This is a genomic window from Stenotrophomonas rhizophila, assembly GCF_001704155.1.
Taxonomy (GTDB): domain Bacteria; phylum Pseudomonadota; class Gammaproteobacteria; order Xanthomonadales; family Xanthomonadaceae; genus Stenotrophomonas; species Stenotrophomonas rhizophila_A.
Genome location: NZ_CP016294.1, coordinates 1,856,625 through 1,971,295, shown reverse-complemented (window position 1 = coordinate 1,971,295; position 114,671 = coordinate 1,856,625). Strand labels below are relative to the sequence as shown.

The window sequence follows — 114,671 nt, the reverse complement described above, 5'->3', positions numbered from 1 at the left end:
GAGGTTGTCGCCATGCCGGCCGCCACTGGCCACCGCCTCACCGCTCAGCGCGAACGGATACAACGCCTCGCGCGACAGCGGCGTATCCAGCAACGCATTTGCCGCCACCAGCGCGGCCACGCACGACGCCGCCGAGCCGCCCATGCCCGAGCCCAGCGCGATGCCCTTGTCGATCTCCAGTTCGAAGCCGAACGGCAACCCAAGCGCGTCGATCATCGCCAGCAGCGCCGCCCCTGCGGTGTTGTCGGCTGACACCAGCGGCAGATCCACCGTGGTGCCGCGGATCGCGAGGATCCGCACGCCCGGCACGTCAGTGCGGCGCACGGTCACGGTGTCGCCCACGCCCGCGATGACATGGCCAAGGATGTCGAACCCCACCGCGACATTGCCCACCGATGCCGGTGAGAACGCGCGCGCCTCCAGCACGTTGTCTGGACTCACAGGCGCGCTCCTTCACCCGCCGCGACCCGCAGCACATCGGCAAACACGCCCGCAGCGGTCACTTCCGGACCCGCACCGGGGCCCTGCACCACCAGCGGGTTCTCGCAGTAGCGACGCGTGGTGAACTGCACCACATTGTCGGTCAGGCGCAGGTTGGCAAACGCATGGCCGACCGGCAGCTCCACCAGCCCCACCTGCGCCGCATCCGCCGACAACCGCGCCACGTAACGCAGCACCGCACCGCGTGCACGCGCCTGTTCCAGCCGTTCGGCGAACACGCTGTCCACCGATGCCAGCCCGCTCATGAAGTCGTCCACGCTGGCCTGGCGCAGGGCTTCGGGCACAAGGCTTTCCACGCTGACCTGTTCCAGGCTCAGTTCACGGCCGGCCTCACGCGCGAGGATGACCAGCTTGCGCGCCACATCCACGCCGGACAGATCGTCGCGCGGGTCCGGTTCGGTGTAGCCCATGCCGCGCGCCTGCGCGACCAGTTCGGAGAACGGCACCTGGCCATCGTACTTGTTGAACAGCCAGGCCAGCGTGCCGGAGAAGATGCCATCGACGGCCAGCACTTCATCACCGGTATCGACCAGGTCGCGCAACGTGGTGATCACCGGCAACCCCGCGCCGACCGTCGCTTCGTAGCGGAACCGCGCGCCGGTGGCAGCGGCCGCCTCGCGGATGGCGTGGTACCGTTGCAACGGGCCGGCGCCGGCCTGCTTGTTGGGAGTGACCACATGGATGCCGGCCGCCAGCCAGCCGGCATAGCGGTCGGCGACATCGGCACTGCCGCTGCAGTCGACGATCAAGGCGTGCGGCAGGTGCGCCGACAGCAGGTGCTCGGTGAACTGGTCCAGGTCTGTCGCCTGGGCCTGCCCGGCGAGCGCAGCGCGCCAGTCGCCCTGCACGCCCCGCGCATCCAGGTGCATGCGGCTGCGCGATGCCACCGCACGCACGCGAAGGTCCACGTTGGCGCGCGTCAGCAGGGTGGGCTGCGCGCCCAGCAACTGGTCAAGCAATGCCGCGCCCACGTTGCCAGGGCCAATCACGCCGACCGAGAAGGTCTGCGGCGACAGCCAGAACCCGGCGTGCGCCGCGCGCAGCGCCTTGGTGGCGTGGCGGCTGTCCACCGCCACCGAGATGTTGCGTTCGGAAGAGCCCTGCGCGATGGCGAGGATGTTCACCTGCGCACGTCCCAGCGATTCGAACAGGCGCGCGGCCACACCAGGCTGTCCGGCCATGCCATCGCCCACCGCCGCCAGCACGCTGACATTGTCGGTGAGCTGCACGCGCTGCACCTGGCCCAGGCTGAGTTCGTGCGCGAACGCCTGCAGCAGCGCATCGCGCGCCCGCTGCGCTTCGGCCTGGCGCACCACGCAGCAGATGGAATGTTCCGACGAGCCCTGCGAAATCATCACCACCGACACGTGCGCGTTGCGCAGCGCGGCAAACACGCGCTCGGCCGTGCCGGGCACGCCGATCAGGCCGGTGCCTTCCAGGTTCAGCAGCGCCAGCTCCGGGCTCAGGGTGAGGCCCTTGATCGGGCCGGAACTGGTGCGTTCGGCGGTGATCCGGGTACCGGGATGGTCCGGATGGAAGGTATTGCGGATGATGATCGGCAGGCCGCGCTCGATGGCGGGTGACATGGTCTGCGGGTGCACCACCTTCGCCCCGAAATAGGCGAGTTCGCAAGCCTCATCGTAGCTCAGCGCTTCCAGCTGCACGGCTTCGGGAACCACCCGCGGGTCGGCCGAAAGCACGCCGTCTACATCGGTCCAGATATGCAGCTCATCGGCGTTGAACAGCGCGGCAAAGATCGCACCGGAGTAGTCACTACCGTTGCGCCCCAGGGTGGTCACCCGGTCGCGGCGGTCGCGGGCCACGAACCCGGTGGCCACCACGCGCGCCGCCGGATGCGCGTCACGCCACACCGCCAGGCGCTGTGCGCTCTGCACCCAGTCCACGTCCACGCCGAGTTCGCCACGGTCCACCACCAGCACCTCGCGCGCATCCAGCACCGCGCAGTCCTCGCCGATGCTGCGCAGGTAGTGGCCCAGCAGATGCGCCGAATACACCTCACCCAGGCCCTGCACGCGGTCGAGTACCTCGCTGGGCAGCTCACCGATCACTGCCAGCGCGCCCAGCACCTCGGCCAGATGGTCGAAGCGCGCATCCAGCCATTCCACAGTGTCGCCTGCATGCTCGCCCAGCAGCGCAACGGCGGCACCGCGATGGCGGGCGCGCAGTGTATGCCAGTCGTCGCGCCACTGCGGCGCGCTGTCGGCAGCGGCACCGGCCAGCGCGATCAGCGCATCGGTCACGCCCTTCATCGCCGATACCACGGTGACCTGCACCGCTTCGTCTCGGGCCAGCAGCAGCTGGGCCACGTGGCGATAGCGGTCGGCGTCGGCCACGGAGGTGCCGCCGAACTTGTGCACGACCGTCGAGGTGGCCGCGCGCAGCGGCGCGGAGGAGGCAGGCGATGCAGCGGCATCGGGTGAAGCGGCGACAGAAGACATGCTGACCTCGATTCGAGGCCCCGCGTCATTCAGGCTGAAGGAGATCCCCCGCAACCTGATCTGGTGCGGGGCCGTTGTTTTCGGAAATTACGCGAAGACGACGGGCCGCACCAGGCGAGTGGTGACGGTGGTAATGGTGGTGGTACCGGTGGCCAGGGCACCGCTGCGCATGCCGCCGGTGAGGGCGGTGGAGCGAAGCGTGACGGTGGCGGCGGCAAGGACCATGGATCAAGAAAACTACGCCGACCGGGTGCTTGTCAAGTGTTGCACCGCAAAAAGTCAAACGCGACGAACAGCAGACATCGTCGGCCAAAAAGTTGCGAATGTGACCATCCAGGCCGCGCAATGGATCAGCCGGCGTGCTCGGCCACCGCGCGTGGCGGCCGGTGTGCATGCGCGCACAACAGCACCCCGGAGACCAGGCAGACGATCGCCAGCGATTCCATCAGGGTCGGCCAGCGTCGCTGCCAGCCGAATCCGTACAGCAGCGCGAACAGCGTCTCGAACACGATCATCTGCCCGGTCAGGGTCAGCGGCAGGTTGCGGCTGGCCCGGTTCCAACAGGCGTTGCCGAACACCGAGGCAACCACGGCCACGCCCGCGCTGATGACCCAGAACCACATCCAGTCGGCTGGCGCGTGCGCGGGGCTTGGGACGACAAACGCGCTGGGCACCAGCAGCAGCGCCAGTGCACCGGTGGCCACGCCGGTCAACAAGGACCAGTCGTGGCCGGAAATGTCCGGGCGCCGCGCCAGCCAGCGGCTGTTGCCGATGGAGTACAGCGCCCACGAAAACAGCGCACCAAACGCGCACAGCAGGCCCAGCAGGCGCTGGTAGGCCGAGCCCTGCGCATGCTCGGACTGCAGCGCTTCATATCCCACCATTGCCACGCCGAGCAGGCACAGCGCCAACGCCGGTGCCAACTGGCGCAGCGGCACCGCGCCCTGCTCGCGCACGCCAACCAGCGTCACCACCACCGGAATCAGCCCCACGATCAGCGAGGCGGCCGCGCCACCAGCCCACTGCACGGCGCGCGCCAGCAACACGAAGTACACCAGGTTGCCGGCAAGGCTCAGCCACAGCAGACCGCGCCACTCGGCCATGCCGATGCGCTGGCGCAGCTCCCGCCAGCGCGGCGCCAGCAGCACCACGGCGATCAGGCCGTAGACCAGGTAGCGACCGGCAGAGAGTTGCACGGCACTGAAGTGGCTGAGCACCGCCGGGGCCAGGAACACCACGCCCCATAGCGCACCCGCGGCAATGCCATTGGCGATACCTACGCCCATCGAACGATTCATCAACACCTGCGCGCATGCAGCAGAAAGACGCGGCAGTGTAAGCGCGTGCAGGCGCGCGTTATTGACCCAGGCTACTACAGGGGCCGGTGGCGACGACGATACTCGGCCGGCGTCATCCCCCACTCCCTGCGCAGGGCGCGGGTCAGCGCGCTCTGCTCGGAATAGCCGGCGTGCTGGGCGATGTCGGCGATGGCGTTGTCGCTGTCGGCCAGGCGTGCGCGTGCCCAACGAAGGCGGCTGGCGCTGAGCCATGCCTGTGGGCTGAGTGCGAATGCCTCCCGGAACAAAGCATGCAGCCGGCTGGCGCTGACCCCCACCGCTGCCGCCATGCGTTCGACCGGCCAGGCCTCCCCGGGCGATCGCTCCACCCGCGCGCACACCGCCTGCAGCCGAGTGGCACTGCCGGACAGCGAAAACGCCTGCAACAGCGTGGGCAGTTCCCGTTGCACCGTAGCGGCATCCATCTGCGGCCGGGCCGTTGCGCCGACGCGCTGCGCCATGGCCCGGACAGGTGCCGGCAACGCCAGCACCGGCTGCCGCCTGAGCCGGTCCAGCGTGTCGTCGTCGAACAACGCAGCGGGGCAATCCACGATCAGGAAGCGGTCATCCTCGCCCGCCGCCTGCGCATGGCCGGCCATGGGTGCCACGAACGCGCCCTGCAGCCGGTCCAACCGCGCGCCCCGCCCTTCCAGTTCGAACGCCAATTCGCCGCGCAACGGCACCACCCACTGCGCGAACGCATGCTGGTCCACGTTCGACGAAGGTCCGTAGCGACGAATGTTGAAGGCAGGTGAAGACATCACAGAATGACCCGATCGGACCGTAGCGAGTCTGCGCGCGGTTGCCAAAAGCTGCAACGCGTCACGGCAAGGGCCGGTGGGAGGGGTGGTATAACGGCATGGCAGGTTCGCGCAATGCCGTCGCCCAGTACAGGGAGTACTCGATGCCGTTCATCACCTTAAGCCAGGCCCCGCACCTGTTGCCCGATGTCGCGCGTTGGTACTTCGACACCTGGGGGCATCGAACGCCCGGGGCGACCCTGGAAGACGAACAGCAGCGCCTTGAAGTGTTCCTGCACGACAACGAGCTGCCCATGCTGCTGATTGCGATGCAGGATGACGTGCCGGTGGCCGCTGCGCAGCTGAAGTTCCACGAGCGCACCGAACGGCCCGAGCGCCTGCACTGGCTGGGCGGCGTGTTCGTACACGAAGCGCATCGCGGACAGGACCTGGCCGCACGCCTGATAGAAACACTGATGGCGCGCGCGAAAGGCTACGGCGTACGTGAAGTGTTCCTGCAGACCGAACGCGACGACGGCGGCCTGTATGCCCGGCTGGGCTGGGAACCGCTGGAGCGGCAGACCCATCGCACCGGTGTGCCGGTGCGGGTCATGCGCAGGGTGCTGCCACTGACGGGCAAGCCGCCGGCGTGAACCTCAGCGGAAGCGCACCGGCTGCGGCGCTGGGCGATCGGCAAGCGAGCCCATGGTGAAGGTATAACCGGCTTTTTCCAGCAGCTCCCGCATGCGCAGCTCGGCCCGCTTCGGGTAGGCCAGCGAAGTGGGAGCGTGCAGCGCATAGGCGGTCGAGCGGCCGTCCGTATCGCGGGTCACCGACGACTGGTTCGTCTCGCACGCATTGGACCAGAGGTCCTTGAGAACGCCAGGACCGATGGACTGGTTATTGCCAAGACGAAGCGTGAGCCAACGCATGTGTTCCATGAGCAATTCCGCCGGTAACTGTGATCGAGTATGCACCATATCCGACAGGGCCGTACGCGGGTGTGTGGAGTCGCTTTGCCGGCCGATACGCAGACGCCCCGGCTGAACCGGGGCGTCTGCTTAACGGAGGGGCGACCGGGGTCGCCGCGACCGGTTAGTGCTTCATGGCGTGCTTGCGGTTACGCATCACGTCGTGGGTTTCCTGGACCAGCGGCAGCAGGCGGCTGACTTCCGCGCGGGCGGCCGGCGGGGTGTCGCCGTCGGTCAGGGTGTCCTTGAACGCCTTCAGCAGGCGATCTTCGGATTCCTCGAGTTCGGCAACGTAGCCGTACTGGGTATCGCCCAGCGTGGCGCGGACCTTGCCGTAGAACTGCTGCATCGAGCCCACCACGGTGCCATGCTCGGCCGGCTTGGCGCCGGTGGCGGCAACGGTGCTGCTCAGCGAGGTGACAATCTGCGACTTGACGCCGGCAATCTTGGTAAACAGCGCGGACAGCTCAGCATCTTTTACCTTGTCGGCCGCTTCGGTGTAGAAGTCCTGGCCATCGCGGGCAATCTCGATGATGTCGTTGAGGGTATGCGCGGTCTTGGATTCGGTGCTCACTGATTTCTACTCCTGAAAGAATTTCGTGTTGACCCGTGTCGGGGTGAGTCCACTTTTCCGCAACTGCAATGAAGTCGGCGTGACCTTTGAGCCCTTGGAAAATACGGCGTTAAGTGATGTCTGCGCTATGGAAAGCCCGCGTTGTCGTGACGTGTTCGCACCGCGACAGCGCCATCACATTGGCGAGCAACTCATCCTCGCCAAAAAAAAACGCCGCGTTGAAAGCGGCGTCTCAGCAACAAGCGTGTCATTCCTGGCGGGAAGGAACCGGCGCCTCCAGCGGCGGCTCCGCCGGTGGAGGATCGCCTTCGGGCGGCGCTTCGCTGGGTGGCTCGGTGACCGGCGGCTCGCGCAGAGGCGGCTCTTCCATCGGCGGCTCCGGTGCAGCAGGAGACGGCTCGGGCGCAGGCACCTGAGCAACGGGTTGCCACGGAAATTCGAGACGGTTGTCCAAGGTCGACATGGGGGTTCCTTCGGTGGCGTCGAAGCAACCCTGACAGGTGGTTCGTCAATGGACAGCGAGGGAAGCGTGCAGACAGCGTCCTGCGGGACGTGATGGTGACCCCGGCCCGATTCGAACGGGCGACCTTCCCCTTAGGAGGGGGACGCTCTATCCAGCTGAGCTACGGGGCCGTGTGCCGGCCAGGCGTGCAGCTTGGCTGCAGGCTGCATGCACCTTGCGTGCATGCAGCGGTGAAGGATACCGGTATTCAGCGACAGGACCAAGGCCGATGGCGCCGCACGGGTACGCCCGGATCAGCGGATTTCCAGCTCCGCGAAGCCCTTGACCAGCTCGTCCACGGCCTTGATCTGGGCCAGGAACGGTTCCAGCGCGCTCAGCGGCAGGGCGCTGGGGCCGTCGCAACGGGCATGGTCCGGGTCGCGGTGCGCTTCCAGGAACAGGCCGGCCAGGCCCAGCGCCATGCCCGAACGGGCCAGTTCGGCCACCTGGCGGCGGCGGCCACCGGACGCTTCGCTGCCGGCATCGCGGCGCTGCAGGCTGTGGGTGACGTCGAAGATCGCCGGCAGCCCCCCGGTGGATTCAATCATCTCGCGGAAGCCCAGCATGTCCACGACCAGGTTGTCGTAGCCGAACTGCGAACCGCGTTCGCACAGGATGATGTTCTCGTTGCCGGCTTCGCGGATCTTGGACACGATGTGCTTGATCTGCGTGGGGCTGAGGAACTGCGGCTTCTTGATGTTCACGGCACGGCCGGTCTGGGCGATGGCCACCACCAGGTCGGTCTGGCGGGCCAGGAACGCCGGAATCTGCAGCACGTCGACCACGTCGGCCACCGGGGCGGCCTGGGCCACTTCGTGCACGTCGGTGATCACCGGCACGCCGAGCTGGCGCTTCACTTCCTCGAAGATGCGCAGCCCTTCGTCCAGGCCCACGCCACGGTAGGAATGGATCGAAGAGCGGTTGGCCTTGTCGAACGAGGCCTTGAACACGTACGGGATGCCCAGCTTGGCCGTGACCTTGGTGAAGTGTTCGGCCGCGTGCAGGGTCGAATCGAGGTCTTCGAGCACATTCAGGCCGCCAAACAGCACGAACGGGAGACGGTTCCCGACGACCACGCCTTCTGCAACGGTAACGTTCATTCAGATTCCTGGGGGGCGAACAATGGTGTCCATTCTAGCGGCCGCCGCGACCGGACGGGCGGCGCCGTGTGGCGCTGCGGCAATGCCGGCTGGGCGCTCCTGATAGAATGGCGGGTCTGCACGCCGCACCCCCCACCCTGCCAGCGGCTGCGCCCTTTTCGATCCGCAACAGGAGTTTGCATGTCCTCTGACCTGCTCAAGGCGCTCGGCCTCGACGCGACCAACGCTGGCACCTACCTCGGCAACGGCGAGTGGTCGTCGGCCACCAGCGCGGGCGTGATCACCTCGGTCAACCCGACCACCGGCGAGGCCATCGCCCAGGTGCACGCCACCACCGACGCCGACTACGAAACCATCGTGGCCCGTGCCCAGGAAGCCTTCAAGGTGTGGCGCACCACCCCGGCCCCGCGCCGTGGCGAAGCCGTTCGCCTGTGCGGCGAAGCGCTGCGCGCCAACAAGGATGCGCTGGGTTCGCTGGTTGCGCTGGAAATGGGCAAGAGCAAGCCGGAAGGCGACGGTGAAGTGCAGGAGATGATCGACATCGCCGACTTCGCCGTGGGCCAGAGCCGCATGCTGTACGGCTACACCATGCATTCCGAGCGCCCCGGCCACCGCATGTACGAGCAGTACCAGCCGCTGGGCCTGGTCGGCATCATCAGCGCGTTCAACTTCCCGGTCGCCGTGTGGGCATGGAACTCGTTCCTGGCCGCGATCTGCGGTGATGTGTGCCTGTGGAAGCCGTCCAACAAGACGCCGCTGACCGCCATCGCGTCCATGCGCATCTGCAACGAAGCGCTGCGTGGCGCCGGCTTCCCGGACATCTTCTTCCTGGTCAACGACGCCGGCACCGAGCTGTCGCAGAAGCTGGTGGCCGACAAGCGCGTGCCGCTGATCAGCTTCACCGGTTCGACCCAGGTCGGCCGCCAGGTCGCCGAAAAGGTTGCCCACCGCCTGGGCCGCTGCCTGCTGGAACTGGGCGGCAACAACGCCATCATCCTGGACGAGAGCGCGGACCTGAAGCTGGCCATCCCGGGCATCGTATTTGGTGCGGTCGGCACTGCCGGCCAGCGCTGCACCACCACGCGCCGCCTGATCGTGCATGAATCCATCTACGACAACGTGCTGGCCACGCTGGTCAAGGCGTACAAGCAGGTGGAGGGCAAGATCGGCGATCCGACCGATGCGGCCAACCTGATGGGCCCGCTCAACAGCGACAGCGCCGTGCAGCAGTTCCTGGCCTCGATCGAAAAGGCCAAGGCCAGCGGCGGCACCATCGAAACCGGCGGTACCCGCATCGACCGCGCCGGCAACTTCGTGCTGCCGGCCATTGTCACCGGGCTGAAGAACAGCGACGAAGTGGTGCAGCACGAAACCTTCGCGCCGATCCTGTACGTGATGAAGTACGGCACCCTGGACGAAGCCATCGACATGCAGAACGGCGTGCCGCAGGGCCTGTCTTCGTCGATCTTCACCCAGAACCTGAAGGTGGCCGAGCGTTTCCTGTCGGCAGCCGGTTCGGACTGCGGCATCGCCAACGTCAACATCGGCACCTCCGGTGCGGAAATCGGCGGCGCGTTCGGCGGCGAGAAGGACACCGGCGGTGGCCGTGAGTCCGGTTCGGATGCATGGAAGGTCTACATGCGCCGACAGACCAACACCATCAACTACTCCGATTCGCTGCCGCTGGCCCAGGGCATCAAGTTCGACCTGTGATGGTTGAATGCCCCAGCCTGGATTACACCGGCCGCCGCGTACTGGTGGCCGGTGGCAGCAAAGGCATCGGCCGCGCGATGGCGCTGGCCTTTGCCGCTGCCGGTGCCCGTGTCTCGGTGTGCGCCCGCGGCGAACCCGGCCTGGCCGCACTGCGCGATGACGCCGCTGCCCAGGGACTGTCGCTGCACACCGCGGTGGCCGATCTTTCACGCCTGGCCGATATCGAGCACTGGCTGGCCAGTGCCGCCGATGCCCTCGGCGGTATCGATGTGCTGATCAACAACGCCACCGGCTACGGCATGACCGACGATGAAGCCGGCTGGGAAGCCAGCCTCGGCGTCGACCTGATGTCGGCGGTGCGTGCCTCCCGCCTCGCCCTGCCCTGGCTGAAGCAGTCGGCCGAGGCCTGCATCCTCAACCTGGCCTCGATCGCCGCCCAGCAGCCGCGCCCCGGCGCCGCCCCGTATGGCGCCGCCAAGGCCGCACTGATGCACTACACCACCTCGCAGGCGCTGGCGCTCGCCCCGCACCGGATCCGGGTGAATGCCATTGCCCCGGGCTCGATCGAGTTCGAGGACGGGCTGTGGGCACGCCGGCGCGAGCAGGACCCCGACCTCTACCACGGCACCCTGGCCAGGATCCCGTTCGGCCGCTTCGGGCAGCCGCAGGAAATCGCCGATGCCGCCCTGTTCCTGTGCTCGCCGATGGCCCGCTGGATCACCGGGCATACCTTGAATGTCGATGGCGGCCAGGTCCTGATGGGATAAACCCGTCGCTGGCCCTATGATTCCCTTGTCCCACCTTCCCCCAGGAGCCGCATGAGCCTCCCGCCCCGCCAGACCAGCGCCATGGCCCTGATCAGCCTGATCGCCGGCATCCTCGGCTGGACCGCCCTTCCCTTCCTGGGCAGCGTGGTCGCCATCGTCACCGGGCACATGGCCCGCGCCGAAATCCGCCGCCGCCCGCTGGAACTGGAAGGCGATGGACTGGCATTGGCCGGCCTGATCATGGGCTGGGTGGTGGTGATCGGCAGCCTGCTGGCGCTGCTGGCCATCGTGCTGTTCTTCGGCGGGCTGGCCTGGTTCGTCTCCCTGCAATCGTGAGGTGCCCATGAGCGGATCGGACGCAACCGGACGTTTCAGCAACCGCGTAGCGGATTACGTCCGCTACCGTCCCGACTACCCACCGGCGCTGCTGGACTGGGTGCATGGCGAGATGGGCGTGCCCACCGAAACCCTGGTCGCCGACATCGGCGCCGGCACCGGCATCTCCACACGCCTGTTCCTGGCCACCGGGCATCCGGTGATCGCGGTGGAACCCAATGCGCCGATGCGCGAGGCGGCCGAGAAGCTGCTGGCCGCCGAGTACCTGCGCCTGAAGCTGGTGGACGGCACCGCCGAAGCCACCACGCTGGCCGACGACAGCGTCGGCCTGGTCGCAGCGGCGCAGGCCTTCCACTGGTTCGACACCGATGCGGTGCGCACGGAATGGAAGCGCATCCTGCACCCGCAGGGCCTTGCGCTGGTGTTCTGGAACTCGCGCCTGCTCGACGCCTCGCCGTTCCTGGTCGGCTACGAACAACTGCTGCTGGAGTTCGGTACCGATTACACCCAGGTGGCCGAGCGCTACCAGGACGACGATGCCATGCGCGCGTGGTTCGGCCCGGGCCTGCGCGGCACCGCCCGGTTCCCGAACGCGCAGTACATGGATGCCGACGGCCTGCGTGGCCGCCTGCTGTCGTCGTCCTATGCCCCGCCGCCGGGCCACCCGCGCCACGCCCCCATGCTGGAGGCGCTGCAGCAGCTGTTCGATGCGCACGCGGTCGATGGCAAAATCGCTTTTGAATACCAAACCCGTGCCTTCATCGGCACGCTGGACTGACTGGACGCCATGTACTCGCTTGCCCGACCCTTCCTGTTTTCCCTGGACGCCGAACGCGCCCATGGCCTGGGCCTGAGTGCGCTGGACCTCGCCTACCGTACCGGCACCACGCCGCTGCTGGCACGCCGCCCGGCCCCGTTGCCGACCAACGTGTTCGGGCTGAACTTCCCCAACCCGGTCGGCCTGGGCGCCGGCCTGGACAAGAACGGCGAGCACATCGACGCGCTGTTCGCGCTGGGCTTCGGGTTCGTGGAGATCGGCACCATCACGCCGCGGCCGCAGGAAGGCAATCCCAAGCCGCGCCTGTTCCGGCTGCCCGCCCACCAAGCGATCATCAACCGCATGGGTTTCAACAACCTCGGCGTGGATGCACTGGTGCGCAATGTTGAACGCGCGCAGCGCCGCAGTGGCCTGCTTGGCATCAACATCGGCAAGAACAAGGACACTCCCAACGAGCAGGCGTTCGACGATTACCAGCACTGCCTGCAGAAAGTGTACCCGCTGGCCGATTACATCACCGTCAACATCTCTTCGCCCAACACCGCCGGCCTGCGTGAACTGCAGGAAGAAACCGCGCTGCGCCAGCTGGTCTCGCAGCTGCGCGAAAGCCAGGAAGCGCTGGCGGCCAAGCATGGCAAGCGCGTTCCGATGCTGGTCAAGGTCGCCCCGGACCTGAGCGACCGCGACATCGATGCCGCAGCGCGCGTGCTGGGCGAATTGAAGGTGGACGGAGTGATCGCCACCAACACCACCATTGACCGCAGTTCGGTTGCCGCCGACCAGCATGCCAGCGAAGCCGGCGGCCTATCCGGTGCGCCGCTGCTGGGCCAGTCCACCCTGGTGCTGCGCCGCCTGCGCGCGCGCCTGCCCGAATCCACCCCGTTGATCGGCGTCGGCGGCATCCTGTCCGGTGCCGATGCCGTGGCCAAGATGGCTGCTGGCGCCGCGCTGGTGCAGTGCTACAGCGGCCTGATCTTCCGCGGCCCGGCGCTGGTGCACGACTGCGTGGAGGCGATCCGCCGACGCCGCGAAGCACCGAGCCGTGGCGCGGTGGCCCCCCTATGAGTACTGCAATGCCTGCCTGGTCACTGACCGAAAACGCCTCCCTGAAGGCGCTCAACACCTTCCACGTCGACGCGGTTGCCGAGCAGCTGCTGGAGCTGCACGACGCGGCCCTGCTGCCCGATGTGCTGGCCCTGCCCCAGGTCGCCGGCCACCCGCTGCTGGTACTGGGCAGCGGCAGCAACGTGCTGATCGCCGACGACGTGCCCGGCACCGTACTGGTATTCGCCAACCGCTCGATCGAAGTGCTGGAACACCGCGCCGACCACACCGTGGTGCGTGCCGGCGCCGGCGTGAACTGGCATGGGCTGGTGATGTGGTCGCTGCAGAACGGCCTGTCCGGGCTGGAGAACCTGGCGCTGATTCCCGGCACGGCCGGTGCGGCCCCGATCCAGAACATCGGCGCCTATGGCGTGCAGGTCGATGAGTTCATCCAGGCGGTGGAAGCGTGGGACCGCCAGAACAACGAATGGGTGCGGCTGGATGCCGACGCGTGCGCCTTCAGCTATCGCGACAGCGTCTTCAAGCACGATGCGGACCGCTACCTGATCAGCGCCATCGAACTGCGTCTGCCTCTGTTGCATGCCCTGCGCCTGGGCTATGCAGGCATTGCCGAGGAAATGCAGGCGATGGGCGTGGAGCTGCCGGTGGCCGCCGACGTGGCCAATGCGGTGATCGCCATCCGCCGGCGCAAGCTGCCCGACCCGGATGTGCTGGGCAATGCCGGCAGCTTCTTCAAGAACCCGGTGCTGCCGCTGGAACAGGTGGAGGTGCTGCTGCAGCACTTCCCCGGCCTGCCGGTGTACCCGGCCGACCAGGACGACCGGCGCAAGCTCTCGGCCGCCTGGATGATCGAAGCCTGCGGCTGGAAGGGCTTCCGCGAAGGCGATGCCGGCGTGGCGCCCCAGCATGCCCTGGTGCTGGTCAACCACGGCGACGCCACCGGTGCCGAACTGCTCGCGCTGGCGCGGCGCATTTCCGCCTCGGTGCTGGAGAAATTCGGCGTTCCCATCGAACCGGAGCCGCGCCTGATCGGCGCACAGTGGTGACCGTCCAGCTTGCCCTTCCCGCGCCGACACCGATGCGTGCGGCGCTGCTGATGCTGGGCAGTACCCTGGCCTTCGGGTTGATGGCCGTGGCGATCCGCTATGCCACCCGCTACGTGCCCACCCAGGAAGTGGCGTTCTTCCGCAACGCGTTCGGCCTGCTGGCGCTGCTGCCGTTCCTGTTGCGCCCGGGCAGCTCGCCGTTCCGCACGACACAGTTGCCCCGCTATTTCGTGCGCAGCCTGATCGGGCTGGCCTCGATGCTCTGTGCGTTCTGGGCCATCGGCCACCTGCCGATGTCGCAGGCGATCTCGCTGTCGTACTCCACGCCCCTGTTCGTCACCATCGCAGCCGTGCTGTTCCTTGGCGAGAAGGTACGCGCGCGCCGTTGGGCGGCCGTGGTCTGTGGCTTCATCGGGGTTCTGATCATCGTTCGCCCCGGCGCCGCCACCTTCAGCCCGGGCGTGCTGGTGGCGGTGCTGGCCGCCGTGCTGAGTTCGCTGGTTGCCATCCAGATCAAGCAGCTGACCCGCGTGGACGGGGCCGACACCGTGGTGTTCTACACCTACGTGTTCTGGGTACCGCTGTCGCTGGTGCCTGCCCTGTTCGGCTGGGTATGGCCCAGCGGCGTTGCGTGGGCCTGGCTGGCCGCTACCGGCGTGCTGGGCACGTTGGGCCAGCTGTTATGGACCCGCGCGTTGCGGTTGGGCGAAGTCTCGGCGCTGACCCCGATCAGCTTCATGCAGCTGCCGCTGGTCAGCCTGCTGGGCTGGCTGCTGTTCAATGAAACGCTGGACCGCTGGACCGTCATCGGGGCGGGCATCATTCTTGCCGCCAATGCCTACATCGCGCACCGCGAGGCGGTACTGGTGCGGCGCGCGGCATCCGAAGCCGCCACGGCCGGCGCCAAGCCGGGCGAGTAAGCACGGTCGGCGACCCGCGCTACGCCACGGCAGCCCAACTGCGGGCAGCCGCGTCGATCACGTTGCCCGGCGCGAACTGCTCCTCCATGAAACGCAACGCCTGGCGGCGCTGGCTGGGCGGACGCGAGGCCGCACCCGGCTCCAGCAGCAGGTCGTGAAACTCCTGCAGGTCGTGCAGGATCCGCCAGTGGCGGTAGTACGCCAGCCGGACCGGATCCAACGCCACCGCGCCATAGCCTTCGCGGAACCGCGGCGGATCATCGCGTCCCCAGCGACCGCCCACGCCTGCGCCGACGAACATCAGGTCGCGCTCGCGCGGCGCCAGCACCATGTCGTCCCAGTCGATCAGGTGCAGCCCGCCATCGGCGCGCAGCAACAGATTGCCGGCGTGCAGGTCGCCATGGCACAACCCCCGTGACCAGCGCTGCCCGGCAAGGCGCTCACGCAGCGCCATGCAGTGCTGCCAGACCTCGACCACCCGCGCCTGCCGCTGCCGCCAGACCCGCCGGTACTCCTCTGCCAGGGCATCGGGAATGGGCCAACGCTCATCACCGCGCTGCAGCCACGAACCTACCCGCTCCACCGCGGTGTCATCGTCGAAACCCGGTTGCGCAAGACCGGACGCCAACCGGGCCGGCAACGCGGTGTCATGCACCTGGCGCAACACCTGGCCCAGCCGGTGCCACTGCGCCTGCGACAGGGCCACTTCGAACCCCGACTCGCCCTCCACATAGGCAAACAGCGTCCACTGCAGGCCCTCGGCGTACGTGGCCGGGGCACCATCAAGCGCGGGCTGCGGGGCCACCACCTCGTCCAGGCCGAGCGCGCAGCGCAAATGCTGCATGACCTCCCACACGGCATCGGCCACGGCATAGCGGCGGCACTTCAACCACCAGCGCGTGCCGTCATCGGAGGTCACCTGGTACACCGTGGCGCCCGCATCGGCACCCGCCGGCCGTTGCACGACATGGCTGACCTGCAGGCCGTAGGCCTGGGCCAGCACGGCGCCGATCTGCGACGAAGACAAATCCTGTGGATGCAGCATCAACTCCGCCGTGGCGCACGAACATCGCACCACTATCCCAGAATCGCGTCGATACACACAGGGAAATGCGTCACGAAGAGGGAGTCATACCGCCGCGCCCGCCGCCAGCGCCTGCAGTTCGCGCTGCAGCAGTGCCTGCACTTCTTCACGCTGGAACTGGGTAACGAACACCGGCACCGCAAACACGTAGGGCAACCCATCGGCGTCACGGCGGACCACATACGCCAGCTGCAACCGTGCCAGGGCGTGGCGGACCTGCTCCGGATCGACCCGCGCGCCCGCCGCATCGAATGCAGCCAATAGTTCCACCAGGGTGATGCCACGCTCGCCGCTGCCGACCAGCTGCGCACCGGCGACCTGGTACACCACGATGCGGTCGATACGGCACGCCAGGGGATCGGGACTCAGCCGCGCCCAGCCGGCCAATGCATCGAACATCGGCTCGCTCACCAGCGCCGCGTGTACCTGCGTTGCATCCAGTACGCGCTGGCCACGGTCCAGCTGGCCCAGCAGCTGTTGGCAGGCAATGGCGACCAGGTTGGCGCGGCGACCACACGCCGCCACCAGCCGCTGCGGCAGGTCCGGGCTGGCAAAGTGCACGCCCAGGCGCGCCATCGGTTCGGTCGCCAAGGCCACGCAGGCGTCCTGTTCCAGCCCGCCGATATGGATCACCTCGCCGAAGTTGCGCAGCGGCGATGCGAAATCCAGGGTGACCGCTTCGTACAGGTCCCAGAACCCGGCCAGCATGAAGTGGCAGCGTCCCTCTTCGCTCAGCGCACGCAGCGCCGCCAGCTGCGGGTAACCCTGTGCCGCTTCCGCGCGCAGGAACAGGTCGGTCTCGTCGATCAGCAGCAGCAGGCCGCGCCCCGCTGCCCGCGCGGACAACTCGGCGACCAGCGCATCGATCCCGGTGTCCTCGGCCAGGCCCAGTTCCAGCGCCAGCCGCATTGTCAGCCGATGATCTCGCAGCGACAGATACACACAGTGCACGCGCGGGTGGCCGACAAAGCGTCGCTCGATGGCCTTCATCAAACTTGTCTTGCCCAGCTGCCGACCGCCCACCAACAGGTAGTTGCCGGGCTCGCGGTTGAGCACGCGCGCCAGCAGCGACTCGCGTCCAAAGAAGGCCGCCGGACGGGTGATGCCGCCGTGGGTCTGGTAGGGCGAGATGCGGGTCACCCGGAGCTGCCGGGCCAGCAGCCCGACCAGCGCGTCGAGCGCGCCCGGCTGCAGCAGCCAGCGGGTCTGGGCGGCCTGGCCAAGGCACACGCACAGGTTGGCCGGATCCTCGGCGTAGGCAGCCAGTTCGGCCTCGACCGCCAGCGATGGGCTCACCACCAGCACCACGTCCTGCCCGTTGGGCATGGCGCGCAACTGCTGCACGATGGCATCGGCCGCCAACGCCGGATCGGGCTGGTACAGCCACAGCCGTTCCAGGGCCAACGGCAGCTTGTCCGGCAGGGTCCATTCGCGCACCAGGCCGGTGAGCGACCAGCCCGTTGCCGGCGCATCGATCGCACCGATGCGCGCGGCCAGCTGCAATGCGCGTGTGCTTGGCGTGGCCTGCAGGTGGCGCAGCGCGTCGCGCCAGCGCACCGTGGCGATCCCGGCACCGGCCAGGACGCGATCTCTGAGCCGCAGCCATCCCAATTGGCGGTCGATGGCGGGCAATGCCTGCAACGGCTGGGCAAGCAGCCGGTGTGGCTCGCGCACGATGTCGGCCACCGCCGGTCGCACCCAGTACCAGAGCATGCCAAGCCCGGCGAGGCCCAGCACCGACAGCCCCAGCACCACCGACAGCCACTGCACGATGCCCCACGGTGCCTGTGCCCGGCAGTTGGCCGGCAACCAGCGTGACGGTGGCGCAGGATCGCCAGGGCGGCAACGCCAGTACTGGGTGCGCGGCTCCAGCGTCTGCTCGATCACCGCACCGCGCAGTCCGCTGTTGGCCGGGAAGCGGTCGGTGAAGCGCAGGCGCAGCACGAACGGCTGCGGCAGTTCGGCAACTACCAGCGTTTCTTCCGGATCATGCACGCCCGGCACGTGCACCTGCTGCGGCCAGCTTTCATGCTGCAGCCAATACGACAACGCCTCTTCGCGCAGGAACATCATGTCGATGTTCGCCCGCTGCATGAGCATCATGCTTTCGCCGTCGCGCTGCATGCGCAGCAGCTGCACCGGGTTGAGCCAGGGCACGAACAGGTAGCTGCCGACGAACCAGGTCAGGCCGGCCACCAGCAGCAGCCACCACCAGCGCAGTACCGGCTGCCGGCGCGGTGGCCTGCTCATGCGGTCTGCACCTGCATGCCATCGATCACCTGCCGCACGGCGCGGCGGATCGCCTCGCAGCGCCATTCCAGGCAGTGCCCCTGCGGGTGCGGGCGCGCGGTCAGCAGGTTGTTCCAGTACAGGTGCCGGAGCAGCGGATCGGCCAGGTACGGCCGCGCCGGCGCCACCACCGGCTGTGCCAGCCAGCCCTGCACGGCGGCACGCGCCGCGTCATCCCGCAACAGCGGTACCAGCGCTTCCCACAGGCGCGGATGGCTGGACAGCGTATCGGTGACTGCCTCATCGTCGACAGTAGTGTCAACGAGCAACGTCAACGCCGCCTGCGCCAACAGCGGATGCCCGCCGGACAACCGCAGCGCGCGCGACAGCGTGTCATCGCCAATGCCAGGGGCACTGCGCCGCATATCCTCGATTCCCAGCTCCGGCCAGCTCTCGCTGGCCGCAATGTTGAGCAGCGAAAGATCGCCGCCCTGGTACTTCAGGTCGGCCAGCGCGGCCCCGCCACAGATCAGCAGGTGCAGCTTGCCGCTGTACATTTCGCTGAGGCTGCGCAGGATGCCGGCCAGCACGTCGCGTGGCCCGGACTCCCCCTGCTCGAACCGGCTCACCAGGCAGAACAGCGCACCGGGCTGCTGCAGCCGACGCGCCAGCGCCATCTCGAAACTGGCGTCCGAGCCAACGCCGTCCAGCCCGCACTGCGCGGCCAGCAAGGCAAAGTAGTCCTGGTCGCCCTCGCCGGAGCGGAACGGCGGCTGCAGGTGCAGCACGCGCGCCTGCCCATAGCGCGTGGCTGCTTCAGCGAGAATCGCCGCGCGCTCCGGGGGCTGTCCCCAATGGGCCTGGGTCAACAGCAGGCTCACCGGATACGGACGCAGCAACTGCAGCCGGTCGAACAACCGGGTGACGGTGGGCGGCACTGAAACGGCGGGATCGGCCTGCTCTTCCGGTGCCGATACCGGCTCCACCGGGAATTCCGGCTCGAACCCCACCGACTGCAGCAATGCATTGCATTCGGTTTCGGTCAGGCGCAGGTAATTGGCGCAGGCCAGTACCCGGTCGCGGTGCCGGCGGCTGGGCCGCGAGGTGCCGGCCCGCCAGTTGTTGACCGCCTCGCGGCTGATGCCGATCTCGGCGGCCACGCCGCCGGCACTGGCCCGGATCCGCCGCATGTGTCGAGACAGCAGGTCCGCGAACTCAGGGGCAGGCATGGGAAACGACCAGAACGGAAGAGAGTCGCACACCCTACCGTGACCGTATGGACTGTCAACCATGCCTGCGCTCCCCTGCCTGCCGCCGGCTCAGACCGCAGGAAGCGCAGGGCCCTGGCGCACGAACAGCTTGCGCGTCACCAGCAGGTGCACCACGAAGGCCAGGATCGCCAGCATGCCCAGCGCCACGATCACCCGGCCCAGTACCGAACCCAGCCCTTTCTGGCCTTCGAGCCGATCAAGCCGATCGAACTGCGCGGGGTTGCTGCGTGCGTAAGCCACGTCGACCTGCGGCGCTTCGCCCAGGTACGGCGTGGCGTTGTCCTCGGAGGTGGAGAAGTGGCCGGTGTACTCAACGCCATCAACGCTGAAGTCGTAGCGGAAGTGGTACTGGTAGGACACCCGCCCCTTGCGGCGCTTTTCCTCGATGTGGTCGACCTGCACCGGTGCCTGCACGGTCACCGCATCCTTGAGGATGGCTTCGGCCTGGCGGTGTCCGCTCAGCGCCGACCAGGCAAAGAACACTGCAAGGAAGGCGTAGCCGATGCTGCACAGCCAGCGCGAAACGCGGGACAGGCGGGCGTGCGAGGTGTCTGAAACAGGAATGCTGATCATCTGGTTTTCCCCGTAAGTGGTCGTTTGCGTCATCAGCCAGGCCGCCGTGACATCGGGATCCAGTGTGGGGAGTTGGGCAGGGTTGCTGAACGGGCACCTCGTCAAGTCGGGGCCTGCGGCACCTGACAATCCGTCAACCCGGCCTGCTGGGGCGCATCCGGGGAACGCCATACTGCAATGCGTCATGTAACCGATTACAACCGCTGCTACGGTTGGCCCGCCTCACTGGCGAGGCCGTAGCAAGAGGGTTGTCTTGATGGGTGTGTATGTACGTCGGCGCATGGTGCTGCTTCCCGTGCTTGGCCTCGCGTTTGCCTCAGCCTGTTTCGCCCAGGACCTCCCTGACCGTGGTCAGTGGCGTGCCAGCAGTTCCTCCCAGCAAGTCCCGGCCATGGCGGTCAGCCACCTCATCGACGGCGATCCCAAGACCGTCACCGGGGGAGCATTCAGCCCGGGCCACTGGTTCCAGGTGGATCTGGGAAAACCCAGCACGCTCAGCGGCGCGCGCCTCACCTGGGACGTCTCAAACCCGGAGGGCTACAGCCTGCAGACATCGCTGGATGGGAGGCAGTGGCAGACCGCTTACACCATGCGCGATTCGCTTGGCGGCATCGAAACCCTCTACTTCGCGCCGCACCAGGCCCGCTACCTGCGGCTGGCCAGCCCTGAGCGGACCTCGGACTGGGGCGTGTCCATCTTCGAACTCGAGCCGCTCGACCAGCGCGCGACAGCACGCATCCCCGGATTGGACGCGACCCAGGCAGCGGCCGTGTGGCAAGGCGGCAGCGCCGTTGCCGTTCCCGCCGGGAAAGACGGCAGCCGCGTATTGGAGATCGCCCTGCCGAGGGCCCTCTCCACCACCGGGTTGGCAGTGGACTGGGCAGGCGCACACGGCGGCGCGCGCCTTCAGGTAAAGGATGCACAGGGCCGCTGGAGCGAACTCGCGCACGACCCGCAGGCCGGCAGCCGGCAGCAGAGCTGGCTAGCTGGCAGCGCACCGGTAACGGCACAGGCGCTGCGCCTGCAGGCGCAGGGTGATGCACCGAAGATCGCGCGCCTGCGCCTGCTGGGCCCGGCGGCAGTGATGACCCCGATGAAGCGCTACCAGAACGCGGCCAACGGCGCGCAGCAGGCCCTGTTTCCGGCATCCCTGCACCTGCAGCAGACCTACTGGACCGCCGTGGGCGTGCACGGTGGCCTGCAGAAATCGATCTTCGACGAGTACGGCAACATCGAGGCTTTCAAAGGCGCACCGTTGGTACAGCCGATCTGGCGCAATGCCGATGGCACCGCCGCCGGCGCCGCCGACCAGCCAGTGCAGCACGCGCTGCGCGACGGTTGGAAGCCGATGCCGTCGGTGACATGGAAACCGCAACCCGGCCTGGAATTGAAGAGTGAGGCCTTCGCCGTGGAGCTGGGCGGGCAACCGGTCACGCTGGTGCGCCACCGCCTGCGCAACGTGGGCACTGCGCCCATCGCCGGCAGCCTTTCGCTGGTGACGCGCCCGATGCAGATGAATCCGCCGTGGCAGAACGGAGGCCTCTCGCTGATCCGTTCGGTGGCCATCGACGGCACCACGGTGCGGGTCAACGGACGTTCCCTGCTGCATTCGCTGACGCCGGTGGATGCGTCAGGCGTGGCGCCGTTCGGCCCCGATGGCAGTACCGAGATCACCGCTGCGGTGGCGCGAGGCGAACTGCCCAAGGCGCAACACGCCGATGACCCGGATGGCTTGGCAGCGGCCGCCCTCGCCTACCGCATCGACCTCGCCCCGGGTGCCAGCCAGTCGGTCGTGGTCGCGTTCCCGCTGGGTACCGCGGCTGCCAACAGCGACGGCGCGCTTCCGGAGCCGCTGCCGATCGCATTCGGCGTCAATAGCCGCGATCCCGATGCGATTTACGACAGCCTTGCCACCCGCGTGTCCGGAGATTGGCAGACGCGGCTGGGCCAGGTCGGCCTGCGCCTGCCCGACCCTTCGCTGGTGGATATGCTGCGCGCCCAGGCGGCGTACATGCTGATCAACCAGACCGGCCCGGCGATGCAACCGGGGCCGCGCAACTACAACCGCTCCTTCATCCGCGACGGCATGGCCACCTCGGCAGTGCTGCTGCGCATGGGCGAATCACGGATCGCGCGCGGCTACCTGGACTGGTACACCGAGCATGGCGTGCACGCCAACGGCCTGGTCTCGCCGATCCTCAACAACGACGGCAGCGTCAACACCGGCTTCGGTTCGGACATCGAATACGACAGCCAGGGCCAATACGTCGCGCTGGTGGCCGATGTCGCGCGTCTGGACGGTGGCCCGGAATCGGTGCGCACCTACCTGCCGAAGGTGAAAGCAGCCCTGCACTTCCTGCAGGAGCTGCGCGAGCGCACGCTGGTACCCGGCTACATGGCCAGCCAGCCCGCGCCGGAGCGGTTCGCCGGCATCCTGGCACCGTCGATCAGTCACGAAGGCTACCCCTCGCCGACCCACAGTTACTGGGACGACTACTGGGGCCTGAAGGGCTGGCATGACGGCGCGTGGCTGGCCGAATCGCTGGGTGATCACGAAACCGCCGCGTGGGCGCGCGAACAGTACCGCTTGCTGCACGACGCGCTGGCCGCTTCGATCCGCGCCACCATGGCGTGGAAGGGCATCGACTTCATCCCCTCCTCCGCCGACCTGGGTGATGGCGACCCTACCGGCGTTTCAATCGCGCTGGACCCCACCGGGGCGCAGGACGTGCTGCCCAAGCAGGCCCTGCGCACCACCTTCGCGCGCTATCTGGAAGACGTGCGCAAGCGCAACCAGCCCGACGCGCTGTATGCCTACACCCCCTACGAAATCCGCAACGTGCTCAGCTACGTGCACCTGGACCAGCCCGACGCCGCAGACGAACTGCTGCAGGGCCTGCTGCGCGACCGCCGGCCGCTGGAATGGCAGGTGCTGGCGGAAGTCGTCCACTCACGGCTGCGCTTCCCGCGATACCTGGGCGACATGCCGCACACGTGGATTGGTGCCGAGTACGGGCGCACGTTGTTCGGCATGTTGATGCGCGAAGACGACGATGCGCTGTCGCTGCTGCCGGGTACGCCGCCGTCGTGGCTGGTGGGCGACGGGTTGGCCGTGGAGCGGTTGCCAACGGCGTTCGGGACGCTGCAGATGGATGCGGTGCAGCGTGGGAACACGCTCAAGGTGACGTTGGGCAAGGGCCTGCGGAACGACGCCGCGGTCCGGGTGTGGTGGCCTTCGCGCACGCGGCCCAGCCAGGTGCGGGTGGATGGGCGGGATGTGCAGGACTTTGATGCGAAAGGGGTTCTGATCAGCAAGCCGTTCCGGACGCTGGAAGCAGTCTGGTAGAGCCGGGCCCTGCCCGGCTGCACGTCACTCCATGCGCCTGTTGCGCGCATGGATCATCCAGCCCTGCGCGGCGATGCCGATGAGGAACACGACAAAGCAACCCAGCAGGGTCTGCAGCACTACCGGCGCCATCGGTGCGGCGGCCAGCGGATGCGACACCGGCAGGCGGGTCAGCGATTCATTGACGGCAGGCACCAACCCGAGCAGGAAACTGAAGGACAGCGCGAACGCGGACAGATACGGTCGGAGTCGCCCCAGGAAGCCGAGCCGGTTCACCAGCACCCCGCCGAACGCCACCAGCAGCACCACGATGCCGAAGGCGTGGCCGGGGTTGAGACCACCGGTGCTGGAGACGGTAAACGAGGTCGCCACAGCAAGCACCAGGCCGACCAGATAAAGCCTTCCGGCCCCGGTGGCGGGGTCGATTTTCCGATGGCGTACGAAGCCGTACAGACCGGCGAACACCGGGATGAGGCTGATGGCGGTATGCAGTACACCGAGTGCGGAGAGCGGGTGCGTCATGGGAGCAATCCTCGATTAAACCTACTAGTAGGTAGGCTGGACGGTCATGAAAAAGCCCGCACAAGGCGGGCTTACGAAAAACGATTCAACGCTGTGCAGTCACCCGCGCAACCGACAGCCGCGCCAGGGCTGCGAACGTCTGCGCATCACCAAACCCACGCGCGGCCAGCATCGCCCCGTGCACGGAGGCCATGAAGGCCTTGGCCTCATCCGAAGGGGCGCCCTGCAGCTGGAACTGCCCCTGCGCTACCCCCTTCTCCAAGGTGGCGGTCAGCCAGCCACTGAGATCCTCGAAATGCCCGCGCACTTCTTCGGCAATTTCCGGCGGAATCATCGGCGACTCCGCCGCCAGCATGGCGCAGATGCAGAACGAGGCCGTGCCACCGGCGATGCAGCTGGACCAGTAGTCGACGTAGGCATTGAGCTCTTTCAGCGGATCATCCAACTGCCGGTCCAGCATGGCCAGGCCCTCGCGGGCCTCGGCGCGGTACAGCGCTACCACCGTGCGAACCAGCTCGGCCTTGCTGGGGAAATGGTGATGGATGCTGGCCTTGCTGATGCTCACCCTGGCCGAGATATCCGCATAGCTGAAGCCGTTGTAGCCGCCCGCCTCCAGCAGCGTCCGGGCATGGGCGACGATTTCGGCGGCTTTGGGGGAGAGGTCGTGAACCATTCCTCATCCTACTAGTTGGTAGCCTACTGATCAAGACCGCTTGCACGTGTCCCGTTGGCTGGAGGATAGTGCCGAAAATGAACCGGGGGTAAGGGAATGGATACCGTTACGGAAGCCGCTTCCCGCCCGACCATACTTGCGGTCGACGATTCGCCCGAGAACCTCTGGCTGATCTCCGGCCTGCTGAAGTCGCGTTATCGAATCAGGATGGTCAACTCCGGCGAGGCAGGCCTCGAGGCCGCTGGCACCGAACCGCTTCCCGACCTGATCCTGCTGGACGTCATGATGCCCGGCCTTTCAGGACATGATGTCTGCAGGGCACTGAAGGCATCACCGGTGACCCGGCACATCCCGATCATCTTCCTCACGGCAATGGCCGAACCCGAAGATGAAAAGAAAGGCCTGGAACTCGGGGCGGCGGACTTCATCACCAAGCCGATCAACCCGCCGGTCCTGATCGCCCGTGTCGCCACGCAACTGCAGGCCAAGGCAGCAGCCGATTTCCTGCGGGACCAGAACGCATTCCTTGAAGACGAGGTGCAGCGACGCACGCGCGAGCTGACCGCGATCCAGGACGTCACCATCCATGCCCTCGCGTCGCTCGCCGAAACGCGCGACAACGAAACCGGCAATCACATCCGCCGCACCCAGCATTATGTCCGTGCCCTGGCCACTGCGCTCCAGAATCACCCGCGCTTTCGTTCGCAGCTGGATGACGCCACCATCGACAGTCTGTTCAAGTCCGCCCCCCTGCATGACATCGGCAAGGTGGGCATTCCGGACAGCATCCTGCTCAAGCCCGGCCCGTTCGAACCCCACGAGTTCGAGATCATGAAGACCCACACCACGCTGGGGCGCGACGCGATTCAGCACGCAGAAGACGCGCTCGGCATGCCGGTGGAGTTCCTGGCGTACGCAAAGGAAATCGCTTACGGGCACCAGGAGAAATGGGACGGCAGCGGGTATCCGCAGGGGCTTGCAGGCGAGGCGATCCCGTTGTCGGCGCGGATCATGGCGGTCGCGGATGTGTATGACGCGCTGCTCAGCCGTCGGGTCTACAAGAAGGCCATGTCCCAGGAAGAAGCGGTCGCGATCATGCGTGAGGGCCGCGGCAGGCATTTCGACCCTGACATCCTGGATGCTTTTCTCGGGCTGCTCCCCGAGCTGGAGCGGATATCCCGTCAGTTCGAGGACACTTCGCGATGAACGCCCTGAGCCGCTACCTGCAGGGTGCGTCACTGGGCCACAAACTGTCGGCGGCCTTCGCCGTCATGCTCTTGCTGGCCGTGGGGCTGGGCATCCTCGGCGTCCACGCGCTGGGCAGGTTCAGCGCTGAAATCCAGCGCATGTACGAAAAAGACCTGCAGGGGGTCTCCAACGCGCGCGCCGTGCAGTTCCACTACGCGACCATGGGTCGCCACCTGCGCCAGGCGCTGCTCACCGCCGATCCGTCGCTGCAGGCCTTGGCGTCACAGCAGATCGAACGCGAGCACGCGCAGCTGCAGCGAGAGCTGGACCAGCTGCACCAGCGTGTCTTCCGCGACATCAACCGTGCGCACCTGGCGGCGTTCGAGCGGGACTACGCCACCTACCGGCGGAACATGACCGCCGTACTCCAACTGGCGCGCCAAGGCAGGCTCCAGGAAGCGCGTGCTCAAGCATCGAGCCCGCAGTTCGCCGATATGGGGGATGCGGTAGCCAACGCCATGGAAGCGGTCGCCACGACCAAGGAAGAAGGCGCGCGGCTGTCGTTGCAGAAGGTGCAGGCACTGGCCGTTGATACGAAGCGGTGGGTGTGGACGATCCTGCTCCTGGGTGGTGTGTTCAGCACGATCTTCGCCTGGCTGATCACGCGCTCGATCGGCATCCCCGCAGTCGAGCTGAGGAAGGCGGTGGAGCGCATTGCGGGCGGGGACCTCCAGCACGAGGTACCGCATACCGCATATCCCAATGACATGGGCGCCCTCGCCCGCGCCGTTGCCGTCCTTCAGGTGGCTGCGCGTGAGCTGGAAGACCAGCGTTGGGTCAATGCATCGTCGGCCGCCTTGTCGGCCGAACTGCAGTCCGCGACGAGTACCCAGGAACTCGCCAAGGTCTTCTTTGCCTTCATGGCGCCCCTGCTCGGCGTCGGCCGGGGTGCCCTGTACCTCCATGACGAAGTGCATAACAGGCTGCGCCTGCTCTCGGGCTTCGCCAACGATGGCCATGACGCCCCGCCGGGCCAGATCCGCCTGGGCGAGGGCCTGGTCAGCCAGTGCGCGGCAAGCAGAGCGCCGATCCTCCTTACCGATCCGCCCGCCGACTACCTGCGCATCGGCTCCGCGCTGGGCAGCGCGGCGGCAAGGTCCGTAAGCGTGATCCCACTGATCCGGGGTGCCCGACTGCTCGGCGTACTCGAAGTCGCCAGCCTCGACCTACCCAGCCCTGCGCGGCAGGCGTTGCTCGAGGCCGCCTTGCCTGCGCTGGCGGGCAATCTGGAGATCATGCAACGCGCCGAGCATACCCAGCTGCTGCTTGAGGAAACCCGGGCCCAGGCCTCGGAACTGGAAATCCAGTCCACCGAATTGGCCGCACAGAAGGATGCGATCCAGGCGACCGAAGCATGGTACCGGGGCATCTTCGATTCCTCCCCCGATGGGTTGCTGGTGGCCGGCGCGGACGGCCGCATCACCATGGTCAACCCTCAACTCGAGCGCATGTTCGGCTATGCCACTGGCGAGCTGCACGGCAAGCTTATCGAAACGCTGGTGCCCGATGCCGTGCGCGCGGCCCATCCCGGACTGCGAGACGGTTTCATGCAGGCCGGCGGCATGCGTTCCATGGCGGTGCGCAACAACGAACTGTCGGGGCGACGCCGGGACGGCAGCACATTCCCGATCGACGTGGGCCTGTCGCGGCTTCCCGCGTTCGGGGGCGGCGGGGTCTGCGTATGCGCGGCAGTGCGCGATGTCACCCGCCTGCGTGCCACCGAGCAACGGCTGGGCTTCGCCCTGCGCGGCGGCAACCTTGGCCTGTGGGACTGGGACGTGGCCACGGGCACCAGCGAGGTCAACACGATATGGGCGCAGATGCTGGGATACACCTTGGATGAGCTGAGCAGTGCCGGTGGAGCGGCGAAAGCGTGGAACGCGATGCTGCATCCGGATGACAGCGTCGAGGTCCATCGACAGTTCGACCATTGCATCAACGACCCCGAGGCCGACGACTTCGACGCCCATTTCCGCATGCGGGACCGTTCGGGCGCGTGGCGCTGGATCCACTCGTTGGGTCGCGCCACCGAACGTGACCACAGCGGACGCGCCGTGCGCCTGGTCGGCATCCACCAGGACGTGACCGAGCGCAGGCAGCTGGAGAATGAGACGCTTCGGGCCAAGGAAGCAGCCGAAGAAGCGACCCGCGCCAAGAGCGAATTCCTGGCGAACATGAGCCACGAGATACGTACGCCGATGAACGCCATCATCGGCATGTCCCACCTTGCGCTGCAGACCGAACTCGCGCCACGGCAGCGAAACTACATCGAAAAGGTGAACCGCTCTGCCGAAGCGCTGCTGGGCATCATCAACGACATCCTGGACTTCTCCAAGATCGAGGCCGGCAAGATGGGGATGGAGCGCCTCGACTTCCGGCTGGAGGACGTACTCGACCACGTAGCCAATCTGGTGTCGATGAAGGCGGAGGATAAAGGGCTCGAACTTCTGTTCAGCTGCGCTGCGGACGTCCCTACGGCGCTGGTCGGCGACGCGCTTCGTCTTGGCCAGGTGCTGCTGAACCTGTGCAGCAACGCGCTCAAGTTCACCGAGCGTGGCGAAGTGATCCTGGGCATTGAAACCGCGGCCCGCACCGAGGACGGTATCGCGCTGCACTTCTGGGTGAAGGACACCGGCATCGGGATGACCCCGGAGCAATGCGCCCGCATGTTCCAGTCCTTCAGCCAGGCCGACGGTTCGACAACGCGCCGGTACGGCGGCACCGGGCTGGGGCTGGCGATCTCGCGCACCCTGGTGGAGCTGATGGGTGGCCGGATCTGGGTGGACAGCATGCCGGATCAAGGCTCCACCTTCCACTTCCATGCGCACTTTGGCCTGCAGGCGGACCCTGCCCCGCGCCGCATGTTCCGGGCGGAGGAACTGCAGGGGCTGCGCGTACTCGTGGTCGACGACAACGCGGCGGCGCGCGAGATCCTGTCGACGATGGCCAGGCAGTTCGGGCTGGAGGTGGATACCGCGCGCAACGGCACGCAGGGGCTGCGCATGGTGCGCCAGGCCTACGCAAAGCAGCTTGCCTACGACCTGGTACTGATGGACTGGAAAATGCCGGCGATGGACGGCGTGGAAGTCGTCCGCAGGCTGCAGTCGCTCAGCGAGGGCGAGGCACCGGCGGTCATCATGGTGACCGCCCTCGGGCGGGACGAAGCGATTGCCGAAGCGGCGACCACCGGGGCGCGCCTGAAGGGTGTGCTGACCAAGCCGGTTACGCCGTCAACCCTGCTTGAGTCGATCGGCCAGGCACTCGGCACGGGCACCGTGGGCGATGACCGCATTGAACTCAAGGCGTCAGCCGGTTCAACGCGGTTCGAGCAGCTGCGGGGTTCGCGTGTGCTGCTGGTCGAGGACAATGAACTGAACCAGGAGGTCGCGCGCGAATTCCTTGGTCAGGCCGGCATCGAGGTCACGTTGGCGGTCAACGGGCAGGAAGCATTGGACATCCTGTCGCGCGAATCCACCTTTGATGGCGTGCTGATGGACTGCCAGATGCCGGTGATGGACGGCTACGAGGCGACCCGTCGCCTGCGCGCCCAGCCGCGGTTCCAGCACCTTCCCATCATCGCCATGACCGCCAATGCGATGGCAGGCGACCGCGAAAAGGTCCTGGCCGCTGGAATGGTCGACCATATCGCCAAGCCCCTGCGCATGGAGGCCATGTTTGCGTGCATGGCAAAGTGGATCGGCACCGACCGCGCCTTCAGTGCGGCGTCCGCGGTCCGCGTCAGCGACCCACCCGCTTCCGCGTTCCCCGCCATCACGGGCATTGATGTCGCCCGGAGCCTGGCCGGCGTCGATAACGATGTGAAGTTCTACCGTCGCCTGCTGGGCCTGTTCCGGACCGAGAACATGAGCTTTCTGGGCGATTTCACCCGGGCCCTGCGCGAGGGCGATGCCGAAGCCACGATGCGCCGTGCCCACACGCTTCGAGGGACGGCCGGAACCGTGGGCGCCACTGGCGTTGCGGAAGCGGCGGCCAGGCTGGAAAGGGCGTGCCTCGACCGCGCCGACACGGACAGCCTGGAAGCCCTCCTGGCCGAGACGGTTGGGCGGCTGCTGCCGGTACTTGACGCGATTGCGTCGGCAGGCATCGATGAACGCCGGACAGCAGCCGACGCTCCCGTGACTGGCGTGCCAACGGCCGCTCCCGGGCCAGCCGCGGCGCTGCTGCTGACGCGCCTGCGCGCGCTGCTGTCGGAGAACGATGCCGACGCCCAGGAGGTATTCGAACGCCTCACGCATCAACTGCACGCAGAAGGCAATCCATTGGCTGCAGCGTTGGCGCCGATGGCCCGCTTGATCGACACCATCCGCTTTGTCGAAGCGCTCGACTGTCTGGATGCAGCGATGCGCGCCGATGGGCCATGACCCGTTTCGGCAGGGCGCAGCGGGGAGAGCCCCGCTCTACCGGGTGGTTACTCCCACTCGATGGTTGCCGGCGGCTTGCCGGAAATGTCGTAGACCACGCGCGAGACGCCACGCAGCTCATTGATGATCCGGTTGCTCACCGTGCCCAGGAAGTCATACGGCAGGTGCGCCCAGTGCGCGGTCATGAAGTCGATGGTTTCCACCGCGCGCAGCGCGATCACCCACTCATACGCGCGGGCATCGCCCACCACGCCCACCGACTTCACCGGCAGGAACACCGCGAAGGCCTGGCTGGTCTTGTCGTACAGGTCGGCCTTGCGCAGCTCATCGATGAAGATCGCATCGGCCTTGGCCAGCAACTCGGCGTACTCACGCTTCACTTCGCCCAGGATGCGCACGCCCAGGCCCGGGCCCGGGAACGGATGGCGATAGACCATGCTGCGCGGCAGGCCGAGTTCGACGCCGAGGCGGCGCACTTCGTCCTTGAACAACTCGCGCAGCGGTTCCACCAGGCCCAGCTTCATGTGCTCGGGCAGGCCGCCGACGTTGTGGTGGCTCTTGATCACGTGGGCCTTGCCGGTCTTGCTGCCGGCCGACTCGATCACGTCGGGGTAGATGGTGCCCTGCGCCAGCCACTTGGCGTTGCTGAGCTTGTTGGACTCTTCGTCGAAGATGTCCACGAACAGGTTGCCGATGATCTTGCGCTTGGCTTCCGGGTCGCTCACGCCTTCAAGCTTGCTGAAGTAGCGGTCGGCGGCGTTGACGCGGATCACCTTGACGCCCATGTGCTCGGCGAACATCGCCATCACCTGGTCGCCTTCCTGCCAGCGCAGCAGGCCGGTGTCGACGAACACGCAGGTCAGCTTGTCGCCGATCGCCTTGTGCAGCAGCGCGGCCACGACCGACGAATCGACGCCGCCGGACAGGCCCAGGATCACTTCGTCATCGCCCACCTGCTCGCGCACGCGGGCGATCTGGTCGTCGATGATGTTGGCCGCGGTCCACAGCGTCTGGCAGCCGCACACGTCCACCACGAAACGACGCAGCAGCGCCTGCCCCTGCAGGGTGTGGGTCACTTCCGGGTGGAACTGCACGCCGTACCAGCGCCTCTCCTCGTTGGCCATCGCGGCCACGGGGATGCGATCGGTGGTGGCGGTGATGGTGAAGCCCGGGGGCGCCACCGAAACGTGGTCGCCGTGGCTCATCCACACGTTCAACTTCGGCTCGCCGCCATGGTCGCTCAGGCCCTTGAACAGCGCATCGGGGTGGATCACGTTGACTTCGGCATGGCCGAACTCGCGCTGGTCGGCCGCTTCGGTAGCGCCGCCGAGCTGTGCGGCCAGGGTCTGCATGCCATAGCAGATGCCGAAGATCGGCAGCCCGCTGTCGAACACTTCCTGCGGCGCGGCCGGCGCACCCGGCAGCGTGGTGGATTCGGGGCCGCCAGACAGGATGATGCCCTTGGCGCCGAACGCGGCGATGTCCGCCGGGTTGTGGTCCCACGCCCAGATTTCGCAGTACACGCCGAGCTCGCGGATGCGGCGCGCGATCAGCTGGGTGTACTGCGCGCCGAAATCGAGGATGAGGATCTTGTCGTTATGGATGTTGGTCATGGCGCCCGGCAATGCTGGATGGAAAACGGAGAAACGAAAATCAGGCAACGAATGGCAGATAGAGAAAGAGGAACGGGAATCAGCTTCCTCGTTCCTCTTCGCTCATGCCGCGTCAGGCGCGGTAGTTCGGCGGCTCTTTGGTGATCTGCACGTCATGGACGTGGCTCTCACGTTGGCCGGCGCCGCTGATCTTGACGAACTTCGGCTTGCTGCGCATGTCTTCGATGGTGCCGCAGCCCACGTAGCCCATGGTGGCGCGCAGCCCGCCCATCAGCTGGTGGATGATGCCGCCGACCGGGCCGCGATACGGCACGCGGCCTTCGATGCCTTCGGGCACCAGCTTGTCGGCACTGGAAGCATCCTGGAAGTAGCGGTCCTTGGACCCCTTCTCCATCGCCGCCAGCGAACCCATGCCGCGGTAGCTCTTGTACGAACGGCCCTGGAACAGCTCGGTTTCACCGGGCGATTCCTCGGTACCGGCCAGCAGGCCGCCGATCATGATGGTCGATGCACCGGCGGCCAGCGCCTTGCCGATGTCGCCGGAGTAGCGGATGCCACCGTCGGCGATCAGCGGGATGCGGTCCTGCAGCGCTTCGGCCACCAGGTCGATGGCGGTGATCTGCGGCACGCCGACACCGGCGACCACGCGGGTGGTGCAGATCGAGCCCGGGCCGATGCCGACCTTGACCGCGTCCGCGCCGCTGTCCAGCAGCGCCAGTGCGGCTTCGCCGGTGCAGATGTTGCCACCCACGACCTGCACCTGCGGGAAGTGCTTCTTGACCCAGCTGACGCGGTCCAGCACGCCCTGCGAATGGCCGTGCGCGGTGTCCACCACCAGCACGTCCACGCCGGCAGCGACCAGCGCTTCGACGCGGCGATCGGTATCGCCGCCGACGCCCACCGCGGCACCCACCAGCAGGCGCGTGGCGACGTCCTTGGCGGCGTTGGGGTAATCGGTGTTCTTCTGGATGTCCTTCACGGTGATCAGGCCACGCAGGGCGAAATCATCGTTGACCACCAGGATCTTTTCGATGCGGTTGCGATGCAGCAGCTGCAGCACTTCCTCGGACGCGGCGCCTTCCTTGACCGTGATCAGGCGATCCTTCTTGGTCATGATGTGGCGGACCGGATCGTCCAGCTCGGTTTCAAAGCGCATGTCGCGGTGGGTCACGATGCCCACCAGCTGGCCGCCATCGACCACCGGCACGCCGGAGATGTTGCGCGCCTGGGTCAGCGCCAGCACGTCGCGGATGGTGGTTTCCGGGCCGACCGTGATCGGGTCGCGGATGACACCCGCTTCGAACTTCTTGACCTTGGCCACTTCGGCGGCCTGCTGGTCCACGCTCAGGTTCTTGTGGATGATGCCCATGCCGCCGAGCTGGGCCATGGCGATGGCCAGGCGTGCTTCGGTGACGGTATCCATGGCAGCCGACAGGATCGGAAGCTTCAGCCGCAGGTCGCGCGTCAGGCGCGTTTCCAGGGTGACATCCTTGGGCAGGATGATGGAATGGGCGGGGACGAGCGAGACGTCGTCGTAAGTCAGTGCTTCAGCCTGGATGCGCAGCATCGGCATACCCGAGATGTGGGGAAGCGCGACATTTTACCCTGATTTCGCCCCGTTGGGCAGGGGGCGGATGCGACGCTGTGTCGCGCCGGCGCAGCGCGTTCATGCAGCGGTTCGGCGGCCGGGCCGCACGACCAACGGTCGTGCGCTACCGGTAGGTGACGACCGTTGGTCGCCACGGTGTCCCGGCGTCAGGATGCTTCGGCGGCTTCTATCGTGTTCTGCATCAGCGTAGCGACGGTCATCGGCCCTACCCCGCCCGGCACCGGGGTGATCCAGCTGGCCCGTGCGGCCGCCGCTTCGAAGCCCACGTCGCCGACCAGGCGGCCATCGTCCAGGCGGTTGATGCCCACGTCGATGACCACCGCGCCCGGCTTGACCCACTCGCCCGGCACGATGCCGGGGCGGCCTACCGCTACCACCAGGATGTCGGCATTGCGCACCGACTGCTCCAGCACGTCCTTGGGGGTGAACTTGTGGCAGCTGGTCACCGTGCAGCCGGCGATCAGCAGCTCCAGGCCCATCGGCCGGCCCACGTGATTGCTCACGCCCACGATGGTGGCGTTGCGACCACGCACCGGCTGGTCGGTATGGCCCAGCAGCGTGGTGATGCCACGCGGGGTGCACGGGCGCAGGCCGAATTCGCGCAGGGCCAGGTGGCCGACGTTCTCCGGGTGGAAGCCGTCCACGTCCTTGCGCGGGTCGATGCGGTGGATCAGGCGGCTGGCGTCGGGGATGCCCGGCAGCGGCAGCTGGACCAGGATGCCGTGGATCTTCGGGTCGGCATTGAGCTGGTCGATCAGGGTCAGCAGCTCGGCTTCACCGGTGCCGGCCGGCAGGTCGTAATCGAACGCCTCGATCCCGACCTTCTCGGCGGCACGGCGCTTGTTGCGCACATACACGGTCGAGGCCGGATCGCCGCCCACCAGCACCACGGCCAGCCCCGGCCGGCTGCCACCGGCCGCCAGGCGGGCGTCTACGCGCACCTTCAGGCTGTCCAGCAGGTCTTCGGCGATGCGGCGTCCGTCCAGGATGCGGGCGGAATGACGGGGGGCGGAATCGTTCATCGAATGCGGGGCGTGCGGCGGCGGGGACGGTATTGTCCCCTATTCCTCTTCTTCCGGCACTTCGTCGGCGTTGAGGGTGCGTGCCTTGCGCTTGGGCGCGGTGAACGGGGTCGGCGTGGGCACGCCCGGCAGCGCGCTGCCGAACACCATGTGCGCACCGGCACGCAGGTCGCCGCCGGCCATTTCCAGCTCGAAACGCTCGGCGTCGCGTTCGCGGATCTGCTCGGCGATGTCGCGTGCGTCGTCCTCGTCGGCGCCCAGCTCGACCAGCGCGGCCTGGCCGAACATCAGCGCGGATTCGAAGGTTTCGCGGATCTGGAAGTCCACCCCGGCGTGGATCAGGCGCAGCGAGTGCTCACGATCGAACGAACGCACCAGCAGCTTGGCCTGCGGGAACTCGTGCGCGACCAGTTCGACGATGCGGTCGGCATCCTGCGCGTTGTTGACGCACACCGCGATCGCGCGCGCGGTGGCCGCGCCCGATGCATGCAGCACATCCAGCCGGGTGCCGTCGCCGTAGTAGATCTTGAAGCCGAAGCGCTCGGCGTTGTGGATCATGTCCACGTCGTTGTCGATGATGGTCACGTCCACGTCGCGCGCCAGCAGCGACTGGCTGGCCACCTGGCCGAAACGACCGAAGCCGATCATCAGCACGCTGCCGGACATGCCCTCGGCGGTATCCACGCCCTCCAGCGAGACTTCACGCGCCGGCATCAGCTTGTCGTGCAGCAGCACGAACAGCGGGGTGAGCGCCATCGACAGCACCACGATGGCGGTCAGGTTGGCGTTGACCTCGATACCGATGACACCGGCAGCAGCGGCCGCCGAGAACAGCACGAAGGCGAATTCGCCGCCCTGCGCCATCACCACGCCACGATCCAGCGCCTGGCGGTGGTCGCTGCCCAGGATGCGCGCAACACCATAGATGCACACCGCCTTGGCCAGCATCAGGGCCAGCACGCCGGACACGATCAGCGGCCAGTTGTTGGCCACCACGGTGAGATCCAGCGCCATGCCCACGCTGAGGAAGAACAGCCCGAGCAGGATGCCGCGGAACGGTTCGATGTCGGCTTCGATCTGGTGGCGGAAGGTGGATTCGCTGAGCAGCACGCCGGCCAGGAACGCGCCCATTGCCATCGACAGCCCGCCCAGCTGCATCAGCAGTGCCGCGCCCAGCACCACCAGCAATGCGGCGGCGGTCATCACCTCGCGCGCCTTGGCGGCGGCCAGGATGCGGAACAGCGGGTTGAGCAGGAAGCGGCCCACCAGCACCAGCCCGACGATCGCGCCGGCGGCGATGGCCACGCTGATCCAGCGCGAGCCGGTACCGGCATCGGCCTGCACCGGCGCCATGAAGGCGACCACCGCCAGCAGCGGCACGATCAACAGGTCCTCGAACAACAGGATCGAGACGATCTTCTGCCCGGACGGCAGCGCGATATCACCGCGCTCGGCCAGCAGCTGCATCACTACGGCGGTGGAAGTCAGCACGAAGCCGGCCGCACCGATGAAGGCTACCGGCAGCGTGAAGCCGAACAGCATGCACACGCCGGTGAGTACCGCACCGCAGACCACGATCTGCAGCGTGCCCAGTCCGAAGATTTCCCTGCGCAGGCTCCACAGGTGCGAAGGCCGCATTTCCAGTCCGATCACGAACAGGAACATCACCACGCCCAGTTCGGCCGTATGCAGGATCGCCTGCGGATCGGAGAACCAGCCGAAGCCGAACGGACCGATCGCCAACCCGGCGGCGAAATAGCCCAGCACCGAGCCCAATCCCAGCCGGCGGAACAACGGCACCATCACCACTGCCGCACCCAGCAGGGCGACTACTTTCACCAGTTCACTGGCACCTGCTTCCACCGCCATGCGGTTTGTTCCTTGCAACTCCGATCAGCCATCACGATAGGACAAGTTGATGCAGGGACATAGCACGCAGGTGCGCAAGATCGTGCCGGGAATGGAACGATCGGTCAGTAAATCGCCATATCGTCCTACGGATCTGCGCAGAATGCGGCGTAGTCGATGTAACCCGGGAACGCCTGCCCGGGTGCACACAGTGGGCAGGCGGGGTCCGGCCCGAGGCGGATTTCGCGGAAACGCATGCCCAGCGCGTCGAAGGTCAGCAGCCGCCCCACCAGCGGCTCACCGATCCCGAGCAGCAGCTTGAGCACTTCCGTGGCCTGCAGCAGGCCGACCATGCCCGGCAGCACGCCCAGCACCCCGGCCTCGGCACAGTTGGGCGCGAACTCCGGCGGCGGCGGCTCGGGGAACAGGCAGCGGTAGCACGGCGCCTGGCCGCGATGGCGGCCGGCGTCGAATACCGACACCTGGCCGGTGAAACGCTCCACCGCGCCGTAGACCAGCGGGATCGCGTGCTGGATGCAGGCATCGTTGAGCAGGTAGCGCAGCGGGAAGTTGTCCGACCCGTCCAGCACCACGTCCACGCCGTCGAGCAGCGCGTCGATGTTGTCCGAGGTCACCCGCGCCTGCACCGCTTCCACGTCCAGCCGGGGGTTGAGCGCCAGCAGCCGCGCGCGGGCCGACTGCACCTTGGGTTCGCCGATGCTGGCGTCGGTATGCAGGATCTGCCGCTGCAGGTTGCTGCGCTCCACCACGTCGTCGTCGGCGATGCGCAGGTGCCCTACCCCGGCGGCGGCGAGGTAGAAGGCGGCCGGCGAGCCAAGCCCGCCCGCGCCAAGCAGCAGTACCCGGGCGCCGAGCAGCGCCTGCTGGCCGGCAACGCCGACCTGCGGCAGCAGCAGGTGGCGTGAGTAGCGTTCGTTGAAATCCCTCTCGTCGTCGCTCTGCAGCGGCTGCACGAGTGGCAGCCCGGCAGCGCGCCAGGCAGTGGTGCCGCCGTGGACGGACGCGATGTGGGTGTAGCCGAGGTCACGCAGCACCGCAGCAGCGTCCAGAGAGCGTTTGCCGCTCTGGCAGATCAGCAGGATCTCGCGGTCAAGCGCTGGGAGCTGCGTGCTGGCTTCGCTCAGGAGATCGCCCTGCGCGATTCCCCTTGCGCCCTCGGCCATACCGGTGGCGCGCTCGTGCGGTTCACGCACGTCGATCAGCAGCGCGCCGTGGAGGGTGCGTTGGCGGGCGTGCTCGGGGCTGAGTTCGGGTACTGCGGTCATGGCCCATTATGGGCGGGTTGGGTCCGCCTGGGACACGCGTGGTGTGTCGCTACCGTGGGATGGCGTCCCGGTGTGCCGGGACGCCATGGGCTTCAGCGACCCTTGACGTGCTTGATCAGGCGCTTCTTCTTGGCAATCTGGCGTTCGCTCAGCACGTTCTTCTTGCCTTCGTACGGGTTGGCACCCTCGCGGAAGATGAACTGTACCGGCGTGCCGATCAGCTTGAAGCGCTTGCGGAAGAAGTTTTCCAGGTAGCGCTTGTACGACTCCGGCAGCTCCTTCAAGCGCGTGCCATGCACGATGAAGGTCGGCGGATTGGAACCGCCCGGGTGCACGTAACGCAGCTTGGACACGTGACCCCGGATCGCCGGCGGCGGGTTGGTCTCGTAGGCGATTTCCAGCGCCTTGTTGACTTCGCTGGTGCTGAACTCGTGGGTCGCCGAGGCATGCGCCTGGTGGATCGCACGGAACAGCTCGCGCAGGCCCGAGCCGTGCTTGGCCGAGATGCGCACCGTTTCAGCCCACGGCACGAAGCCCAGCTTGCGCGAGACCAGCGCTTCGGCCTGTTCGCGCTGGTAATCGGTCAGGCCATCCCACTTGTTGATCGCCACCACCAACGCGCGGCCGGCATCCAGCACCGCGCCCAGCACGGTAGCGTCCTGGTCGGTCACGCCCTCGCTGGCGTCCAGCATCAGCACCGCCACCTGGCACTGCTCGATGGCCTGCAGGGTCTTGATGACGCTGAACTTTTCCACCACCTCTTCGACCCGGCCGCGGCGACGCAGGCCGGCGGTGTCGATCAGGCGGTATTCGCGGCCGTCACGCTCCAGGTCCACCGCGATCGAGTCGCGGGTGGTGCCCGGCACTTCCGAGGCAATCATCCGTTCTTCGCCGAGAATGCGGTTGACCAGGGTCGACTTGCCCACGTTGGGGCGGCCGACGAAGGCAATGCGCATCCGGTTCGGATCGTTGTCCATCTCCTCGCCGCTGCCCTCTTCGGGCAAGCGCTGGACCACTTCTTCAAGCAGGTCGTCCAGGCCCTGGCGGTGGGCGGCGGACACGGTCAGCATTTCGCTGAACCCGTAGCGGGCGAATTCCGCGCGCACGGTGTCTTCGTTGGTGCCGTCGATCTTGTTGATCAACAGCAGGGTCGGCCGCGACAGCTTGCGCAGCCACGACAGGATCTCGTCATCCAGCGCGGAGGTCCCGTCACGGGCATCCACCACGAACAGGATCAGATCGGCTTCGCCGGCGGCAGCACGTGCCTGGTCGGCGGTTGCGCCGGCCAGGCCTTCGTCATCCTCCGAGATACCGCCCGTGTCGACGACGAGGAACGGGTTGTCCTCGTCCAGACGGCAAACACCATAGTTGCGGTCCCGGGTGACGCCGGGCTGGTCATGGACCAGGGCGTCACGGGTACGGGTCAGCGCATTGAAAATGGTGGACTTGCCGACGTTCGGCCGTCCAACCAGGGCGACCAAGGGCAGCATCGCGGTAACTCCTTATTGTGCCAACCGGAATGCGGTCAGCTTTCCATCAACGTTCTGCACCAGCAGAATCCCATCGGCGACCACCGGCTGCGCCAGCAGGGCATCGCCGCCACTCTTGGCGCGCGCGGCCAGTTCACCATTGTCTGTCCGCAACCAGTGCAGATAACCCTTGTAGTCACCCACCACAACGTAATCGCCGTGGATGGCCGGCCCGGTCAGCGAGCGACGGGCCAGGCCGGTCTGTGACCACATGGCACTGCCGCTGGCCTTGTCCAGGCCGAACACGCCGCCCTTGTTGTCGGTGACGATCACATTGCCCGAGGTCAGGGCCACGCCACCGGCGCCGCCATGGTCACGCGCCCACAGCGGACGGCCGGTCGGGCCTTCGATCGCCATGGTCTGGTTCTTGAAGCTGCTCACGAACAGGGTGTTGCCCTCGAGCACCGGCGCACCGTCCACATCGGACATGCGCTCCAGCTCGGTACGGCCTTCACCGTTGGAGACCGTCTGGTCCCACACGGTGCGACCGTCCTGCATGCCCAGCGCGGCCACGCTGCCGTCATCGTTGCCGATGAACAGCACGCCCGGGCCGGCCACCACCGGCGCGTTGCCGCGCACGGTCAGCATGGGCAGCTCACGCGGGTTGAACCACTTCTGGGTGCCGTTGCCGGCATCGAAGGCGGTCACCCGGCCATCGTTGCTGCGCACGAACACGATGCCCTGGGCGATCGCCGGCGCGGCGATCACTTCGCCCGGCACCTTGGCGCGCCACTTTTCGCTGCCGTCGTTGGCGTCCAGCGCGATGACCTGGCCATCCAGCGTACCGATCACCACCAGGCCTTCGCCGACGCCCGGGCCACCGGACAGACGCAGCTTGGGCTGCTTCTTGACCTTGGCCGGCTCGTAGGTCCAGACCGTCTTGCCGGTCTGCAGGTCCAGCGCATGCACGCCGCCGGTGATCGCGGCCGCGTACACGCGGCCATCGGCCACGACCGGGCCCTGGCGCACGCCGATGCGCTTCTCGCCCTTGCCCAGGTTGGTGCTCCAGATCCGGTCGACCTTGGCGGTCGGCTCGAACTTGACCAGCTCTGCCGGCTCCAGCGCCTTCTTGGCCTCCGCGTCCTTGCCGGCGAACCAGCCCTTGACGGTGGTGCAGCCGGACAATGCCACGCCCATCAACACCAGGGTGGCTACGCGCTTGATCATGACCATCTGCTTCATTACACCGACTCCGCAGGCTCGGTGACGGTGCCACCGGCATCCATCACTTTGGTTTCCAGCACGCGCCGCTGGGGCGCTGCCACATCCAGCGTCTTGAGCGCCTTCTCATACTGCCCGCGGGCTTCGTCACGCTTGCCCAGCGCCATCAAGGCGTCGCCATGGATTTCCAGGCTCGCACTGTCGGTGGCACTGCCCAGCAGCGTGATGGCTTCATCGTTCTTGCCGGTGGCGATCAGCAGGCGCGCAATGCGCTGGTCGATCGCCGCCTTGTATTCCGGGTCGGCCTTGATGGCACGAAGGGTGGCCAGGGCCTCCTCGTTCTTGCCTGCATCGACCTGCGCCTTGGCCAGCTGCAGCGCTGCCAGGTCGCCGTAGACCTGGACCTTGCCGCCTTCCAGCGTCTTCACGCCCTTGGCCGCTTCGTCCAGCTTCTTGTCCTCCAGCTGCTTGAGCACCACCTGGTACTCACCGTGGGCACCCGCCAGGTGGCTGCCCTGTTCTTTCTGCCACCACTGCCAGCCGGCGATGCCGCCGATGGCAATCGCCACGCCGGCGATGATGCTGACACCATTCTTCCGCAGCCAGCTGCGGACGCGTTCACTTTGTTCGTGCTCGTCGAGCAGGTCGTCGATCGCCATGCGTACTCTCGCCCCTGCCCGTCAGGAGGGACTGTTTGAATTGGATTGTCGAAATGAATCGGGAAACGCGGCTCAGTGTGAAACCGGAGCCACGGAGCCGTCAGAGGATACCGTAAAGCGTGCCACGTTGGCTCGCTGGTAGGGCGAAAGGTCGATGATGGTACCGGCCTGCTGAACCTCCACCGCCGACGCATTGCCGAGCACCATGCGGGCCACCTGGCCCGGGCTGAAGGCGCGGGTTTCGCCTGACTTGATCAGGGCTTTCTCGACGGTGCTGCCGTCGGGCGCGACGATATCCACCCAGCTGTCGCCCTTGAACTGCAGGCTGAGCGCACCGGCCGGCGCCGGCGCGGCGGCCGTGGGCCGGGGCACCGGGGTCAACGAGGCCAGGTAGGGGGCCGACGGCGCCGTCGACGGCGCAGGCGTCACCACCGGCGCCGCCTGGGCTGCCGGCGCGGTGCCCGCCACCGGTACGGCGGCGGGAATCACATCCAGCGAAGCGGTATTGGGGGTGGTCGAGGCACTGTCGAAGTGGCCGCGGGTGGCGAACCACACCGGCACGGCCAGCACCGCGGTGATGCCGACATACAGGGCACGGCGGCCGAGGCTCTCGGCGATACGGCGGGCCCGCGGGGTATGGGTGTGGCTGACCAGCTGCGGCGGCACCACCGGCCCGATGTGGGCCTGGTCCAGCACATCGCCCAGGTCGACCTTGAGCAGGCGCGCATAGCTTTTGAGCTGGCCGCGGACGAACACCGGCGCACCGAGGCGGTCCCACTGCTCGGCTTCGAGTGACTTCACCACCTGCACCGGCATGCGCAACTGCTGCCCCACTGCTTCGAGCGTCAGTCCTGCCGCTTCCCGCGCCTGCCGGAGACGTGCTCCACAGCCGGCCGCGGTGTCAAAAGCGTTCACAGTCTGGTCATCAATCACAATGCTTCAACCCCGGGAATTAGGAGCCGCATCCTGCGGAAATTCGTCGCGAATTCGCTGCAGATAACGACCGGATGCCACTGTGTCGCCAAGCTGCGCCTCGATTTGAGAGGCAAGTTGTAACACGGAACGTGTGGCCGGTGCAGCCGCGAGACGCCGTTGCACGAAGGCCCGGGCCTCGAAAAAGCGGCCCTGGGCATGCTCGTTGCGGGCCATGGCCTCCAGCGCATAGGGGTTGGCCGGATCCAGCGCCAGGGCCCGGCGCAGGTCCCGCACGGCGCGCTCGGGCTGGCCGGCGTCAAGCGCACAGCCGCCTGCGTTGGCCAGGGCTGCGGCCGGCGTGCGGTAACCCGGCGCGGCAACGGCCCGGTCGAACAGTGGCAACGCTTCGGTGGCGCGGCCATGACCACATAACCACGCGCCATAGTTGTTGAGCACCTCGCCGCTGTCCGGCGCCAGCTCGGCCGCCTTCTGGAACAGCGGACCGGCAGCGGCATCGTCACCGCGCCGGTTGGCCAGCGCCGCCAGCATGATGTAGGCATCCGGCCGGCCCGCGTCGAGCTTGAGCGCGCTTCGGGCGCGCTTTTCGGAAGCATCCAGCGCTCCGGCGCGGAACGCCTCGGCCGACAATGTCATCTGGTCCTGGTAGCTGACCCGGCGACGGGTGTCAGCGTTGTCGCGCGCCACATACTCGGGCGCTACGCCCAGCGGAGCGGTCATGGGTTTGACGCCTTTGTTGCCACACCCGGCGAGTGCCAGCGCGACGAAAAAAACGGCTGGCAATCGGCGGTCAGGCAGCGGCATCCCGGTTTTTCCCGTCCTGGAGCGCTTTGTTGAACTCGGCCTGGCGGCGGGTACGATCCATCACCTGGCCCTTGAGCTGGCCACAGGCGGCATCGATGTCGTCGCCACGGGTCCGCCGCACCATCGTCAGCACCTGCTGGTCGAGCAGGATCTTCTGGAAGGCGCGGATCTCCGCATCACCGGAGCGCTCATAGCGGGTACCGGGGAACGGATTGAACGGAATCAGGTTGACCTTGCCCGAATGCGAGGCCTGTACGGCATTGTCGAACTGGCGCATCAGCCGCGCCAGCTGGCGGGCGTGCTCGGGCTGGTCGTTGATGCCCTTCATCAGGGTGTATTCGAAGGTGACCGATTCGCGGCGCTTGTTCGCACGCAGGTAGCGCGCGCACGAGGCCATCAGTTCCACGATCGGGTACTTCTTGTTGAGCGGCACCAGGGTCTCGCGCAGCGCATCGTTCGGCGCATGCAGCGACACCGCCAGCGACACATCGCTTTCGGCCGACAGGCGATCGATCTGCGGGACCAGGCCGGAGGTCGACAGGGTCACGCGCTTGTTGGCCAGGCCGTAGCCCAGGTCGTCGCGCATCACGCTCATGGCGCGCACGACGTTGTCAAAATTCATCAACGGCTCGCCCATGCCCATCATCACCACGTTGGTGAGGCGACGCTGCTTGTGCGGAATGTTGCCCAGGTGGCGCGCCGCCACCCACACCTGCCCGATGATCTCGGCGGTGGAGAGGTTGCGGTTGAAGCCCTGGGTGGCGGTGGAGCAGAACGTGCAGTTCAGTGCACAGCCCACCTGCGACGACACGCACAGCGTGCCGCGGTTCTTGTCCGGGATGTAGACCGCTTCGATCGCGTTCTTGCCATCGGTGCCCATGGCCAGCAGCCACTTGTGGGTACCGTCGGCCGACGGCTTGTCGAAGACGATGTTCGGCACGCGGACTTCGGCATGCTGCTGCAGCTTGCTGCGCAGCGCCTTGCCCAGGTCGGTCATCTGGTCGAAATCGGTGACGTAGTGGTGGTGGATCCACTTCATGACCTGGTGGGCACGGTAGCGCGCTTCGCCGAGTGTCTCGGCGAAGAAGCGCTCCAATCCCTCGCGATCGAGGTCGAGCAGGTTCTGCTTGGCCACCGGCGCGCCCTGGGCGAGCACGATGGGGATGGCGTTGGGCTGTACGACCTCGTTCACGGCATTACTCTCAGCGCGAGACCACTTCGGTCGCGGCGAAGAAGTACGCGATTTCAATCGCGGCATTCTCGACCGAGTCCGAGCCGTGGGCGGCATTGGCATCGATGGAATCGGCGAAGTCGGCGCGGATGGTGCCCGGCGCAGCGTCCTTCGGATTGGTGGCGCCCAGCAGGTCGCGGTGGGCCAGCACGGCGTTGTCGCCTTCCAGCGCCTGGATCATCACCGGGCCGGAGATCATGAACTCGACCAGCGCGTTGAAGAACGGACGCTCCTTGTGCACGGCGTAGAAGCCTTCGGCTTCACGGCGCGACAGCTGCTTGTACTTGGCAGCCACGACCTTCAGGCCAGCCTTTTCGAAGCGGGCGTAGATTTCACCGATGACGTTCTTGGCGACGGCGTCCGGCTTGATGATGGAAAGGGTGCGCTCCAGCGCCATGGGAATTCTCCGTTGGGCGGGCCACTGATCGGCCCGAGAGTAACATGAAAAAAACCCGCGTCGAAACGCGGGCTTAGCCTATATACGTGGCGTGATTCTACAACCTCTCGGTACGTCTTGCCACGCCCTGCGCGGCAACCTCGCGCTGGCGGCGACTGCCCGCCGTTCAGGTTGATGGGCATGAACGAGGACCAACATCTTGTGCGCCGCAGCATGCCACCGAGGATGCCGGGGTCTAATATCAAACAATCGTTTGATTGAACCCCTGCCCCGCCCATGGCCAAACCCGCCCACTTCTCCACCAAGGACCGCATTCTCGGCGCCGCCGAGGAGCTGTTCGCCCTGCACGGGTTCGCCGGGACATCGCTGCGCCAGGTGACCAGCCAGGCCGATGTGAACATCGCTGCGGTGAATTACCACTTCGGATCCAAGGAAAACCTGGTCAACGAGGTGTTCCGCCGGCGCATGGACGAAATGACCGCCGCCCGGCTGTCGCAGCTGGACATCGCCCGGCGCGACCACCCCGGGCAGCTGCGGCCGGTGCTGGCTGCGTTCGTCGAACCGGCGCTGGCCATGGCCCAGGACCGCCAGACCGGGGGCGCGTTCGTGCGTGTCATCGCCCGCGCGTACGCGGAAAAGAACGACAACCTGCGCAAGTTCCTCTCCGACCACTACGGCCACGTCCTGCGCGAGTTCGGCAAGGCGATCGCCGCCAGCGTGCCGGGCCTGAGCAAGGAAGAGCTGTATTGGCGACTGGACTTCCTGGCCGGCGCACTGACCTACGCCATGGCCGATTTCGGGCTGATCAAGCGACCCGCCGGTGTCACCGAAGCGGCGCATCGTGCCCATGCAGCCCAGGAACTCATCCATTTCGCCGAAGCCGGTTTCCGCGCCAGCGCGGCTACCGCCCCTGCGGCGGCGACTCCTGCCACCCCGTAACGCCGGGCCCCATATCACCCCCGTAGAGCCGGGCCCTGCCCGGCTTCCAGACCAACAAAGGCTTATCGACATGTCCAATTCCCTGCTAGTCCGCCGCGCCGCCGTGCTGGGTGCCGGCGTCATGGGTGCCCAGATCGCGGCCCACCTGACCAATGCCGGCGTCGACACCGTGCTGTTCGACCTTCCCGCCAAGGAAGGTCCTGCCGACGGCATCGTGCTCAAGGCCATCGCCAACCTGGGCAAGCTCAGCCCGGCCCCGCTCGCCAGCAAGTCGTACGCCGAAGCGATCACCCCGGCCAACTATGAAACCGGCCTGGAGCAGCTGCGCGACTGCGACCTGATCATCGAAGCCATCGCCGAACGGATGGACTGGAAGCAGGACCTGTACAAGAAGATCGCCCCGTTCGTGGCCGATCATGCCGTGCTGGCTTCCAACACCTCCGGCCTGGGCATCAACAAGCTCGCCGACGTGCTGCCCGAACAGCTGCGCCACCGCTTCTGCGGCGTGCACTTCTTCAACCCGCCGCGCTACATGCACCTGGCCGAGCTGATCCCGGCCACCACCACCGACGCCGCCGTGCTGGAAGGCCTGGAAAGCTTCCTGGTCACCACCCTGGGCAAGGGCGTGGTGTACGCCAAGGACACCCCGAACTTCATCGGCAACCGCATCGGCGTGTTCTCGATCCTGTCCACCATCTTCCACACCCAGCAGTTCGGCCTGGGCTTCGATGAAGTCGATGGCCTGACCGGCCCGCTGGTCGGCCGCCCGAAGTCGGCCACCTACCGCACCTCCGACGTGGTCGGCCTGGACACCATGGCCCATGTCATCAAGACCATGGGCGACACCCTGCCCAACGACCCGTGGCACCAGTACTTCGCCTCGCCGAAGTGGCTGGATGCGCTGATCGCCAAGGGTGCGCTGGGCCAGAAGACCGGCGCCGGCATCTTCCGCAAGGTCGGCAAGGACATCGTGGTGCTGGACCTGGAGAAGCAGGACTACCGCGCTGCCGATCGCACCGCCGCCCCGGAAGTGGTCGAGATCCTGAAGATCAAGAACCCGGCCGAGAAGTTCGCCAAGCTGCGCGAAAGCCAGCACCCGCAGGCGCAGTTCCTGTGGGCGACCTTCCGCGACCTGTTCCATTACAGCGCCTACCACCTGGCCGACATCGCCGAAACCGCGCGCGACGTCGACCTGGCCATCCGCTGGGGCTACGGCTGGTCGCTGGGCCCGTTCGAAACCTGGCAGGCCGCCGGCTGGAAGCAGGTCGCGCAGTGGATCGCCGATGACATCGTGGCCGGCAAGAGCATGAGCAACGCCCCGCTGCCGGACTGGGTGTTCGATGGCCGCGATGGCGTGCACGCCGCCGAAGGCAGCTACAGCCCGACCCGCAACGCCAAGCTGCCGCGTTCGGCGCTGCCGGTGTACCAGCGCCAGCGCTTCCCGGATCCGCTGCTGGGCGAAACCTTCAGCCCGGGCGAAACCGTGTTCGAGAACGACGGCGTGCGCATGTGGCACGACGGCGACGGCATCGCCGTGGTCAGCTTCAAGACCAAGATGAACACCGTGTCCGACCACGTGCTCAATGGCCTGCAGGAAGCCATCAAGCGCGCCGAGCAGGGCTTCAAGGGGCTGGTGATCTGGCAGCAGAAGGAACCCTTCTCCGCCGGTGCCGACCTGGCCGGCGCGCTCGGCCTGCTACAGGCCGGCAAGGTCGACCAGTTCGAAGAAATGGTGCACAACTTCCAGCGCACCAGCCAGGCCATCAAGTACGCGCTGGTGCCGGTGGTGACCGCCGTGCGCGGGCTGGCCCTGGGCGGCGGCTGCGAGTTCCAGATGCACAGCGCCAAGAGCGTGGCCGCACTGGAAAGCTACATCGGCCTGGTCGAAGCCGGCGTCGGCCTGCTGCCGGCCGGTGGTGGCCTGAAGGAACTGGCGGTACGCGCCTCCCAGGCCGCCGGCCCGGGCGGTGATGTATTCGCCGAACTGAAGAAGACCTTCGAAACCGTGGCCATGGCCAAGGTCTCCAACTCCGCGGTCAACGCCAAGGAACTGGGCCTGATGCGCGCCACCGACAAGGTGGTGTTCAACAGCTTCGAAGCGCTGCACATCGCCAAGGCCGAAGTGCAGGCGCTGGCCGAAGGCGGCTACCGTCCGCCGATGCCGGCCAGCCGCATCCAGGTGGCCGGTGACGTGGGTATCGCTACCTTCAAGATGATGCTGGTGAACATGCTCGAGGGCCGTTTCATCAGCCCGTACGACTACGAAATCGCCGTGCGTATCGCCACCGTGCTGTGTGGTGGCGAAGTGGACCGCGGCACGCTGGTGGATGAAGAGTGGCTGCTGACCCTGGAGCGCAAGCACTTCGTCGAACTGGCCCAGCAGGAAAAGACCCAGGCCCGCATCGCGCACATGCTGAAGACCGGCAAGCCGCTGCGCAACTGACCCATAAGAGACCACCACAATGACCAAGCAGATCCAGGACGCCTACATCGTCGCCGCCACCCGTACCCCGGTTGGCAAGGCGCCCAAGGGCGTGTTCCGCAATACCCGTCCCGACGACATGCTGGCCCACGTGCTCAAGTCCGTGGTCGCGCAGGCACCGGGCATCGACGTCAACCGCATCGATGACGCCATCATCGGCTGCGCCATGCCCGAAGCCGAGCAGGGCATGAACGTGGCGCGCATCGGCGTGCTGCTGGCCGGCCTGCCGGACACCATCGCCGCGCAGACCGTCAACCGCTTCTGCTCGTCCGGCCTGCAGGCCGTGGCGATGGCAGCCGACCAGATCCGTCTCGGCAACGCCGACCTGATGCTGGCCGGCGGCACCGAATCGATGTCGATGGTGCCGATGATGGGCAACAAGATCGCGATGGCGCCGAGCGTGTTCGACAACGACCACGTGGCCATCGCCTACGGCATGGGCATCACCGCCGAGAAGGTCGCCGAGGAATGGAAGGTTTCCCGCGAAGAGCAGGATGCGTTCGCCCTGGCCTCGCACCAGAAGGCCATCGCCGCAATCCAGAACGGCGACTTCAAGGATGAGATCAGCCCGTATGACGTGCGCACCCGCCAGCCGGACCTGGCCGACGGCCGCCGCATCATCACCCGCGACCGCATCGTGGACACCGACGAAGGCCCGCGCCTGGACTCGTCCGCCGAAGGCCTGGCCAAGCTGCGCCCGGTGTTCCGCAACGGCCAGTTTGGCGGCACGGTGACCGCCGGCAACTCCTCGCAGATGAGCGACGGCGCCGGTGCGGTGCTGCTGGCATCGGAACAGGCGGTCAAGGACTACGGCCTGAAGCCGCTGGCCCGCTTCGTGAGTTTCTCGGTCGCCGGTGTGCGCCCGGAAGTGATGGGCATCGGCCCGATCGCGGCCATTCCCAAGGCGCTCAAGCAGGCTGGCCTGACCCAGGACCAGCTGGACTGGATCGAGCTCAATGAAGCGTTCGCCGCGCAGTCGCTGGCGGTGATCCGTGATTGCGGGCTGGACCCGTCCAAGGTCAACCCGCTGGGCGGCGCCATCGCACTGGGCCACCCGCTGGGCGCCACCGGCGCGATCCGGACCGCCACCCTGCTGCACGGCCTGCGCCGTCGCCAGCAGAAGTACGGCATGGTCACCATGTGCATCGGCACCGGCATGGGCGCAGCGGGTATTTTCGAATCGCTGTGATCCGGGATCCAGGTACCGACCAGCGGTCGGTACCTGTCGGCCGGAAGAGATGGCCGCCTGCCGTTTGCAGGCGGGCGGAGAAGCAAAAAGGCGACCCGTCCGGGTCGCCTTTTTCATGCGCGAGCATGGGACGGGGGGCTTAGCCCTCGTCTTCTTCCAGCATCTGCGCCAGCTTCTCGCGCGCCGGCTTGCCCAGCTTGTGGCTTTCCAGCGCGAAGCGGATGGTGGCTTCCACCAGCCCCAGGTGGGTGCCGCAGTCGAACCGGGTACCTTCGAACCGGTAGGCGTTGACCTCCTCGGTTTTCAGCAGGTCGGCAATGGCGTCGGTCAGCTGGATCTCACCGCCCGCGCCCTTGCCGGTGGCTTCAAGCAGTTCGAAGATCTTCGGGCTGAGCACGTACCGGCCAACCACGGCCAGATCACTCGGCGCGTCTTCCGGCTTGGGCTTTTCCACGATCTGCGCGATGCGCCCCTTGCGGCCGTCGAAGGCCTCGGTCGCCACGATGCCGTAGCTGGCCGTGTTCTCGTGGGGCACGTCTTCAACCGCGATCACGCTGGCGCCCGTGGCTTGGTTGAGATCGGCCATCTGCTTGAGGGCGCCGTCGCCGCGGTTCCAGATCAGGTCATCGGGCAGCAGCACCGCGAAGGGCTCGTCGCCCACTACGGATTTGGCACACAGCACCGCATGGCCCAGGCCCAGCGCTTCGGTCTGGGTCACGAACACCGCGCGCACGCCTTCCGGCAGCACGTTGCGCACCAGTTCCAGCAGCTCGGTCTTGCCCGCGCGCTCGAGCTTCTGCTCCAGTTCGTACGCCTTGTCGAAATAGTCCGCGACCGCGTGCTTGTAGCGATTGGTGACAAAGATCAGGGTGTCGCACCCTGCCTCGATCGCCTCATCGACGGCGTACTGGATCAACGGCCGGTCGATGATCGGCAGCATTTCCTTGGGAACCGTCTTGGTTGCGGGAAGGAACCGGGTGCCCAGCCCCGCCACCGGGAAAACCGCCTTGCGAATGCGCTTGTTCGTCACAGCCTGTTGGCCTCTCGTGCCGGAAAGGGAAGCACCTTAGCCGACTCGACGTGAGATTCCTGTTGCAACGGCGCAAATTCCGGCATGGTCGCGAACAGGATGCTGTTGATGGCATCGGTATCGTAGTTGGCGATGGCCTCGCGCAGCCGCGGCACGTTGCCCAGCACCTGCTCGCGGGCGAAGGTGCGCACGCCGGCCTCGAGGATCTTGGGATGCGCGGTCGGACGGTAGTCCTCGTCCGAATAGAACAGGGTCTCGTGCAGCTTTTCGCCGGGTCGAAGGCCGGTGTAGATGATGGCGATGTCCTTGTACGGCTGCTTGCCGGCCAGGCGGATCATCTGCTCGGCCAGCACCCGGATCGGCACCGGCTCGCCCATGTCGAGCGTATAGATCGCCCCGTGCGAGGCTGATGCCGCCGCCTGCAGGATCAGCTGGCAGGCTTCGGGAATCGTCATGAAGTAACGGGTTACTTCCGGGTCGGTGACCGTGACCGGGCCGCCCTTGAGGATCTGCTCGCGGAACACCGGCACCACGCTGCCCGCCGAGGCGAGCACGTTGCCGAAGCGCACGGTGACGAAGCGGGTATGGCTGGTCTTCTGGTCCAGGCTCTGGCAGATCATCTCGGCGTAGCGCTTGCTGGCGCCCAGCGCATTGACCGGGTCGACCGCCTTGTCGGTGGAGATGAACACGAAATGTTCGATCCGCGCTTCCACGCAGGCCCGGGCCACCGTTTCGGTGGACAGGATGTTGTTGCGCACCGCTTCGCGCAGCTGCCGTTCCAGCACGGGCACCTGCTTGTAGGCCGCCGCATGGAACACCGCATCCACCTGCGACAGCGACAAGGCGTGGCGGATCACCGCCGGGTCGCCACAGTCACCCAGTACCGCCTCCACGACCAGGTCGGGGAAGCTGCGCTTGAGTTCGGCCTCGATGGTGAGCAGCAGCAGCTCGCTCATTTCCAGCAGTACGACCCGCCCTGCCCCGTGGCGCGCGCACTGGCGGCACAATTCCGAGCCGATCGAACCACCGGCGCCGGTCACCAGCACGGTGCGCCCGCCCAGCCAGCCGCGGATCAGCGACCAGTCCGGCAGGATCGGCTTGCGCCCCAGCAGGTCCTCGATCGCCACTTCCTTCAGCTCACCGGGCAGCGAATGGCCCAGCAGCACGTCGTTGAGCTTGGGCACCATGCGGAACGGCACCCCGGTGCTTTCGCAGATGGCCACCACGCGCTGCATGCCGGCGGCATCCAGCGACGGGATGGCAATCACCAGCAACCTGGCCGCGGTTTCGCGTACCACCGAGGCGGCATCGTCCAGGGTGCCCAGGATAGGCAGGCCCTGAAGCTTCGCCCCCTGAAGGTGCGGCGCATCGTCGAGCAGGCCCACCGGTTCGAAATCCCCCGACCGGCGCAGGTCGCGGACCAGCGCTTCGGCAGCCTGGCCGGCGCCCAGGATGAGCACCCGGCGCGCGGTCGCATCCGACTGCAGCGCCTGGTAGTCCTTCCATGCCCGGTACAGCAGGCGGGGCGCGCCCAGCAGGGCCGACAGCGCGAAGGGATAGATCACCAGCACCGACATCGGCACGCCATTGAAGCGCTTGTAGGCCAGCACCACCACGATGGCCAGCAACCCGATGAAGCTGGATTTGAAGATGTGCAGCAGGTCGGCCACGCTGGCGAACCGCCACAGCCCGCGGTACAGACCCACGCGCCAGAACACGATGGCCTGGATCACCAGCACCAGCGAGGTATCGATGTTCCACAGCGGCAACGAGGGCGCATCGGCCAGCATCGAATAGCGGCCGGCATGCAGCAACTGCCAGCACGCCCAGACCATGAACAGGTCGTGGGCCACGATGGCGGCACGGGGAAGCAGACTCGTGAAACGGTCCTGCCAAGGCGTCATAAAGCGGGCAATCCTTCTAGTAGCGCATTCCCTTGCGCAGGAGCAGCCAAAGACCGGTCGCGAAGAATATCCACGCTACGGCCACGGCAGCCTCCCACCTCGGCTGCAAATACGTGCAAGCATTAAACACTGTAATACTGAACAGACCAAAAACAAAGTACGTCCCTGTAACCGAAGTGTGCGTTGCACCACTTTTGACGGCACGTTGATACAGATGTTGGGTGTGGGGCTCCATCCATCTTTGCCCCGACAGCATGCGCGAAAGCAGTGTGAAGCCAGCGTCCACGAGGAACGCCGTCAGCGGCACCAGCAGCAGCAGCCACGAGATGTCGGTTGCCACGCTGGCCAGGCAGACCAGGGCTGCGACGGCATAACCTAACGCCCCGCTGCCCACATCGCCCATGAAGATCCTTGCATTCGGAAAATTGAACGGCAGGAAACCCAGGCAGGCCAGTGCCAGGACAATCCCGGCCAACGCCAGCGGACCCGGCAGGACAAGCGCGAACGCGGCGCCGGCCAGAATGGCCTGGCTGGTCGCGATCCCGTTGATCCCATCCATGAAGTTCCAGATGTTGATCAGGGATGTCGTAAACAGCAGCGCCAGCAGCGCCTGCCAAGGGTTGCCCGTTGCATCCCACACCAGACCTGCCAGCAGGCCGGCGGCCAGCAGATGGACCAGCAACCGGCGCACCGCCGGCAGCGGCCGGTGGTCGTCCCACCAGCCGATCCCGGCCACCAGCACCAGGCCCAGCCCCGACACCAGCAACGGCGTCCGGGCGCCCGGCCAGATGACCGCCGCCGCGGCCAGCGCCAGCAGCAGGGTCACCACGATGGCAATGCCGCCCCCGCGCGGGGTCGCCACGACATGGCTGCGGCGTTCCCCGGGCTGGTCGAACAGCTTGCGCCGCAGTGCGTACCGGCGGGCGCACCACGTGAGCACCGCCGCCACCGCCAGCACGGCCGGCAGCCCCATCCACCACCCTGCCGGCATGGCTCAGAGCACCGCGTAGTTCAACAGCGGCTTGACCGTACCCCACTCCTTGCAGCTGGGGCATTGCCAGTGGTGGGTGCGCGCACCGAAGCCACAACGCGTGCAGCGATAGGCCGGATTGCGGACCAGCAGCTGGTCGGTGATGTGCTTGAGGTCATGCAGGGTGGCGGTGGAGTCGGCGCCTTCGGCCAGGGTGAGGTCGATCAATGCCGACTCGCCGCGTACCGACGGGCGATCCTTCAGCTGCCGGCCCAGGTAGGCGCGGGCCGGGGCCACGCCCTCCTGCTCTTCCATCAGCTGGGTCAGGGCCAGGACCGGGGCGATGCCACGATAGTGCTCGGTCATTTCCGACAGGAACGCGCGCGCGCCGCCCAGATCGCCCACCTTTCGGTAGTTCTGCATCAACGGCTGCAGCACCTCGGGCAGGTATTCGGGATCATTGCGGGCGGCCCGCTCGAACGCGCGCACGGCGGCTTCGGCGTTGCCGGCATCGGTTTCCAGGCGTCCTTCAATGATGCCGGCACGCACCGACATCGCATCGGCCTGGTAGGCACGGGCAATGGCCGCGCGGGCTTCATCGATCTTGCCGGCGCCACGGAAGCGTTCGGCCAGCTCGCACTCGAACTGCCCCACCAGCTTGCCCATCGGCTCGCCGGTGACTTCTTCGTAACGGGTGGCGTTGTCGATCGCCTTTTCCCAGTCGCGCTCGGCCTGGTAGATGCCGATCAGGTGCTTGAGCGCCTGCGGGGCGCGCTGGTCGATCTGGGCCAGTTCGGTAAAGACGGTTTCGGCACGGTCGAGCAGGCCGGACTTCATGTAGTCCTCGCCCAGCGCCAGCAGGGCCTGGACGCGCTGTGCGTCGCTGAGGTCGGTGCGGTTGACCAGCCCCTGGTGCAGGCGGATGGCGCGATCAACCTCGCCCCGGCGGCGGAACAGGTGGCCCAGCGCGACCTGGGTCTCGAAGGTTTCCTTGTCCAGCTCGGCAATGTGCAGGAACAGTTCGATGGCCTTGTCGGGCTGCTCGTTGAGCAGGTAGTTCAAGCCACGGAAGTAGGTGCTGGACAGGTGGCTGACCTGGTTGTCGCCATGGCGCTGGCCACCGCGACGGCCGATCACCCAGCCCGACAGTGCTGCCAGCGGCAGGAACAGGAAAAACCAGAACCACTCGGATACAAATTCCATCGGCGCTCAACGTCCGTCGAAAGGTGAAGAAGAAGACGCCACGGGGGCGGCGGCCGGAGCCGCTTTCTGCGCTTTGCGCAGTCGGGAATACAACGGGATCACCACGCCGACCAGGACCAGCCCGGCACCGATGATCGCACCGGTCAACAGGGCCACGGTAATGGCCAGGCCGGTGCTGGAATGGATGGCAGTGAACCCCAGGTTGAGGGTCATGTCCTGCGAATTGAGGGCACCGATGACGAGCCCGGCCACCAGCACGGCGAGCAGGATCAACAGACGTGCGACTTTCATTGTGGCAGCTCCCATTCCCTTTGAGGTAGAGAGTAGCGGACTAACCATCCGCTCTACTAGGCCGGATCGCTTTCCAGCGGCACCACGGCGCTTACGCGCTCACGGAGTTCCTTGCCCGGCTTGAAATGCGGGACATGCTTGCCCGGCAGTGCGACCGATTCCCCGGTCTTGGGGTTGCGCCCCAGCCGCGGCGGCCGGTAGTGCAACGAAAAACTGCCGAACCCGCGGATCTCGATGCGATCCCCGCCAGCCAGCGCCCCGCCCATCATCTCCAGCAACGACTTCACCGCCAGATCGACATCGTCCGACTTCAGATGCGCCTGTCGGCGCGCCAGGATTTCGATCAACTCGGATTTGGTCATTGCGGACTCGCGTCGAGGGTCTCAAACCCTGAAACGGCCCGGACAATTGTCCGGGCCGTCCAGGAAACTACTGCTACGGGTAAAGGCCGATTACTCGGACTTGTTGCCGTTCAGCTGTGCACGCAGCAGCGCGCCGAGCTGGGTGGTGCCGCTGGAAGCCGAAGAGGACTGGTATTCCTCCAGCACTTCGCGCATTTCCGCGTCGTCCTTGGCCTTGATCGACAGCTGCAGGGTACGACCCTTGCGATCCATGCCCACGAACTTCGCTTCAACCTTGTCGCCGACCTTCAGGAACTGGGTCGCGTCGTCGACGCGCTCGTTGGCAACGTCACGCGCAGCGACATAGCCTTCGATGCCGTCAGCCAGTTCGATGGTAGCGCCCTTGGCGTCCACTTCCTTGACCACGCCTTCGACCTTCGAACCCTTCGGGTTGGCAGCCATGTACTGACCGAACGGATCCTGCTCCAGCTGCTTGACGCCCAGGCTGATGCGCTCGCGCTCCGGATCGACGGCCAGGACGACGGCGTCCAGGTTGTCGCCCTTCTTGAAGTTGCGGACCACGTCTTCGCCGGTGGTGTTCCAGCTGATGTCGGACAGGTGCACCAGGCCATCAATACCGCCGTCCAGGCCGATGAAGATGCCGAAGTCGGTGATCGACTTGATCTGGCCCGACACCTTGTCGCCCTTCTTGTGGATGGCAGCGAAGGTTTCCCACGGATTGGCGGCAACCTGCTTCATGCCCAGCGAGATGCGGCGACGCTCCTCGTCGACGTCCAGGACCATGACTTCAACTTCGTCACCGACCTGCACAACCTTGGACGGGTTGACGTTCTTGTTGGTCCAATCCATCTCGGAGACGTGCACCAGGCCTTCGACGCCCGGCTCGATCTCGACGAACGCGCCGTAATCGGTGACGTTGGAGACCTTGCCGAACACGCGGCTGTTGGCCGGGTAACGACGGGCGATGTTGTCCCACGGATCCTCGCCCAGCTGCTTCAGGCCGAGCGAAACGCGGTTGCGCTCGCGGTCGAACTTCAGCACGCGCACGTCCAGCTCGTCGCCGACGTTCACGACTTCGGACGGGTGGCGCACGCGCTTCCAGGCCATGTCGGTGATGTGCAGCAGGCCGTCGATGCCGCCCAGGTCCACGAATGCGCCGTAATCGGTCAGGTTCTTGACGACACCCTTCAGGATCGCGCCTTCCTGCAGCTTGTCCATCAGCTGCTCGCGCTCTTCCGAGTGCTCGCTTTCGACGACAGCGCGGCGCGAGACCACGACGTTGTTACGCTTGCGGTCCAGCTTGATGAGCTTGAATTCCAGCTCCTTGCCTTCCAGGTAGGCCGGGTCGCGCACCGGGCGCACATCCACCAGCGAACCGGGCAGGAACGCGCGGACATCCTTGATGTCCACGGTGAAACCACCCTTGACCTTGCCGCTGATGCGGCCGGTGATGGTTTCGTTCTTTTCCAGGGCTTCTTCCAGCTCGTCCCACACCATGGCGCGCTTGGCTTTCTCGCGCGACAGGACGGTTTCACCGAAGCCGTTCTCGATCGAGTCGAGGGCGACCTTGACGACATCGCCTTCGGCGACGTCGATTTCGCCGGCGTCGTTACGGAACTGTTCGATCGGCACGATGCCTTCGGACTTCAGGCCGGCGTTGATCACCACGACGTCGCCGCGGACTTCAACGACAACACCGCTGACGATGGCGCCCGGCTTCAGCTTGGCCAGATTGGCCTGGCTGGCTTCAAACAGTTCGGCAAATGATTCGGTCATTAGATTTACTCTGTTGGACACATGGGCATTGGTCCCCGCGAGGGTTCCGTTTACTGCCCGCCTGTTGGTCGACCCCGGAAACGCAGGTCGTGTGTGAAGTAGGAAAACCGCCACGCATCATTGCGGGACGGAGCTTTTACTGCATTGCATTGGTGCGACTACCGCCGATGGATTGGCGGCCTCCTTGCCACGGATCAGGCACCCGAAACCGGAAGCAGATCCAGTACCTTGGCAACGACTTCGTCGATGCCGATACCACTGGTGTCGATGACGACGGCATCGTCTGCCGGCTTCAGGGGCGCCACTGTGCGCTGTGCATCACGGGCGTCGCGGGCCATGATCTCGCGCAGGAGGTCATCAAAGTTAACAGAAACCCCCTTGTCTTTCAACTGGTTATGCCGGCGCTCGGCGCGCTCCTCGGCACTGGCCGTCAGGAAGACCTTGAATGGGGCGTCGGGGAAGATGACCGTCCCCATGTCCCGCCCGTCGGCTACCAGGCCCGGGAGAACCCTGAATGCGCGTTGACGTTCTTTAAGGGCGGCGCGGACCTCGGGAATGGCGGCAATGGCCGAGGCCAGGGCCCCGGTGGTTTCCAGCCGAAGCTCGTCGGTGGCGTCGGTCTCATTGACGATGACACGCAGGCTGCCATCGTCGGCCTCGACGAAGCGGACATGGGTGTCGAAGGTGCAGCGCACCAGTGCCGAGGCATCGGAGGTGTCGATATCGGCCCAGCTGGCAGCCACGCCCACGGCGCGGTACAGGGCGCCCGAATCCAGGTAATGCCAGCCCAGCCGGCGTGCGACAATGCGGCTGACGGTCCCCTTGCCGGCCCCGGACGGGCCGTCGATGGTGAGCACGGGAGAAGGCTGGTTCATGGGGTTCCCTGTGGATTTGACCCCCCATTCTAGCCCCTGCCCGGCCCCGTCCAAGACATTTTTAGTGCAAGCACTTGAAAGGATGGAAAAAAGCCCGGTAGAATGGCGGGCTTGAACGGGCGTCACCTGCCGATTGTCATCTGCATATCGCGGCCGCGCTCCAACCGAATCCACGTTTACGCCGAGGTATGCAATGAAAGTCCTGTCTTCCCTGAAGTCGGCCAAGTCCCGTCACCGTGACTGCAAGGTCGTCCGTCGTCGCGGCAAGATCTTCGTGATCTGCAAGTCGAACCCGCGTTTCAAGGCTCGCCAGCGCTGAGCCTGGGCCGTCGCGGCCACCGGTCGCGACCTGCCTGAATAAAAAGCCGCCTCCGGGCGGTTTTTTATTGCCAATTTTGTTGTAATCGCCGGGTAGGCCACGACCGTCGGTCGTGGTTCCTTTCTTGACCACTGGGGAGTAGATCGAGATGAAGCGTTACCTGACCACACTGCCGTTGCTTGCCCTGCTGGCCTGCGCCAGCGCCCACGCCGACACCCTGTTGATCGACCGCACCAAGGAACAGGTGGCGCCGGTGGTGCCGGTGCGTGGCGAGACCACCAGCCAAGTCCTGAGCCGCTTCGGTGAGCCCAGCGAGAAGCTGGAGCCGCGCGGCGGCCAGAAGCGCCAGTGGCCGACCATCAACCGCTGGGTCTACCCGATGTTCACCGTCTACTTCGAAAAGCAGAAGGTGATCGACGTGGTGGCCAACAAGGCTGACAGCAACGAAGTCGGCCCGAAGCCGCCGATCCGCTGATCCATCAGAACGCCCGCCGCCCGGCGGGCCATCGCACCGAGACCATGAACGATACGCTCCGCTTTCCGGCCGAATGGGAATCCCAGTCCGCCATCCTGATCGCCTGGCCCCACGCCGACACCGACTGGGCCGACCGCCTGGGTGACGTCGAGGACACCTACATCGCGCTGGTCGCGGCCATCACCCGCTTCCAGCCGGTGGTGATCATCGTGGCCGATGACGACCTGGAGGCGTACGCCGACGCGCGCCTGCGCTCCAACCGGATCGACACCGACCGCGTGCGTTTCGTCACCGCGCCGTACGACGACACCTGGCTGCGCGATTCGGGCCCGATCACGCTGCGCCGCGCCGACGGCGGCTTCCGGCTGCTGGACTTCCGCTTCACCGGCTGGGGCGGCAAGTTCGAGGCCAGCCTGGACGACCAGCTGGTGGGCGTGCTGCACGCCGCCAACCTGTTCGCCGACGCGGAGCTGCAGAGCATTCCGTTCGCGCTGGAAGGCGGCGCCATCGAAACCGACGGCGCGGGTACCCTGCTCACCACCTGGAAGTGCCTGCACGAACGCCACCCGGACCGGGATCGTGCGTCGCTGAGCGCGGACATGGCGAGCTGGCTGGCGCAGGATCGGGTGCTGTGGCTGGACCACGGCTACCTGGAAGGCGACGACACCGACGCGCACATCGACACGCTGGCGCGTTTCGCGTCGGTGGACAGCATTGTCTACCAGGCCTGCGATGACGCCAGCGATTCGCACCATGCCGAGCTGCAGGCGATGGGCAACGAACTGGCCGCGCTGCGCACCGCCGACGGCCAGCCGTACCGCCTGTTCCCGCTGCCGTGGGCACGCCCGGTGATCGACGAAGGCCGCCGCCTGGCCGCGTCCTACGCCAATTACCTGATCCTCAACGGCGCGGTGCTGATGCCGGCCTACGGTGACGTGGCTGACGACGCGGCACGCGACGTGCTGGCCCAGGCCTACCCGGACCACGAGATCGTGCAGGTACCCTGCCGCTCGCTGATCTGGCAGAACGGCAGCCTGCACTGCATCACCATGCAGTTGCCGGCTGGGTTGCTGGCGGCGTAACGCGCTTCGGCAATCGTGAGTTTCCCAGGCGCCGGGCTTTGCCCGGCGCTTTTGGTTTTGGGCGAACAGCCGGTGGGCACAGCATGACCTGAGCTGGGTCGGCGGGTGCGGGTTTGCGGGACACGCCGTAAACCCATCCATGGGGGCTTGGCAAAAACATCCATGTTTTTGACAGTCCCGCAAACCCGCCCCCGCCGACCCTCGACGGTGTATTGGTGGCCATGGAAGATCAAATGCCAGATCTCAGAACGAAGACGCAGTCGATGTTGGCTGCGGCCGTTGCTTTCCCCTGGCCTCCGGCCAACCGTCGAAGGCGGGTCGGGGCGGGTTTGCGGGGGTGTGAGCCGCATGGATGCGGCGACCAAGCCCCCATGGATGGGTTCACGGCGTCCCCCGCAAACCCGCACCGTCCCGCCAAGCCTCGGAGCCGCTGCACCAAGGCTGTTCGCCTGGATCCACCAGCAGCCGGGCAACGCCCGGCGACCCGCAAACCCGGCTACTGAAGGCCTTAACAGCACCGGTTTAACAACCAGCACGCCGCACACACCCATCCGCGATAAACTGCGTTTTTCCCCCTGCAGGACCCGCCCCGGATGAGCTCACGCCACACCCTTTCCGTCGCCCTGATCCAGGAGCGCAACCACGGTGACGCGGCCGCCAACCTGGCCGTGATCGAAACGCGCGTGGCTGAAGCGGCTGCCCAGGGTGCCAAGCTGGTCCTGCTGCAGGAACTGCACAACGGCGCGTACTTCTGCCAGCACGAATCGGTGGATGAGTTCGACCTGGCCGAACCGATTCCCGGGCCGAGCACCGAGCGCCTTGGCGCGCTTGCGAAGAAGCATGGCGTGGTGATCGTCGGCTCGCTGTTCGAGCGCCGCGCCGCCGGCCTGTACCACAACACCGCCGTGGTGTTCGAAAAGGACGGCACCCTGCTGGGCAAGTATCGCAAGATGCACATCCCGGACGATCCCGGCTTCTATGAGAAGTTCTACTTCACCCCCGGCGACATCGGCTTCAAGCCGATCGATACCTCGGTGGGTCGCCTTGGCGTGCTCGTCTGCTGGGACCAGTGGTACCCCGAAGCCGCGCGCCTGATGGCGCTGGCCGGTGCCGAACTGCTGCTCTACCCCACCGCCATCGGCTGGGATCCGGATGACCAGAAGGACGAACAGGGCCGCCAGCGCGATGCCTGGGTGCTCAGCCACCGCGGCCATGCCGTGGCCAACGGCGTGCCCGTGCTGAGCTGCAACCGCGTCGGCCACGAGCCGTCGCCGCTCGGTGCCTCCGGCATCCAGTTCTGGGGCAACAGCCACGTGCTGGGCCCGCAGGGTGAGTTCATCGCCGAAGCCGGTGGCGACCCGACCGTACTGGTCTGCGATGTCGACCTGCAGCGCAGCGAACACGTGCGCCGCATCTGGCCGTTCCTGCGCGACCGCCGCATCGACGCCTATGGCGACCTGCTCAAGCGCTACATCGACTGACCTTCCCACAGGAACCCTGCCCCGTGACCGTGCTGCTGCGCGACGCCACCGATGCCGACGTTGCGGCCATCACCGCCATCTATGCGGTGGAAGTAACCGACTTCGTCAACACCTATGAGTACGACGTTCCGGATGCGGCCGAGATGCAGCGGCGCATGCACGACATCGTCGCACGCGGTTTCCCGTACATCGTGGCCGAGGTTGACGGCCACGTGGCCGGCTACGCCTATGCCAACACCTACCGTGGGCGTATCGCCTACCAGTGGACGGTCGAAAACTCCGTCTACGTCGATGCCGCGTTCCAGGGCAAGGGCGTCGGCACCGCGCTGATGCAGGGCCTGATCGACGCCTGCGTCGCGCGTGGCTACCGGCAGATGGTGGCGGTGATCGGCGAACCGACCAACACCGCATCGATCAAGCTGCACGAACGCTTCGGCTTCCACCTGGTCGGCATTTTCCGTGGCCTGGGCCGCAAGCATGGGCGCTGGCTGGATACGGTGCAGATGCAGCGCGCGCTCGGCGACGGTGTCGACAGCGCCCCTTCGAATGAATGATGAAATGACTGAAAACCTGATGGACGACAACGGCGACACCCTGTTCGCCGGCCAGCCCGTGCGCGTGGTCGAGCGCGACGGCGTGCGCTATACCTTGCTGGGCACCGCGCACGTCTCGCAGGCCAGCGTGGAGGTGGTGGAACGGGCCATCAACAGCGGCCGCTTCGATGCGGTCGCGGTGGAGCTGGATCCGCAGCGCCTCCAGGCGCTGACCAATCCCGATGCGTTGGCCAAGCTGGACCTGGTCGAAGTGATCCGCAAGGGCCGCGTGGCGCTGTTCGCCGCCAACCTCGCCCTGGCCGCCTACCAGCGGCGGCTGGCCGAGCAGCTGGGCATCGAGCCCGGTGCCGAGCTCAAGCGCGCAGTCGGCCTGGCCAACGCGCACAACCTGCCGGTGCACCTGATCGACCGCGAAGTGGGCCTGACCTTCAAGCGCGCCTCGCAGCGACTGGGCTTCTTCGGCAAGATCAAACTGGTCATGGGCCTGGGCGCCGGCCTGTTCGCCTCCGACGACGTCGGCGAAGACGAGATCGAGAAGCTCAAGCAGGGTGACATGCTGGAAGCGAGCTTCGGCGAGTTCGCCAGCGAAAGCCCGGCACTGTACGAAACCATCATCGGCGAGCGCGACCGCTACATGGCCACCCGCCTGCGCGAAGTACACGATCCGGCGCAGCGCGAAGTGCTGGCCGTGGTCGGTGCCGGCCACCTGGCCGGGCTGGCGAAATACCTGGAATCGGACACCGAAGCGCCCGGCCCGCTGCGTGCGTCGCTGGAAGACGTGCCGAAGAAGCGCAACATTCCGTGGATCACGCTGACCATCCTGGCAGTGGTGTTGGCCGGTATTGCCGTGGGGTTCTATCGCGGTGGACTGGGCGTGGGCACCGAGCTGCTGGCGGTGTGGGCGATGTACACCGGCGGCTTGGCCGGGTTGGGCTGCCTGCTGGCCGGCAGCCATCCGCTGAGCATCCTTACCGCGATCGTGGTGGCGCCGTTCAAGCCATTCCGCCTGAGCATCCCGACCGGCGCCTTTGCCGCGCTGGTCGAGGCGCGCCTGCGCAAGCCGGCGTACGAGGATTTCCTCAAGCTGCGCGATGACGCGCAGAGCGTGCGCGGCTGGTACCGCAACCGCGTCACCCGGGTGGTGCTGACCTTCATGCTGACCAACCTCGGCAGCATGCTGGGCTTGTGGCTCACCGGCTTCCAGGTCTGGAACAAGGTCGGCGGCTGACGGCGCCGTACCGACCAACGGTCGGTACCTACCCACGTGGATCGGAACGGTAGGTATCGACCGTTGGTCGATGCGAAAAGGGCCACGCATTGCGTGGCCCTTTTCGTTCATGCCGGTTCGATCACCGCATCGCTGCCCTTGGGCGGCAATCCCCTCGCCCGCCGCACGATGCGGGCCACGTTGATGCTCATGTCGTCGAGCATGGCGTAGATGGTCGGCAGGAACAGCAGGCTGACCACGGTGGAGAACGCCAGGCCGCCGGCAATGGCGCGCGCCATCGGGTAGTACGGCGGGCCATCCCCCAGCAGCTGGGTGTCGGTGAGCGAGATCGGGACCATCGCCAGGATCGCCGTGCCCATCGTCATCATGATTGGGCGCAGGCGCTCGCGCGAGCCTTCCACCAGCGCCTGGGTGCGGGCCAGGCCGCGCCGGCGCAGGTTGTTGATGTGCTCGATCATCACGATGCCGTTGTTCACCACCACCCCCATCAGCACCAGGATGCCGATGAAGGACATGATGCCGAACGAGGTACCGGTGAGCCAGAACAACCAGAACACCCCGAAGATCGAGAACAGCACCCCGCTCATGATGGCGGCCGGGAACAGCAGCGATTCGAACACCGCCGCCATCACCACGTAGATCATCACCAGCGCGATGACCAGGTTGAACAGCATCTGCTGCATGGCCTCGTTGTCGTCGCCGAAGTCGCCGCCGTCGAAGGTGAAGTTGTAGCCGGCCGGGAAGCTCATCGGCTTGAGCGTTTCCTCCATCGCCTTGCGGCCTTCCGGCGCCGTCACCTTCTCGGCCAGGTTGGCCTTGATGGTCAGCGTGGTCTGGCGGTTGGTACGGCCGACGCGGGTGGCGGACGGCTTGATGCTGACATCGACCAGGCTCAGCAGCGGTACCGAGCGACCGTCGCCGGTGCGCACGGTGAAGCTGGCCAGGTCTTCCGGGCTGCTCTGTTCGGCACCGGCAAAGCGCACCCACACCGGCACTTCGCTGTCACCGCGACGGAACTCGCGCAGCGGTGCACCGCGCAGCGCCAGGCCGACAAAGCTGGCAACCTGCTCGGCATTGAAGCCGAACGCAGCGGCACGCTCGCGGTCCACATGGATGGACAGCTCGCTACCCTTCTCCCCATTGTCGATGCGTACATCGCGCAGTTCCTTGCGCTGGGCCAGCAACGGCACCACGTCTTCGCCGATCTCCTGCAGCATCTGCGTCGAATCACCCACCAGCTGCACTTCCACGCCCTTGCTGCCACCGCCACCGCCGCCATCGCCGCCCTGGTTGCCGATGATGTAATCGGCCCGCGCCGAGCGCGGCAGTCCCTTGCGCAGCGACTCCTGCACGGCGGCCATGTTGCCCGCGTGCTTGGCGTCCAGCGTCACGATCGTGCTGCTGCCTTCCTGTTCGCTGTACCAGGAATACACCTGGGTGATGTGCAGCTTCTCGCGGTTCTGGTCCAGGTACTGTTCCACCCGCAGGATCTCGTCGGACATCTGCGCGCGGGTGAAGGCCCCCTTCCAGTTGTAGCCGATGAAGACATCGGTGCCACCTTCGCCGCCGAACATGTCGATCTTGGTCAGCTTCATCGGCACCAGGCTGACCAGCACCACCATGATGATGCCGAACACGCTCCAGCCGCGGTGTTCCAGCGTCCATTGCAGCAGCTGGGCATAGCGGCGCTGCAGGCGGGCGATCACGCCGGTCTGCGAGTGCACCAGCTTGGGCGTCTGCATGCGCGCGGACAGCATCGGGATCAGGCTCACCGCCACCAGCCACGAGGCCATCAGCGAGACCGAGATGGTGATCGCGATCTGCGCCATGAAGATGCTGATGTTGTTGGTTTCGCCAAACAGGTTGGGCACGAACACGATGCAGTGGCACAGGGTGCCGGCGCTGAGCGCGATGGCCACGTTGCGGGTGCCGATGATCGAGGCCTGCACCGGTTGGTCGGGCATGCGCTCGCGTTCCTGGTAGATGCTTTCCACCACCACCACGGCGTTGTCCACCAGCATGCCGACCGCCAGCAGCAGGCCCATCATGGTCAGGATGTTGAGGGTCACCCCGACGAAGTACATGAAGCCCAGGGTGATCACGAAACAGATCGGGATCGCCAGGGTCACCATCAGCGTCGACGGCCAATGGCGCAGGAAGAAGAACAGCACCGTCACCGACAGCAGCAGGCCGACCGCGCCGGCTTCGGCCAGCTCCAGCAGCGAGGACGTCACCGTCTTGCCCTGGTTGTCGATCACCTTGATGTTCACATCGCGCATCGACGGCTGCCGGCGGATGGCTTCCACCTCCGCCAGCGCGCCTCGCGAGACTTCCACCAGGTTGGCGCTGCGCTCCTTGTAGATGTCCAGGCCCACCGCCGGATTGCCATCCAGGCGACGGCCGTAGTTCATGCGCGCCGCCTTGAGCCGCACGTCGGCAATGTCGCCCAGGCGCAGGCCCTTCGTATCGATGACCAGGTCGCGCAGTTCCTGCAGATCGGTGATCTCGCCGACCGGCTGGATCCGTACCCGCTGACCGTTGTCGTCGATCTGCCCGGCCGAGATGGAGAAGTTGAGCGTGCGCAGGCGGTCGCTGAGTTCGTTGATGCTCAGGTTGTGCGCGGTCAGGCGATCGGCATCGATCGCGATTTCCACCTCATTCGGTGGCGCGCCGGAGATCTCCACCCGGGCCACGCCGGGAATGCGCTCGATCCGCCGCTTGAACTCGCGGTCGAGCATGTCGTAGGCACCGGTCAGGTCCGATGCACTGGCCAGGCGCACCTTCAATACCGGCTCATCGCTGCTGGACCACTTGAACACGTTGTAGCGCTGCAGGTCATCGGGCAGGTCGCTGCGGATCGCGTCGATGCGCTCGCGCGCGTCGGAGGCGGCGATGGCGATGTCGCGGTCCCAGTCGGTGAACTCGATGAAGATGCTGGCACCTTCGGCGGTCGCCTGGGAACGCATGCGCTTGATCCCGGTCATCGTGGCCAGCGCTTCCTCCGTCGGCCGGATGATGGTGCGCTCCACTTCCTCCGGGGTCGAGCCGGTGTAGGGCACCTGCACGAACAGGAACGGCGCGGAGATGTCCGGCAGCGCCTCCAGTGGCAACCGGAACGAGGCGATCAGGCCCACCACCACCAGTGAGACGAAGCACATGATGGTGGTGATGGGGCGGCGGATGGAGAACTCGGCGATGCTCATGCCGGCTCCTGGGCCGCACTACCGGCGCTGCCGGCATCGGGCGTACCGCGGTGGTGATGGCGGCCACGTTCGCGGTAATAGGCATCGCCACGGCGATCAAGCAGGTCGTACACCACCGGGATCACCAGCAGGGTGAGCAGCGTGGACACCAGCAGGCCGCCGATCACGGTGATCGCCATCGGGGCGCGCACTTCGGCACCCTCGCCCATCGCCACCGCCAGCGGCAGGAAGCCGAACAGCGTGCACAGGGTGGTCATGATGATCGGGCGCAGGCGCGAGCGTGCGCCTTCCACCAGCGCTTCATGCTTGGCCACGCCGGCCTCGCGCAGCTGGTTGACCTTGTCGATCAGGATGATCGCGTTCTTGGTCACCAGCCCCACCAGCAGGATCAGGCCGATGAACACCACCACCGAGATCGGCTTGCCGGTGAGCATCAGCGCCAGGATCGCACCGACCAGCGCCAGCGGGATGGTGAACAGGATGACGAACGGGTGCAGCAGCGATTCGAACTGCGAGGCCATCACCAGATAGACCAGGAAGATCGCCAGGCCGAAGGCGAAGATCAGCGAGCGCGCCGATTCGGCCAGCTCCTCGCCCTGACCACCGATGTGCATGCTGACGCCGGCACCCAGCGGGTCGTTGGCGACCATGTCCTGTACTTCGCGCACCGCGCCGCCCAAGTCGGTGTCGCGCAGGTTGGCCGACACCACCGCCACGCGGGTCTGGTCGGCCCGGTGGATCTCGCTGGGGCCGTTGGTGGCCACCACGTCGGCCACCGCGTCCAGCGTCACCGGGCGCGTGCTGCCCGGGTTGACGATCAACCGGCGGATGCTCTCCACGCTGGCGCGGTCGCCTTCCTGGGCGCGCACCAGCACGTCGATCTTGCGGTCACGGAAGCTGTAGCGCGTGGCCACGTCGCCGCGCACCTTCTTGACCACCACGTCGGCGATCTGCCGCGTGGTCAGGCCCAGCGCACCGGCGCGCTCCTGGTCGAAGCGGATCTGGATTTCCGGGAAGCCCTCTTCCACGGTCGATTTCACGTCGGCGTAGTGCGGGTTGCTGCGCAACCGCGCGGCCAGCGCCTGCCCGGCACGTTCCAGGGTGGCCATGTCCTGCCCGCGCAGCTCCACTTCCAGCGGCGTGGAGAAGCTGAACAGTGCGGGCCGCGCGAAGTCGACCTGCACGCCCGGGTGGTCCTGCATCGAAGCGCGCAGGCGCTCGGTGATGGCCGCCTCGGTCCGGGCACTGCCGCCGTCGGCCATCACCACGGTGAGCTTGCCGATGTTCTCGCCGCTCTCGGTCGGGCTGGCATCCAGCCGCGTGCCGCTGCCGCTCACCCCGTACAGCGAGGTGATGCTGTCTTCCTTGGCGTGGGCCAACTGCAGCTCGCGCACCAGCGCATCGGTCTGCTTCAGCGGCGTGCCGGCCGGCAGCTTTGCGGTCATCTCAAAGCGATCCTGGGCCAGCTGCGGAATCAGGTCCGCGCCCAACATCGGCACCAGCGCGAGCGTGGCCACGAAGGCCAGCGCCGCCATGCCCAGTACCTTGCCCGGGTGGGCCAGTGCGTTCGGCAGCAGGCGCAGGTAACCGCGCTCGGCACCGGCGTACGGCTTCATGGCCAGGTCGCTGGCCTTGCGCATCACCGGGCCGATCACCGCCACCAGCAGGCGCCACACGCGCACGATGGCCCACGCGATGCCGAACACGGTCCAGCGGGCCAGCGCGCCGAAACCGCGGCGGCTGCCGGCGACCGGCTTGAGCCAGCGACGCTGCGGCTGCCATGCGGCATGCGCGGGCTCTTCCGGGAACGCCAGCGGCGGGCGGCCCTTGAGCGAGCTCAGCATCGGGATCAGGGTCATCGCCACCAGCAGCGAGATCGCGATGGCGATCGCCACGGTCAGCGCCTGGTCGCGGAACAGCTGGCCGGCGATGCCGTCGACGAACACCAGCGGCAGGAACACCGCGATGGTGGTCAGGGTAGAGGCGACCACGGCCATGCTGACTTCGCGGGTGCCGGTGATGGCCGCCTGCAGGATGCCCAGGCCGCGTTCGCGCGCCTTGGCGATGCTTTCCAGCACCACGATGGAATCGTCCACCACCAGGCCGGTGGCCAGCGCCAACCCGCCCAGCGACATCACGTTCAAGCTCAGCCCCAGCTGGCCCATGAAGAAGAACGTGGTGATGATCGAGACCGGCAGCGACAGGCTGATCACGAACGTGCTCCAGCCATCGCGCAGGAACAGGAAGATGATCAGGATGGCCAGCAGGCCGCCGATCACCGCATCCTTCTTGACGTCGCTGATGGCGTGCTCGATGAAGCGCGACTGGTCTTCGATGGTGGTCAGTTCGGCATCACCGGGAATCTGCGCCTTGATCTGCTCAAGCTTGGCGCGCAGTGCTTCGGCGGTGGCCACCGTGTTGGCATCGCCTTCCTTGTAGATGGCCAGTTCCACCGCTTCGCGGCCGCCCAGGCGGATGATCGCTTCGCGTTCCTTGAAGCCCTGGCGCACCGTGGCCACGTCCTTCAGCCGCACCGGCACGCCGTTGGCCACCGTGGTGGAGCTGCTGCTGGACGCGCTTTGCGCGGCGGACGCGGCGGCGACCGCGGCATCCGAACCGGTCGAGGCGGCGATGGCGAACATCTGCTGCATGGCAGCGTCGGCGGCACTGCCGTTGCTGCCCTGGGTGGTCACCAGCAGGTTGCGGATGTCTTCCAGGTCGGCGAACTGGTTGACGGTACGCACCAGGAAGCGCTGCGACCCTTCTTCCAGGCGGCCGCCGGAGATGTTGATGTTCTCTTCCTTCAGCCGCTTGATGACGGTATCGATCGGCAGGTTGAGCTGGGCCAGCTTCTGCTGGTCGATGTCGACCTGGATTTCATCTTCCAGGCCGCCGCCCACCTTCACCGCCGCCACGCCGGCCACCGGTTCGAGCTTCTTCTTCAGGTCTTCATCGGCATAGCGGCGCAGCGCGGTGAGCTGGCGCACGGCGTCGGCATCGCTGGCCGGGTCGTCCTTGGCCGCGATCACCAGGCGCATGATCGGCGCGGTGGAGGGATTGAAGCGCAGCAGCACCGGGGCCTTGGCCTCCAGTGGCAGGTTCAGCGCTTCCATCTTGTCGCGCACCTCCAGGCTGGCCTGGTCCATGTTGGTGCCCCAGGCGAACTCCAGCACCACATCGCTCTGCCCGGTGCGCGAGATCGACTTCAGCTTGCGCAGGTTCTTGACCACGCCCACCGCCTCTTCGACCGGTTCGGTGATCAGCGTTTCGATCTCGGTCGGTGCCGCGCCGGTGTATTCGGTGCGCACGGTCAACGTGGGATAGCTCAGGTCCGGCAGCAGGTTGACCTTGAGGTTGCCCAGCGCGATCAGGCCGAACAGCACCAGAGTGATCATGAACATGAAGATGGTGACGCGGCGGCGGGTGGCGAATTCCACCAGGCCGCCACCAGGCGCGGCCGGGCCTTCGCCCGGCTGCGGCTCGTTGCCGTGGTCGTGCCCGGCCGAACTCATTGGCGGGTCTCCGCCTTGGCCGGGGCGGCCTTGCTGGCCACCGCGGTGGCCGGCTTGTCGCCGATCACCTGCACGGCGGTGCCGTCGCGCAGGGCGACCTTGCCGGCCGTCACCACCTTGTCTCCCTCGGCCAGGCCCTCGCGGATCTCCACCCACGGGCCTTCGGCGTAGCCCAGCTTGACCGGCACGCGGGCAACCTTGCCCGCGCGCACGCGGAACACCGCCGGGTCACCGTCGTCGAGCAGCGCCAGGCGCGGCACCACCAGCGCGTCGGCGCGCTGGTCGTAGTCGATGCGGATCCGCCCGAACATGCCCGGCTGCAGGCCGGCGGCATCTTCGCCGAAGCCGCTGACCACGCGGAAGGTGCCGCTGCCGGCGTCGACCACCGGGGAAATACGGTCCACGGTGCCGGGGAAGGATTTACCCGGCAGCGCATCGGCCACCAGGGTCACCGGCTGCCCGGCACGCAGCGTGGCCAGTTCGCGCTCGGGCACGTTGAGCGTGGCTTCCAGCCGCGAGTTGTCGACGATGCGGAAGATCGGCGTATTGATCTGCACGAAGTTGCCGGTCTTGATCGAGCGCGATGCGATCACGCCGGAGATCGGCGCCACCACCGTGGTGTAGGACAGTTCGAGGGTCGCCAGGCGGTACTGCGCGCGCGCGTTTTCCAGGTCGTAGCGCAGCTGGTCGACATCGGCGGCGCTGACCATCTGCTGGCCCACCAGTTTCTGGGCGCGCTGGTAGCTGTTCTCCAGCTTGCGCATCTGCGCTTCACTCTGGGCCACGGCCAGGCGCGCCCGGTCCGGGTCCAGCCGCACCAGCGGCTGCCCGGCGCGGACCTGCTGGCCTTCCTCGACCATCACGGCCAGGGCCACGCCGGACGTTTTTGCCACCACCTGCGATTCGGCGCGCGCTTCCAGCGCGGCGGTGCCGGTGTAGCTGGCGGCGACCGCACGGCGGCTGGCCGCAACGGCCTCCACCGGGACGGCGTCGGGGGCTTTTTCGGCCTTGGGATCCTTCTCGGCCGCCGCGGCATCGCCGGCAGGGCCACCGGCGCCGCAACCGCCCAGCAGCAGGGTCGTAGTGATCAGCAGCGCCGCGGCGCAGGTTCCGGTGCGGCCGGGCAGAAGAGAGATTCGCAACATCGTCGTGTCCCTGAAGGATGCGTGAGCAGGTGTGGTAGCAAAGTAATGCACCACGTCACGACAACACCATATCCCAAAGGTCATGGTGACCTGCGACCACTCGTCGGCATTGCCCGGTTTCAGCTAGATGAAAACGCAGGCTATACTCGGGACAGTTCCGTACCCCACGCCGGAACGACCAGAACCCGTATACCGGAAACGACATCATGCGCCCGCAGCCGCTCGCCGCTTGTCTTGCTCTGGCCGTCCTCCTGCCCTTCGGGGTTGCCGTCCAGGCCGCACCTGCTCCTGCCGTACCCGCGCCACCCGCCGCTGCCCCGGCAGCCGCACCCGCCGCCCCGCCTGCCCTGACCGGCAGCTTCGACAATGGCCGCGTGCTGGCCTACACCTGCCAGGGGTGCCACGGCATCACCGGCTACAAGAACGCGTACCCCAGCTACCGGGTGCCCAAGATCGGTGGGCAGACCCAGCAGTACCTCAGCCAGGCGCTGAGCGAGTACCGCCAGGGCAAACGCCGGCATCCCACGATGCAGGCGCAGTCCATGAGTTTCTCTGAACAGGAGATCGCCGATCTCGCTGTTTACCTGTCCACCGTCAAATAAGCGCGCTCATGACGAAAGCCACGCCCTTCAAGCGTCACGCCATCGCCCTGTCCGTTGCCCTGCTGCTGGCTGCCTGTTCGCAGTCGCAGGTGGAAAACAGCGCAGATTCCGCCGCCGACCCGGGCCACGCCAGTGGCGAGCACGGGTCAGGCTCCTCCGCCGGCCTGCCGGCGGGCCGCATCGCCGCCGGTGAAGCGCGGGCCAAGGTCAAGGGCAAGGCGACCGGGCAGAGCTGCATCGACTGCCACGGCGCCGACGGCAACCAGCCGATCGACCCGACCTACCCGAAGCTGGGTGGGCAGTACGGCGATTACCTGGCCCACGCCCTGCAGGCCTACCGCGCCGGGGACCGCCAGCATCCGCTGATGACCGGACAGGCCACCGACCTGAGCGACCAGGACATTGCCGACCTGGCCGCGTATTTCGGTTCGCGGCCGAGCCAGTTGCGGGATCTGCACGGGCTGAAGTAGAGCCACGCCCTGCGTGGCTGCTCTCCGTTCCGGGATCATGAACGCCGGACGGAGGGTTTCGGTCGGGTTTGAACGCCGGCAGGATATTGAGCGCGTGTCGATCACGCGCCGGGATGGTTTGCCGCGCTGCGCGCGGTCGCCGACTGACAGTCGGCGCTACGAATTGCTGGCGATCGCATGACGATTTGGATACGTCCGGAACGAACGCATGACGATCCGGATGCGTCCGGAACAAACGCATGACGATCCGGATGCGTCCGGAACAAACGCATGACGATCCGGATGCGTCCGGAACGAACGCATGACGATCCGGATGCGTCCGGAACGAACGCACGACGATCCGGATGCGCCAGCCCCGGTAGCGCCGACTGTTAGTCGGCTGCCTTTACCCGGGGACGCGCGTCAGGAATCCAGCTCTTCCCACCGCTTGTACGCCGCATCCAGCTCAGCCTGCACCGCCCCCAGCTTCTGGGTGTGTGCGGCCATGTCCGGCGCGCTGCGCTGGTAGAACGCGGGATCGTTCATCGCGGCGGTCAGGCCTTCGACATCCTTTTCCAGCGTTTCGATCTTCAACGGCAGCTGCTCCAGCTCGCGCTGGTCCTTGAAGCTGAGCTTGCGCCTGGGTGTCGCCGGTGCCGCCGCTGCCGGCGCGGCAGCCGGCCTGGCCGCAGGCACCGACGCCGCGGCCGTTGCCGCTTCCACGCGTGCCGCATGCCGTTGCCAGTCGGTGTAGCCCCCCACGTACTCGCCGACCACGCCATCGCCTTCCATCACCATCGTGGAGGTCACCACGTTGTCGAGGAAGTCGCGGTCATGGCTGACCAGCAGCAGCGTGCCGGTGTAATCACCAAGCAGCTCTTCGAGCAGCTCCAGCGTTTCCACGTCGAGATCGTTGGTCGGTTCGTCCATCACCAGCAGGTTGGAGGGCTGCGCGAACAGCTTGGCCAGCAGCAGCCGGTTGCGCTCGCCACCGGACAGCCGGGTGATCGGCGCGCGCGCACGCTCTGGCGTGAACAGGAAATCCTGCAGGTACGCATGCACGTGCTTGCGTTTGCCGTTGACCTCGAGGAAATCGCGGCCTTCGGCCACGTTCTCGATCGCGGTCCAGTCCTCGCGCAGCACCGAACGGTACTGGTCGAAATACGCGATCTGCAGGTTGGTGCCGGCGCGCACTTCGCCGCTGTCCGGCGCCAGGTCGCCCAGCAGCAGCTTGAGCAGCGTGGTCTTGCCGCTGCCGTTGGGACCGATCAGGCCGATCCGGTCGCCGCGCAGGATGGTGGTGCTGAAATCCTTGACCATCACCCGCTCGCCGAACGCGAACGAAATGTCCTTGACGTCGATGACCTTCTTGCCGGAATTCTCCGCCTGCGAGGCTTCCATGCGCACGTTGCCGCCGAGTTCACGGCGCTGCGAACGCTCGCTGCGCATCGCCTTCAGGCGGCGCACGCGGCCTTCGTCGCGGGTGCGGCGGGCCTTGATGCCCTGGCGGATCCAGACTTCTTCCTGTGCCAGCATCTTGTCGAAGCGCGCGTTTTCCTGTGCCTGCGCGTTCAAGCGCTCTTCGCGGCGGCGTTCGTAGTTGGCCCAGTCGCCCGGCCAGCTGGTGACCTGGCCGCGATCGATCTCAACGATGCGGGTGGCCAGCGCACGCAGGAAGCGGCGGTCATGGGTGACGAACACCACGCTGCCGTTCCAGTTCTTGAGGAACATTTCCAGCCAGTCGATGGCTTCGATGTCCAGGTGGTTGGTCGGTTCGTCCAGCAGCAGCAGGTCCGGCGCGGACACCAGCGCGCGGCCGAGCAGCACGCGGCGCTTCATGCCGCCGGACAGGCGCGCGAATTCGGCATCGCCGTCCAGGTCGAGCTTGGTCAGCGTTTCGCTCACACGCTGGTCCAGTCCCCAGCCGTTGGCGGCATCGATCTTGGCCTGCACCGCCGACAGCGCATCGCCATCGAACTCGTCGGCCACGCTGAGGTGGTGGAATTCGGCCAGCCACTGGCCCAGCTCGCCCAGGCCATCGGCGACCACGTCGAACACGCTGCCGGCCGCGCCGTGCGGCACTTCCTGCTCCAGCCGGGTGATGCGCACCCCCTGCTGCACGCGCACTTCTCCGTCGTCGGGCTTGTGGTCGCCGGACAGCAGCTTGAGCAGGGTGGATTTGCCGGCGCCGTTGCGGCCGATCAGGGCGATGCGTTCGCCCGGCTCGATCGACAGTTCGGCTTTTTCCAGCAACAGCGGGCCGCCGACGCTGAAGTCGACGTTTTGCAGAGTAATCAGAGGCATCCCGCCATTGTACGGGCTGGCGGCCTGCGGCGTCGCTCAGCCGGACGCAAAAGCGGATGCCGGCAGCCCCAGCAGCGTGGCCAGTTCCGCCGGCACCCGCTTGCCCGGGTGGCGCACCACCCACAGCTGGCGCGACAGGGGCGGCAGCGGGGTCTGCAGGACCCGCAGGCTGCCCAGCGCGACCAGGTCGGCCACTGCGTGCCGCGACAGGCAGGCCAGGCCCAGCCCCGCCGCCGCCGCCTGCTTTATCGCCTCGGTGCTGCCCAGCTGCATGGCGCGCCCGAAGTGGTGCAGGTGCGGCAGCAGGGCCTGTTCAACCGCCTCGCGGGTGCCCGAACCGGGCTCGCGCAGCAGCCAGCGCGCCGCGGCCAGTGACGCGACATCCACCGCATCCGGCAACGGCGAGGCGGCCGCCGCCACGATGACCAGGGCATCGCGCTGCCAGGGCAGCACTTCCAGGCCGCTTTCGTGGCACGGTCCTTCGATCACGCCCAGGTCGACCTCCAACCGCTGCACCGCCGCCACCACGTCGGCGCTGTTGCCGATCCGCAGGTCCACCTGGGCCTGCGGATTGGCCGCCAGCAACGAAGCCACCCGGGTCGGCAGCAGGTAATTGCCGATGGTGGTGCTCGCGCCTATCCGCAAATGCAGGGCCAGTGTGCCGGCCGCGTGCGACTGCCCTGCCCCGGCCTGCTGTTCCAGCTCCCTCGCCGCCACCAGCAGCGCGCGGGCCGGGTCAAGCAACGCGCGTCCGGTGGCGTTGAGCACCAGCCGGCGCCCGATCCGGTCAAACAGCGGTGCGGGAAGCTGCCCCTCCAGTTCGTTGAGGGCGGCGCTGGTGGCCGACTGCGACAGCTGGAGCTGGGCGCCGGCCGCAGCGGTGGATCCGGCATCGGCCACGCTCACGAAAACCTGCCATTGGCGCAGCGTCAGACGCATCGTGGCGTAACCTTCTTTATAGGTTGATTTGACACAAACAATGCGTTTTACCAATTGAAAGGTCAAGGGCACGCTGTAGCCGTGTTTCGACGAGAGCGAATCGTGAGCATTTCAATGGCGAGCGCCCCCATCGCGGGTGCATTCCAACGCTGGCGCCGCCGGGTGCCCGGCCTGCTGCTGACCACCGGCCTTGCGGCGGCGGGCATCGGCCTGTCCTCCCTGCCATGGCTGCAGGCGCACGGCATCAGTGCACTCACCCTGGCCATCGTGCTGGGCATCGCACTGGGCAACACCGTGTACCCGCACCTGGCCGCATCGTCGGCAGATGGCGTGGGCTTCGCCAAGCACTGGCTGCTGCGCGCCGGCATCGTCCTGTACGGCATGCGCCTGACCTTCCAGGACATCGGCCAGGTCGGCGCAGGCGGCGTGCTGATTGACGCACTGGTACTGACCAGCACCTTCGGGCTGGCGTGGTGGGCCGGCACCCGCTGGCTGGGGATCGACCGCGATTCCGCGATGCTGATCGGCGCCGGCAGCGCGATCTGCGGGGCGGCCGCAGTGATGGCCGCCGAGCCGGTGGTACGTGGCCGCGCCGAACAGGCCACCGTGGCGGTGTCGACCGTGGTGGTGTTCGGCACACTGGCGATGTTCCTGTATCCGGCGCTGTACCAGCTGAACCTGGAACACGACTGGCTGGCGCTGGGCGAACAGGCCTATGGGGTGTTCACCGGGTCGACGGTGCATGAAGTGGCCCAGGTGGTGGCGGCCGGGCGCGCGGTCAGCGAAGGCGCCGCCGATACCGCCGTGATCGCCAAGATGGTGCGCGTGATGATGCTCGCCCCGTTCCTGGTGGCGCTGTCGCTGCTGCTGGCCCGCGGCCATGCGACGCAGCCCGGCACGGCGCGGGCGAAGATCGTGGTGCCCTGGTTTGCGTTCGGTTTCGTGGCGGTGGCGGGCATCAACTCTCTGCACCTGCTGCCGCCCGCCGTGGTCGGCGCGGCCATCGACCTGGATACCGTGCTGCTGGCCATGGCGATGGCCGCGCTGGGCCTGACCACCCACGTGTCCGCCCTGCGCCGGGCGGGGCCGAAGCCACTGCTGCTGGCACTGCTGCTGTTTGCATGGCTGCTCGTTGGTGGGTTGGGGATCAACCTGGCGGTTCACTGGCTGATCGGCTGAGCGGGTAGAATGTGGCATGAACGAATTCTCCGAACTGCCCCTGTCGGCCTCGCTGGCGGCGGGCATCGACGCGCTGGGCTATACCCAGATGACTCCCGTGCAGGCGCAGGCGCTGCCCGCCATCCTCGCCCGTCGCGACCTGATCGCCCAGGCGCCCACCGGCAGCGGCAAGACCGCGGCCTTCGGACTGGGGCTGCTGCAGGCGCTGGACCCGGCGGTGATCCGCGCGCAGGCGCTGGTACTGTGCCCCACCCGCGAACTGGCCGACCAGGTCGGCAAGCAGATCCGCAAGCTGGCCACCGGCATTCCCAACCTCAAGCTGGTGGTCCTGACCGGCGGCATGCCGCTTGCGCCGCAGCTGGCGTCGCTGGAAGCGCACGACCCGCACGTGGTGGTCGGCACGCCCGGCCGCATCCAGGAACTGGGCCGCAAGCGCGCCCTGAAGCTGGGCGGGGTGACCACGCTGGTGCTGGACGAAGCCGACCGCATGCTCGACATGGGCTTTGAAGAACCGATCCGCGAAATCGCAGGGCGCACCAGCAAGGACCGCCAGACGCTGCTGTTCTCGGCCACCTACCCCGACGAGATCCGCGAGATCGCGCGCGTGCTGCTGCGCGATCCGGTGGAAGTGACCGTGGAAGGCGCCGACCACGCCCCGGCGATCCGCCACCTGTTCTGCGAAGTGGACCTGGCCAGCAAGCAGAAGGCGCTGGCCGGCCTGCTGCTGAAGTACACGCCGGAATCGACCGTGGTGTTCTGCAACACCCGCCGCGACGTGGATGACGTGGCCGTATCGCTGCAGCAGTTCGGCTTCTCCGCGTTGCCGCTGCATGGCGAAATGGAACAGCGCGACCGTGACGAAGTGCTGGTGCGCTTCGCCAACCGCAGCTGCAACGTGCTGGTGGCCAGCGACGTGGCCGCGCGCGGGCTGGACGTGCAGGACCTGGCGGCGGTGATCAATTACGAGCTGCCCACCGACATTGAAACCTACGAACACCGCGTGGGCCGCACCGGCCGCGCCGGCGCCACCGGGCTGGCGATCAGCCTGGTGACCCACCGCGAGCGCAACCGCGCCGACGCGCTGGAAGCGGCGCAGGGCAAGCCGTTGGACTGGCAGAAGACCCCGCTGGCCACCGCGCGCCCGGCGGTCCTGCCGCAAGCGGCGATGGAAACGCTGCGCATCGACGGCGGCAAGACCGACAAGCTGCGTCCCGGCGACATCCTGGGTGCATTGACCGGCGATGCCGGGCTGTCGGCCAAGGTGATCGGCAAGATCGACATCTACGCCACCCGTTCCTACGTGGCGATCGCCCGCGAACACGTGGGCAAGGCCATCGCCCGCCTGGAAGCGGGCAAGATCAAGGGCCGGCGTTTCCGCGTGCGGAAGATGTAATCAGTACACCAGGTTCGCGACCAGCGGCACATCGCTGGTCCAGCGTTCGCGGCCGCCGAGGCCGGCCAGTTCGACCAGCACGGCGGCGCCGAGCACCTCGACCTGCAGCTGCCTGGCCAGCGACAGCGCGGCCAGCAGCGTGCCGCCGGTGGCGAGCACATCGTCCACCACCAGCACGCGCGCGCCCGGCGGCAATGCATCGGCGTGCACTTCGATGCTGTCGGTGCGGTATTCCAGCGTGTAGTCCTGCTTCAGCGTGCGACCGGGCAGCTTGCCCGGCTTGCGCACGGGCACGAAGCCCACGCCCAGTACGCGGGCCATCGCCGCGCCGAGGATGAAGCCGCGCGACTCGATGCCCATCACCGCATCCAGCCGTGCCTCGCGCCACGGCGCGACCATCGCGTCGATGGCAGCGGCGAAATCATCGCCATCGGCCAGCAGCGGCATGATGTCCTTGAACAGGATGCCCGGCTTGGGGAAATCAGCGACGTCGCGCAGGCGGCCGGCCCAGGCGGGCGTGGCGGGAAGATCGGTCATGGCGGGAGACAACGAATGGGTGGCATAGGGTAACCCGGCCTCATGAACTGCAGGACAGCATCGAGCAGCCGGCTTTGTTGCGCGCCCACTCCGGCCGCTTGGCCGCGTAGTGTTCACGCCCGGGCTGGACCTCATACGGACGACGCAGCACTTCCTGCAGCGTGTGCACGCCACTGAGGTCGCCCTGCCCCGCCAGCTCGATGGCTTCCTGCGCAAGCCAGTTGCGCAGCACGTACAGCGGATTGGCCGCGGACATGCGCTGCCGGCGCTGCACGGAGTCAAGGGCGTCCGCCTGCAGCCTGGTCGCATACCGATGCAACCACTGCTGGAGCGCAGGCAGCACGGCCTCACGTCGTGCCTCGCTGTAGAACGCCTCTTCCAGTACGGCGAGCCGGGGCGCCTGCGGATCGAGGTCGATCAGGCCACGGAACGCGAGCGTCATGTCCATCTCGCCATCGTGCAGGAGGGTCAGCCAATCGGCCATCAATGCCAGGTCCGCATCCTGGCACTCGGCAAGGCCCAGCTTGGCGGCAATGTCGTCACGCTCGCAGCGCGCATGCACGGCCTGGAAACGCGCCAGGCCGTCGTGCAGCGGGGCCACGTCCTCGAACAGCGGCGACAGCGCCTGCGCCAGCCGGGTCAGGTTCCAGTACGCCACCTGCGGCTGGGTGCCGAAGCGGTAACGGCGACCCTGCGCATCGGTGGTGTTGGGGGTCCAGTCCGGATCGTAGTCGTCCACCCAGCCATACGGACCGTAATCGATGGTGAGGCCGAGGATGGACAGGTTGTCGGTGTTCATCACCCCGTGCACGAAGCCGACCCGCATCCAGTGCGCCACCAGCTCCGCCGTGCGCTCGCAGACCTGCGCGAACCAGGCGGCGTACCGTTGTTCGCCGGCATCGTCCAGTTCGGGAAAATCGCGCGCGATGCACAGGTTTACCAGCTGCCGCAGCAACGCCACGTCACCGCGCGACGCCGGCAGCTCGAAGCTGCCAAAGCGCAGGAACGAGGGCGCCACCCGGCACACCACCGCACCCGGTTCCGCTTCGGGATGGCCGTCGTAGAACATGTCGCGCACCACGCTGTCACCCGTGGCCACCAGGCTCAGCGCGCGCGTGGTCGGCACGCCCAGGTGATGCATTGCTTCGCTGCAGAGGAATTCGCGGATCGACGAGCGCAACACGGCACGACCATCGGCCCCGCGCGAATAAGGTGTGCGCCCTGCCCCCTTCAGCTGCAGCTCCCAGCGCGCACCCTCCGGCGCCAGCAGCTCGCCCAGTGAAATGGCACGGCCGTCGCCCAGCTGGCCGGCCCAGTGCCCGAACTGGTGCCCGCCATAGTTGGCGGCCCAGGGCTGCATGCCGTCATACAGGGCGTTGCCGCCGAACACGCGGGCAAAATCCGGGCTGTCCAGCAGATCCTGGCCCAGGCCCAACTGCTCCGCGAGTTCAGGTGAGTACGCCAGCAGCCTGGGCGCGGCTACCGGCGTGGGCATCACTGCCGACCACGCCGCGCCGCGCACCTCGCGCACGCGGGGGCCGGTTTCGTCGTCGCCGGGCAGCTCCCGGATGAATCGGTTGTCGAAGCGCAGCGGTTCAGTGCTCATCACGACAAGGTGGGGGCGTCGGAACGCCCCCGCAAGCTCAGGCCGCGCCCGCGCCCAGGTCGAGCGGGCCACCGCGCTCCACGGCACGCTGGAACGCGGGGCGCTGTGCGATCCGGGCCAGGAATGCCTGCAGCTTGGGGTAGCGCTCCATGCTGCCGGCGCGCGAGGCCGCGGCCTGGATCGGGAAGCTCATCTGGATGTCGGCGGCGGTGAAGCGCTCACCCGCGAACCAGGGCGAGCTGGCCAGTTCGCGCTCCATCCAGTCCAGGTGCAGCTTCAACTGCGGGCCAACGAAGCCCTTCATCACCTTGTCGGCGATTCCGCGTGCGATGGGTTTGGCAAAGAACGGCATCGGCGCCTTGCGTACCCGCGCGAACACCAGGCTCATCAGCAGCGGTGGCATCGCCGACCCTTCCGCGTAATGCATCCAGTAGCGGTAGCGCACGCGCTCGGCGGCCTGCGCCGGCATCGGCTCGGGCGACAGCTGGCGGCCACTGTCGTAGCGGTCAGCGAGGTATTCCAGGATCGCGCCGGATTCGGCCAGGACCAGGGTGTCGTCCTGCAGCACCGGGGACTTGCCCAGCGGGTGGATGTCGCGCAACGCCTGCGGGGCCAGCCAGGTTTTCGGGTCACGCTGGTAGGTAACCAGCTGGTACGGCAGGTTCAGCTCTTCAAGCATCCACAGCACGCGCTGTGAGCGCGAGTGGTCCAGATGGTGCACCTTGATCATCGGCAGGTCCGCAGGGGGGCAAACGCCCATGCTACCCGCAATAAAAAACGCCGGAAGCTTTCGCTTCCGGCGTTTATTGGCACCTTGCGGTGGCAGGAGCCTATTAGGCGGCCTGCACCTGGTCAGCCTGCATGCCCTTCTGGCCCTGCACGGCGACGAAGGTCACCTTCTGGCCTTCCTGCAGCGACTTGAAGCCGGTGCCCTGGATGGCACGGAAGTGCACGAACAGGTCCGGGCCGCTTTCCGGGGTGATGAAGCCGAAGCCCTTGGCATCGTTGAACCACTTGACGGTACCGCTCTGACGATCAGACATGTAACTAACTCCTGAAACATAAGTTGAAATAATCGCGACCACCGGATTTCCGGAGCCGAGACTGAGTTGCAGGCGTTGGTAAAGCGGATCGATGAGCGGATCGTGAGATCAACCGCATCAGGCCACGATTCACGGTGACCCTAGCAAACACAGTGTGGGGGACGATACGCGTCTTTTACCGAAAAAGCGATAGCTGGGTTATTCAGCCACCTCCCCCCTCCCGCCTGACAGGACAAGGGATTGGGGAATCCTACACGAATTCCGACACCCTATTCATGTATTTACCGCCTTAATTTCAGCCAAACGGCAGGCCCACCGGCCCTAAAGGTTCAGCCCGCTGCTGAACTGTCTGGACTCGCCGTTCAGCGGGTCCTCGAACGCGAGGCCCTTCGCCAGCAGTTGAAGCGCAGGTGCGGCAGCGCCCTGCCCGGCCGGGTTCAGTTCCGGATACAGGTCATCCCCGCAGATCGGCGCCCCCAACGCGGCCATATGCACCCGCAGCTGGTGCTTGCGGCCGGTCTCTGGAAGCAGGCGATAGCGCCAGAACGGGCCCGCCGCGTCGATCACCTCCACCCGGGTCCGCGCATTCGGCTCGCCCGGGGCCTCGGTCATGCGGAAGAACGGCTCGCCCGGCACCAGCCGGCTGTGCCGCTCCAGCGGAAACGCCAGCCCGGGCAGTCCCGGCGCGAGGGCCTCATAGGTCTTCACGATGCGCCGCTCACGGAACAACCGCTGGTACGCATCGCGCGTCTCAGGGCGAGTAGAGAACAGCACCAGACCCGCCGTCAGCCGGTCCAGCCTATGCAACGGCACCAGGTTGGGATTGCCGGTCCGGGCCACCAGCCGCGCCAGCAGGGTCTGCTGCACGTACCCGCCGGCCGGGGTGACAGGTAGGAAATGCGGCTTGTCGGCCACAAGCAGGTGCGCGTCGACATGCACGATGGCCTCCTGGTGCGGAATCACCGGCTCGTCCGCCACCTCACGGAAGTAGTGGATCTCCAGCCCCACCTGCCAGGGGTGGTCGGCCGCCAGCGCCCTGCCCTGCGCATCGCGCACCCGGCCGCGGGCGAACCGGTCCTGCCATTGGCCACGGTCGATGCGCGGGAATCGCGCGCACAGCCCATCCAACAGGCAGCGCCAGTCGCCCGGGGGCAGCTGCAGGCGGCTGGCGGCAACGTGGCCGGTAATCGGATCGGACGGGTGCATAGCCCACGCATTATCATGGTGCTCTTTGTTTACGGTACCCCCATGGCCCTCACCGCCACCATCCGCAAGGCCGAACTGCAGATCAGCGACATGGATCGCGGCTACTACGCCACCCATAACCTGACCCTGGCCCAGCACCCGTCGGAAACCGATGAGCGCCTGATGGTGCGCATGCTGACCTTTGCCCTGAACGCCGACGAACGGCTGGAATTCGGTCGCGGACTGAGCGTGGACGACGAGCCGGACTTGTGGCGCCGGGACTACACCGGCGACATCGAGCTGTGGATCGACCTGGGCCAACCGGACGAATCCCGCCTGCGCAAGGCCAGTGGGCGTGCCCGCGCGGTGCAGCTGGTGATGTACGGGAGCAGCAACCTGACCGACACCTGGTGGAAGCGCAACAGCGCGGCGTTGAACAAGCTGGCGTCGCTGGAGGTCATGGACCTGCCGGGCGACCTCGTCACCGAGCTTGGCGAACAGATCGAGCGCACCATGCGCTGGGACGTGATGATCCAGGACGGCGAAGTGCGGCTGATCTCGGACAAGAAGGAACTGACCTTCACCCCGACCTGGCGCAAGCAGAAGCCGCAGGCCTGATCCAGCGCCGATGAGTACGATCCGCTGCGATGTCCTGGTGATCGGTGCCGGCGCTGCCGGGCTGATGTGCGCGCTCACCGCCGGCCGGCGCGGGCGCATGGTGCAGGTGATCGACCATGCCAACAAGGTCGGCAAGAAGATCCTGATGTCCGGCGGTGGCCGCTGCAATTTCACCAACACCGGCACCACCCCGGCCAACTTCCTGTCGGCCAACCCGCACTTCTGCAAGTCCGCGCTGGCGCGCTACACGCCATGGGACTTCATCGACATGGTCGAGCGGCACGGCATCGCCTACCACGAGAAAGAGCTGGGCCAGCTGTTCTGCGACATCTCGTCCAAGCAGATCGTGCGCATGCTGGTGGACGAATGCACGGCCGCCGGCGCGCAGATCCGGACCGACTGCGCGGTGGAGAAGGTCGAGCGCGGTGCGGACGGCTTCCACGTGCAGACCGCGCAGGGCCGCTTCCATGCCGCCTCGCTGGTGGTCGCCACCGGCGGCCTGTCCATCCCCAGCCTGGGGGCCACCGGCTTCGGCTATGAACTGGCTCGCCAGTTCGGCCACGAGGTGCTGCCGACCCGCGCCGGGCTGGTGCCACTGACCCTGAGCGGCAAGCACCAGGAGCGCTTCCATGACCTGAGCGGGGTCGCGCTGCCGATCGCGGCGCGCTGCAACGACATGGAGTTCCGCAACTCGATGCTGATCACCCATCGCGGCATCAGCGGCCCGGCGATCCTGCAGATCTCCTCGTTCTGGCAACCGGGCGACGACCTGCGCCTGGACCTGCTGCCCGGACAGGATGCCGAAGACTGGCTGCGCACCATGAAACGCGACCGGGGCGCGGCCGAGCTGCGCACGGTATTGTCCGAGGTGCTGCCGCGCCGGTTGGCGCTGCGCCTGTGCGAACACTGGCTGCCGGACCGCCCGGTGCGCCAGATCGACGAGCGCGAGCTGCGCCAGGCCGCCGCCCTGCTGCAGGATTTCCCGCTGGTGGCCAGCGGCACCGAAGGGTACCGTACCGCGGAGGTCACGCTGGGGGGCGTGGACACCCGCAAGGTGTCGTCCAGCACGTTCGAGTCGCAGCTGGTGCCGGGTCTCCATTTCGTCGGCGAAGTGCTGGATGTCACCGGCTGGCTGGGGGGATACAACTTCCAGTGGGCCTGGGCCAGCGGCCATGCCGCCGGCCAGGTCGTGTAGCGGCCCTTTCATTCCGTGATCGGCGCCCGCCGCCGGCATGGACGAAGTCACATGCATCGTGTATCAAGTTTGCAGTCCGGGGAGTAGTGAATGCAGAACGCGAATGACATCACCGTCCGCCTGCTGATCGTGGATGACAGCGGCGAGAACGCCGAAACCATCGTCAGCATGCTGCGCAACAGCGGCATTGCCGTGCGCCCGGCGCGCCCGCAGAACGTCGAGGAGCTGGGCCAGATCATCGGTGGCCAGCCGATCGACCTGGTGCTGGCCGCGCCCGCGCAGAGCATCCCGCTGCTGCAGGTGACCCAGCAGATCGCGGCCAGCGGCAAGGACATTCCGATGATCCTGCTGGCCGAGACCATCAACGAAACCGAATGGGTGGAAGCCAGCGCCAACGGCATCCGTGCGGTGGCCCTGCGCAGCCGCCCCGAGCACCTGCTGGCGGTGGTGCGCAACGAGTGGACCGACCTGCACGCGCGCCGTGGCCTGCGCCGCATCGAGGCGCAGATGCGCGAAACCGAGCGCCGCTGCGACGCGCTGATCTCCTCCTCGCGTGACCCGATCGCCTACGTCCATGAAGGCATGCACATCCGCGCCAACGAGGCGTACCTGGAGATGTTCGGGTTCGAATCGTTCGACGACGTGGAAGGCATTTCGCTGCTGGACATGGTCGCCCCGCAGCACGTGGACGGCTTCAAGCAGCTGCTCAAGTCGCTGAGCAAGGGCGAAGCGCCGCCGCCGCAGTACCAGGTGGACGCGCGCAACCAGGACGGGGCGGTGTTCGCCGCCACGATGGAATTCACCCCGGCCACCTATGAAGGCGAAAGCTGCCTGCAGGTGGTGTTCCGCCGCCGCATGGAATTCGACCCGGAGCTGGCCCGCGAGGTCGAGGACCTGCGCCAGCGCGACCAGGTCACCGGCCTGCTCAACCGCCAGACCTTCATGCTGCACGTGGAAAACGCGGTGGCCCAGGCCGGCCGCAGCGAGGGCCGGTTCGGTCTGCTGCTGATCGAACCGGACCACTACGCGCGCCTGCTGCCGGACATCGGGCTGGACTCGGCCGATGCCCTGATCGCAGCGCTGGCGCGGGTGCTGGCCGACACCGTCGGCGACACGGCGCAGCTGGCCCGCTTCGGCGAGCACAGCCTGGCGGTGCTGACCGAAGGTGCGTTCGCCCAGACCGAGGCATTGGCGGACCGGATTCGCGAGGCGTTCGCGGCGCAGGTGTTCAGCATCGGCGAGCGTTCGGCCACGGTCACGGTCAGCATTGGCGGTGTACAGGTCGGCGAGAAGATCGCGAGCATCGGCCAGGTGCTGGCGCGCGCCACCGAATGCCAGCAGGCTGCATCGGAGCTGGGCAACACCAGCCGGATCTTCGATCCGGCGGCAGTGGACCGCGTGGAAGAAGAACGCATCCAGCGCTGGGTGGCCCGGATCAACGAGGCACTGGCCGGCGACGGCTTCCAGCTGCATTACCAGCCGGTGCTCAACCTGGGCGGCGAACCGCTGGAGCTGTACGAGGCCTACCTGCGCCTGGACAACAACGGCGAGCTGGTCAGCCCGACCGCCTTCCTGGGCATTGCCGAGGAACACGGGCTGCTTGCGGACATCAACCGCTGGGTGGTGGCGCATGCGATCAGCGTGCTGGGCGAGCGCGAGCGCGCGGGCCATGCCACGCACATGATGGTGAAGATCACGCCGGAGTCGTTCAACGACCCGCAGATGGTGGCCACCATCCGCCGCGAGCTGCAGGCGCACGGCGTACCGGGCGAGCGGCTGTGGTTGCATGCCCCGGAAGCGAAGGTGTTCACCCACCTGCGCAACGCGCAGCAGTTCCTTGCCGACGTGGCACCGCTGGGCTGCCGGATCGGCCTGGAGCAGTTCGGCTCGGGGCTCGATTCGTTCCAGCTGCTGGCGCACTTCCAGCCGCAGTTCCTCAAGCTGGACCGCGACTTCACCAGCGATTTCGCCCGCACCCGCGAGAACAGCGAGAAGATCGCCGAAATCACCACGCGCGCGCAGGAAGCCAACATCCGCACCATCGCCGAGTTCGTCGCCGACAATGGCTCGATGAGTCTGTTGTTCAGTGCCGGGGTTGATTACGTGCAGGGTGAGTTCGTGGGGCCTGCCGCGCCTGCGATGAACTTTGATTTTGGTTGATTGCTGACAGCAAAAGCAGGGGCCTGCGGTTTCACTGTTTTGGGTCGGCGGGGGTGGGTTTGCGGGACACGCCGTGAACCCATCCATGGGGGCTTGTAGAAAACCCACCCCCGCCGACCCATCGACGGTTGGTCGGTGGCCACTGGTGTAGAGCGACGCCCTGCGTCGCTGATCTTGATCTTGATCTTCCAACCGCATGCGGCCATCTGTCGGGGGCGGTTGGCGGGCAGCCCTCGTAGGGACTGTCAAAAACATGGATGTTTTTGCCAAGCCTACATGGACGTACTTGCGGCGTGTCCCGTAGGGGGCTGCCCGCCAGCCGACCCACTCGCAGGGATCAAGACGCTGCTCTACGCGCCAACCCCAAAACGAAAATGCCGCCCAGACCGGGCGGCATTTCGCTTTTCAGCTTTCAGCCTTCAGCTTTCAGCTTTCAGCAGACCAGACTCAGGTCAGATCAACCAGGTTCGGAATGACCACATCGGTAGCGACGTCCGCTTCGTAATCCACGCCGTCCACGCCAAACCCGAACAGGCGCAGGAAGTCGGCCTTGTAGCCGGCCAGGTCGCTGATCTCGTACAGGTTCTCGTTGGTGACCTTCGGCCACAGCGCCACCACTTCGGCCTGCACGTCCGGCGCCATTTCCTTGTAGTCCGCACGCAGGCGTCCGGCTTCGTCGACCAGCTCCACCGTGCGGCCATCGGCCAGCAGCTGGTGGCGAAGGCGATCGGCCGCCGCGCCGCTTTCCTTGCCGCCGTAGATGATGTCGTAGAGCGTATCGAGCTGCTCGATGCAGCCCTCGTGCGTGCCGCGCTCCTTCATCACCTTGAACAGCAGCGACAGGTACAGCGGCATGGTCGGGATCGCCGAGCTGGCCTGGGTCACCACCGCCTTGAGCACCGACACGCGCGCGTCGCCGTTGATCGGCGCCAGCTTGGCGCGGATGCCCTGCACCTTCTGGTCCAGGTCCTTCTTGGCCGCACCGATCGAACCATTCCAGTAGATCGCCTGGGTGATCTCTTCGCCCACGTAGGTGAAGGCCGTGGTGGTGGCGCCGTCGGCCAGTACGCCGGCTTCCAGCAGCGCGTCGATCCACATCTGCCAGTCTTCGCCGCCCATCACCGCCACCGTGCCGGCGATCTCTTCCGGCGTGGCCGGCTCGATCGTGGTTTCGGTGATCACTTCCTTGTCCGTATCCAGCCCGCGCAGCGTGATCGGCGCGCCGATCGGCTTGAGCGTGGAACTGATCACTTCGCCGGTCTTCGGGTGCTTGCGGCGCGGCGCCGCCAGGCTGTACACCACCTGGTCGACCTGGCCCAGGTCCTGCTTGATCAGCTCGATCACCTTGGCCTTGACCTCGTCCGAGAACGCGTCGCCGTTCACGCTGCGCGCGTACAGGCCCGCCTGCTCGGCGTACTTCTGGAACGCGGCCGAGTTGTACCAGCCTGCCGTACCCGGCTTGGTTTCGGTGCCCGGACGCTCGAAGAACACGCCCAGCGTGGCCGCACCGCTGCCGAACGCGGCGGTGATGCGCGCGGCCAGGCCATAACCGGTGGACGCACCCAGCACCAGCACCCGCTTGGGACCGTTCGGCACCTTCGGCTGGGCCTGGATGTAATCGATCTGCTGCTTGACGGCTGCGTCGCAGCCGACCGGATGGGTGGTGACGCAGATGAAGCCGCGCACACGCGGTTTGATGACCATGATGACCTCGATGGGAATGGTGGGCCTCGGGAACGGCCGCACGCAACCCGGGAATCGTAGTGCGCACGGCCAGACAGCACAACCGACGCCCCGGTACGGTGGACATGAAAAAACCGCGCAACGCGCGGTTTCTTCAGGTGCCACCGGAGTTGCCGGCCTGGGCCGGCAACCGTTACGGCCGGCGTTCCAGGGCTTCGACGTCCTTGGCCTTGGGCAGCAGGTCCTGCTTGCTCACGCGCAGGAAGCCGATGGTCAGCATCGGCACGGCCACCAGGATCGAGGACAGCACCACGATCACCGCACCCACCATGTGGGTTTCGGCCAGGCCTTCCAGCGAGGCGCCGCCGTACATGTACAGGGCGAGTGCCGACAGGAAGAACATCACCGCGGTGATCACCGTACGCGACAGCGTCTGGTTGATCGAGCGGTTCAGCACTTCCAGCGGGTCGGCGCGCAGGCTGCGGAAGTTTTCGCGGACACGGTCGAACACCACGATGATGTCGTTGATCGCAAAGCCCATGACCGACAGCAGGCCGGCCAGCAGGTTCAGGTCGAACTCGCGGCCCATCAGCGACATGTAGGCCAGCGTCACCAGCAGGTCGAACAACGCCACGATGCTCGCGGTGACCGCGAACTTCCATTCGAAGCGGAAGCCGATGTAGATCAGGAAGCCGGCCAGCATGAAGATCGTCGCGTACAGGCCGTTCAACGCCAGGTCCTTGCCGATCTGCGGGCCCACGAACTCGTTGCGCAGGATCGTGGCCGGGTTCTCGCTGGTGGTGATCGCCTTGAGGACCGCGTCGCCAGTGGCCTTGTCTTCGGCGCTGGCCGCACCGGTACCCGGTGCGTGTTCGCCGTGCGGGGCCAGGCGGATCAGCACGTCGGTGTTGCCACCGAAGCTCTGCACCTGGGTGCCCTCGAAGCCATTGGCTTCCAGGCGCGAGCGGACCTCCTCGACGTCCATCTGGCGATCGAAGCGCGCTTCGATCAGGGTGCCGCCGGTGAAGTCGAGTGCGAAGGTGAAGCCCTTGATGCCGATGATGGCAACCGAGGCCAGGAACAACGCGATCGTGACTGCCATGGCGACATGGCGCCAACGCATGAAGTCGATCTTGGTGTCGTTCGGGAGGATGTGCAGCGGAAACAGTTTCATTGTGCGTGTCGTCCCGTCAGATGGCCACGTTCTGGAGCTTCTTGCGACGGCCGTAGATCAGCGTCGCAAGTGCGCGCGATACGGTGATCGCGGTGAACATCGAGGCGAAGATACCGATGATCATCGTCAGGGCGAAGCCCTTCAGCGGACCGGTGCCGAAGGCGAACAGCGCCACACCGACGATCAGGCCGGTCAGGTTGGCGTCGAGGATGGTGCCGCTGGCGCGTTCATAACCGGTCACGATCGCGGTCTTGCCCGGCATGCCCGCACGCAGTTCCTCGCGGATGCGCTCGTTGATCAGCACGTTGGCGTCGACCGACAGGCCCACCGACAACGCCAGGCCGGCAAAGCCCGGCAGGGTCATGGTGGCACCGAACAGCGACATCACCGCCACCACGATCAGCAGGTTGAACAGCATCGCCACCGAGGTGATCAGGCCGAACATGCGGTAGTAGATGGTGAAGAAGACCAGGGTGAACATGAAGGCGTAGACCACCGCCGTGATGCCGCGCTCCACGTTCTCCGCACCCAGGCTCGGGCCGACCACGCGCTCTTCCACGAAGTCCATCGGCGCGGCCAGCGAGCCGGACTTCAGCAGCTTGGCGAGTTCTTCCGATTCCTTCTTCTCCAGGCCGGTGGTCTGGAAGTTCTTGCCGAACACGCCGTTGATGTTGGCCACCGAGATCACTTCCTCGTTGACGCGGAAGCTGCGCACTTCCTTGCCATCAACCATGGTCACGGTCGGCACGCGCTCGGTGTACACCACCGCCATCGGCTTGCCGACATTGGCGCTGGTGAAATCGAACATGCGCTGGCCGCCGACGCTGTTGAGCGTCACGCTCACCGACGGGGTGCCGGTGGTGGCGTCGTTGACCGCCTGCGCGGCCACCATCTGGTCACCGGTGACGATCACGCGCTTGTTCAGCAGGATCGGGACGCCGCTGTCGCGACGCTTGTAGACCTTGGCTTCCGGCGGAATGCGACCGGTGTCGATGGCGTCCTGCGCGTTGCCATCGACCACCGCGCGGTATTCGAGCGTTGCGGTCGCGCCGATCATGCGCTTGGCTTCGGCGGTGTCCTGCACGCCCGGCAGCTGCACGACCACGCGGTCGGCACCCTGGCGCTGGATGATCGGTTCGGCCACGCCCAGCTGGTTGACGCGGTTGCGCAGCGTGTTGATGTTCTGCTCGATCGCACCGTTGGTGATCTGGCTCAGCTCGGCGTCCGGCACGGTCACCGTCAGGCGCTTGCCCGACACGTCATAACCGAGGGTGGGCTGTGCCTTTACCAGCGCCAGCCGTGCACGCTCGGCGGCGGCATCGTCGGTCGACGGGCTCAGCGTGGCGACGATCGAATTGTCCGGGCGGCGCTCCACCGACTGGAACGGAACGCGCGCCTCGCGCAGCGTGCCGCGCACGTCTTCGGCGTAGGCATCCATCCGCTTGTCGATGGCCGCCTTCTGGTCCACCTGCAGCACGAAGTGCACGCCACCCTGCAGGTCCAGGCCCAGCACCATCGGGCGACCGCCCAGGCGCTGCAGCCAGTCCGGCACGGTCGAGGCCAGGTTCAGGGCCACCGTGTAGTTCTCGCCCACGCTGTCGCGCAGCCTGGCGCTGGCCGCCGCCTGCGCCTGCAGGTCCGGCAGGCGCACGATCAGGCTCTCGCCTTCCTTGTCCGCGCCGATGGTGTTGATCCCGGCCTGCTTCAGGTCGGCCAGCACGCGGGTGCGAAGGGCGTCATCGACCTGGCCGCCACGGTTGGCGGTGATCTGGACGGCGGGGTCCTTCTGGTAGATGTTGGGCAGCGCGTACAGCGCGCTGAGCGCCAGTACGATCAGGATGACGACGTACTTCCAGCGTGGAAATTCAAGCATTGCCAGGTTCCTGCGCGGCGCCAGTCCCGGCGCCGCGGTTGTGCTTCGGAAAGGGAGTGGCTTAGTTGGCCGACTTCAGGGTGCCGGTCGGCAGCACGTTGCCCACGGCGCCCTTCTGCACGCGGATGTTCACGTTGTCGGACACTTCGATGGTGACGAAGTTGTCGCCGATGGCCTTGACGGTGCCGGCGATACCGCCGTTGGTCAGCACTTCGTCGCCGATCTTGATCTTCTCCAGCATCGCCTTGTGTTCCTTCTGGCGCTTCATCTGCGGGCGGATCATCAGGAAGTACATGATCGCGATCAGGATGATCGGGAACAGCAGCGTGGTCAGGCCCATGCCCTGCGGCTGGCCACCAGCGGCTTGGGCGTGGGCGGCGGGAATCAGGAAGGCGATCAGGTTCATGGTGTGTCCTTGGGTTGGGAGGCGCCCTACCCCTTATGGGGTCGGGTGTCGCCGCGAAACAGGGGTCAGCCGCGAAGTATGCCACGGCCCCGGGAGTTCGTCCTTGGGCCGTTTGGCAGGGTCCGCGCGCCGGATCGGGGCCGGGCCGGCCGCTTACAGCGGCGGCGTGGCCATGCCCCGGGCCGCATAGAAGGACTCGCGGAAGGCCTCGAAGGTTCCCGCCGCGATGGCCGCGCGCATGTCGGCCATCAGCCTCTCGTAGTAGTACAGGTTGTGGAGGGTGCCCAGCATGGGCGCCAGCATTTCGTTGCAGCGGTCCAGGTGGCGCAGGTACGAGCGGGTGTAGCCACTGGTGCAGGCATGGCAGCCGCAGCCCGGCTCGATGGTGTCCATGTCGCGCTCATAGCGGGCGTTGCGGATGCGCACGGTGCCGAACGAGGTGAAATAGTGGCCGTTGCGCGCGTTGCGGGTCGGCATCACGCAATCGAACATGTCCACCCCGCGGGCGACGCCTTCGACCAGGTCTTCCGGCCGACCCACGCCCATCAGGTAACGCGGGCGGTCGGCGGGCAGGATCGGGTGCATGTGGTCGAGCATCGCGTTGCGCTCGTGCTCGGGCTCGCCCACGGCCAGGCCGCCGATGGCGTAGCCGTCGAAGCCGATCTGCTGCAGGCCTTCGGCCGAGCGGCTGCGCAGGTCGTGGTGGACCCCGCCCTGGACGATGCCGAACAGCGCCGCGTCATTGCCCAGTTCGTCGTGCGCGTTGCGGCTGCGCTGGGCCCAGCGCAGGCTCAGCTCCATCGAGGTGCGCGCCACCGGCTCGGTGGCCGGGTACGGGGTGCACTCGTCGAAGATCATCACGATGTCCGAATCGAGCACCTTCTGGATCTTCATGCTCTCTTCCGGGCCCAGGAACACCCGGGCACCGTCGGTCGGCGACGCGAAGGTGACGCCCTGTTCGGTGATCTTGCGGCGGTGCGCCAGCGAAAACACCTGGAAACCACCGGAATCGGTCAGGATCGGCCCATTCCAGCGCGCGAACCCGTGCAGGCCGCCGTGGTCGGCGATCACGTCCAGGCCCGGGCGCAGGTACAGATGGAAGGTGTTGCCCAGGATGATCTCGGCGCCCAGGGCGCGGATCTGCTCCGGCAGGATGCCCTTGACCGTCCCATAGGTACCCACCGGCATGAAGGCCGGGGTTTCCACCGTCCCGCGCGGGAAGGTCAGGCGGCCACGGCGGGCGCGCCCGTCGGTGGTCTGGAGCTGGAACTGGAGTCGGGACATGGAGCGGGCATTCGGGCAAATAATTGTCGATTATCGCCGAAAACCGCCGCCGACGCGCTCAATCCGCCTGCGGGAACAACAACATGGCGTCGCCATAACTGAAGAAGCGGTACTTTTCCTCTATCGCGGCGCGGTAGGCCTCGAACACCCGCGCCTGCCCAGCGAAGGCGGAAATCATCATCAGCAGCGTGCTTTCGGGCAGGTGGAAGTTGGTGACCATCGCGTCCACGCTGCGGATCCGGTAGCCCGGGGTGATGAAGATCTGGGTTTCGCCTGCATACGGCAGCAGCTCGCCGTCGCGCATGGCGCTTTCCAGCGCGCGCACCACGGTGGTGCCCACGCCGATCACCCGGCCACCGGCGGCGCGCGTGCGGCGTACCTGCTGGACCAGTTCGGGGCCCACGTTCAGCCACTCGCGGTGCATCACGTGGTCCTTCAGGTCGTCGGCACGGACCGGCTGGAAGGTACCCGCGCCCACATGCAGGGTCACGTGGCCGAAGCCCACGCCCTGCGCGGCCAGCGCCGCCAGCAGGCCTTCATCGAAGTGCAGGCCGGCCGTCGGCGCAGCCACCGCGCCCACTTCGCGCGCGAACACGGTCTGGTAGCGCTCGCGGTCGTCCAGCCCCGGCTCGCGCTGGATGTAGGGCGGCAATGGCAGCCTCCCCGCGTGGAGCAGCCACTGTTCCAGCGGCTCGGGCACGTGGAACCGCAGCACGTAGAATTCGCCATCGCGGCCCAGCACCTCGGCCTCGCCACCGGCATCGAGCGCGATCCGGCTGCCTGGCTTCGGCGATTTGCTGGCGCCCACCTGGGCCCGGGCCTGCTGCCCGCCCAGCAGGCGTTCGATCAGGATTTCCACCCGGCCTCCGCTGGCCTTCTGGCCGAACAGCCGGGCCGGGATCACCCGGGTGTCGTTGAATACCAGCAGGTCGCCGGCCTGCAGCAGCGACGGCAGGTCGCGCACCTGGCGGTGTTCGAACGCGGCCGGGGCCTGCGGCACCACCATCAGGCGGCTGGCCGAGCGCTCGGCGAGCGGGGCCTGGGCGATCAGTTCAGCGGGAAGGTCGTAATGGAAGTCGGACTTCTTCAAGGGAGCGCACGGCAACGTGTAGACAATGTCGGGCATTGTACGACTGGCCCCCGGTGGCAACGCCAGAAGCGTTGAACGTCGCGCAAAATGCTGCTTTGCAACAGTTTTTTGCGGGGTTATCGCGCGAAAAACCGCGTGATAGCATCGAACCGGAAGTCTGATGCATGAGCCGCATTGCCCCAGGCGCGCGCCCCCGGTCGCGCGTTTTGCATTTGCGCCATGCCGCCAATCGTTTCAGGAGATCTGCAATGAGCTTCATCGAACGCCTCGCCCCCCTCCGCGCCCAGCCCGGCACCCGCCTCACCGCCGGGCTGGATGACGCCACCCTTGAACGCCTGGCTGCCGGCCACCCGCAGCTGGTGGCAGCCGTAGACGCCGCCGCCGCCGAATTCGAGCGCGTCCGCGCCGACCTGGACGAGGTGCTGGCGCTGGATGAGCGCGCCCAGATCGATGCGATGCAGGACGGCTTCGTCAATTTCTACGCCGATGACGCCGTGACCCCGTACGTCGCCCTCGCCGCCCGCGGCGCCTGGGTGGTGACCCTCAAGGGTGCGGTGCTGTACGACGCCGGCGGCTACGGCATGCTCGGCTTCGGGCATACCCCGGAGGCGGTGCTGGAGGCGATGGCCGCCCCGCAGGTCATGGCCAACGTGATGACGCCGAACCTCTCGCAACAGCGCTTCATCAAGGCGCTGCGCGCCGAGATCGGGCACCGCCGTGGCGGCTGCCCGTATGCGCGGTTCATGTGCCTGAACTCCGGCTCCGAAGCGGTCGGCCTGGCCGCGCGCATCGCCGATGTCAACGCCAAGCTGCAGACCGACCCGGGTGCGCGCCACGCCGGCGCGAAGATCAAGCGGGTGGTGGTCAAGGGCAGCTTCCACGGCCGTACCGACCGCCCCGGCCTGTACTCCGATTCCAGCCGCAAGACGTACCTGCAGCACCTGGCCAGCTACCGCGGCGAGGACACGGTGATCGCGATCGCGCCGTACGACGAGGAGGCCCTGAAGCGGGTCTTCGCCGAGGCCGAGCAGAACCACTGGTTCATCGAAGCGATCTTCCTGGAACCGGTGATGGGCGAAGGCGACCCGGGCCGTGCGGTGCCGCCGTCGTTCTATGCGCTGGCGCGTGAATTGACCCGCCAGCACGGCAGCCTGCTGCTGCTGGATTCGATCCAGGCCGGCCTGCGCGCGCACGGCGTGCTGTCGATCGTGGATTACCCCGGCTTCGAGGGCCTGGACGTGCCGGACATGGAGACCTATTCCAAGGCCCTGAACGCCGCGCAGTTCCCGCTGTCGGTGCTGGCGGTGACCGAGCATGCCGCGCAGCTGTACCGCAAGGGCATCTATGGCAACACGATGACCAGCAACCCGCGTGCGCTGGACGTGGCCTGCGCGACGCTGTCGTTGCTGACCCCGCAGGTGCGCGACAACATCCGCCAGCGCGGCGAAGAGGCCGTGCGCAAGCTGGAGCAGCTCAAGGCCGAGCTGGGCGGGCTGATCACCAAGGTGCAGGGCACCGGCCTGCTGTTCTCCTGCGAGCTGGCCCCGCAGTTCAAGTGCTACGGCACCCATTCCACCGAGGAATGGCTGCGCAACCATGGCATCAACGTGATCCATGGCGGCGAGAACTCGCTGCGCTTCACCCCGCATTTCGGGATGGACAGCGACGAACTGGACCTGCTCGTGAACCTGGTCGGCCGCGCCCTGAAAGAGGGCCCGCGCCGGGAACAATCGCAGGCCGCCTGACGCCCGTGCGAGAATGGGAGGTTTCCAGTGGAAACCTCCCCATGAAATCCATCTGTGTCTACTGCGGCTCCAACGCCGGCAGCAAGCCCATCTACACCGAACGTGCCATCGCACTGGGCGACCGCATCGCCCGCGATGGCCTGCGCCTGGTCTACGGCGGCGGCAACGTCGGCCTGATGGGCACCGTCGCCAATGCGGTGCTGGCCGGCGGCGGCGAAGTCACCGGGGTGATCCCGCAGCAGCTGGCGGACTGGGAAGTGGCCCACCGCGGCCTGACCGAGCTGGAAATCGTCGGCTCCATGCATGAGCGCAAGTCGCGCATGTTCGAACTGTCCGACGCGTTCGTGGCCCTGCCCGGCGGCTTCGGCACCATGGAAGAAATCTTCGAGATGCTCACCTGGCGGCAGCTCGGCATCGGCAACAAGCCATGCGCCTTCCTCGACGTGGATGGCTTCTACGCGCCCCTGATCGGCATGATCGACCGCATGGTCGAAGAGCGCTTCCTGCACCCGGACCAGCGCGCGGACCTGTGGTACGGCTCGGACATCGACGCCATGCTGGACTGGATGCGCGCCTATGAGCCGGCGCAGGCCTCGAAGTGGATCGACGAAAAGCGCCGTACCGCGCTGATCAACCCGTAACGAAGGTATCCATCGGCGCGGGGCGACCCAGCAGGTAGCCCTGGCCGTAGTCACAGCCCAGCTGCAGCAGGGTCTGCCGCTGGGCCATGTTTTCGATGCCCTCGCCCACGGTTTCGATGCCCAGCGTGCGCGCCAGCGACAGCACGCCCTGCACCAGTGCGTAGGTGCTCTGCAGGTCCTGCCCATGCAGGCCGGCGATGAAGCTCTGGTCGATCTTGAGCGTGGAGATCGGGAAGCGGTGCAGGTAGGACAGCGCCGAGAAGCCGGTGCCGAAATCATCCAGCTGCACCAGCACGCCGCGTTCGCGCAGGGTCTGCAGGATCCGCAGGGTGCGCGGACCGTCGTCCAGCAGCGCCACCTCGGTGATCTCCAGCCGCAACCGGTGCGGGTCGGCACCCGCCGCTTCGATCAGGCCGAACAGGCGGGAGCTGAAATCGGCCGAACGGAAATGGCGTGGCGACACGTTCACCGACAGGTAGCCCTCGCCACCACGTGCGAGCTGGCCAATCACGTCTTCGTAGAGCAGCCAGTCGACCTGCTCGATCAGCCCGCTTTCCTCGCCGAGGTCCAGGAACGCGCTGGGCAGCAGCAGCCCGCGGCGTTCGTGGCGCCAGCGCAACAGTGCTTCATAGCCCACCACCTGGCCGTCGGCCAGGCGCACGATCGGCTGGTAATACGGCAGGAAATCGCGGTTGTTGATCGCCCGGCGCAGGTCCGCTTCCAGATCCAGGCTGCGCAGCGCCTCTTCGCGCATGGCTTCGTCGAACACCGCGAAGCGGTCCTTGCCCTGGGCCTTGGCCCGGTACATCGCCGCGTCGGCGTCGCGCACCATTTCCTCGCCGTTGCGGTAGCGTGGGCTCCACATCGCGATGCCCAGGCTGCCGGAGGGGAACAGCTCGCGGCCCTGCACCCACATCGATTCTTCCAGGGCCATCAGCATCCGCTGCGAGAACTCGCGCGCCGAGGCCAGCCCCTGCTCGCATTCGAGCAGGATCGCGAATTCGTCGCCGCCCAGCCGCGCGACCACGTCATCGCTTCCCACCATCGAGACGATGCGCTTGGCCACTTCCACCAGCATCTGGTCGCCGGCGGCGTGGCCGATGCTGTCGTTGACCAGCTTGAATCGGTCCAGGTCCAGGAACAGCACGGCAAAGCGCAACCCGTCGCGCGAACGTGCGCGGGCAATGGCATCTTCCAGCCGGTCCAGCAGATGCGCGCGGTTCGGCAACCCGGTCAGCGCGTCATGCAGCGCCTGATGGGTGAGCCGCTGTTCGGCGCGCAGGCGCTCGCCGATCTGGCCCAGCAGCTTGCCGTTGACGTCGGCCAGCTCGCGGGTGCGTTCCTCCACCCGTTTCTCCAGCTCGGCATGCGCGTTGCGCAGGCGCTCCTGGTCGCGCTGGCGGGCCAGCCCGTTGCCGATGTTCTGGGCCACGAAGGTGAGCAGGCGCTGGTCGTGGGCGGTGAAGCTGATCTCCGGCGAATAGCTCTGCACCACGATCACGCCGACCACGTCGTCATCGCTCAGCAGCGGCACCCCCAGCCAGCAGTGCGAACGTGCACCGAACTCGTTCACCGTGCCCGACGCGCGCAGTGCATCGATGTGCTCGCGCGAGGCCAGCAGCGGCTGCCGGTTGCGCACGATGTATTCGGTAAGGCCCTTGCTGAACGGTCGTGGCGCACGCGCCGGGTTGTACTCGTCCACCGAGTAGACGAACTCCAGGCCTTCGCCGGATTCATCGACCAGGGCGATGTAGAAATTGCGCGCATCGAGCAGCGTGCCCACCACCCCATGCACCTGCACGTAGAACTGGGCCAGGCTTTCAGCGCTCATCGCCATCTCGGCGATGTTGAACAGGGCCAGCTGCAGCTTCTCGGCGCGGCGGCGTTCGATCACCTCGTCCTGCAGGCTGTGGTTGGCCCGCTGCAGTTCCAGCGTGCGTCGCTCCACCTGGCGCTCCAGCTGCACCTGCGCCTGGCGCCGGTCCATCGCGGTGAGGATGTGCTGGGCCACGTAGCCCAGCAGCGTGCGGTCGGCTTCGTTGTAGCGCACCCGGTGTTCGTAGCTCTGCACCACGATCGCACCGCACACGCGACCCTCGCGCAGCATCGGCACGCCGAGCCAGTCCAGGCTCTCCGGCCCGCGGCTGGGGTCGTATTCGTCGCTCATCGCCGCCAGCAGTTCATTGGACGGCCCGCTCAGCGGCTGCCCATGGCGCAGCAGCGCGAAGGTCAGGCTGCGCGGCATTTCGTGTTCTTCGTAGCTGCGATCGGGATCGGCCACGAAGCTGTCGCGCTGGTCGGCGAAATACAGGAAGCGGATCCGCCGGCGTACATCGTCGTACTCGACGATGTAGCAGTTCTGCGCGTACATCAGGGTATTGAGCACGCGATGGAAGTGCCGCAGCATCTCGGCCATTTCCAGATCGGCACCGGCCAGGTCGGCGATCTCGTACAGCGCCTGCTGCAACCGCTTTGACGTTTCCAGCGAACGGATCTGCTCACGTTGCCGGGCCAGCGCCAGGGCGTCCTGCAGGCCGGTGCGGGCCGCCGCCCACCAGGCGCCATGCGGCGCGGTGCCGTCGGGCAGCGCCACGCGGATGGCGAGCTCGCCGCCCTGGTGCTGCCAGCGGTACAGCGCAGCGCTGTCCGGCGCTGGCGGCGTGCCCAGCAGCGCTTCCAGCAGCACGTGCTCCGGTTGGGCCGACGGCGGGTGGCTGATGCAGCCCTCGCCCAGCGCGGCGTCGGACCAGCCCAAGGTGAGCTGCGCCCCCTCGGGCAGCAACGCGCGCAGCGTCCGCGCAAGCGCGGTGGACACCACCGCGCCACGGTCCGGATGCCCCGAGGTCGTCACTACCTGGCTGGACAACATGTTCATCTCTTCTGGCACCGGAGAACCGGCACCTCCCCTGTACCCCGAGCATAACGCGCTCCCCGGGGGGCAATGGAAGCCCTTGACCCCATTGCCTGCCCTGGGCCGTTGTTCGCTGTGTCTTCCGGCCGGGTCCACCCTTGTGATTTCCGCTGCAGCCCCCGCTCCGCGCCGCTATGCGCAGGCCCATTCAGCGCTTACTCTGTGCGCCGTGGATGCCGCCGCCCTCCCAACCGATGAATCGCTGATGCTGGCCTGGGCCGGCGGCGACCTGCCTGCGTTCGAGGCCTTGTACGCCCGCCACCGCAACCGCCTGTACAGCTTCCTGCTGCGCCAGCTGCGCGATGCGGCGCTGGCCGACGAAATGTTCCAGGACGTGTGGCAGCGGGTGATCGCGGCGCGTGCCGGCTGGCAGCCCGAAGCGGCCTTCACCACCTGGCTGTTCCGCATTGCCCATAATCGGCTCAATGATCATTGGCGGGCGTCACGCCATCGCCCCACGGCGCCCGGCGATGCCGAGGAGCGTGTGGCGCGGATGAGCGACACCCGCACCCCGGAGAGCCAGCTCTCTGATTTCGAACAGCGGCGCCGGCTGCAGCTGGCCATGGAGCAGCTGCCCGATGACCAGCGAACGGTGCTGCAGCTGCGGCTGGAGCAGGAACTGAGCCTGGAGGAGATCGCGCAGATCACCGGTGTCGGCCGTGAAACGGTCAAATCGCGGCTGCGCTACGCGATGGACAAGCTGCGCGCGGAGTTGAGCCCATGAACCGCCCTGATCCACTGACGCCGGAAGAACGCGAGCTGGCCCGCCTGCTCGGTCGCCCTGCGCCGGCGGCGCCGCCTGCGGCCGTGGACGAGGCGGTGCTGGCCGCCGCCCGCGCGGCAGTGCGCCCCGCCGCCGCCGCGGATGCCCCCGCGGCCGCCGCCCCGATGCGCAGCGCGACCCGCCCGCGCTCGCGCCTGCCTGCGGTGTTCGGCCTGGCGGCATCTTTGGTGTTCGCGGTGGGCATCGCCTGGCAGCTCAAACCCGAGGCGCCGCCGCCCGCTGCCCCGGTACCCGCGGCTGCGCAAGCCGCTGCGGATGCGCCTGCCCGTGCCCCGGCAGCTGCCGGTGCAGACGCCGCTGCCGAAGCCACGGCTGAAGCCGCCGCGCCGGTGAGTGCCGAGCCGGCACCGCCCGCTGCCGCGGCGAAACCACGGGCCGCGCGCGCCGCGCCAGCGCCGAACGCCGTGCCAGCGCCCCTGCCGCCGCCTCCGCCCGCACCGCCGGTTGCGCTTCGGGCCGAGGCGCCCGCGCCGCCGGCTCCCATGGCGGCGCCGATGGCTGCGCCCAGCCCGCCCGATGCCAGCGTGCAGGCCGATGAAGCCTCCGCACTCGACCGCGTGGTGGTGACCAGCAGCCGCGTCGACGAATCACGTGAACGTGCGCAGGCCAAGGGCGCCCCGGGTGTCATGCGGCGTGCCGCACCGACCCCCGCTGCGGCGCCCGGCTACAGCCCGCTGTCGGCCAGCGCGATCACCGTGGCGGTGGATGCCGACGCAGCGTTGCCCCGCCGGCAGTGGATCAAGCGCATCCGCGAGCGCCGCGACAACCGCGACCTGGATACCGCGCGGGCCAGCCTGGAGCGTTACCTGCAGCAGTATCCGGAAGCGCGTATTCCCGAGGATCTGCGCGAGCTGCTCGACCCCCACTAGAATGGCGGGGATGCCCGATACACTCGCCACCGCCGTCAGCCACAGCCTGGAAATCAAACACAGCCGTTTCGTCGCGCATGCCGCGCCGATCGGCTCTGCCGAAGACGCACTGGCGTTCCTGCAGCAGGTCGCGGTGCCCGACGCCACGCACAACTGCTGGGCCTACCGGCACGGCAACGAGTACCGGTCCAGCGACGACGGGGAACCGGCCGGCACCGCCGGCCGCCCGATCCTGGCGGCGATCGACGGCCAGGGCTTTGATCGCGTCATGGTGGTGGTGATCCGCTGGTACGGCGGCATCAAGCTGGGCGCGGGCGGGCTGGTGCGGGCCTATGGCGGCACGGCCGCCGAGTGCCTGCGCACCGCGCCACGGCTGCCGCTGGTGGCGCTGGCCGAGTTGACCGTGCAGGCCGCGTTCGAGGACCTGGGCGCGCTGCATGCCGCCCTGGCAGCGCACCTGGCCGAAAAACTGGACGAAACGTTCACCGCCTCGGGCGTGGAACTGCACGTCCGCCTTCCCGCCGATCAGGCCGACCCGTTGAAAACCCGCCTGCGCGACGCCACCCGTGATCGTATCCGCGTGCATCCGCGCACCGAACCAGGCCTTGTCCATGACTGAACCCTCTTCCGCACCGGAACCGGCGCTGCGCCGCCTTGGCAGCCTGGGCACGCTGTGGCCGTTCGTGCGCCGGCACGGCGGGCTGTTTTCAGCCTGGCTGGTGGCGCTTGCCGTCTCTTCCACCGCCACGCTGAGCCTGCCCCCGGCGGTGAAGCTGATGATCGACCACGGGTTCAGCGGCAACGGGCAGATCAACCGCGCGTTCGCCCTGCTGTTGCTGGTGGCGGTGGTGCTGGGGCTGGCCACGGCCGCGCGCTTCTTCTTCGTTTCGCTGCTGGGCGAGAAGGTGGTGGCCGACCTGCGCAGCCGCCTGTATGCGCACCTGATCTCACTGGGCGCCGGCTTCCACGACCGCAGCCGCAGCGGCGAGCTGGTCTCGCGGCTGACCGCCGACAGCGAGCTGCTGCGCAGCGTGATTGGTTCCACCATGTCGGTCGCGCTGCGCAGCAGCGTCACCGTGGTCGGCAGCCTGGTGATGCTGTTCGTGACCAGCCCGCGCCTGGCCGCATGGTCGCTGGTCGGCATTCCGCTGGCGGTGCTGCCGATCGTCATCGGGGCGCGGCGCGTGCGCGGCATTTCGCGCGCCAGCCAGGACCGCATCGCCGATGCCAACAGCCTGGCCGCCGAAACACTGGGCGCGGTGCGCACGGTGCAGGCGCACGCGCGCGAACCGTATGAACGCAACCGTTTCAATGAAGCACTGGCCGAATCGATCCGCGCCGCGCGGCGCCGCATCGGCGCGCAGTCGCTGGTGACGGCCACCGCCATCGTGCTGGTGTTCGGTGCCATCGTGGGCGTGCTGTGGCTGGGTGCGCATGACGTCAACGATGGCCGGATGACGGCCGGCACCCTGGGCCAGTTCGTGCTGTACGCGCTGATCGGCGGTGGCTCGGTCGGTGCGCTGGCCGAAGTATGGAATGAACTGCAGCGCGCGTCCGGCGGCATGGGGCGCATCGCCGAGCTGCTGCACGAAGACATCGAAATCACCGCACCGACCGACCCGCTGCCGCTGCCCACCCCGCTGCGCGGCGAGATCCGCTTCCAGGACGTGGTCTTCCACTACCCGCAGCGCCCTGACACCGCGGCACTGGCCCATTTCGACCTGCATGTGCGCCCGGGCGAAACCGTGGCGCTGGTCGGGCCCTCGGGCGCCGGCAAGAGCACGGTGTTGTCGATGCTGCTGCGCTTCCATGATCCTGCCGCCGGCAGCGTGCTGGTGGATGGTGTGGACGTGCGCCGGGTCGATCCTGCGCAGCTGCGCGCACAGATGGCGCTGGTGCCGCAGCAGCCCACGCTGTTTGCCAGCAGCGCGCTGGAGAACATCCGCTACGGCCGGCTGGAAGCCAGCAACGAGGAGGTGCAGCGTGCCGCGGAAGCGGCCGAAGCCGATGAGTTCCTGCAGGCGCTGCCCGATGGCTACCTGAGCGAGCTGGGCGAGCGCGGTGCGCGCCTGTCCGGCGGCCAGCAGCAGCGCATCGCGATCGCGCGTGCGCTGCTCAAGGACGCGCCGATCCTGTTGCTGGACGAGGCCACCAGCGCGCTGGATGCGCAAAGCGAGCGTGCGGTGCAGCAGGCGCTGGAGCGCCTGATGGCGGGGCGCACCACGCTGGTGATCGCGCACCGGCTGGCCACGGTGCTCAAGGCCGACCGCATCGTGGTCATGGACCACGGGCGGATCGTGGCGCAGGGCACCCACGCCGAGCTGCTGGCCGAAGGTGGACTGTACGCTGAACTGGCCAAGCTGCAGTTCATCGATTGATGACGCACCGATAACGCGGCAGGTTGCATGGTGGCAGCGCCCCATGAACCTGCTGCAGGAGGTGTTTGATGTCGTTCCGTCAGTTTCCCGCGATCGATGCCAATGGCGAAGACCATGTGGTCATCGAATTCAAGGACGAGGCCGGCGATACCGCTGCCGACCCGCACGTCCGTTACGAATTGGCCGGTGGCCGTCACCTGGTGCGCGAGGGTCGGGTGTTCCGGACCAGCGGTGGCGAGCTCACCCTGACCATCTGACTGGTCAATTATTCGCCACCCATCTTGACAGCGTTGCCCCACGGGGGCTGCGCACGGTTATCCACATGCTTGTCCGCATTTCATCCACACCCTCTGTGGATGAATGCGACAGGCTGTCAGCGCGGCAGCACCCGCCCGATGCCGCTGGCGTCGATTTCCACCGCCGCCCGCTGCAGCGCATCCAGGTCACTGCCGGCCACGAACCCCATGCGGAAATGCACTTCGCCGCCTGGCGTGCGCGACGAATGGATCGACGCCAGACTGACCCCATGCCGTTCGAACACATGCAGCAGCTCACGCAATGAACCGGGGCGATCTTCCGGCAGGTGCACGCTGATCGCGTTGCGCTCGGTCAGGTCGGCCAGCAGGTAGCCCACGCGTTCGAAGGTGTAATTGCCTGCCTGCAGCAACGCCTTTCCCTGATGCTCGCGGTTCTCCTGCAGCAGCTGCTCACGGAACGCGGCGCGCGCGGCATCATCGCCCTGCTCCACCTGGCTGCGCAGGGTCTGAAGTTGTCCAAGCAGGCGGTCCAGCATCGGCGCCACATGCGGGTTGCCGAACTGGATGTCTTCGTAGATGACGGGGTTGAGCGAAAGGATGCGCGCGATGATCGCGGTATCCAGTTCGAACGAAGCCGACCGGTACGGCATCAGTTCCGACAGCGGCCCCAGCAGCGGCGCGTATTCGCGCAGCACGCCCGCCTGGGCCAGATGGGTGGCATGCACCATGGCCTGCACCAGCGCCATCACCTGGTCGTGGTGTTCGGGCGTGGCGCGCACGCATTCGGCTTCCAGCGCCGCGCACAGCCCGCTTACCCACGGCTGCCACTGCGACAAGCGCGCTTCGCACACCACCATCACCCTGCCTTTCAGCGTGGGTGCCTTGGGCGGTGCGGTCATCGGGTGCAGCCCGACCACCTCGGCCCGTGAGGCCAGCATCGCAGCCACCGGCTCGCTCTTCACCGAGGTCACGTCCAGCCACAGCCGGCCGGCTTCGCGGCCGGCCGAACGCCTCACGTAATCGGCAATCAAGGCGGGCGTGTGCCGGATCGGCGCGGAGAACACCAGCACGTCCGCGCGCTCCAGCAGTGTTTCGGGATCGTCCGACTGCGGATCGGCCGGATCATGCCCGATCACCTCAAGCCCCAGGCGCTGCTCGAGGAACGTGCGCAGCCAGCGCCCATACGCGCCGGCGCTGCCGACGATGCCGACAACCGGGCGCAGGCTCACGCCAGCCGCTCGGCGCGGAAGCGGTGCGGCTGCGCAAGCGCGGCCGGTGCGGCGGCCAGCACGTCGAATTCTTCGTGGTCGTTGGCCAGGGTGGCCTCCAGCGCGGCGTGTACGCCCGAGATCGACCGCGACAGCGCCTGCTCGAAGCGCTCACCGCGCAGCAGGAACGCCACCAGCAGCGACATCAGCACGTCGCCGGTGCCGGCCACGTCCACCGGCAGGTGCGGCGAGGACCAGCGCCAGATCGCATCGCGGCTGACCGCCAGTGTGACCAGCTCACCCGGGTCGCCGCCGACGCTGTGCGCCAGCACCCATTCCGGCCCGCGTGCCAGCAGCGCCTGCGCGGCGGCAATCGCATCGGCCTCGGCCAGGCTGGGCAGGCCGGTCAGCCGGCCCAGCTCGAACGCGTTCGGGGTGACCAGCCAGGCATGCGGCAGCAGGCGCTCGGCGAAGATGGTTTCCAGGCCCGGCTCCACGTAAGGACCGGTGTGGGTATCGCCGATCACCGGGTCCAGGCAGTAGCGCAGCTGGGGCGACGCCGGCAGCACCGTGTCGAGCCAGTCGGCGAACGCCGCGCCATTGCCGACGCTGCCGAAGTAGCCGGACACCAGCATCTTCGCGCGCGCCGGCAGGCCGCGCTCGCTGGCGCCCAACAGCAGGTCGGCGAACCAGTCGGCCGGCAGCACGCGGCCCCGCGTGGTCGGATAGAACGGCGCATTGCTCAGCAGCGTGGTCGGCACTTCGGCCACGCGCACGCCCAGCGCACGCAGCGGCGGCACCGCCGCGCTGTTGCCGGCGTGGCCGTAGACCAGCTGCGACTGGACCGAGATGACGTCGACCGGCGACGGACCGTCCGGGCGCTTGCGGCGCCCATGGACCAGATGGCTTTCGAGGGTATCGTTCATGGCCCATTTTAGAGCGTACCGACCAACGGCCGGTACCTGCCCGCTGAATCGCAGGCACAAAAACGCCGGGACGTGCCCGGCGTTTTCGTTACCGATGGAACCAACCGCTTACGAGGTCATGCGATCCCAGAAGCCCTTCACACCATCGATGAAGGTCGCCGACTTCGGCGAGTGCTTGCGCGCTTCTTCGCCGGTGAAGGTGGTTTCGAACTGTTCCAGCAGCTTGCGCTGCTCGGCGGTCAGGTTGACCGGGGTTTCCACCACCACGCGGCAGTACAGGTCGCCTTCGCTGCGGCTGCGCACCGAACGCACGCCCTTGCCGCGCAGGCGGAACAGCTTGCCGGTCTGGGTTTCGGCCGGGATGCGGATTTCCGCATAGCCGCCCAGGGTGGCCACGCGCACGGTGTCGCCCAGCGCGGCCTGCGAGATGCGGATCGGCACTTCGCAGTGCAGGTCGTCGCCATCGCGCTGGAAGATGGCGTGCTCGCGCACCCGCACTTCCACGTACAGGTCACCCGGCGGCGTGCCGGCCGGACCGGCCTCACCCTCGCCCGCCAGGCGGATGCGGTCGCCGGTGTCGACGCCCGCGGGCACCTTGACCGACAACACCTTGTCTTCCTCTACCCGGCCATTGCCGTGGCAGGTCTTGCAGGGGTTCTGGATGATCTGGCCGCGGCCGTTGCAGTTATGGCAGGCCTGCTGCATGGCGAAGATGCCACGCTGGATGCGCACCTGGCCCTGCCCACGACACACGCTGCAGGTTTCCACCTTCCCGTCGTCCGAACCGCTGCCGTGGCAGTCGTCGCACTCGGCCAGGGTCGGAATCTCGATGCGGCGCTCGATGCCACGCACCGCTTCTTCCAGGTCCAGCTCCATCACGTAGCCGATGTCGGCACCGCGACGGGCCTGGCGCGGACCGCCGCCGGCACCGCCAAAGATGTTGCCGAAGATGTCGCCGAAGATATCGCCCATGTCCGGGCCACCCGGGCCGCCACCGCCGCCCATGCCGTGCTCGAAGGCCGCGTGGCCGTGCGCATCGTACATGCGGCGCTTGTTGGCATCGGACAGGGTTTCGTAGGCTTCCTTGCACTCCTTGAAGGCCGCTTCGGCGGCGCTGTCGCCGGGATTGCGGTCAGGGTGATGCTTCATCGCGCAACGGCGATAGGCCTTCTTCAGTTCTTCTTCGGTCGCCGTGCGGGTAACACCCAGCACTTCGTAGTAATCGCGCTTGCTCATGGTGTGAATCAGTATCCGGAAGTCGGGATTCGTCAAAGCGGAAGAGCGGAACCAGGTCCGCTCTTTCGTCGGGCGCCCCGGCACACCGGGGTACGGCGGTCAGGACCCAGTGGAATGACAACGGGACGTTGCCTGCGCAACGTCCCGCGTCGTGTCCGGATCAGGACTTCTTGTCGTCCTTGACTTCGGTGAACTCGGCGTCGACCACATCGTCGTGCGCGCCGCCATTGTTGCCGGCGCCGGCATCGGCACCCGGTGCGGCACCGCCCTGCTCGGCCGCGGCCGACGCCGCGAACAGCGACTGGCCGGCTTCTTCCAGCACCTTCGACTTGGCTTCGATCTGGGCCTTGTCGTCACCCTTCATCGCGGTTTCCAGGTCGGCCAGGGCCGATTCGACCTTGCCGATGACATCGCCACCGACCTTGCTGCCGTGTTCGTTGATCGCGGTACGGGTACCGTGGATCAGCGCGTCGGCCTGGTTGCGGGCCTGGACCAGCTCGTGGAACTTCTTGTCTTCTTCGCGGTTGGCTTCCGCGTCGGCGACCATGCGCGCGATTTCGTCCTCGGACAGACCCGAACCGGCCTTGATCTCGACCTTCTGTTCCTTGTTGGTCTTCTTGTCCTTGGCCGACACGTGCAGGATGCCGTTGGCGTCGATGTCGAAGGACACTTCCACCTGCGGCAGGCCGCGCGGCGCCGGCTCGATGCCGGAGAGGTCGAACTTGGCCAGCGACTTGTTGTAGCGGGCCTGTTCGCGCTCACCCTGCAGCACGTGCACGGTCACCGCCGACTGGTTGTCCTCGGCGGTGGAGAACACCTGCGAGGCCTTGGTCGGGATGGTGGTGTTCTTCTCGATGATCTTGGTGAACACGCCGCCCATGGTTTCGATGCCCAGCGACAGCGGGGTCACGTCCAGCAGCAGCACGTCCTTGACGTCGCCGCCAAGCACGCCGCCCTGGATCGCCGCACCCAGTGCCACGGCTTCGTCCGGGTTGACGTCCTTGCGCGGTTCCTTGCCGAAGAACTCGGTCACGGCCTGCTGCACCTTCGGCATGCGGGTCTGGCCGCCGACCAGGATCACTTCGCTGATGTCGCTCGAACGCAGGCCGGCATCGTTCAGGGCGATGCGGCACGGCTCGATCGACTTCTTGATCAGGTCTTCCACCAGCGCTTCCAGCTTGGCGCGGGTCAGCTTGATGTTCAGGTGCTTCGGACCGGAAGCATCGGCGGTGACGTACGGCAGGTTCACTTCGGTCTGCTGGCTGGTCGACAGCTCGATCTTGGCGCGCTCGGCAGCATCCTTCAGGCGCTGCAGGGCCAGCGGATCCTTGCGCAGGTCGATGCCCTGGTCCTTGTTGAACTCGTCCACCAGGTATTCGATGACGCGGTTGTCGAAGTCTTCGCCGCCCAGGAAGGTGTCGCCGTTGGTGGCCAGCACTTCGAACTGCTTCTCACCGTCGACGTTGGCGATTTCGATGATCGACACGTCGAAGGTGCCGCCGCCCAGGTCGTACACCACGATCTTGCGGTCCTTGCCGTCACCCTTGTCCAGGCCATAGGCCAGGGCAGCAGCGGTCGGCTCGTTGATGATGCGCTTGACTTCCAGGCCCGCGATGCGGCCGGCGTCCTTGGTCGCCTGGCGCTGGCTGTCGTTGAAGTAGGCCGGCACGGTGATCACGGCCTCGGTGACGGTCTCACCCAGGAACGCTTCGGCGGTCTTCTTCATCTTCTCCAGCACGCGCGCGGAGATTTCCTGCGGCGCCATCTTCTTGGCATCGCTGGTCTGCACCCAGGCGTCGCCGTTGTCGTGGGCCAGGATGCCGTAAGGCACGTGCGCGATGTCCTTCTGGACTTCAGCGTCGGTGAACTTGCGGCCGATCAGGCGCTTGACGGCGTAGAAGGTGTTCTTCGGATTGGTGACGGCCTGGCGCTTGGCCGAGGCGCCGACCAGCACTTCGCCATCCTTGGTGTAGGCGACGATGGACGGCGTGGTGCGATCGCCTTCCGCGTTTTCGATGACGCGGGCCTTGCCGCCGTCCATGATCGCCACACACGAGTTGGTGGTGCCGAGGTCGATACCAATGATCTTGCCCATGAGGGAGACTCCTGAAAATTTGGGGAACATCCGGCAGCTGCCGGGTTATGAATGGGATGTGTGGGACGCTGCTGACACTTTCAACCCATCCATCGAACGCTGTGTCCGATGGCGGCCAAACGCGTTCAGGTCAGTCCCGGGCGACCACGACGAGGGCCGGCCGCAGCAGGCGATCGTTGAGCAGGTAGCCCTTCTGGAACACCTGGACCACGCTGCCCGGCGCCGCGCCGGGGGCGTCGACCTGGCTGATGGCCTGGTGGTGTTCGGGGTTGAAGGTCTGGCCGGTGGGGTCCAGCAGGGTCAGGCCGTTGTCGGCGGCGACCTTGAGCAGCTGCTTGTAGGTCAGCTCCAGGCCTTCGCGCAGCGGGCTGGGTTCGGCGCCGGCGGCATTGAGCCCGGCGTCCAGGCTGTCGAACACCGGCAGCAGCTCGCCCAGCAGCTTTTCGTTGGCGAAGCGGCGCGCCTGTTCAACGTCGCGGGCCACGCGCTTGCGCTGGTTGTCCAGGTCGGCGCGCTCACGCAGCGACTCGGACCGGAGCAGCGCCACTTCGTTGTGCAGGGCGTCGAGCTGCTGCTGCAGGGTATCGCCCGTGGCGGCGTCGCCGGCCGGGGTCTGGGATGCGATATCAGGCTGATCTTGGTTCATTTCCGGATCCTTGGCGGTGACTCTCCGCCTCCACCCACCCCAATGTGGGCGGCCGGACCCGATTCAAGAGCTGGGGGCGTGTTTAGGTGCGATCCCGGGACAATCCGCCGCCGGCCGGGGCATCCAGGGCCGCACCGAGCACCTGGGCAGTGGCCTCCACCAGCGGAATCATGCGGTCGTAGGCCATCCGCTTGGGCCCGATCACCCCCAGCACGCCCAGCACCTGGCCGCCGGCCGAGTACGGGGCGGTAACCAGCGAAACGTTCTCCAGGGGCATCACACCGGTTTCCTCGCCGATGAAGATGCGCACGCCCGGGGCCTGGATGGTGCGCTCAAGCAGCTGCAGGATCTCGCGTTTGCTGGCGAACAGGTCGAACAGCTCGCGCAGGCGGTCCAGGTCGGACAGGTCCTGCACCCCCATCAGCCGTGTCTGCCCGGCCAGCACCATGTCGTCGGCCGGCGGCGCCATCGCCTGCTCGGCCAGCTCCACGCTGTGGGCCAGCAGCTGCTCCATTTCCGTGCGCGCCTGGCGCAGCTCCACCAACAGGGTGGCGCGGATCTCGGCCAGCGGGCGGCCGGCGCAATGGGCATTGAGGTAGTTGGCCACCTTCTCCAGCTCGGCCGGCTCCCAGCTGCGTTTGGGCTCGATCACCCGGTTCTGCACCTCGTTGTCGGCGAACACCAGGATGGCCAGCACCCGGCGCGCATCCAGCGCCACGAAATCAATGTGGCGGAACGCGAACTGTTCGCGCCGCGGCGCGCCGACCACGCCGACGAAATGGCTCATCGCCGAAAGCAGCTCCGAGGCACTGCCGAGCAGCGCCTGGGTGCCCGCCCCGGTGGACAGCTCGCTGCGCAGGCGGCTCAGCTCGCTTTCGCCGGGCGGCTGCATCTTGACCAGGCTGTCGACGAACACCCGGTAGCCGTGCGCGGTGGGCACCCGCCCGGCCGAGACGTGCGCCGAGCTGAGCAGGCCCAGGTCTTCCAGGTCACCCAGGATGTTGCGGATGGTGGCCGGGCTGACGTCCAACCCGGCCAGCCGCGCCAGCGTCTGCGAGCCGACCGGCTCACCGTCCTGGATGTGGCGCGCGATCAGCGTCCGCAGCAGATGGCGGGCGCGCGGCGCAAGATGGGGCGCGGAAGGGTGCATGGAATCAACCTGTGAGACGCGACGTTGGATAATGGCAGGAACACTGCCTGCCCCACCCATGCTAGCGTTGCGCGGCTCAAGAACCCAATACCATGCTCAGACATCTATCGATCAAGGATTTTGCCGTTGTCCGCGCCACCGAACTGGAATTCGGCGCAGGCATGACCGTGGTTTCCGGCGAGACGGGCGCAGGCAAGTCGCTGATGGTCGACGCGCTGGGCTTCCTGTCCGGGCTGCGCGCCGACAGCGGCGTGGTCCGCCACGGCGCGGCGCGCGCGGAGCTGTCGGCCGAGTTCGCGCCGGGCGAACACGCCCCGGCCCGGCAATGGCTGCGCGACAACGAACTGGATGACGAGGAGCAGTGCCAGTTGCGCCGGATCATCCGTGCCGACGGCGGCTCGCGCGCCTGGATCAACGGCCGCCCGGTGACCCTGTCCCAGCTCACCGAGCTGGCCGGCATGCTGGTGGAAATCCACGGCCAGCACGAACAGCAGGCGCTGCTGGCACGGCCCTCGCAGCTGGCGCTGCTGGACGCCTACGCCCGCAACGAGGCCGAGCGCGTCCAGGTGCGCCAGGCCGCTGGCCGTTGGCAGGCCCTGGTCGACGAAGCCGAGTCGCTGTCGCGACAGGGCGATGTCAGCGACCGCATCGGCTTTCTGGAACACCAGCTGGGCGAACTGCAGCGCGAAGACCTGGAGCCGGCCTCGATCGCCGCCCTGGGCAGCAGCCACCGCCGCCAGGCCCACGCCGGGGCGCTGGTCAGCGCCTGCGACGTGGCCGCCGCCCGGCTCAATGGCGACGATGAGGTGTCGGTGCTGCAGCTGCTGCAGCAGACCCGGCATGACCTGGCCCGCGTGGCCGAACACGACACCCGCCTGGGCGAGGTGGACGCGCTGCTGGACAGCGCGGTCATCCAGCTGCACGAAGCGCTGGCCCTGCTCGACCGGGTCCACGACGACCTCGACGCCGACCCGGAGCAGTTCGAGGACATCGAACGCCGCCTCGGCCGCCTGCACGACCTGGCGCGCAAGCACCGCGTGCCGATGGAAGGCCTGGCCGAACACCGCGATGCGATGGAAGCCGAAGTCGAGCAGCTGCGCGGTGCCGATACCCGCCTGCAGGCGCTGGCCGGCGAGATCGACCGCGCGGCCGCGCAATGGCAGACCGTGGCGACCACGCTCAGTGCAAGCCGCGCCACCGCGGCCAAGGCGCTGTCGGAGACCACCACCACGCTGATCGGCGAGCTGGGCATGGGCGGGGGCCAGTTCCTGATCGAGATCGAACCGCACGCGGCCGCCAGGCCGGACCCGAACGGCGCCGAGCGCGTTGAATTCCTGGTGGCGGCCAACGCCGGCCAGCCGCCGCGCGCCCTGCGCAAGGTGGCCTCGGGCGGCGAACTTTCACGCATCTCGCTGGCCATTGAAGTGGCCGCACTGGGCCTGGATGCGGTGCCGACCATGGTGTTCGACGAAGTCGATTCCGGCATCGGCGGCGCGGTGGCCGATATCGTCGGCCAGAAGCTGCGCGCGCTCGGCGAGAAACGGCAGGTGTTGTGCGTTACCCACCTGCCGCAGGTCGCCTCCAAGGGCCACGCCCATTACCGGGTCAGCAAGGCACCGGTGGAGGGCATGACCCAGAGCGCGGTGGAGAAGCTGGATGCCAAGGCCCGCGAGGAAGAACTGGCGCGCATGCTTGGCGGCGTGGAAGTCAGCAAGGAAGCCCGCGCGGCCGCGCGGAAACTCCTGCAGGAGACCTGACGGCGTACCCACCAACGGTGGGTACCTGCCGATGGCCTGACCGGGTTACGCCAACGGCTTGGCCAGGTCCACCTGTTCCACGAGGAAATCCAGGAACGCCCGCACCCGCAGGGGCAGGTAACCGCCCTGTCCGACGAACACCGCGTGCACATCTTCCAGGTCGCCCGGGTTGGCCTGTTCCAGTACCGGCAGCAGCCGCCCGGCGGCGACGTCGTGCTGCACCTGGAACGCGGCCAGCCGCGCAATGCCGGCGCCGCCCAGCACCAGCCGCCGCAACGCCTCGCCATCGCTGGCACGTGCATTGCCGCCGGTCGGCACCGTCTGCACCTGCCCCTGTTCACGCACCGGCCAGCCGGTCTGCGCACGTGCATGACCGATATCCAGCCGGTTGTGTGCCAACAGCGCAGCCGCATCCCCGGGCAGTCCATGCCTGGCTGCGTATGCCGGCGCCGCCACGATCATCATCCGGGTACTGCCCAGCCGCCGCGCAACCAGGCTGGAGCTCTTCAACGGGCCGGCCCGTACCGCCACATCGGTACGCTGCTCCAGCAGGTCGATCACCTCGTCGGTCAGCATGAGGTCCACCCCCACCTGCGGGTGCCGCTCCAGGAAGGCCGGCAGCAGCGGCAGCAGGAAATGGTGGGCGAACGGCACGTTGCTGTTCACCCGCAGCCGCCCGCGCGGTTCGGCATGCGCGCTGGCGCAGCGTTCGGCCTCGTCCAGGTCGGCCAGCACGCGCAGGCCACGCTCGTAGAAGGCGCAGCCTTCCGGAGTCAGCTGCAGCTGGCGGGTGGAGCGCTGCAGCAGGCGCGTGCCCAGCCGTTGTTCCAGCCGCGCCACCAGCTTGCTGACCGCCGAAGGACTCATGTCCAGCGCGCGGGCCGCCGCCGAGAAACTGCCGGCTTCGATCACCCGCACGAAGATCTCCAGCTGGCCGGAGCGATTGATGTCGGGCGTGGGCATTGGATGAATTCAGTTCATAGATGATTGTCCATGGCCAGTCTATTTCACAGATGGTCCGCCGCGCACCATGGCCTCCTCTTCCACGGGATGGCCCGCATGAACCGCTTGATCCGCTTTGCCACCGGCACTCTGCTCACCATTTCAGCCGCGACCTCCGCCGCCGCGTCTGGTGCCCCCGCGCCACCGCACTGGGTTGCGAGCTGGCAGGCCAGCCCGCAGCCGGTCTGGGGCGCCGACTTCCTGTTTCCGACCGGCATCCCGCAGGTGCTGGACGACCAGACCTTCCGCCAGACCGCGCGGATCAGCCTGGGCGGGCCGCGGCTGCGCGTGCGCTTGAGCAATGCCTACGGCACCACGCCCCTGCGGATCGGCGCGGCCAGCGTGGCCGGCAGCGCCGGGGCAGCGCCAGCCGCGCTGTCCTTTGACGGACACCCGGGCACGGACATCCCGCCCGGCCAGGACCGTCTGAGCGACCCGCTTGCCCTGCCCATTGCCGCCCAGCAGGCCGTGCAGGTCGACGTGTATGTTGCGGGTCCCACGCCACTGCAGACCTTCCACTGGGATGGGCGCCAGACCAGTGCGATCGCCCCGGGCGACCAGACCGGCCGCGTTGCGCTGCGCGGCAGCACCCCCACCACCGCGCGGCTGTTCCTGACCGGGATCGAGGTGGAGGCGCCGGCGGCGGCGCGTGCCGTGGTGGTGATCGGCGATTCGATCACCGACGGCGCCACCGCCAGTCTCGACCGCGACCAGCGCTGGACCGACCACCTGGCTGCCCGGCTGGCGCCGCAGGGCATGGCAGTGGTCAACGCTGGCATTTCCGGCGGGCGGCTGCTGCGTGACGGGATGGGCGACTCGGCGTTGGCCCGGTTCCAGCGCGACGTGCTGGGCGTGCCCGGCGTGGCCAGCGTGGTGGTGCTCGTCGGCATCAATGACATCAGCTGGCCCGGCACCGCCTTCGCCCGCGACCAGCCGCGACCGTCGCTGGCTAAACTCCAGGCCGGCTACCGCCAGCTGGTCGAGCGCGCGCATGCCCACGGCGTGCGGATCATCGGCGCCACCCTGACCCCGTTTGCCGGGGCGCTGCCGGGCACCCCGCTGGACGACTATTACGCCACGGACAAGGATGCCCTGCGCCAGCAGCTCAATACCTGGCTGCGCGAGGAGGCCCCGTTCGATGCCGTGATCGACCTGGACGCCGCCCTGCGCGATCCGGCCGACCCGGCCCGGCTGGCACCCGCGTTCGACTCCGGCGACCACCTGCACCCGGGCGATGCCGGCAACCGGGCGATGGCCGAGGCGGTGGACCTGGCGGTGTTCGGGCAATGAAAAACCCGGGCGTGGCCCGGGTCTTCTTTAAAAGTCTACCGACCAACGGGCGGTAGCTACCGTGACGGCTACGCCGTCACTTCCTTTTCTTGCGCACGTAGAGCACCAGCGAGTGCTCTTCCAGCTCGTAGCCGTGGTCGGCGGCGATCTTGCGCTGAAGTTCTTCGATCTCGTGGCTTTCGAACTCGATGATCTTGCCCGAGTCCACATCCACCATATGGTCGTGGTGGCCGCCCCGGTCCAGTTCGTAAACGGCCTGGCCGCCTTCGAAATTGTGCTTCAGCACCAGGCCGGCGGCCTCGAACTGGGTCAGCACGCGGTAAACCGTCGCCAGGCCGATCTCGTCACCGTGCTCCAGGAGCTGGCGGTAGATGTCTTCGGCCGTCATGTGGTGCTGGTGCTTCTGGGCGTCGCGCTGCTCAAGCAGGGCAAGGATCCGCATACGCGGATGGGTCACCTTCAGGCCAACTTTGCGCAGGTCGTGGGTTTCCATAAGTCTCCGTTCATTGGCGATTTAGCGCCAGCTGCCTCGGATTGGGTCGCGGCGACACGTTCGGAGTGTATCATCGACTGGATTTCCCAAAACGCCATTCCCCGATGCGCAATCTCCTGCTGGTCGCCGCCGTTGCCCTGTCCACCACGGGCTGCGGCATCATCTATAAGCAACCCATCTATCAGGGCAACCTGATCCGGGAGCAGGCCGTCGGTCAGCTGCAGGTGGGCCAGAGCAAGCAGCAGGTCAACGCGCTGCTCGGCACCCCCTCCATTGACGACCCCTTCCACGCCCAGCGCTGGGACTACACCGCC

Annotated in this window: 97 protein-coding genes and 1 tRNA gene (2 of these 98 cut by a window edge); 37 read left to right on the top strand and 61 right to left on the bottom strand. The window is 67.1% G+C overall.

All coding sequences use genetic code 11. The annotated features are described in order from the left end of the window. From BAY15_RS08955 to BAY15_RS08940, 5 genes are all read right to left on the bottom strand, one after another. Positions 1–423, bottom strand: the 5' portion of a protein-coding gene (locus BAY15_RS08955; protein WP_068854634.1) for a homoserine kinase. It extends 492 nt beyond the left edge of the window; 423 of the gene's 915 nt are visible here — the first part of the coding sequence; its start codon is at positions 421–423; the stop codon falls past the left edge of the window. A gap of 14 nt (positions 424–437) precedes the next feature. Continuing rightward, complete coding sequence (thrA, locus tag BAY15_RS08950; protein WP_068851404.1) at positions 438–2,960, bottom strand: bifunctional aspartate kinase/homoserine dehydrogenase I; 2,523 nt, start codon at positions 2,958–2,960, stop codon at positions 438–440. An 87-nt stretch (positions 2,961–3,047) separates the two neighbouring features. Beyond that, positions 3,048–3,185: a hypothetical protein gene (locus BAY15_RS19140; protein ID WP_157771711.1), complete on the bottom strand. Its 138-nt coding sequence runs from the start codon at positions 3,183–3,185 to the stop codon at positions 3,048–3,050. A 125-nt stretch (positions 3,186–3,310) separates the two neighbouring features. Further along, positions 3,311–4,258, bottom strand: a complete 948-nt coding sequence (locus BAY15_RS08945; protein WP_068851401.1) for a DMT family transporter — start codon at positions 4,256–4,258, stop codon at positions 3,311–3,313. Between the two features lie 74 nt (positions 4,259–4,332). Beyond that, the gene (locus tag BAY15_RS08940) at positions 4,333–5,058 is read right to left on the bottom strand and encodes a helix-turn-helix transcriptional regulator (RefSeq protein ID WP_068851398.1); all 726 of its coding nucleotides are present in this window, start codon (positions 5,056–5,058) and stop codon (positions 4,333–4,335) included. Between the two features lie 98 nt (positions 5,059–5,156). Here BAY15_RS08940 and BAY15_RS08935 point away from each other — a divergent pair, with 98 nt between their 5' ends. Continuing rightward, positions 5,157–5,690 carry a GNAT family N-acetyltransferase gene (locus BAY15_RS08935; RefSeq protein WP_237334335.1) on the top strand — a complete coding sequence of 178 codons (534 nt, stop codon included), beginning with the start codon at positions 5,157–5,159 and terminating at the stop codon, positions 5,688–5,690. Between the two features lie 3 nt (positions 5,691–5,693). On the opposite strand, the gene BAY15_RS08930 is transcribed toward BAY15_RS08935, so the two are convergent. The 5 genes from BAY15_RS08930 to kdsA form a co-directional block, all read right to left on the bottom strand. Further along, positions 5,694–5,978: a hypothetical protein gene (locus BAY15_RS08930; protein WP_068851393.1), complete on the bottom strand. Its 285-nt coding sequence runs from the start codon at positions 5,976–5,978 to the stop codon at positions 5,694–5,696. Between the two features lie 154 nt (positions 5,979–6,132). Further along, the gene (locus tag BAY15_RS08925; RefSeq protein ID WP_068851386.1) at positions 6,133–6,582 is read right to left on the bottom strand and encodes a PA2169 family four-helix-bundle protein; all 450 of its coding nucleotides are present in this window, start codon (positions 6,580–6,582) and stop codon (positions 6,133–6,135) included. A 247-nt stretch (positions 6,583–6,829) separates the two neighbouring features. Then, complete coding sequence (locus tag BAY15_RS19630; protein ID WP_255220500.1) at positions 6,830–6,952, bottom strand: hypothetical protein; 123 nt, start codon at positions 6,950–6,952, stop codon at positions 6,830–6,832. Positions 6,953–7,138: 186 nt separating this feature from the next. Further along, positions 7,139–7,215 (bottom strand) — tRNA-Arg (locus BAY15_RS08920). A 123-nt stretch (positions 7,216–7,338) separates the two neighbouring features. After that, the gene (kdsA, locus tag BAY15_RS08915; RefSeq protein WP_068851383.1) at positions 7,339–8,184 is read right to left on the bottom strand and encodes a 3-deoxy-8-phosphooctulonate synthase; all 846 of its coding nucleotides are present in this window, start codon (positions 8,182–8,184) and stop codon (positions 7,339–7,341) included. A 180-nt stretch (positions 8,185–8,364) separates the two neighbouring features. Between kdsA and amaB the strand changes: the two genes are divergently transcribed. The 7 genes from amaB to BAY15_RS08880 are packed head-to-tail and all read left to right on the top strand — an operon-like array spanning position 8,365 to position 14,809. Next, positions 8,365–9,897 (top strand): L-piperidine-6-carboxylate dehydrogenase, encoded by a 1,533-nt coding sequence (amaB, locus tag BAY15_RS08910; protein ID WP_068851381.1) that lies wholly within the window; start codon positions 8,365–8,367, stop codon positions 9,895–9,897. Then, entirely contained in the window at positions 9,897–10,664 is a 768-nt protein-coding gene (locus BAY15_RS08905; RefSeq protein WP_068851379.1) for an SDR family NAD(P)-dependent oxidoreductase, read from the top strand. The genes amaB and BAY15_RS08905 overlap by 1 nt, the downstream gene beginning before the upstream one ends. Before the next feature lie 51 nt (positions 10,665–10,715). Next, a complete protein-coding gene (locus tag BAY15_RS08900) occupies positions 10,716–11,000 on the top strand; it encodes a DUF4190 domain-containing protein (RefSeq protein ID WP_068851376.1) in 285 nt (94 codons plus the stop codon). 7 nt (positions 11,001–11,007) lie between these two features. Beyond that, on the top strand, positions 11,008–11,778 hold the full coding sequence (locus tag BAY15_RS08895; protein WP_068851373.1) for a class I SAM-dependent methyltransferase: 771 nt from the start codon (positions 11,008–11,010) through the stop codon (positions 11,776–11,778). Between the two features lie 9 nt (positions 11,779–11,787). Beyond that, positions 11,788–12,843: a quinone-dependent dihydroorotate dehydrogenase gene (locus BAY15_RS08890; protein WP_068851370.1), complete on the top strand. Its 1,056-nt coding sequence runs from the start codon at positions 11,788–11,790 to the stop codon at positions 12,841–12,843. Continuing rightward, positions 12,840–13,889 (top strand): UDP-N-acetylmuramate dehydrogenase, encoded by a 1,050-nt coding sequence (gene murB, locus BAY15_RS08885; protein WP_068851367.1) that lies wholly within the window; start codon positions 12,840–12,842, stop codon positions 13,887–13,889. The genes BAY15_RS08890 and murB overlap by 4 nt, the downstream gene beginning before the upstream one ends. Positions 13,890–13,921: 32 nt before the next feature. Further along, positions 13,922–14,809, top strand: a complete 888-nt coding sequence (locus BAY15_RS08880) for a DMT family transporter (RefSeq protein ID WP_068851364.1) — start codon at positions 13,922–13,924, stop codon at positions 14,807–14,809. 19 nt (positions 14,810–14,828) lie between these two features. Here the strand turns inward: BAY15_RS08880 and BAY15_RS08875 are convergent, their stop codons facing one another. The 4 genes from BAY15_RS08875 to BAY15_RS08860 all read right to left on the bottom strand — a co-directional run bounded on the left by BAY15_RS08875 (position 14,829) and on the right by BAY15_RS08860 (position 19,966). Then, positions 14,829–15,854 (bottom strand): phosphotransferase enzyme family protein, encoded by a 1,026-nt coding sequence (locus BAY15_RS08875; RefSeq protein ID WP_068851361.1) that lies wholly within the window; start codon positions 15,852–15,854, stop codon positions 14,829–14,831. An 84-nt stretch (positions 15,855–15,938) separates the two neighbouring features. Next, the gene (locus tag BAY15_RS08870) at positions 15,939–18,143 is read right to left on the bottom strand and encodes an ATP-binding protein (protein WP_068851358.1); all 2,205 of its coding nucleotides are present in this window, start codon (positions 18,141–18,143) and stop codon (positions 15,939–15,941) included. Further along, a complete protein-coding gene (locus BAY15_RS08865) occupies positions 18,140–19,351 on the bottom strand; it encodes a helix-turn-helix domain-containing protein (protein WP_068851356.1) in 1,212 nt (403 codons plus the stop codon). The genes BAY15_RS08870 and BAY15_RS08865 overlap by 4 nt, the downstream gene beginning before the upstream one ends. A gap of 90 nt (positions 19,352–19,441) precedes the next feature. Then, positions 19,442–19,966 carry a DUF3592 domain-containing protein gene (locus BAY15_RS08860; protein WP_068851353.1) on the bottom strand — a complete coding sequence of 175 codons (525 nt, stop codon included), beginning with the start codon at positions 19,964–19,966 and terminating at the stop codon, positions 19,442–19,444. Between the two features lie 256 nt (positions 19,967–20,222). On the opposite strand from BAY15_RS08860, the gene BAY15_RS08855 reads away from it, so the two are divergent. Further along, positions 20,223–23,312, top strand: a complete 3,090-nt coding sequence (locus tag BAY15_RS08855; protein WP_068851350.1) for a discoidin domain-containing protein — start codon at positions 20,223–20,225, stop codon at positions 23,310–23,312. Between the two features lie 24 nt (positions 23,313–23,336). Here BAY15_RS08855 and BAY15_RS08850 read toward each other — a convergent pair whose 3' ends face one another. Both BAY15_RS08850 and BAY15_RS08845 read right to left on the bottom strand, forming a co-directional pair. Further along, a complete protein-coding gene (locus tag BAY15_RS08850) occupies positions 23,337–23,834 on the bottom strand; it encodes a hypothetical protein (protein WP_068851348.1) in 498 nt (165 codons plus the stop codon). Positions 23,835–23,919: 85 nt separating this feature from the next. Next, complete coding sequence (locus BAY15_RS08845; RefSeq protein WP_068851345.1) at positions 23,920–24,507, bottom strand: TetR/AcrR family transcriptional regulator; 588 nt, start codon at positions 24,505–24,507, stop codon at positions 23,920–23,922. A 96-nt stretch (positions 24,508–24,603) separates the two neighbouring features. On the opposite strand from BAY15_RS08845, the gene BAY15_RS08840 reads away from it, so the two are divergent. Together BAY15_RS08840 and BAY15_RS08835 are read left to right on the top strand one after the other, a co-directional pair. Next, positions 24,604–25,713: a response regulator gene (locus BAY15_RS08840; protein ID WP_068851342.1), complete on the top strand. Its 1,110-nt coding sequence runs from the start codon at positions 24,604–24,606 to the stop codon at positions 25,711–25,713. Then, a complete protein-coding gene (locus BAY15_RS08835) occupies positions 25,710–30,137 on the top strand; it encodes a response regulator (RefSeq protein ID WP_068851339.1) in 4,428 nt (1,475 codons plus the stop codon). The genes BAY15_RS08840 and BAY15_RS08835 overlap by 4 nt, the downstream gene beginning before the upstream one ends. A gap of 47 nt (positions 30,138–30,184) precedes the next feature. Here BAY15_RS08835 and guaA read toward each other — a convergent pair whose 3' ends face one another. The 12 genes from guaA to ndk form a co-directional block, all read right to left on the bottom strand. After that, on the bottom strand, positions 30,185–31,750 hold the full coding sequence (guaA, locus tag BAY15_RS08830; protein ID WP_068851336.1) for a glutamine-hydrolyzing GMP synthase: 1,566 nt from the start codon (positions 31,748–31,750) through the stop codon (positions 30,185–30,187). Positions 31,751–31,862: 112 nt separating this feature from the next. After that, positions 31,863–33,317: an IMP dehydrogenase gene (gene guaB / locus BAY15_RS08825; protein ID WP_068854633.1), complete on the bottom strand. Its 1,455-nt coding sequence runs from the start codon at positions 33,315–33,317 to the stop codon at positions 31,863–31,865. Positions 33,318–33,505: 188 nt separating this feature from the next. Further along, on the bottom strand, positions 33,506–34,381 hold the full coding sequence (folD, locus tag BAY15_RS08820; protein ID WP_068851333.1) for a bifunctional methylenetetrahydrofolate dehydrogenase/methenyltetrahydrofolate cyclohydrolase FolD: 876 nt from the start codon (positions 34,379–34,381) through the stop codon (positions 33,506–33,508). Between the two features lie 39 nt (positions 34,382–34,420). Then, on the bottom strand, positions 34,421–36,250 hold the full coding sequence (locus BAY15_RS08815) for a monovalent cation:proton antiporter-2 (CPA2) family protein (protein WP_068851330.1): 1,830 nt from the start codon (positions 36,248–36,250) through the stop codon (positions 34,421–34,423). 125 nt (positions 36,251–36,375) lie between these two features. After that, entirely contained in the window at positions 36,376–37,515 is a 1,140-nt protein-coding gene (gene moeB / locus BAY15_RS08810; RefSeq protein WP_068851327.1) for a molybdopterin-synthase adenylyltransferase MoeB, read from the bottom strand. Between the two features lie 92 nt (positions 37,516–37,607). Continuing rightward, complete coding sequence (gene der, locus BAY15_RS08805) at positions 37,608–39,005, bottom strand: ribosome biogenesis GTPase Der (protein WP_068851324.1); 1,398 nt, start codon at positions 39,003–39,005, stop codon at positions 37,608–37,610. A gap of 12 nt (positions 39,006–39,017) precedes the next feature. Then, positions 39,018–40,226 carry an outer membrane protein assembly factor BamB gene (bamB, locus tag BAY15_RS08800; RefSeq protein ID WP_068851321.1) on the bottom strand — a complete coding sequence of 403 codons (1,209 nt, stop codon included), beginning with the start codon at positions 40,224–40,226 and terminating at the stop codon, positions 39,018–39,020. After that, positions 40,226–40,864: a YfgM family protein gene (locus BAY15_RS08795; RefSeq protein WP_068851318.1), complete on the bottom strand. Its 639-nt coding sequence runs from the start codon at positions 40,862–40,864 to the stop codon at positions 40,226–40,228. The genes bamB and BAY15_RS08795 overlap by 1 nt, the downstream gene beginning before the upstream one ends. Positions 40,865–40,936: 72 nt before the next feature. Further along, a complete protein-coding gene (locus BAY15_RS08790) occupies positions 40,937–41,797 on the bottom strand; it encodes a helix-turn-helix domain-containing protein (protein WP_068851315.1) in 861 nt (286 codons plus the stop codon). Positions 41,798–41,803: 6 nt separating this feature from the next. Then, complete coding sequence (locus BAY15_RS08785; RefSeq protein WP_068851312.1) at positions 41,804–42,601, bottom strand: tetratricopeptide repeat protein; 798 nt, start codon at positions 42,599–42,601, stop codon at positions 41,804–41,806. After that, positions 42,588–43,793 (bottom strand): 23S rRNA (adenine(2503)-C(2))-methyltransferase RlmN, encoded by a 1,206-nt coding sequence (gene rlmN / locus BAY15_RS08780; RefSeq protein WP_068851309.1) that lies wholly within the window; start codon positions 43,791–43,793, stop codon positions 42,588–42,590. Before rlmN ends, BAY15_RS08785 begins: the two co-directional genes overlap by 14 nt. A gap of 10 nt (positions 43,794–43,803) precedes the next feature. Then, positions 43,804–44,229, bottom strand: coding sequence for a nucleoside-diphosphate kinase (gene ndk / locus BAY15_RS08775; RefSeq protein ID WP_068851305.1), 426 nt, complete (start codon positions 44,227–44,229; stop codon positions 43,804–43,806). Positions 44,230–44,505: 276 nt separating this feature from the next. Between ndk and BAY15_RS08770 the strand changes: the two genes are divergently transcribed. The 3 genes from BAY15_RS08770 to BAY15_RS08760 all read left to right on the top strand — a co-directional run bounded on the left by BAY15_RS08770 (position 44,506) and on the right by BAY15_RS08760 (position 48,839). After that, a complete protein-coding gene (locus BAY15_RS08770) occupies positions 44,506–45,168 on the top strand; it encodes a TetR/AcrR family transcriptional regulator (protein ID WP_068851302.1) in 663 nt (220 codons plus the stop codon). A 70-nt stretch (positions 45,169–45,238) separates the two neighbouring features. Further along, positions 45,239–47,611 carry a 3-hydroxyacyl-CoA dehydrogenase/enoyl-CoA hydratase family protein gene (locus BAY15_RS08765; protein WP_068851299.1) on the top strand — a complete coding sequence of 791 codons (2,373 nt, stop codon included), beginning with the start codon at positions 45,239–45,241 and terminating at the stop codon, positions 47,609–47,611. 19 nt (positions 47,612–47,630) lie between these two features. After that, complete coding sequence (locus BAY15_RS08760; RefSeq protein ID WP_068851296.1) at positions 47,631–48,839, top strand: acetyl-CoA C-acyltransferase; 1,209 nt, start codon at positions 47,631–47,633, stop codon at positions 48,837–48,839. 139 nt (positions 48,840–48,978) lie between these two features. On the opposite strand, the gene galU is transcribed toward BAY15_RS08760, so the two are convergent. The 8 genes from galU to cmk all read right to left on the bottom strand — a co-directional run bounded on the left by galU (position 48,979) and on the right by cmk (position 57,250). Next, entirely contained in the window at positions 48,979–49,869 is an 891-nt protein-coding gene (gene galU / locus BAY15_RS08755) for a UTP--glucose-1-phosphate uridylyltransferase GalU (protein WP_068851293.1), read from the bottom strand. Beyond that, a complete protein-coding gene (locus BAY15_RS08750; protein WP_068851290.1) occupies positions 49,866–51,773 on the bottom strand; it encodes a polysaccharide biosynthesis protein in 1,908 nt (635 codons plus the stop codon). Before BAY15_RS08750 ends, galU begins: the two co-directional genes overlap by 4 nt. 16 nt (positions 51,774–51,789) lie before the next feature. Beyond that, on the bottom strand, positions 51,790–52,764 hold the full coding sequence (locus tag BAY15_RS08745; protein ID WP_068851287.1) for an MraY family glycosyltransferase: 975 nt from the start codon (positions 52,762–52,764) through the stop codon (positions 51,790–51,792). 3 nt (positions 52,765–52,767) lie between these two features. Further along, a complete protein-coding gene (lapB, locus tag BAY15_RS08740) occupies positions 52,768–53,946 on the bottom strand; it encodes a lipopolysaccharide assembly protein LapB (protein ID WP_068851284.1) in 1,179 nt (392 codons plus the stop codon). 6 nt (positions 53,947–53,952) lie between these two features. Next, positions 53,953–54,237 carry a LapA family protein gene (locus BAY15_RS08735; protein ID WP_068851282.1) on the bottom strand — a complete coding sequence of 95 codons (285 nt, stop codon included), beginning with the start codon at positions 54,235–54,237 and terminating at the stop codon, positions 53,953–53,955. A gap of 56 nt (positions 54,238–54,293) precedes the next feature. Continuing rightward, positions 54,294–54,599 carry an integration host factor subunit beta gene (locus tag BAY15_RS08730; RefSeq protein WP_017355596.1) on the bottom strand — a complete coding sequence of 102 codons (306 nt, stop codon included), beginning with the start codon at positions 54,597–54,599 and terminating at the stop codon, positions 54,294–54,296. Between the two features lie 90 nt (positions 54,600–54,689). Beyond that, a complete protein-coding gene (gene rpsA / locus BAY15_RS08725; protein WP_068851279.1) occupies positions 54,690–56,375 on the bottom strand; it encodes a 30S ribosomal protein S1 in 1,686 nt (561 codons plus the stop codon). Positions 56,376–56,569: 194 nt separating this feature from the next. Further along, the gene (cmk, locus tag BAY15_RS08720) at positions 56,570–57,250 is read right to left on the bottom strand and encodes a (d)CMP kinase (RefSeq protein ID WP_068851276.1); all 681 of its coding nucleotides are present in this window, start codon (positions 57,248–57,250) and stop codon (positions 56,570–56,572) included. Between the two features lie 193 nt (positions 57,251–57,443). Here cmk and ykgO point away from each other — a divergent pair, with 193 nt between their 5' ends. The 6 genes from ykgO to BAY15_RS08690 all read left to right on the top strand — a co-directional run bounded on the left by ykgO (position 57,444) and on the right by BAY15_RS08690 (position 62,389). Beyond that, positions 57,444–57,569 carry a type B 50S ribosomal protein L36 gene (gene ykgO, locus BAY15_RS08715; protein ID WP_017355593.1) on the top strand — a complete coding sequence of 42 codons (126 nt, stop codon included), beginning with the start codon at positions 57,444–57,446 and terminating at the stop codon, positions 57,567–57,569. A gap of 148 nt (positions 57,570–57,717) precedes the next feature. Continuing rightward, on the top strand, positions 57,718–58,044 hold the full coding sequence (locus BAY15_RS08710; RefSeq protein ID WP_068851273.1) for a hypothetical protein: 327 nt from the start codon (positions 57,718–57,720) through the stop codon (positions 58,042–58,044). A 44-nt stretch (positions 58,045–58,088) separates the two neighbouring features. Beyond that, positions 58,089–59,126 carry an agmatine deiminase family protein gene (locus BAY15_RS08705; RefSeq protein WP_068851270.1) on the top strand — a complete coding sequence of 346 codons (1,038 nt, stop codon included), beginning with the start codon at positions 58,089–58,091 and terminating at the stop codon, positions 59,124–59,126. A gap of 593 nt (positions 59,127–59,719) precedes the next feature. Continuing rightward, positions 59,720–60,607, top strand: a complete 888-nt coding sequence (locus BAY15_RS08700) for a carbon-nitrogen hydrolase (protein WP_068851268.1) — start codon at positions 59,720–59,722, stop codon at positions 60,605–60,607. A 23-nt stretch (positions 60,608–60,630) separates the two neighbouring features. Beyond that, complete coding sequence (locus BAY15_RS08695; RefSeq protein ID WP_068851265.1) at positions 60,631–61,161, top strand: GNAT family N-acetyltransferase; 531 nt, start codon at positions 60,631–60,633, stop codon at positions 61,159–61,161. Next, on the top strand, positions 61,154–62,389 hold the full coding sequence (locus BAY15_RS08690) for a TraB/GumN family protein (protein WP_068851262.1): 1,236 nt from the start codon (positions 61,154–61,156) through the stop codon (positions 62,387–62,389). The genes BAY15_RS08695 and BAY15_RS08690 overlap by 8 nt, the downstream gene beginning before the upstream one ends. Before the next feature lie 107 nt (positions 62,390–62,496). Here the strand turns inward: BAY15_RS08690 and BAY15_RS08685 are convergent, their stop codons facing one another. Genes BAY15_RS08685 through BAY15_RS08675 form a run of 3 tightly spaced genes read right to left on the bottom strand, consistent with a single transcriptional unit; the run spans position 62,497 to position 70,249 of the window. Further along, complete coding sequence (locus BAY15_RS08685) at positions 62,497–65,592, bottom strand: efflux RND transporter permease subunit (protein ID WP_068851258.1); 3,096 nt, start codon at positions 65,590–65,592, stop codon at positions 62,497–62,499. Next, positions 65,589–69,104 carry an efflux RND transporter permease subunit gene (locus BAY15_RS08680; RefSeq protein ID WP_068851255.1) on the bottom strand — a complete coding sequence of 1,172 codons (3,516 nt, stop codon included), beginning with the start codon at positions 69,102–69,104 and terminating at the stop codon, positions 65,589–65,591. Before BAY15_RS08680 ends, BAY15_RS08685 begins: the two co-directional genes overlap by 4 nt. Next, a complete protein-coding gene (locus tag BAY15_RS08675) occupies positions 69,101–70,249 on the bottom strand; it encodes an efflux RND transporter periplasmic adaptor subunit (protein WP_068851252.1) in 1,149 nt (382 codons plus the stop codon). The genes BAY15_RS08680 and BAY15_RS08675 overlap by 4 nt, the downstream gene beginning before the upstream one ends. 206 nt (positions 70,250–70,455) lie before the next feature. Here BAY15_RS08675 and BAY15_RS08670 point away from each other — a divergent pair, with 206 nt between their 5' ends. Next, a complete protein-coding gene (locus BAY15_RS08670; RefSeq protein WP_068851249.1) occupies positions 70,456–70,851 on the top strand; it encodes a c-type cytochrome in 396 nt (131 codons plus the stop codon). 8 nt (positions 70,852–70,859) lie between these two features. Continuing rightward, a complete protein-coding gene (locus tag BAY15_RS08665) occupies positions 70,860–71,321 on the top strand; it encodes a c-type cytochrome (protein ID WP_068851246.1) in 462 nt (153 codons plus the stop codon). A 402-nt stretch (positions 71,322–71,723) separates the two neighbouring features. Here BAY15_RS08665 and BAY15_RS08660 read toward each other — a convergent pair whose 3' ends face one another. Both BAY15_RS08660 and BAY15_RS08655 read right to left on the bottom strand, forming a co-directional pair. After that, entirely contained in the window at positions 71,724–73,604 is a 1,881-nt protein-coding gene (locus tag BAY15_RS08660; RefSeq protein WP_068851243.1) for an ATP-binding cassette domain-containing protein, read from the bottom strand. Between the two features lie 36 nt (positions 73,605–73,640). After that, positions 73,641–74,543 (bottom strand): LysR family transcriptional regulator, encoded by a 903-nt coding sequence (locus BAY15_RS08655; protein ID WP_068851240.1) that lies wholly within the window; start codon positions 74,541–74,543, stop codon positions 73,641–73,643. A gap of 114 nt (positions 74,544–74,657) precedes the next feature. On the opposite strand from BAY15_RS08655, the gene BAY15_RS08650 reads away from it, so the two are divergent. Both BAY15_RS08650 and dbpA read left to right on the top strand, forming a co-directional pair. After that, complete coding sequence (locus BAY15_RS08650; RefSeq protein WP_068851237.1) at positions 74,658–75,722, top strand: YeiH family protein; 1,065 nt, start codon at positions 74,658–74,660, stop codon at positions 75,720–75,722. A gap of 16 nt (positions 75,723–75,738) precedes the next feature. Then, on the top strand, positions 75,739–77,115 hold the full coding sequence (gene dbpA / locus BAY15_RS08645) for an ATP-dependent RNA helicase DbpA (protein WP_068851234.1): 1,377 nt from the start codon (positions 75,739–75,741) through the stop codon (positions 77,113–77,115). On the opposite strand, the gene BAY15_RS08640 is transcribed toward dbpA, so the two are convergent. The 5 genes from BAY15_RS08640 to BAY15_RS08620 all read right to left on the bottom strand — a co-directional run bounded on the left by BAY15_RS08640 (position 77,116) and on the right by BAY15_RS08620 (position 81,507). Beyond that, entirely contained in the window at positions 77,116–77,652 is a 537-nt protein-coding gene (locus BAY15_RS08640; protein ID WP_068851231.1) for an adenine phosphoribosyltransferase, read from the bottom strand. A 40-nt stretch (positions 77,653–77,692) separates the two neighbouring features. After that, complete coding sequence (locus tag BAY15_RS08635) at positions 77,693–79,258, bottom strand: protein adenylyltransferase SelO (protein ID WP_068851228.1); 1,566 nt, start codon at positions 79,256–79,258, stop codon at positions 77,693–77,695. A gap of 37 nt (positions 79,259–79,295) precedes the next feature. Continuing rightward, positions 79,296–79,988, bottom strand: a complete 693-nt coding sequence (locus BAY15_RS08630; protein WP_068851225.1) for a glutathione S-transferase family protein — start codon at positions 79,986–79,988, stop codon at positions 79,296–79,298. Positions 79,989–80,091: 103 nt separating this feature from the next. Then, a complete protein-coding gene (locus BAY15_RS08625) occupies positions 80,092–80,301 on the bottom strand; it encodes a cold-shock protein (RefSeq protein WP_068851222.1) in 210 nt (69 codons plus the stop codon). A gap of 321 nt (positions 80,302–80,622) precedes the next feature. Beyond that, complete coding sequence (locus tag BAY15_RS08620; RefSeq protein ID WP_068851219.1) at positions 80,623–81,507, bottom strand: pseudouridine synthase; 885 nt, start codon at positions 81,505–81,507, stop codon at positions 80,623–80,625. A gap of 42 nt (positions 81,508–81,549) precedes the next feature. Here BAY15_RS08620 and BAY15_RS08615 point away from each other — a divergent pair, with 42 nt between their 5' ends. The 3 genes from BAY15_RS08615 to BAY15_RS08605 all read left to right on the top strand — a co-directional run bounded on the left by BAY15_RS08615 (position 81,550) and on the right by BAY15_RS08605 (position 85,459). Further along, entirely contained in the window at positions 81,550–82,104 is a 555-nt protein-coding gene (locus BAY15_RS08615) for a YaeQ family protein (protein WP_068851216.1), read from the top strand. Positions 82,105–82,114: 10 nt separating this feature from the next. Then, a complete protein-coding gene (locus BAY15_RS08610) occupies positions 82,115–83,299 on the top strand; it encodes an NAD(P)/FAD-dependent oxidoreductase (protein WP_068851212.1) in 1,185 nt (394 codons plus the stop codon). Positions 83,300–83,389: 90 nt separating this feature from the next. Continuing rightward, on the top strand, positions 83,390–85,459 hold the full coding sequence (locus tag BAY15_RS08605) for a GGDEF/EAL domain-containing response regulator (protein WP_068851209.1): 2,070 nt from the start codon (positions 83,390–83,392) through the stop codon (positions 85,457–85,459). A 447-nt stretch (positions 85,460–85,906) separates the two neighbouring features. Here the strand turns inward: BAY15_RS08605 and fabV are convergent, their stop codons facing one another. The 6 genes from fabV to queA form a co-directional block, all read right to left on the bottom strand. Next, positions 85,907–87,163, bottom strand: coding sequence for an enoyl-ACP reductase FabV (gene fabV, locus BAY15_RS08600; protein WP_068851206.1), 1,257 nt, complete (start codon positions 87,161–87,163; stop codon positions 85,907–85,909). 172 nt (positions 87,164–87,335) lie between these two features. Next, positions 87,336–88,316: a protein translocase subunit SecF gene (gene secF / locus BAY15_RS08595; protein ID WP_068851203.1), complete on the bottom strand. Its 981-nt coding sequence runs from the start codon at positions 88,314–88,316 to the stop codon at positions 87,336–87,338. A 16-nt stretch (positions 88,317–88,332) separates the two neighbouring features. Next, positions 88,333–90,189: a protein translocase subunit SecD gene (secD, locus tag BAY15_RS08590; RefSeq protein WP_068851200.1), complete on the bottom strand. Its 1,857-nt coding sequence runs from the start codon at positions 90,187–90,189 to the stop codon at positions 88,333–88,335. Positions 90,190–90,250: 61 nt separating this feature from the next. Beyond that, positions 90,251–90,595 (bottom strand): preprotein translocase subunit YajC, encoded by a 345-nt coding sequence (gene yajC / locus BAY15_RS08585; protein ID WP_068851197.1) that lies wholly within the window; start codon positions 90,593–90,595, stop codon positions 90,251–90,253. Between the two features lie 153 nt (positions 90,596–90,748). After that, the gene (gene tgt / locus BAY15_RS08580) at positions 90,749–91,879 is read right to left on the bottom strand and encodes a tRNA guanosine(34) transglycosylase Tgt (RefSeq protein WP_068851195.1); all 1,131 of its coding nucleotides are present in this window, start codon (positions 91,877–91,879) and stop codon (positions 90,749–90,751) included. Between the two features lie 58 nt (positions 91,880–91,937). Next, entirely contained in the window at positions 91,938–92,969 is a 1,032-nt protein-coding gene (gene queA, locus BAY15_RS08575) for a tRNA preQ1(34) S-adenosylmethionine ribosyltransferase-isomerase QueA (RefSeq protein WP_099047392.1), read from the bottom strand. A 248-nt stretch (positions 92,970–93,217) separates the two neighbouring features. Between queA and BAY15_RS08570 the strand changes: the two genes are divergently transcribed. Then, complete coding sequence (locus tag BAY15_RS08570; RefSeq protein WP_068851189.1) at positions 93,218–94,714, top strand: aminotransferase class III-fold pyridoxal phosphate-dependent enzyme; 1,497 nt, start codon at positions 93,218–93,220, stop codon at positions 94,712–94,714. A 41-nt stretch (positions 94,715–94,755) separates the two neighbouring features. After that, positions 94,756–95,355 (top strand): TIGR00730 family Rossman fold protein, encoded by a 600-nt coding sequence (locus tag BAY15_RS08565; RefSeq protein ID WP_068851186.1) that lies wholly within the window; start codon positions 94,756–94,758, stop codon positions 95,353–95,355. On the opposite strand, the gene BAY15_RS08560 is transcribed toward BAY15_RS08565, so the two are convergent. Beyond that, a complete protein-coding gene (locus BAY15_RS08560; RefSeq protein ID WP_068851183.1) occupies positions 95,345–98,230 on the bottom strand; it encodes a bifunctional diguanylate cyclase/phosphodiesterase in 2,886 nt (961 codons plus the stop codon). The two genes, BAY15_RS08565 and BAY15_RS08560, sit on opposite strands and share 11 nt — an antisense overlap. A 241-nt stretch (positions 98,231–98,471) precedes the next feature. Here BAY15_RS08560 and BAY15_RS08555 point away from each other — a divergent pair, with 241 nt between their 5' ends. The 5 genes from BAY15_RS08555 to BAY15_RS08535 all read left to right on the top strand — a co-directional run bounded on the left by BAY15_RS08555 (position 98,472) and on the right by BAY15_RS08535 (position 102,554). Continuing rightward, positions 98,472–98,990: an RNA polymerase sigma factor gene (locus BAY15_RS08555; RefSeq protein ID WP_237334334.1), complete on the top strand. Its 519-nt coding sequence runs from the start codon at positions 98,472–98,474 to the stop codon at positions 98,988–98,990. Beyond that, positions 98,987–99,919 (top strand): hypothetical protein, encoded by a 933-nt coding sequence (locus tag BAY15_RS08550; protein WP_068851177.1) that lies wholly within the window; start codon positions 98,987–98,989, stop codon positions 99,917–99,919. The genes BAY15_RS08555 and BAY15_RS08550 overlap by 4 nt, the downstream gene beginning before the upstream one ends. Positions 99,920–99,929: 10 nt before the next feature. Then, positions 99,930–100,538, top strand: a complete 609-nt coding sequence (locus BAY15_RS08545) for an IMPACT family protein (RefSeq protein ID WP_068854632.1) — start codon at positions 99,930–99,932, stop codon at positions 100,536–100,538. Continuing rightward, positions 100,531–102,297 carry an ABC transporter transmembrane domain-containing protein gene (locus BAY15_RS08540; RefSeq protein ID WP_068851174.1) on the top strand — a complete coding sequence of 589 codons (1,767 nt, stop codon included), beginning with the start codon at positions 100,531–100,533 and terminating at the stop codon, positions 102,295–102,297. The genes BAY15_RS08545 and BAY15_RS08540 overlap by 8 nt, the downstream gene beginning before the upstream one ends. Positions 102,298–102,365: 68 nt before the next feature. Then, positions 102,366–102,554, top strand: coding sequence for a hypothetical protein (locus BAY15_RS08535; RefSeq protein ID WP_068851171.1), 189 nt, complete (start codon positions 102,366–102,368; stop codon positions 102,552–102,554). 116 nt (positions 102,555–102,670) lie between these two features. On the opposite strand, the gene BAY15_RS08530 is transcribed toward BAY15_RS08535, so the two are convergent. The 6 genes from BAY15_RS08530 to hrcA all read right to left on the bottom strand — a co-directional run bounded on the left by BAY15_RS08530 (position 102,671) and on the right by hrcA (position 109,815). Then, the gene (locus tag BAY15_RS08530) at positions 102,671–103,783 is read right to left on the bottom strand and encodes a prephenate dehydrogenase (protein ID WP_068851168.1); all 1,113 of its coding nucleotides are present in this window, start codon (positions 103,781–103,783) and stop codon (positions 102,671–102,673) included. Next, a complete protein-coding gene (gene pdxY, locus BAY15_RS08525; protein WP_068851165.1) occupies positions 103,780–104,688 on the bottom strand; it encodes a pyridoxal kinase in 909 nt (302 codons plus the stop codon). The genes BAY15_RS08530 and pdxY overlap by 4 nt, the downstream gene beginning before the upstream one ends. A 108-nt stretch (positions 104,689–104,796) precedes the next feature. Continuing rightward, on the bottom strand, positions 104,797–105,924 hold the full coding sequence (gene dnaJ, locus BAY15_RS08520) for a molecular chaperone DnaJ (RefSeq protein WP_068851162.1): 1,128 nt from the start codon (positions 105,922–105,924) through the stop codon (positions 104,797–104,799). Between the two features lie 160 nt (positions 105,925–106,084). Beyond that, on the bottom strand, positions 106,085–108,019 hold the full coding sequence (gene dnaK / locus BAY15_RS08515) for a molecular chaperone DnaK (protein WP_068851160.1): 1,935 nt from the start codon (positions 108,017–108,019) through the stop codon (positions 106,085–106,087). Between the two features lie 130 nt (positions 108,020–108,149). Beyond that, entirely contained in the window at positions 108,150–108,665 is a 516-nt protein-coding gene (gene grpE / locus BAY15_RS08510) for a nucleotide exchange factor GrpE (protein ID WP_068851157.1), read from the bottom strand. A gap of 82 nt (positions 108,666–108,747) precedes the next feature. Further along, positions 108,748–109,815, bottom strand: coding sequence for a heat-inducible transcriptional repressor HrcA (gene hrcA, locus BAY15_RS08505; protein WP_068851154.1), 1,068 nt, complete (start codon positions 109,813–109,815; stop codon positions 108,748–108,750). Positions 109,816–109,907: 92 nt separating this feature from the next. On the opposite strand from hrcA, the gene recN reads away from it, so the two are divergent. Then, entirely contained in the window at positions 109,908–111,572 is a 1,665-nt protein-coding gene (gene recN, locus BAY15_RS08500) for a DNA repair protein RecN (protein ID WP_068851151.1), read from the top strand. A gap of 45 nt (positions 111,573–111,617) precedes the next feature. Here the strand turns inward: recN and BAY15_RS08495 are convergent, their stop codons facing one another. After that, complete coding sequence (locus BAY15_RS08495; protein WP_068851148.1) at positions 111,618–112,535, bottom strand: LysR family transcriptional regulator; 918 nt, start codon at positions 112,533–112,535, stop codon at positions 111,618–111,620. 96 nt (positions 112,536–112,631) lie between these two features. On the opposite strand from BAY15_RS08495, the gene BAY15_RS08490 reads away from it, so the two are divergent. Continuing rightward, positions 112,632–113,864, top strand: coding sequence for an SGNH/GDSL hydrolase family protein (locus BAY15_RS08490; RefSeq protein ID WP_068854631.1), 1,233 nt, complete (start codon positions 112,632–112,634; stop codon positions 113,862–113,864). A 76-nt stretch (positions 113,865–113,940) separates the two neighbouring features. On the opposite strand, the gene fur is transcribed toward BAY15_RS08490, so the two are convergent. Continuing rightward, positions 113,941–114,357 carry a ferric iron uptake transcriptional regulator gene (fur, locus tag BAY15_RS08485; RefSeq protein WP_068851145.1) on the bottom strand — a complete coding sequence of 139 codons (417 nt, stop codon included), beginning with the start codon at positions 114,355–114,357 and terminating at the stop codon, positions 113,941–113,943. A 104-nt stretch (positions 114,358–114,461) separates the two neighbouring features. Between fur and BAY15_RS08480 the strand changes: the two genes are divergently transcribed. Next, positions 114,462–114,671: the 5' portion of an outer membrane protein assembly factor BamE gene (locus BAY15_RS08480; protein ID WP_068851142.1), read on the top strand. The gene runs 186 nt beyond the window's last position; 210 of the gene's 396 nt are visible here — the first part of the coding sequence; the start codon lies at positions 114,462–114,464; its stop codon lies beyond the right edge, outside the window.

Bases quoted from the DNA above. Each gene is read 5' to 3' on its own strand.
- BAY15_RS08545 (WP_068854632.1), top strand. From the start codon at position 99,930: ATGCCCGATACACTCGCCACCGCCGTCAGCCACAGCCTGGAAATCAAA.
- BAY15_RS08770 (WP_068851302.1), top strand. From the start codon at position 44,506: ATGGCCAAACCCGCCCACTTCTCCACCAAGGACCGCATTCTCGGCGCC.
- BAY15_RS08690 (WP_068851262.1), top strand. From the start codon at position 61,154: ATGAATGATGAAATGACTGAAAACCTGATGGACGACAACGGCGACACC.
- dnaK (WP_068851160.1), bottom strand. From the start codon at position 108,019: ATGGGCAAGATCATTGGTATCGACCTCGGCACCACCAACTCGTGTGTG.
- BAY15_RS08615 (WP_068851216.1), top strand. From the start codon at position 81,550: ATGGCCCTCACCGCCACCATCCGCAAGGCCGAACTGCAGATCAGCGAC.
- BAY15_RS08660 (WP_068851243.1), bottom strand. From the start codon at position 73,604: ATGCCTCTGATTACTCTGCAAAACGTCGACTTCAGCGTCGGCGGCCCG.
- BAY15_RS08620 (WP_068851219.1), bottom strand. From the start codon at position 81,507: ATGCACCCGTCCGATCCGATTACCGGCCACGTTGCCGCCAGCCGCCTG.
- amaB (WP_068851381.1), top strand. From the start codon at position 8,365: ATGTCCTCTGACCTGCTCAAGGCGCTCGGCCTCGACGCGACCAACGCT.
- BAY15_RS08930 (WP_068851393.1), bottom strand. From the start codon at position 5,978: ATGGAACACATGCGTTGGCTCACGCTTCGTCTTGGCAATAACCAGTCC.
- BAY15_RS08895 (WP_068851373.1), top strand. From the start codon at position 11,008: ATGAGCGGATCGGACGCAACCGGACGTTTCAGCAACCGCGTAGCGGAT.
- ykgO (WP_017355593.1), top strand. From the start codon at position 57,444: ATGAAAGTCCTGTCTTCCCTGAAGTCGGCCAAGTCCCGTCACCGTGAC.
- hrcA (WP_068851154.1), bottom strand. From the start codon at position 109,815: ATGCACCCTTCCGCGCCCCATCTTGCGCCGCGCGCCCGCCATCTGCTG.
- BAY15_RS08735 (WP_068851282.1), bottom strand. From the start codon at position 54,237: ATGAAAGTCGCACGTCTGTTGATCCTGCTCGCCGTGCTGGTGGCCGGG.
- BAY15_RS08605 (WP_068851209.1), top strand. From the start codon at position 83,390: ATGCAGAACGCGAATGACATCACCGTCCGCCTGCTGATCGTGGATGAC.
- BAY15_RS08550 (WP_068851177.1), top strand. From the start codon at position 98,987: ATGAACCGCCCTGATCCACTGACGCCGGAAGAACGCGAGCTGGCCCGC.
- secD (WP_068851200.1), bottom strand. From the start codon at position 90,189: ATGCTTGAATTTCCACGCTGGAAGTACGTCGTCATCCTGATCGTACTG.
- BAY15_RS08655 (WP_068851240.1), bottom strand. From the start codon at position 74,543: ATGCGTCTGACGCTGCGCCAATGGCAGGTTTTCGTGAGCGTGGCCGAT.
- BAY15_RS08750 (WP_068851290.1), bottom strand. From the start codon at position 51,773: ATGACGCCTTGGCAGGACCGTTTCACGAGTCTGCTTCCCCGTGCCGCC.
- BAY15_RS08855 (WP_068851350.1), top strand. From the start codon at position 20,223: ATGGGTGTGTATGTACGTCGGCGCATGGTGCTGCTTCCCGTGCTTGGC.
- BAY15_RS08815 (WP_068851330.1), bottom strand. From the start codon at position 36,250: ATGGCGGTGGAAGCAGGTGCCAGTGAACTGGTGAAAGTAGTCGCCCTG.
- BAY15_RS08940 (WP_068851398.1), bottom strand. From the start codon at position 5,058: ATGTCTTCACCTGCCTTCAACATTCGTCGCTACGGACCTTCGTCGAAC.
- BAY15_RS08900 (WP_068851376.1), top strand. From the start codon at position 10,716: ATGAGCCTCCCGCCCCGCCAGACCAGCGCCATGGCCCTGATCAGCCTG.
- BAY15_RS08610 (WP_068851212.1), top strand. From the start codon at position 82,115: ATGAGTACGATCCGCTGCGATGTCCTGGTGATCGGTGCCGGCGCTGCC.
- moeB (WP_068851327.1), bottom strand. From the start codon at position 37,515: ATGACCGCAGTACCCGAACTCAGCCCCGAGCACGCCCGCCAACGCACC.
- bamB (WP_068851321.1), bottom strand. From the start codon at position 40,226: ATGAAGCAGATGGTCATGATCAAGCGCGTAGCCACCCTGGTGTTGATG.
- tgt (WP_068851195.1), bottom strand. From the start codon at position 91,879: ATGTCCCGACTCCAGTTCCAGCTCCAGACCACCGACGGGCGCGCCCGC.
- BAY15_RS19630 (WP_255220500.1), bottom strand. From the start codon at position 6,952: ATGGAAGAGCCGCCTCTGCGCGAGCCGCCGGTCACCGAGCCACCCAGC.
- BAY15_RS08890 (WP_068851370.1), top strand. From the start codon at position 11,788: ATGTACTCGCTTGCCCGACCCTTCCTGTTTTCCCTGGACGCCGAACGC.
- BAY15_RS08785 (WP_068851312.1), bottom strand. From the start codon at position 42,601: ATGCCGCTGCCTGACCGCCGATTGCCAGCCGTTTTTTTCGTCGCGCTG.
- BAY15_RS08535 (WP_068851171.1), top strand. From the start codon at position 102,366: ATGTCGTTCCGTCAGTTTCCCGCGATCGATGCCAATGGCGAAGACCAT.
- fabV (WP_068851206.1), bottom strand. From the start codon at position 87,163: ATGGTCATCAAACCGCGTGTGCGCGGCTTCATCTGCGTCACCACCCAT.
- rpsA (WP_068851279.1), bottom strand. From the start codon at position 56,375: ATGACCGAATCATTTGCCGAACTGTTTGAAGCCAGCCAGGCCAATCTG.
- guaA (WP_068851336.1), bottom strand. From the start codon at position 31,750: ATGACCAACATCCATAACGACAAGATCCTCATCCTCGATTTCGGCGCG.
- BAY15_RS08565 (WP_068851186.1), top strand. From the start codon at position 94,756: ATGAAATCCATCTGTGTCTACTGCGGCTCCAACGCCGGCAGCAAGCCC.
- BAY15_RS08495 (WP_068851148.1), bottom strand. From the start codon at position 112,535: ATGCCCACGCCCGACATCAATCGCTCCGGCCAGCTGGAGATCTTCGTG.
- BAY15_RS08570 (WP_068851189.1), top strand. From the start codon at position 93,218: ATGAGCTTCATCGAACGCCTCGCCCCCCTCCGCGCCCAGCCCGGCACC.
- ndk (WP_068851305.1), bottom strand. From the start codon at position 44,229: ATGGCGCTGGAGCGCACCCTTTCCATCATCAAGCCGGACGCCGTCGCC.
- BAY15_RS08875 (WP_068851361.1), bottom strand. From the start codon at position 15,854: ATGCTGCATCCACAGGATTTGTCTTCGTCGCAGATCGGCGCCGTGCTG.
- recN (WP_068851151.1), top strand. From the start codon at position 109,908: ATGCTCAGACATCTATCGATCAAGGATTTTGCCGTTGTCCGCGCCACC.
- pdxY (WP_068851165.1), bottom strand. From the start codon at position 104,688: ATGAACGATACCCTCGAAAGCCATCTGGTCCATGGGCGCCGCAAGCGC.
- cmk (WP_068851276.1), bottom strand. From the start codon at position 57,250: ATGAACCAGCCTTCTCCCGTGCTCACCATCGACGGCCCGTCCGGGGCC.
- BAY15_RS08685 (WP_068851258.1), bottom strand. From the start codon at position 65,592: ATGAGCATCGCCGAGTTCTCCATCCGCCGCCCCATCACCACCATCATG.
- thrA (WP_068851404.1), bottom strand. From the start codon at position 2,960: ATGTCTTCTGTCGCCGCTTCACCCGATGCCGCTGCATCGCCTGCCTCC.
- BAY15_RS08560 (WP_068851183.1), bottom strand. From the start codon at position 98,230: ATGAACATGTTGTCCAGCCAGGTAGTGACGACCTCGGGGCATCCGGAC.
- BAY15_RS08840 (WP_068851342.1), top strand. From the start codon at position 24,604: ATGGATACCGTTACGGAAGCCGCTTCCCGCCCGACCATACTTGCGGTC.
- BAY15_RS08935 (WP_237334335.1), top strand. From the start codon at position 5,157: ATGGCAGGTTCGCGCAATGCCGTCGCCCAGTACAGGGAGTACTCGATG.
- BAY15_RS19140 (WP_157771711.1), bottom strand. From the start codon at position 3,185: ATGGTCCTTGCCGCCGCCACCGTCACGCTTCGCTCCACCGCCCTCACC.
- BAY15_RS08850 (WP_068851348.1), bottom strand. From the start codon at position 23,834: ATGACGCACCCGCTCTCCGCACTCGGTGTACTGCATACCGCCATCAGC.
- BAY15_RS08665 (WP_068851246.1), top strand. From the start codon at position 70,860: ATGACGAAAGCCACGCCCTTCAAGCGTCACGCCATCGCCCTGTCCGTT.
- BAY15_RS08865 (WP_068851356.1), bottom strand. From the start codon at position 19,351: ATGCCTGCCCCTGAGTTCGCGGACCTGCTGTCTCGACACATGCGGCGG.
- dbpA (WP_068851234.1), top strand. From the start codon at position 75,739: ATGAACGAATTCTCCGAACTGCCCCTGTCGGCCTCGCTGGCGGCGGGC.
- BAY15_RS08745 (WP_068851287.1), bottom strand. From the start codon at position 52,764: ATGCCGGCAGGGTGGTGGATGGGGCTGCCGGCCGTGCTGGCGGTGGCG.
- BAY15_RS08795 (WP_068851318.1), bottom strand. From the start codon at position 40,864: ATGGCGATCGACGACCTGCTCGACGAGCACGAACAAAGTGAACGCGTC.
- secF (WP_068851203.1), bottom strand. From the start codon at position 88,316: ATGAAACTGTTTCCGCTGCACATCCTCCCGAACGACACCAAGATCGAC.
- BAY15_RS08760 (WP_068851296.1), top strand. From the start codon at position 47,631: ATGACCAAGCAGATCCAGGACGCCTACATCGTCGCCGCCACCCGTACC.
- guaB (WP_068854633.1), bottom strand. From the start codon at position 33,317: ATGCTGCGCATCCAGGCTGAAGCACTGACTTACGACGACGTCTCGCTC.
- der (WP_068851324.1), bottom strand. From the start codon at position 39,005: ATGCTGCCCTTGGTCGCCCTGGTTGGACGGCCGAACGTCGGCAAGTCC.
- grpE (WP_068851157.1), bottom strand. From the start codon at position 108,665: ATGAACCAAGATCAGCCTGATATCGCATCCCAGACCCCGGCCGGCGAC.
- BAY15_RS08845 (WP_068851345.1), bottom strand. From the start codon at position 24,507: ATGGTTCACGACCTCTCCCCCAAAGCCGCCGAAATCGTCGCCCATGCC.
- yajC (WP_068851197.1), bottom strand. From the start codon at position 90,595: ATGAACCTGATCGCCTTCCTGATTCCCGCCGCCCACGCCCAAGCCGCT.
- BAY15_RS08670 (WP_068851249.1), top strand. From the start codon at position 70,456: ATGCGCCCGCAGCCGCTCGCCGCTTGTCTTGCTCTGGCCGTCCTCCTG.
- murB (WP_068851367.1), top strand. From the start codon at position 12,840: ATGAGTACTGCAATGCCTGCCTGGTCACTGACCGAAAACGCCTCCCTG.
- BAY15_RS08650 (WP_068851237.1), top strand. From the start codon at position 74,658: ATGGCGAGCGCCCCCATCGCGGGTGCATTCCAACGCTGGCGCCGCCGG.
- BAY15_RS08860 (WP_068851353.1), bottom strand. From the start codon at position 19,966: ATGATCAGCATTCCTGTTTCAGACACCTCGCACGCCCGCCTGTCCCGC.
- dnaJ (WP_068851162.1), bottom strand. From the start codon at position 105,924: ATGAGCAAGCGCGATTACTACGAAGTGCTGGGTGTTACCCGCACGGCG.
- BAY15_RS08730 (WP_017355596.1), bottom strand. From the start codon at position 54,599: ATGACCAAATCCGAGTTGATCGAAATCCTGGCGCGCCGACAGGCGCAT.
- BAY15_RS08905 (WP_068851379.1), top strand. From the start codon at position 9,897: ATGGTTGAATGCCCCAGCCTGGATTACACCGGCCGCCGCGTACTGGTG.
- BAY15_RS08635 (WP_068851228.1), bottom strand. From the start codon at position 79,258: ATGAGCACTGAACCGCTGCGCTTCGACAACCGATTCATCCGGGAGCTG.
- BAY15_RS08640 (WP_068851231.1), bottom strand. From the start codon at position 77,652: ATGACCGATCTTCCCGCCACGCCCGCCTGGGCCGGCCGCCTGCGCGAC.
- kdsA (WP_068851383.1), bottom strand. From the start codon at position 8,184: ATGAACGTTACCGTTGCAGAAGGCGTGGTCGTCGGGAACCGTCTCCCG.
- BAY15_RS08710 (WP_068851273.1), top strand. From the start codon at position 57,718: ATGAAGCGTTACCTGACCACACTGCCGTTGCTTGCCCTGCTGGCCTGC.
- BAY15_RS08945 (WP_068851401.1), bottom strand. From the start codon at position 4,258: ATGAATCGTTCGATGGGCGTAGGTATCGCCAATGGCATTGCCGCGGGT.
- BAY15_RS08880 (WP_068851364.1), top strand. From the start codon at position 13,922: ATGCGTGCGGCGCTGCTGATGCTGGGCAGTACCCTGGCCTTCGGGTTG.
- BAY15_RS08705 (WP_068851270.1), top strand. From the start codon at position 58,089: ATGAACGATACGCTCCGCTTTCCGGCCGAATGGGAATCCCAGTCCGCC.
- BAY15_RS08625 (WP_068851222.1), bottom strand. From the start codon at position 80,301: ATGTCTGATCGTCAGAGCGGTACCGTCAAGTGGTTCAACGATGCCAAG.
- fur (WP_068851145.1), bottom strand. From the start codon at position 114,357: ATGGAAACCCACGACCTGCGCAAAGTTGGCCTGAAGGTGACCCATCCG.
- BAY15_RS08835 (WP_068851339.1), top strand. From the start codon at position 25,710: ATGAACGCCCTGAGCCGCTACCTGCAGGGTGCGTCACTGGGCCACAAA.
- BAY15_RS08765 (WP_068851299.1), top strand. From the start codon at position 45,239: ATGTCCAATTCCCTGCTAGTCCGCCGCGCCGCCGTGCTGGGTGCCGGC.
- BAY15_RS08700 (WP_068851268.1), top strand. From the start codon at position 59,720: ATGAGCTCACGCCACACCCTTTCCGTCGCCCTGATCCAGGAGCGCAAC.
- BAY15_RS08490 (WP_068854631.1), top strand. From the start codon at position 112,632: ATGAACCGCTTGATCCGCTTTGCCACCGGCACTCTGCTCACCATTTCA.
- folD (WP_068851333.1), bottom strand. From the start codon at position 34,381: ATGAACGATTCCGCCCCCCGTCATTCCGCCCGCATCCTGGACGGACGC.
- BAY15_RS08555 (WP_237334334.1), top strand. From the start codon at position 98,472: ATGCTGGCCTGGGCCGGCGGCGACCTGCCTGCGTTCGAGGCCTTGTAC.
- BAY15_RS08680 (WP_068851255.1), bottom strand. From the start codon at position 69,104: ATGAGTTCGGCCGGGCACGACCACGGCAACGAGCCGCAGCCGGGCGAA.
- BAY15_RS08870 (WP_068851358.1), bottom strand. From the start codon at position 18,143: ATGAGCAGGCCACCGCGCCGGCAGCCGGTACTGCGCTGGTGGTGGCTG.
- BAY15_RS08540 (WP_068851174.1), top strand. From the start codon at position 100,531: ATGACTGAACCCTCTTCCGCACCGGAACCGGCGCTGCGCCGCCTTGGC.
- BAY15_RS08675 (WP_068851252.1), bottom strand. From the start codon at position 70,249: ATGTTGCGAATCTCTCTTCTGCCCGGCCGCACCGGAACCTGCGCCGCG.
- BAY15_RS08630 (WP_068851225.1), bottom strand. From the start codon at position 79,988: ATGATCAAGGTGCACCATCTGGACCACTCGCGCTCACAGCGCGTGCTG.
- lapB (WP_068851284.1), bottom strand. From the start codon at position 53,946: ATGGAATTTGTATCCGAGTGGTTCTGGTTTTTCCTGTTCCTGCCGCTG.